The 97,089-nt window shown below is 47.7% G+C and carries 84 protein-coding genes and 1 pseudogene; 35 read left to right on the top strand and 50 right to left on the bottom strand.

The window, feature by feature from the left end; genetic code table 11:
• Positions 1-20: 20 nt before the first annotated feature.
• The 4 genes from OXH39_13220 to OXH39_13205 all read right to left on the bottom strand — a co-directional run bounded on the left by OXH39_13220 (position 21) and on the right by OXH39_13205 (position 3,843).
• Positions 21-929 (bottom strand): nuclease-related domain-containing protein, encoded by a 909-nt coding sequence (locus OXH39_13220; GenBank protein MCY3551414.1) that lies wholly within the window; start codon positions 927-929, stop codon positions 21-23.
• Between the two features lie 499 nt (positions 930-1,428).
• Entirely contained in the window at positions 1,429-1,647 is a 219-nt protein-coding gene (locus OXH39_13215; protein ID MCY3551413.1) for a type II toxin-antitoxin system HicB family antitoxin, read from the bottom strand.
• A gap of 30 nt (positions 1,648-1,677) precedes the next feature.
• Complete coding sequence (locus OXH39_13210) at positions 1,678-2,955, bottom strand: lactate racemase domain-containing protein (GenBank protein MCY3551412.1); 1,278 nt, start codon at positions 2,953-2,955, stop codon at positions 1,678-1,680.
• Positions 2,956-3,063: 108 nt separating this feature from the next.
• Positions 3,064-3,843 (bottom strand): hypothetical protein, encoded by a 780-nt coding sequence (locus OXH39_13205; protein ID MCY3551411.1) that lies wholly within the window; start codon positions 3,841-3,843, stop codon positions 3,064-3,066.
• A 63-nt stretch (positions 3,844-3,906) separates the two neighbouring features.
• Here OXH39_13205 and OXH39_13200 point away from each other — a divergent pair, with 63 nt between their 5' ends.
• Positions 3,907-4,194, top strand: a complete 288-nt coding sequence (locus tag OXH39_13200) for a hypothetical protein (protein MCY3551410.1) — start codon at positions 3,907-3,909, stop codon at positions 4,192-4,194.
• Between the two features lie 78 nt (positions 4,195-4,272).
• Here OXH39_13200 and OXH39_13195 read toward each other — a convergent pair whose 3' ends face one another.
• Entirely contained in the window at positions 4,273-4,566 is a 294-nt protein-coding gene (locus OXH39_13195) for a hypothetical protein (protein ID MCY3551409.1), read from the bottom strand.
• A gap of 55 nt (positions 4,567-4,621) precedes the next feature.
• On the bottom strand, positions 4,622-5,371 hold the full coding sequence (locus OXH39_13190) for a fumarylacetoacetate hydrolase family protein (protein ID MCY3551408.1): 750 nt from the start codon (positions 5,369-5,371) through the stop codon (positions 4,622-4,624).
• A 372-nt stretch (positions 5,372-5,743) separates the two neighbouring features.
• On the opposite strand from OXH39_13190, the gene argC reads away from it, so the two are divergent.
• The 3 genes from argC to lpxK all read left to right on the top strand — a co-directional run bounded on the left by argC (position 5,744) and on the right by lpxK (position 9,366).
• Complete coding sequence (gene argC / locus OXH39_13185) at positions 5,744-6,787, top strand: N-acetyl-gamma-glutamyl-phosphate reductase (GenBank protein MCY3551407.1); 1,044 nt, start codon at positions 5,744-5,746, stop codon at positions 6,785-6,787.
• Between the two features lie 138 nt (positions 6,788-6,925).
• Entirely contained in the window at positions 6,926-8,077 is a 1,152-nt protein-coding gene (gene lpxB / locus OXH39_13180; GenBank protein MCY3551406.1) for a lipid-A-disaccharide synthase, read from the top strand.
• 89 nt (positions 8,078-8,166) lie between these two features.
• Complete coding sequence (lpxK, locus tag OXH39_13175) at positions 8,167-9,366, top strand: tetraacyldisaccharide 4'-kinase (GenBank protein MCY3551405.1); 1,200 nt, start codon at positions 8,167-8,169, stop codon at positions 9,364-9,366.
• A 162-nt stretch (positions 9,367-9,528) separates the two neighbouring features.
• Here lpxK and OXH39_13170 read toward each other — a convergent pair whose 3' ends face one another.
• The 29 genes from OXH39_13170 to OXH39_13030 form a co-directional block, all read right to left on the bottom strand.
• Positions 9,529-12,102: a hypothetical protein gene (locus tag OXH39_13170; GenBank protein MCY3551404.1), complete on the bottom strand. Its 2,574-nt coding sequence runs from the start codon at positions 12,100-12,102 to the stop codon at positions 9,529-9,531.
• 141 nt (positions 12,103-12,243) lie between these two features.
• Positions 12,244-13,104, bottom strand: a complete 861-nt coding sequence (locus OXH39_13165; protein ID MCY3551403.1) for a sugar phosphate isomerase/epimerase — start codon at positions 13,102-13,104, stop codon at positions 12,244-12,246.
• 12 nt (positions 13,105-13,116) lie between these two features.
• Complete coding sequence (locus tag OXH39_13160) at positions 13,117-16,626, bottom strand: AAA family ATPase (GenBank protein MCY3551402.1); 3,510 nt, start codon at positions 16,624-16,626, stop codon at positions 13,117-13,119.
• A 304-nt stretch (positions 16,627-16,930) separates the two neighbouring features.
• A complete protein-coding gene (locus OXH39_13155; GenBank protein MCY3551401.1) occupies positions 16,931-17,647 on the bottom strand; it encodes a tetratricopeptide repeat protein in 717 nt (238 codons plus the stop codon).
• A 350-nt stretch (positions 17,648-17,997) separates the two neighbouring features.
• The gene (locus OXH39_13150) at positions 17,998-19,413 is read right to left on the bottom strand and encodes a trypsin-like peptidase domain-containing protein (protein ID MCY3551400.1); all 1,416 of its coding nucleotides are present in this window, start codon (positions 19,411-19,413) and stop codon (positions 17,998-18,000) included.
• A 42-nt stretch (positions 19,414-19,455) separates the two neighbouring features.
• Positions 19,456-20,835 carry a M28 family peptidase gene (locus OXH39_13145; GenBank protein MCY3551399.1) on the bottom strand — a complete coding sequence of 460 codons (1,380 nt, stop codon included), beginning with the start codon at positions 20,833-20,835 and terminating at the stop codon, positions 19,456-19,458.
• Positions 20,786-21,664 carry a Crp/Fnr family transcriptional regulator gene (locus OXH39_13140; GenBank protein ID MCY3551398.1) on the bottom strand — a complete coding sequence of 293 codons (879 nt, stop codon included), beginning with the start codon at positions 21,662-21,664 and terminating at the stop codon, positions 20,786-20,788. Before OXH39_13140 ends, OXH39_13145 begins: the two co-directional genes overlap by 50 nt.
• A gap of 268 nt (positions 21,665-21,932) precedes the next feature.
• Positions 21,933-22,634, bottom strand: a complete 702-nt coding sequence (locus OXH39_13135; GenBank protein ID MCY3551397.1) for a hypothetical protein — start codon at positions 22,632-22,634, stop codon at positions 21,933-21,935.
• 43 nt (positions 22,635-22,677) lie between these two features.
• Entirely contained in the window at positions 22,678-22,863 is a 186-nt protein-coding gene (locus tag OXH39_13130; GenBank protein ID MCY3551396.1) for a type II toxin-antitoxin system HicA family toxin, read from the bottom strand.
• Positions 22,860-23,285 (bottom strand): antitoxin family protein, encoded by a 426-nt coding sequence (locus OXH39_13125; GenBank protein MCY3551395.1) that lies wholly within the window; start codon positions 23,283-23,285, stop codon positions 22,860-22,862. Before OXH39_13125 ends, OXH39_13130 begins: the two co-directional genes overlap by 4 nt.
• Before the next feature lie 22 nt (positions 23,286-23,307).
• Positions 23,308-23,781, bottom strand: a complete 474-nt coding sequence (locus tag OXH39_13120; GenBank protein MCY3551394.1) for a PIN domain-containing protein — start codon at positions 23,779-23,781, stop codon at positions 23,308-23,310.
• Positions 23,763-24,020: an antitoxin family protein gene (locus tag OXH39_13115; GenBank protein MCY3551393.1), complete on the bottom strand. Its 258-nt coding sequence runs from the start codon at positions 24,018-24,020 to the stop codon at positions 23,763-23,765. The genes OXH39_13120 and OXH39_13115 overlap by 19 nt, the downstream gene beginning before the upstream one ends.
• Positions 24,021-24,153: 133 nt before the next feature.
• On the bottom strand, positions 24,154-24,867 hold the full coding sequence (locus OXH39_13110) for a glycosyltransferase family 2 protein (GenBank protein ID MCY3551392.1): 714 nt from the start codon (positions 24,865-24,867) through the stop codon (positions 24,154-24,156).
• Between the two features lie 103 nt (positions 24,868-24,970).
• Complete coding sequence (locus OXH39_13105; GenBank protein MCY3551391.1) at positions 24,971-25,978, bottom strand: MoxR family ATPase; 1,008 nt, start codon at positions 25,976-25,978, stop codon at positions 24,971-24,973.
• A gap of 129 nt (positions 25,979-26,107) precedes the next feature.
• Positions 26,108-29,080 carry a DUF3857 and transglutaminase domain-containing protein gene (locus OXH39_13100; GenBank protein MCY3551390.1) on the bottom strand — a complete coding sequence of 991 codons (2,973 nt, stop codon included), beginning with the start codon at positions 29,078-29,080 and terminating at the stop codon, positions 26,108-26,110.
• 36 nt (positions 29,081-29,116) lie between these two features.
• Positions 29,117-29,617 (bottom strand): cyclic pyranopterin monophosphate synthase MoaC, encoded by a 501-nt coding sequence (gene moaC / locus OXH39_13095; protein MCY3551389.1) that lies wholly within the window; start codon positions 29,615-29,617, stop codon positions 29,117-29,119.
• A 91-nt stretch (positions 29,618-29,708) separates the two neighbouring features.
• Positions 29,709-31,361 (bottom strand): FGGY family carbohydrate kinase, encoded by a 1,653-nt coding sequence (locus tag OXH39_13090; GenBank protein ID MCY3551388.1) that lies wholly within the window; start codon positions 31,359-31,361, stop codon positions 29,709-29,711.
• A 76-nt stretch (positions 31,362-31,437) separates the two neighbouring features.
• On the bottom strand, positions 31,438-31,701 hold the full coding sequence (locus OXH39_13085; GenBank protein ID MCY3551387.1) for a hypothetical protein: 264 nt from the start codon (positions 31,699-31,701) through the stop codon (positions 31,438-31,440).
• 150 nt (positions 31,702-31,851) lie between these two features.
• Positions 31,852-32,142: a hypothetical protein gene (locus tag OXH39_13080; GenBank protein ID MCY3551386.1), complete on the bottom strand. Its 291-nt coding sequence runs from the start codon at positions 32,140-32,142 to the stop codon at positions 31,852-31,854.
• Between the two features lie 27 nt (positions 32,143-32,169).
• On the bottom strand, positions 32,170-32,709 hold the full coding sequence (locus tag OXH39_13075) for a DUF3990 domain-containing protein (protein MCY3551385.1): 540 nt from the start codon (positions 32,707-32,709) through the stop codon (positions 32,170-32,172).
• A 297-nt stretch (positions 32,710-33,006) separates the two neighbouring features.
• Entirely contained in the window at positions 33,007-33,969 is a 963-nt protein-coding gene (trxB, locus tag OXH39_13070) for a thioredoxin-disulfide reductase (protein MCY3551384.1), read from the bottom strand.
• A gap of 21 nt (positions 33,970-33,990) precedes the next feature.
• Complete coding sequence (locus tag OXH39_13065; protein ID MCY3551383.1) at positions 33,991-34,665, bottom strand: hypothetical protein; 675 nt, start codon at positions 34,663-34,665, stop codon at positions 33,991-33,993.
• A 67-nt stretch (positions 34,666-34,732) separates the two neighbouring features.
• Positions 34,733-35,710, bottom strand: a complete 978-nt coding sequence (locus OXH39_13060) for an Ldh family oxidoreductase (GenBank protein MCY3551382.1) — start codon at positions 35,708-35,710, stop codon at positions 34,733-34,735.
• 141 nt (positions 35,711-35,851) lie between these two features.
• Positions 35,852-36,673 (bottom strand): methyltransferase domain-containing protein, encoded by an 822-nt coding sequence (locus OXH39_13055; GenBank protein MCY3551381.1) that lies wholly within the window; start codon positions 36,671-36,673, stop codon positions 35,852-35,854.
• The gene (locus OXH39_13050) at positions 36,670-37,485 is read right to left on the bottom strand and encodes a methyltransferase domain-containing protein (GenBank protein ID MCY3551380.1); all 816 of its coding nucleotides are present in this window, start codon (positions 37,483-37,485) and stop codon (positions 36,670-36,672) included. The genes OXH39_13055 and OXH39_13050 overlap by 4 nt, the downstream gene beginning before the upstream one ends.
• Positions 37,486-37,534: 49 nt before the next feature.
• A complete protein-coding gene (locus OXH39_13045) occupies positions 37,535-37,936 on the bottom strand; it encodes a cupin domain-containing protein (protein MCY3551379.1) in 402 nt (133 codons plus the stop codon).
• A 107-nt stretch (positions 37,937-38,043) separates the two neighbouring features.
• The gene (locus tag OXH39_13040) at positions 38,044-38,817 is read right to left on the bottom strand and encodes a LamG domain-containing protein (GenBank protein ID MCY3551378.1); all 774 of its coding nucleotides are present in this window, start codon (positions 38,815-38,817) and stop codon (positions 38,044-38,046) included.
• A 514-nt stretch (positions 38,818-39,331) separates the two neighbouring features.
• Positions 39,332-39,652 (bottom strand): carboxymuconolactone decarboxylase family protein, encoded by a 321-nt coding sequence (locus OXH39_13035; GenBank protein MCY3551377.1) that lies wholly within the window; start codon positions 39,650-39,652, stop codon positions 39,332-39,334.
• A 70-nt stretch (positions 39,653-39,722) separates the two neighbouring features.
• Positions 39,723-39,932 (bottom strand): twin-arginine translocase TatA/TatE family subunit, encoded by a 210-nt coding sequence (locus OXH39_13030; GenBank protein MCY3551376.1) that lies wholly within the window; start codon positions 39,930-39,932, stop codon positions 39,723-39,725.
• A 229-nt stretch (positions 39,933-40,161) separates the two neighbouring features.
• On the opposite strand from OXH39_13030, the gene serA reads away from it, so the two are divergent.
• From serA to OXH39_12995, 7 genes are all read left to right on the top strand, one after another.
• Entirely contained in the window at positions 40,162-41,748 is a 1,587-nt protein-coding gene (gene serA, locus OXH39_13025; protein ID MCY3551375.1) for a phosphoglycerate dehydrogenase, read from the top strand.
• 179 nt (positions 41,749-41,927) lie between these two features.
• On the top strand, positions 41,928-43,331 hold the full coding sequence (locus tag OXH39_13020) for a hypothetical protein (protein MCY3551374.1): 1,404 nt from the start codon (positions 41,928-41,930) through the stop codon (positions 43,329-43,331).
• A gap of 62 nt (positions 43,332-43,393) precedes the next feature.
• Positions 43,394-44,224: a phytanoyl-CoA dioxygenase family protein gene (locus tag OXH39_13015; protein MCY3551373.1), complete on the top strand. Its 831-nt coding sequence runs from the start codon at positions 43,394-43,396 to the stop codon at positions 44,222-44,224.
• An 84-nt stretch (positions 44,225-44,308) separates the two neighbouring features.
• Positions 44,309-45,154 (top strand): LamG domain-containing protein, encoded by an 846-nt coding sequence (locus tag OXH39_13010; GenBank protein MCY3551372.1) that lies wholly within the window; start codon positions 44,309-44,311, stop codon positions 45,152-45,154.
• A 151-nt stretch (positions 45,155-45,305) separates the two neighbouring features.
• Positions 45,306-46,094, top strand: coding sequence for a LamG domain-containing protein (locus tag OXH39_13005; GenBank protein ID MCY3551371.1), 789 nt, complete (start codon positions 45,306-45,308; stop codon positions 46,092-46,094).
• A 225-nt stretch (positions 46,095-46,319) separates the two neighbouring features.
• Positions 46,320-47,399, top strand: coding sequence for a Gfo/Idh/MocA family oxidoreductase (locus tag OXH39_13000; protein ID MCY3551370.1), 1,080 nt, complete (start codon positions 46,320-46,322; stop codon positions 47,397-47,399).
• 33 nt (positions 47,400-47,432) lie between these two features.
• Complete coding sequence (locus OXH39_12995; GenBank protein MCY3551369.1) at positions 47,433-48,662, top strand: class I SAM-dependent methyltransferase; 1,230 nt, start codon at positions 47,433-47,435, stop codon at positions 48,660-48,662.
• Between the two features lie 147 nt (positions 48,663-48,809).
• Here the strand turns inward: OXH39_12995 and OXH39_12990 are convergent, their stop codons facing one another.
• The 5 genes from OXH39_12990 to OXH39_12970 all read right to left on the bottom strand — a co-directional run bounded on the left by OXH39_12990 (position 48,810) and on the right by OXH39_12970 (position 61,409).
• On the bottom strand, positions 48,810-51,344 hold the full coding sequence (locus OXH39_12990; GenBank protein MCY3551368.1) for a T9SS type A sorting domain-containing protein: 2,535 nt from the start codon (positions 51,342-51,344) through the stop codon (positions 48,810-48,812).
• Between the two features lie 128 nt (positions 51,345-51,472).
• Complete coding sequence (locus OXH39_12985; GenBank protein ID MCY3551367.1) at positions 51,473-53,827, bottom strand: T9SS type A sorting domain-containing protein; 2,355 nt, start codon at positions 53,825-53,827, stop codon at positions 51,473-51,475.
• A gap of 65 nt (positions 53,828-53,892) precedes the next feature.
• On the bottom strand, positions 53,893-56,769 hold the full coding sequence (locus OXH39_12980; GenBank protein MCY3551366.1) for a S8 family serine peptidase: 2,877 nt from the start codon (positions 56,767-56,769) through the stop codon (positions 53,893-53,895).
• A gap of 119 nt (positions 56,770-56,888) precedes the next feature.
• Positions 56,889-58,772, bottom strand: a complete 1,884-nt coding sequence (locus OXH39_12975; protein ID MCY3551365.1) for a T9SS type A sorting domain-containing protein — start codon at positions 58,770-58,772, stop codon at positions 56,889-56,891.
• 90 nt (positions 58,773-58,862) lie between these two features.
• Positions 58,863-61,409: a dockerin type I domain-containing protein gene (locus OXH39_12970; protein MCY3551364.1), complete on the bottom strand. Its 2,547-nt coding sequence runs from the start codon at positions 61,407-61,409 to the stop codon at positions 58,863-58,865.
• Positions 61,410-62,066: 657 nt separating this feature from the next.
• Between OXH39_12970 and OXH39_12965 the strand changes: the two genes are divergently transcribed.
• Positions 62,067-62,192, top strand: coding sequence for a hypothetical protein (locus OXH39_12965; GenBank protein MCY3551363.1), 126 nt, complete (start codon positions 62,067-62,069; stop codon positions 62,190-62,192).
• 637 nt (positions 62,193-62,829) lie between these two features.
• Positions 62,830-65,028, top strand: coding sequence for a sigma-54 dependent transcriptional regulator (locus OXH39_12960; GenBank protein ID MCY3551362.1), 2,199 nt, complete (start codon positions 62,830-62,832; stop codon positions 65,026-65,028).
• An 8-nt stretch (positions 65,029-65,036) separates the two neighbouring features.
• Here the strand turns inward: OXH39_12960 and OXH39_12955 are convergent, their stop codons facing one another.
• Together OXH39_12955 and msrA are read right to left on the bottom strand one after the other, a co-directional pair.
• On the bottom strand, positions 65,037-66,671 hold the full coding sequence (locus OXH39_12955) for an efflux RND transporter periplasmic adaptor subunit (GenBank protein MCY3551361.1): 1,635 nt from the start codon (positions 66,669-66,671) through the stop codon (positions 65,037-65,039).
• A complete protein-coding gene (msrA, locus tag OXH39_12950) occupies positions 66,664-67,203 on the bottom strand; it encodes a peptide-methionine (S)-S-oxide reductase MsrA (protein ID MCY3551360.1) in 540 nt (179 codons plus the stop codon). Before msrA ends, OXH39_12955 begins: the two co-directional genes overlap by 8 nt.
• Positions 67,204-67,347: 144 nt before the next feature.
• On the opposite strand from msrA, the gene OXH39_12945 reads away from it, so the two are divergent.
• Complete coding sequence (locus OXH39_12945; protein MCY3551359.1) at positions 67,348-68,019, top strand: HEAT repeat domain-containing protein; 672 nt, start codon at positions 67,348-67,350, stop codon at positions 68,017-68,019.
• On the opposite strand, the gene OXH39_12940 is transcribed toward OXH39_12945, so the two are convergent.
• The 3 genes from OXH39_12940 to OXH39_12930 form a co-directional block, all read right to left on the bottom strand.
• On the bottom strand, positions 68,016-68,984 hold the full coding sequence (locus OXH39_12940; protein MCY3551358.1) for a DUF6178 family protein: 969 nt from the start codon (positions 68,982-68,984) through the stop codon (positions 68,016-68,018). The genes OXH39_12945 and OXH39_12940 overlap by 4 nt on opposite strands.
• The gene (locus OXH39_12935; protein MCY3551357.1) at positions 68,968-69,774 is read right to left on the bottom strand and encodes a DUF6178 family protein; all 807 of its coding nucleotides are present in this window, start codon (positions 69,772-69,774) and stop codon (positions 68,968-68,970) included. Before OXH39_12935 ends, OXH39_12940 begins: the two co-directional genes overlap by 17 nt.
• Positions 69,775-69,853: 79 nt before the next feature.
• Positions 69,854-70,618: a sugar phosphate isomerase/epimerase gene (locus OXH39_12930; protein ID MCY3551356.1), complete on the bottom strand. Its 765-nt coding sequence runs from the start codon at positions 70,616-70,618 to the stop codon at positions 69,854-69,856.
• 397 nt (positions 70,619-71,015) lie between these two features.
• Here OXH39_12930 and OXH39_12925 point away from each other — a divergent pair, with 397 nt between their 5' ends.
• The 4 genes from OXH39_12925 to OXH39_12910 all read left to right on the top strand — a co-directional run bounded on the left by OXH39_12925 (position 71,016) and on the right by OXH39_12910 (position 74,449).
• Positions 71,016-71,798: a hypothetical protein gene (locus OXH39_12925; protein MCY3551355.1), complete on the top strand. Its 783-nt coding sequence runs from the start codon at positions 71,016-71,018 to the stop codon at positions 71,796-71,798.
• A 78-nt stretch (positions 71,799-71,876) separates the two neighbouring features.
• On the top strand, positions 71,877-72,680 hold the full coding sequence (locus OXH39_12920) for a hypothetical protein (GenBank protein ID MCY3551354.1): 804 nt from the start codon (positions 71,877-71,879) through the stop codon (positions 72,678-72,680).
• Between the two features lie 32 nt (positions 72,681-72,712).
• Entirely contained in the window at positions 72,713-73,594 is an 882-nt protein-coding gene (locus OXH39_12915; GenBank protein ID MCY3551353.1) for a formylglycine-generating enzyme family protein, read from the top strand.
• A gap of 66 nt (positions 73,595-73,660) precedes the next feature.
• Entirely contained in the window at positions 73,661-74,449 is a 789-nt protein-coding gene (locus OXH39_12910) for a VCBS repeat-containing protein (protein MCY3551352.1), read from the top strand.
• Between the two features lie 306 nt (positions 74,450-74,755).
• Here OXH39_12910 and OXH39_12905 read toward each other — a convergent pair whose 3' ends face one another.
• Positions 74,756-75,172 carry a hypothetical protein gene (locus OXH39_12905; protein MCY3551351.1) on the bottom strand — a complete coding sequence of 139 codons (417 nt, stop codon included), beginning with the start codon at positions 75,170-75,172 and terminating at the stop codon, positions 74,756-74,758.
• Between the two features lie 543 nt (positions 75,173-75,715).
• Between OXH39_12905 and OXH39_12900 the strand changes: the two genes are divergently transcribed.
• From OXH39_12900 to OXH39_12870, 7 genes and pseudogenes are all read left to right on the top strand, one after another.
• On the top strand, positions 75,716-76,366 hold the full coding sequence (locus OXH39_12900; protein ID MCY3551350.1) for a hypothetical protein: 651 nt from the start codon (positions 75,716-75,718) through the stop codon (positions 76,364-76,366).
• Between the two features lie 13 nt (positions 76,367-76,379).
• Entirely contained in the window at positions 76,380-76,679 is a 300-nt protein-coding gene (locus OXH39_12895) for a hypothetical protein (protein MCY3551349.1), read from the top strand.
• Positions 76,680-76,735: 56 nt separating this feature from the next.
• Positions 76,736-77,005, top strand: a complete 270-nt coding sequence (locus OXH39_12890; GenBank protein ID MCY3551348.1) for a hypothetical protein — start codon at positions 76,736-76,738, stop codon at positions 77,003-77,005.
• 124 nt (positions 77,006-77,129) lie between these two features.
• Entirely contained in the window at positions 77,130-77,327 is a 198-nt protein-coding gene (locus OXH39_12885) for a hypothetical protein (protein MCY3551347.1), read from the top strand.
• Between the two features lie 202 nt (positions 77,328-77,529).
• Positions 77,530-77,940 (top strand): annotated as a pseudogene (gene tnpA, locus OXH39_12880) (IS200/IS605 family transposase).
• Positions 77,941-78,548: 608 nt separating this feature from the next.
• Positions 78,549-79,397 carry a CRTAC1 family protein gene (locus tag OXH39_12875; GenBank protein ID MCY3551346.1) on the top strand — a complete coding sequence of 283 codons (849 nt, stop codon included), beginning with the start codon at positions 78,549-78,551 and terminating at the stop codon, positions 79,395-79,397.
• 119 nt (positions 79,398-79,516) lie between these two features.
• Positions 79,517-79,912 (top strand): hypothetical protein, encoded by a 396-nt coding sequence (locus OXH39_12870; GenBank protein ID MCY3551345.1) that lies wholly within the window; start codon positions 79,517-79,519, stop codon positions 79,910-79,912.
• On the opposite strand, the gene OXH39_12865 is transcribed toward OXH39_12870, so the two are convergent.
• Positions 79,887-81,239, bottom strand: coding sequence for a mandelate racemase/muconate lactonizing enzyme family protein (locus tag OXH39_12865; protein ID MCY3551344.1), 1,353 nt, complete (start codon positions 81,237-81,239; stop codon positions 79,887-79,889). The two genes, OXH39_12870 and OXH39_12865, sit on opposite strands and share 26 nt — an antisense overlap.
• Before the next feature lie 107 nt (positions 81,240-81,346).
• Here OXH39_12865 and OXH39_12860 point away from each other — a divergent pair, with 107 nt between their 5' ends.
• Complete coding sequence (locus OXH39_12860) at positions 81,347-82,585, top strand: serine hydroxymethyltransferase (GenBank protein ID MCY3551343.1); 1,239 nt, start codon at positions 81,347-81,349, stop codon at positions 82,583-82,585.
• 145 nt (positions 82,586-82,730) lie between these two features.
• Here OXH39_12860 and OXH39_12855 read toward each other — a convergent pair whose 3' ends face one another.
• Positions 82,731-83,720, bottom strand: a complete 990-nt coding sequence (locus tag OXH39_12855; protein ID MCY3551342.1) for a hypothetical protein — start codon at positions 83,718-83,720, stop codon at positions 82,731-82,733.
• A gap of 47 nt (positions 83,721-83,767) precedes the next feature.
• Positions 83,768-85,447: a sigma-70 family RNA polymerase sigma factor gene (locus OXH39_12850; protein MCY3551341.1), complete on the bottom strand. Its 1,680-nt coding sequence runs from the start codon at positions 85,445-85,447 to the stop codon at positions 83,768-83,770.
• A 230-nt stretch (positions 85,448-85,677) separates the two neighbouring features.
• On the opposite strand from OXH39_12850, the gene OXH39_12845 reads away from it, so the two are divergent.
• The 9 genes from OXH39_12845 (at position 85,678) to OXH39_12805 (ending at position 95,778) form a co-directional block, all read left to right on the top strand.
• On the top strand, positions 85,678-86,931 hold the full coding sequence (locus OXH39_12845; GenBank protein MCY3551340.1) for an ankyrin repeat domain-containing protein: 1,254 nt from the start codon (positions 85,678-85,680) through the stop codon (positions 86,929-86,931).
• Positions 86,932-87,339: 408 nt separating this feature from the next.
• Positions 87,340-89,076 carry a Rieske (2Fe-2S) protein gene (locus tag OXH39_12840; GenBank protein ID MCY3551339.1) on the top strand — a complete coding sequence of 579 codons (1,737 nt, stop codon included), beginning with the start codon at positions 87,340-87,342 and terminating at the stop codon, positions 89,074-89,076.
• Between the two features lie 45 nt (positions 89,077-89,121).
• The gene (locus OXH39_12835) at positions 89,122-90,870 is read left to right on the top strand and encodes a Rieske (2Fe-2S) protein (GenBank protein MCY3551338.1); all 1,749 of its coding nucleotides are present in this window, start codon (positions 89,122-89,124) and stop codon (positions 90,868-90,870) included.
• Between the two features lie 60 nt (positions 90,871-90,930).
• Positions 90,931-91,971, top strand: coding sequence for a hypothetical protein (locus OXH39_12830; protein ID MCY3551337.1), 1,041 nt, complete (start codon positions 90,931-90,933; stop codon positions 91,969-91,971).
• Complete coding sequence (locus OXH39_12825; GenBank protein ID MCY3551336.1) at positions 91,961-92,479, top strand: helix-hairpin-helix domain-containing protein; 519 nt, start codon at positions 91,961-91,963, stop codon at positions 92,477-92,479. The genes OXH39_12830 and OXH39_12825 overlap by 11 nt, the downstream gene beginning before the upstream one ends.
• Positions 92,480-92,562: 83 nt before the next feature.
• A complete protein-coding gene (locus tag OXH39_12820) occupies positions 92,563-93,531 on the top strand; it encodes a DUF3419 family protein (protein ID MCY3551335.1) in 969 nt (322 codons plus the stop codon).
• Positions 93,532-93,537: 6 nt separating this feature from the next.
• Positions 93,538-94,251 (top strand): iron-containing redox enzyme family protein, encoded by a 714-nt coding sequence (locus tag OXH39_12815; GenBank protein MCY3551334.1) that lies wholly within the window; start codon positions 93,538-93,540, stop codon positions 94,249-94,251.
• A gap of 23 nt (positions 94,252-94,274) precedes the next feature.
• Complete coding sequence (locus OXH39_12810) at positions 94,275-95,090, top strand: GNAT family N-acetyltransferase (protein MCY3551333.1); 816 nt, start codon at positions 94,275-94,277, stop codon at positions 95,088-95,090.
• A gap of 217 nt (positions 95,091-95,307) precedes the next feature.
• A complete protein-coding gene (locus OXH39_12805; GenBank protein ID MCY3551332.1) occupies positions 95,308-95,778 on the top strand; it encodes a hypothetical protein in 471 nt (156 codons plus the stop codon).
• A 5-nt stretch (positions 95,779-95,783) separates the two neighbouring features.
• Here the strand turns inward: OXH39_12805 and OXH39_12800 are convergent, their stop codons facing one another.
• On the bottom strand, positions 95,784-96,929 hold the full coding sequence (locus OXH39_12800; GenBank protein ID MCY3551331.1) for a fatty acid desaturase: 1,146 nt from the start codon (positions 96,927-96,929) through the stop codon (positions 95,784-95,786).
• Positions 96,930-97,089 lie beyond the last annotated feature (160 nt).

The following is a 97,089-nucleotide window of genomic DNA, read 5'->3' as shown; positions in this document are numbered from 1 at the left end:
CACGCATCAAACTCAACAAATTATATCCAGCAATATAAATGTGACAGACTACTAGTATTAGGAAGTGTTTCTGCCCACCTCTCAAAACGACGACTCAAATAGGGATTACTACACAGCAGGGCGACGGTCTCACCAGTCCCCCAACGACGTTTTGCGAGTTCCATGGCGAGGACAGTTTTGCCCGTGCCTGCTGCACCGGTAATCACACAACGATCATTCAACTCTACACGCTTCAAACTGTTGAGTTGATCAAGTGTCAATCGCAGTAACTGTGGACGAAGGGTTTCCAGATCGGCGCGGAATATCCTTTCCGGTGGTGGTTTGATGGTCATATCGGGTGGCTCCAAGTCGCATCGTAAATTATCCAGTGCCTCCTGGCACTTTTCTGGGCTATTCTTAATTAATTCCTTCACGTTTGACGTAAGTAGTGTAGTTGCATAGTTTGCTAACTTCTCACATAGCTTGTTTGGATCTTGAACATCATCCTTTTCCATTATAAGGGCTTCTCTTGGTTTCTTTGCCCCTGTTGGAAACTCGCTATGGGTAAAGGCAACAGCAGATCTGAGTGAAAATAGAGATTTTTTGTTTTTAAAATGGGAAGGAAATGTATCTCCCAAGGCGAACATCGCCCTTCGGACTTGTTGGATGGGAGCTGCTACAGATATGCCAGATGGCAGGAGATACCACCTACCATTTTTGACTTCGTAGGACCCGCCTTTTGTCTCCAAGCAGATAACAGCACAGTACTCAGGAATAATGATAAGGAAATCAATCTCGTAGGGTTTTGTAGCATCACTCGGATTGTCCACATGTGTTGAATAAAAAATTACCCATTCTCTGGCCTCGGGAGCGTGCATGAGGTTTTCAAATATAATTTTTTCTGACTGTGGTGCCCTGTCAGAAATTTGATCTGGAATCATTATTGCCATATTATGATTTCCTTTAAGATGTTAACACTACAAGACTTTAAAACAAATTATAACACAATCCTTGCACTTGTGCAAATTAAAATTTGGGTCTTTTCACGTCAGTGCTGTTTTCTGAACGCTTGTACAATTCCTATACTAACGTGAGTTTAAAAATAAAAATGCCCATATAGGCGTAGGTTGGGGTTGAACGGTAAGTTGCCAGCCGCTGTGTTTATACCCAAGTGCCCAACTTCCAATACTCCGTTGGTATACGCAAAGACAGCGAAACCCAACAATCCAAATGCTTTAAAATGGAAAAAGCGTTGGGTTTCACTCGTATATTGATAATCTTAGCGTTTCAGATGCTCCTAAAAACCAGTCGCAGTGTGCGATCTTTAGAAGTTTCCCCTTCAACCCAACCTACGTGTTTAATATCAAACTCACGTTATACTATATCCCAATCGCTCTAACGCACGGATAACTCTATTTTATGGGTGTCTGTTGGAAAACGCGGCATCAATCAGATACTCACTTCAGTTACAAAAACGTCCAAAGCAGGTTCCTCAACTTCGAGTTCTTCTTTCCCGAAAGTCTCAATATAAAACCGAATTGCAGAGGTTACATCCTCAAAACTTTCTTCGTATGTATCACCTTGTCCTATGACAACACTTTTCAAGCCAAGTGGGTAGGCGACATAACCATCAGTATGTTTTTCGACGATAATTTTGAACGGTTGCACGCTGTTCTCCTTCTTTATATGAAAGTTCATCTACTCACTAAACCGAGAGCGTAGTGCCCACAACCCTTGTCCGGGTTCGCTGATGAAGAAAAAGCCGCCATCGTTAAATCCATCAACAAGCGTTTCGGGGTTGTATTCAGCGAGCACCTCATTGACAGGTGCCCATTCGTAGCCAACCGATTCAATTTCGGCTTGGGTGAGGTATTCCGTTGCATAAGTGACCTTGAAACGTCCCTCAGTACTACCGTGAATCAAGTGTGCAGCGGCGGAGAGATTTTCCTGTAACTCAGCGTTTTCTGAGACGGCATTGAGTGTCGCGGGTGTGCCGCAGTAGCCGTATTTTCGGATCAATCGATCAATTTCAGTGTCCTCGCCGAATTCACGTAACCCTGGCGCGATGATGATCAACTCACCGTTGTCTGCCATCGCCATCCGTGTACGGTAGATCGCCTTATTACCAAGCCACGTACTTTTAAACTCCCGCGGATCCAAGTAGACGACCACTTTCGATAGCGGTTCATCTAAGAAGGTCATATTAACGGACCTGCTCAATTCTGCAGCAGTTTCAAAGGTGTGGGCATCGTCACCGACGTAAAGTCCACGCATCACGCGTTCTCCAGAGGCATCGGCATCCATGACGCTCATGACATACAGGATGCCGAGTTGTTTTAGGTAATTGGTATGTGCGTAATTCAACACTCTCCTGACAGAGGTATCCGTCTGCCCCATCAGGCGTTCCATGCCGTCTACAGCACCGAGGAAATGCGATTTGTTAATCATCTCAACCCCGCCTGCACCGACAAGGATGTTTTTAAATCCGTTGGCGATACCGATAACCTCGTGTGGAATCACCTGTCCGACAGAGATGATAAGTTCATATTCCCCCTCTACAAGACGGCGGTTTACAGCGACAGGAATGCTATAATCAAGTTTGCCGCCCGAAACCTCCTGAACGAATTCAGATGGGACTTCACCGAAGTGGTATAACCCAGTCCGCCAGTGATGGATGTGATATGTCGCTTTGGGCAAATCGCCGTACATTTCATCAATCTGTGCTTCAGTCATTGGGGCATGTGTCCCGATAGCGGGGAGGATATCAAAAGTTGTGCCGTTTGCTGTGTCCCACAATTCATAGAGGATTTGGGTGAGTTCGCCAGCATTTGAATGGAGTCGGGTTATATCCGGTGGAACCACTAAGATCTTCTTTGGAATACCACCTAACTTGAGGAGTGCCTCATGCAGTAAAGCGTGTTTTTCTTCGGTTGTGATGACGGTGTTTTTTCCACCATGGGCAATATACATTGACATTTTTTTACTTTCCCTTGCGGTTCGGTATGGGTGAGCGGAAGAATGGAAGGTTGGGAGCCTATCCTTCCTCCCTTCCGTCCTTCCAATTTTTCCATTCCATGCTTTCCTTTAATAAGCATCCTTAATCGCGCCCCAGGTCGTACTGAGTTTATCCTGCGGTTCAACAGGTAAAACGAGGTCTTCAACGGCATCACCAACAAAAATGTTATCGAGATAGACAAGCCCATAGTGCCCGAACTTACCGGTCTTGAAGGTGCCGTCTTCACCTTCTGTTGCTGGATCTATTTTATCAAACGGCGTCTTATCCTTCCGCTCTTTTAACTTGAAGGTGAATTTATCACCCGAAAGAATCAATTGTGCGCGATACCAGACTTCAGGTTCGTTTTCTACCATCCCATCTTTGACCTTTGCCCAACCCCCTTGGCGTTTGTAAAAGTGATACTCTCTACCACCTTGTCGTCGGTCGCTTAAATAAAACTTTTCACCGTCTTGGAAACGGAAGACGATCCCCATATAGAAATCATCAGGAAACATCATATCCCATTCAGCAACGTAATCGTCCCAACCCGCGTCACCGAAGACATAGATAGATCCACCGACATCGTGCCGTGAGTCGTTAGATGGATTGTCAGCGGTCAACAAAACCTTATTACTTGCTTTCTTCGGGTCGGCGACGACTTTAGCGGTTGTTTTGCCGTCGTGTCCGACCTCCCATTTGCTGGGTTCACTTCCGATCTTATCCTTCTCAAAATCGTCGTGAAACAACAGGACTGCTGGTGCTTGTCCTGCCATACTGAGGCACAGCAAAGGGACGATAATTTTAAGTCCAAGTTTTATTCTTTCAGAAACTTGGTTACATCGAAAAAGAGAGAAATATCTAAGACGCATTTTCTCCTCCTTATTGGGACAGGGCGGGATTAAAAACCCCGCCAACGCAAGTCAGAACAGGGTTTGAATTTACACTTTACCCTTGGTTACAAAGGTGATTTTAATGTCAGTCTGATTGCCTTCGACATCGGAGATTTTGCCGACAATGACGTAGACGGTTTCGTTGACGAGTTCTCTGCCTCTGACAAGCTCAAGTGTGCCTTTGGTGCCAGCAACTGTTGCGATCCAACCGACATCATCTCCACCTTCAGTTTGGAGGACGATGTTTCCGGTTACCTCTTCACTGAAAGTGATCTTGATCCTCCCGTCGCTGTTGATACTTCCGGGATCGACATCCGTGTCACCGTCTAAGACAGTGCCACCCGTGATTACCGGCGGGGCGCAGCAAGGCGCGGTGGCGGTATAGTGGAGTACTTCAATTCCATCAGCTCATGTGATTGTCAATGCGAGCGGACCAGGGTTAAAGGGACCCGTGATCGTCGCGGTTTTGCCTGCAACCGTGACAGTACCAGCACTTGCTTCAACATTAGTGGGGGCATTGTCAAAGGTAACCGTGATACTGCCATTTGCGGCAATATCGCCGCCCGGCGGGCTTGCACTTACGAAGTTAGCTGGGACAGGTTCATCCGTGACTATGTCATCGTCAGCACCGCAGCCAGCGAGTATTGAAACAGCAAGTAAGCCTACCAGTAATAATACAAAGCTTCTAAACAATTTTGTCATTGACGTTAATTCCTCGCCAGCAGAAAGATTGGAAAGCACTTCTATGCAGACGTTCCTACGCTACGACGTGATTTTTCAGGATACCGATCCCCTCAATCTCGATTTCAACGACATCACCGGCTTTCAATGCGCTCGTTGTGCCGGGTGTGCCGGTAAAGATTGCATCTCCTGGTTCAAGGGTTATTGCCTGTGAAATGAAGCTTGCAACCGTCGTCACTGGAAAAATAAGATCTGCGGTCGTTTGTTTCTGAACGACTTCACCGTTGATGCGGGTCTCCAATTGCGCGTCTGTATAATCAACGTCAGTAGCGATGACGGGGCCGATAGGTCCAAAGGTATCGGATGCTTTGGCGCGCCACCACTGCATATCATTGCTCTGCCACGTGCGTGCGCTGACATCGTTGCCGCAGGTTACACCGAGAATGTTGGCAGCAGCTTCTTCCGGTGTCGCTTTCCGAGTCCGTTCCTTCATGATGACGACGAGTTCACCCTCTGCATGGACTTCATCATCGCCATCAGGGAGTTCAATGTTGCCCTCTGGGTCGTTGATGCAGGAAGGCGTTTTGATGAAGATTTCAGGGTTCTCTGGCTCTGGAGCACCATCTAAATGACTCCGGTAATTCAAACCGACAGCCAATACCTTTGTTGGTGTTGTCGGTGCGAGAAGTTTGACATCCGCTAATGCGACAGTCTCACCCGTCTCGCTATGTTCACCGAACGGGCATCCGGATATCACGCTCAGATTCTCTCCTGAGACGATGCCATAACCGATTGTTCCATTTAATTCATATCGTGCTAACTTCATAGTAGTCTCCTTTTTTATAAGTTGTCAGTCGTCAGCAGTCAGTGGATGCATGTGGCGGTTGCACTATCTTTTGCCCTGAATGTCTCTTGACTGATAGCCGATAACTGATGGCTATTATACCGTGTATACGGTGGTCTGTCAATTCATTTCTTTGGAATGACTATCAGCAGTCAGTTGTCAGCGGTCGAGATTTGGAGGATAAATTGTAGGTTTGCGGATGAGCGGCATTTCTACAGAGATACCACCCCTACGGGGTTGAAGAAGTAACAAAAACTTTACACATCCCTTGTCTGATTTGACATTTCGCTCGAAATGTGCTACAATTCCTATACAATTTATGACCCTGTAATAAAAACACACAGTGAGATGTAAATGATAAAAATTGGAATTGTTGGTGCATCTGGATATAGCGGCAGTGAATTATTACGCTTTCTCGCTAACCACTCTGGCGGGCTGCAGGTAGCACTCTGCACATCTGAAACCTACGCCGGTCAATGTATTGATAGTGTTCTGCCGAACCTCCGCGGGTTTCTCTCGTCTGCGTTTGAACCCTTAGACCTTGATTCCCTCAAAGAGAGGGTGGATGTCGTTGTTCTCGCAGTTCCACATAAAGTGGCTATGTCGTTCGCGCCAAAAATTCTGGCACAAGGTTTACGCGTCGTAGATTTCAGTGCAGACTATCGACTTGAGAATGCTGAAACATACCAGGCGTGGTACCATGCTGAACATACAAGCGCGGAATTAATGCCGCAAGCGATATACGGGTTGCCGGAACGGTATCGTGCTAAGATTCGGGATGCCCAACTTGTGGCGAATCCCGGGTGTTATCCAACGAGTGCTATACTTGCAGCGATGCCGTTAGTCGCTCAAGGGGTTGTGGAATTAGATTCCATCATTGTTGATTCAAAATCAGGTATCTCTGGTGCCGGTCCGAAGCCGAGTGAAAATACCCATTATCCGAATCGAGAGTCTAACGTTGTCGCCTATAACATCGGTATACATCGGCATACACCTGAAATTGAACAGGAATTGGGGGCTGTTGCATCAGAACCGATTCACGTGACATTCACACCCCACCTTGTCCCGATGACACGGGGTATTCTTAGCACTGTCTATATGCGTCTCACCGAGGAGATGTCCACTAAAGAAGCCCTCAGCATATACGCAGGATTTTACGAGAACGAGCCGTTTGTTCGGGTGCTTCCGTCGGATACATACCCGGAGACAAAGGCAGTGCTCGGTAGTAATTATTGCGATGTTGGGCTTGAAGTTGATACGCGTACCCGCCGCGTCGTAGCGATGGCGGCGATTGATAACCTCGGTAAAGGTGCTGCCGGTGCTGTCGTGCAGAATCTCAATCTGATGTTCGGCCTCAAGGAAACCGATGGGCTGAAGGTGCCGGGGATGATGCCGTGAGTGGTTATCAGTACGATTTTTTTTCAAAAAATCTTTCGGTTGTCAGTTATCGGTTAAAGAGGTTTCTTGTAGCAGGAACAGGAAACGTCCCCAACACAATGTCTTAACCGAAAACCGATAACCATTCCTCTGAAAACTATGACTCCGAAAGTTATGATTGTTGCTGGGGAGCCTTCTGGTGATCTCCACGCCTCTCAGGTCGCACATCAGCTTAAGGCACGCTGTCCTGATATAACACTGTTTGGCATGGGCGGCGACCGGATGGAAAAGGCATCCGTGAAACTCGATTTTCATATCCGAGACTCCGCTGTTATGGGGTTTGCCGATGTGATCACTGTCCTGCCGATGTTCCTTCGGAAACAGGCATATCTGAAACGGCGTATCCGCCAAGAACGTCCCGACGCACTCCTTCTCGTCGACTTTGCTGAGTTTAACATGCCGTTAGCCAAGTTTGCACAGAGACAGGGTGTTCCAGTCGTCTATTACATCCCCCCGAAAGCGTGGGCGTGGCGTGCAGGTCGGGCGCGAAAGTTGGCGAGGTGGGCAAACGTTGTCGCAGCCATTTTCCCTTTTGAAGCAGAATTTTACCGGAACGCGGGAGCGAACACCGAGTTCGTTGGACATCCGCTCGTCGATTTTGCGCAAACTTCTCTCAGTATACAAGCGGCATGCGAACATCTCGACTTATATGAAACAGAAAGTCCCGTCATCGGCTTGATGCCGGGGAGTCGCCGTTCCGAGATCCAACACATCTTCCCGATTATGTTGGAAGCCGCTGTGAACATCGCCAGAGTCTATCCAGATGCACAGTGGATTCTCCCATTAGCCCCAGGAATCCCACGCGAACTCATCGCGAAGTACCAGCAGGAACTAAAGACGGAGCTTCCACCCATCAAAATTGTCGAAGACGCAACGTATCCAGCAATGCGAGCTTCAACGCTGCTATTGGTTACCTCCGGCACGGCGACACTTGAGGCAGCATGCATCGGGACACCGATGATTATCCTCTTTCGGACAACACCACTTAACTGGCACATCGTCAAAGCGTTGACCCCATTAGAACGGAGCGGACTTCCTAACCTCATCGCTGGGCGTGATATTGTCCCGGAACTGCTACAGACAGAACTGACCTCAACTGCCTTGACAGAGTTGTCCCTTGACTTCCTGCAGGATCCACAGAAAAGGGAATCGCAGCGCGAGGCACTTCAAGCCGTTTATGCACAACTCGGCACGACGGGCGCCGCTGAACGCACTGCTGAATTGGTATTGGATGCTGCAGAAAGTCTATAAAGTGCTCTAAAGTGCCTAAAGTTGTTAGAAAACCTTCTTTCAACTTTACAGACTTCGCGACTTTAGTACATTTTCAAACTTTATTTACTATGGAATTCACACGCACTCGCGACCTTGCTTCGTTACAGAAAAGACTTCTTGCTAGTCCTATACGTTTCTTATTAATTCCGCTCAGTTGGTTCTATGCCGCGATTATCTCAATACGAAATCGACTTTATGCAATCGGCGTGTTTAAAACGCGCACGTTGCCGTGTCGAGTCATCAGTGTCGGTAATATCGTTGTCGGTGGAACGGGTAAAACGCCTGCCGTCATCACCATTGCGAAATATCTTCAGAAGGAAGGAAAGCGCGTCGCTATCTTGCTGCGCGGGTATAAACGCCGTGTTCGTGAAGAAATAACAATTGTTTCGGATGGTAAAAAAGTATGTGCTTCTCCTACCGAAAGCGGTGACGAAGCGCACATGATGGCGCGACACCTCAGCGATATTCCGATTATCGCAGGTAAAAGCCGCTATCTGACAGGACGGGTTGGGCTTGAACGTTTTAATGTAGATGTCTTACTCTTAGATGACGGATTTCAACACCGGCAGCTTGCACGTGATGTAGATATTCTCACTCTCCCCGCAACACACCCTTTCGGGCAGCCAAAAGGCTTGCTACCCGCGGGAACCTTACGCGAGCCACCAACGGCACTCCGACGCGCAGACCTCATCCTACTAACACATACAGACACGCCTGATATTTCCTCACGTGCTAAAAAAGCAGTGAAGCAGTTGGCACCGAACGCCTTAATCTTGGAGAGCATTCACCAGCCAACACATCTCTATCCTTTAGCATCTGAAGACAGCGAAGAGGAGATAAACCTCCACATTGATATAAAAGAACTTAAAGGAAAAAGGCTCCTTGCGGTCTGTGGAATTGGAAATCCAGATGCGTTTGTCGCAACGCTCATGCGGTGTTACCCAGAAAACGTCGAATTACTGGCGTTTCCCGATCACCACGTCTATACGGAAGCGGACAGGCGACAGATACAGGCTGCGTTTCAAGCATCAGGGGCGGATATGATTGTCACAACACAGAAAGATGAACAGAAATTGGCAAGAATAGCAAAGAGGCAGTCAGCCGTCGGCAGTCAGCAAAGAGAAGACCAAGAGGGATACCTTCATGAAACCTCTTGGTTTCCGAGAACCGATAGCCAAGAGCCGATAGCCTTTTTCGTTTTAGCGATCTCGCTGGTCATTAGGGAAAACAGCGAACAACTCACCAGAATGGCTGTCGGCGGTCAGTAGTCAGCAAAAGAGGTGTGTGCTAACGCTTGCGTCTTATAGTAAAACCTACAATTAATTAGACATTGCAGAAGGGCGAGGTTCCAAACCTCGCCAGCGGCGGTGAGGTGTTTTCCAAAGTGCCCTCTTATTTTCGGGTTTTACTATAACTGATGGCTATTCCTGCTAAGCGTTAATTTGCGGTTTTCTAATAACCCCGTGTTGCCGGTCCAGCCATTTGACAGAGAAATGGAGCAAATTCTCCATCATCTTATCGTTGACTCGGACATCTGCCTCAGTTTCATTCTTCAAACTGGTGACGATGTAGAGTCCCTTCTGGAAGGGAAGGAGTAGCAGGGCGGATGCGTCTTCAAATTCACCGCTCGGAAGACCTGCAGCAGCTGTGTTCGTCTTGGCGAGGGATGTCCATTTTCCAAGTGGATCCAACCACATATCATCGAGTCGAACAAACGGATGATCCTTCGCATCCAGATCACTATGATGCCCATTAAGAGGATTCGGATATTGGAAGATACGTGAGCGTTTGCCTTTCGATGTAGGGAAGAGTTCAGAAGTCTCGTCACATTCAACACCGGTGAGGGGTTCGGGAATCCAGCCTGCGCCGCGCCGCTGTTTGGCACTCGTTTTGATGTCTTGCCCTGAGACGATGACGACTCCGCCTTGGCTGACGAAGTTTTTAATCCGATGCTCGGTGTTTATGTTCAAGCGATAGCCAGATTTGTAAATTTCACCATTGCCGATCCATAAAATGTCGGTCTTTGGGAGCCGATCGGTTTTCTGTAAATCATGGACTTCACTATAAATTATATGGTGATCTCGAACATATTCAAAACGTTCAAGCACCGGAAATTCGACCGTGGATGTATTCCCCGTCAGTGCCATAAGTTTGAGCGGCATCGCCATCTGCACTTCTGAACGCTTGACGCTGGAGGTCTTGGAACGTCCATTTCTCGATTTCCAAAGCTGCCCATTAAAAGTAGCATTTACACCGCTCAAAATTCGATGCTGTATTCGCTTTCGGCTGCGTGCGCGCTGTTCTGCTGTGTTTAGTTTACGCGGCTTCGGGTAAACGAGCGATGCCAGTGCTTCGTGCCGGACTGGGTCCTTGTGTATCTGCTCAACGACGGAAGCATGCGCTGTAAGCTTGGTGCGGTTTAGCGGCAGGAGTCTCTTGTAGATCGGGAATCCACGGCGGAATTTGTTATCGAAACGGCGAAACGCGTTTTCAACGTCCCACCGTCTACTATAACTTCCATCAATTGTCTTCAAATCGATCCGTTCTTCGTTGACATTCGTCACATATCCGTGAACAACGTTGATACCGTGAATCGCGTTGCCTTCCTTATCGGCGATAGCAATATCCTCGGTGTTACTCATGTCTAAAATTGTATCAGTCAAGCCACTTAAACTAAAGAGTTCTGGTTGATATTTCTCCGCACTTTCCACAATCGTACAACATGCTCGTGGGAAGATGATATCTGCATCGCGGAAAGAGAGAAAGTCTAGCCGAATTTTTTTATAATTTCTTATCGTAAGTCTCTCGCGCGTCGCAACGCGCTCAAATGGAGCGATGTTATGTTTAGCAACCGGTTGGATTGGAAGTTTTTGAACGCTGAAGGCGTTGATATGGTATTTAAATTCAAAGTTCTTTGCCCATTGCGGGGCATCCTCAAAAAGTGTGACATGTCCAAGCCGGATCTGGTAAGGTGTATTGTTTTCAAAAACAAGAGAATAGCCATCTTCATCGTTGCCTTCTGCTCGAACGCGTAAACCGCGATCATCGCGGCGGTTGAGTTTGGGAATCTCCTTGGCAAACTCGTGTTCATAGCTCCATTGATCTCTGTAACCGTTGTTGTCCTTATCTTTCACGTCCATCAATGCAATATGATCTTTATTGTAGTCTTTGAGGATAGCAGTGTATTCAGTATTATGTTCATTTTCACCGGAACGAAACCGAACTCGGACTTTAATGCGGGTGCCGACCAAGCGTTCAATCAAACGTTCATAAGTTTCTTGTTCCTTCATGTGTTCGGTGGATTCTTCCAGCCTATCGAGTCCTGTTATATCTCCGCCTTTTTGATCGATTGCTGTTTGGTATATTTCGTTGTACCGTTGAAACTGTCCACCGACACTTCTCTTAACACTTTGGAACACCATGCTGATAGCACTCATTGAGGCTTCTCTGAGGGCAACGAACATATTTCGGATTTTCCGTCCCATTTTGTAGATAAGAGGTGGGTGGTAGACCCGTTCAAGTTCCCACGCGCGTTCCCGCAGTTCCCGCTCGTTCATCGCATCATGGTAACGAATGTATGCGACAATTTGATCTCTACGTTCTTCGTTCGTGAAGATATAACTCGGGGCATGCCCGCGCTGTCGAGATTCCTCGGAGATAATTTCCATGCCTGTGATTTCAAGCCGCATCGTGCCGCGATAACGTCTGCTATCTTTCATCTGAAAGACGACATATTTGTTAAGAAGGGTCTTCAGAAGCTTGTCTTTTTGGAAGAGTCTTAGGAGATAGAAGAAGGCACTGAAAACGAAAATAATTAAGATCACCGCACCGTAAAGGCGCACTTGCGGCCAAATGTTCCGTGTCCCTTCCGCGACCGTTTCAGTGAGCGTATCGTCTTGACCAAACGCTGTCGACAAAAACGTAAACCACAGAAAAATAGCGGTTGGCGTATAAACTCGGAAATGATGTCCTAAAAGATGTGCTATCCTTACGTTTTTAAGCATGATTCAACCCTCCTTTTCTCATGGGAGGAATAGTTATCGGTTGTCAGTTGTCAGTTAAGAAGCCTTGTGGCAATGCTCCTAAGGGTTACCTCCACAAGACACCTCTTTAACTGATAACTGATAGCCGATAACTAATAACTGTTAGTAGATATTCACTCCGTTTTCGGCGGCAATTCGCCGAACGTTCGCATTCGCAAGCGGAATCTTCTCAGCGGGGAGATGTTCTATCAGTCCATAGCCGTCTGGATAGCGTGCATCGAAACGTTTTAACGCTACACCAAGTGCCAATTCACCCTCACCGGGGACCTCTTCATTGAGGTGGAGTACCAAGCCGTTCTGAACGCTGATGTCTTTGATATGCGCCATCGGTGCGACGGGACCCATCACGTCAAAAATGTGATTCAGACGATCTTCACTGTCATAAACCTGCCGGAGCGTCTGAAAGTGATTGACAAAATCCATGACGATGCGAAGCCTCTCGGAACCCACCCGTTCCACGACTTCTCGACAGGTTTCCGGTGAACCCATAATAGAAACGGCGTGTGTTTCCATAACAAGCGTCAGTTCTTGCTGTTCGGCATGTTCCGCAATCGGTTTCAAAGTCTCGATCAACCGTTCCATCGATTCTGAGAGATAGTTATCCCGATGGGATGTCCAAGCACCATCAGGATTGAGACTCCCCGGACGAAACAGATAGTGGAGTGCACCGAGAGAGACGGCAAGTGCCATGCCGCGCTGAACGCTTGCAATCGCTGCTTCTCGTACCGCGACATCTGGATGAAAGAGGCACTCCTCATAAGTAATCCCGAATTGGACAAGGTCAAGTTTCGCAGATTCTAACATTTCTGCGCAACGCGTGCAAGCGTCTTGTGGCACGGATGGAACCTCCGCGCTGCGGAAATGGAAACTCAAACCCGTAAATTCCAAACCCTTAATGTTTTCGATCTCTTCTGATGTGAGTGTGCGGAAGTCACCGCAGAGTCCAACAACGCCAAGTCTCATATCTTCACCCTTTTAAATGCGACTTTCTTCATCTGGTTTCGGAACAGGTGCAAAAACCTCCAACTCCTTTAAGAGTGCTTTCGCACGCACAAGGTCCTTCGTATCAAAACCTTCTGAGAACCACGTATATATCGGTTTTAGTAGATTGTATGCGTCTTCACCCCGATTCTGTGTCCGCCATAATTCGCTTAAACTGAGTGCCGCTCGGAGTTCCCACGATTTTGCGCTTTGTTGTCGTGCTACTGTCAATGCTTCCTGAAAATGGGATTCGGCTTGTGCAACAGTTGATGCCGTGTTCTCCTTGCTAACAGCCTCAACTTTCTCGGCAAGGATAAAACAAAGTTCGCCCTTCCGTCGTGCGAGTTCTGCAGCATAGGTCCGTTCTCCTGTGCGCGTGGTGACACATAATGCGGAATCAAGTGTTTGTAAGGCTAAACTGTATTGCCCCGCCCGTTGATATGCTTGGGCAAGGAGCGCGAGAAAAAGGGGCAGGAGTAGTTCACCCCTTGTCTCTTCCCAAGCAGCGATGCCTTTACGAATTATCGCGATGCCTTCTTCAAAGCAGTCTTGCTCTGCGAGTGCCCAACCCTTCAGCACCGTTGCTGCGGCTTCCCAGGCGGAAAATCCGTGTTCCTGACATATCTGTAGCATCTGTGTCGCAGCGGGATCTACCTTCTCTACCTTGCCTTGATACTGATAAAGCACGGTTTTAAAATGGAGCGACACCGCCTCACTGAAAGGGTGGTTCGTGTTCTTTCCTATTACCACCGCCGCATTAATCCGCTCTTCCGCTTGTGTCGGGTAACCGAGGCACCATAAGAGTGGCGCAGAATAGGAAAGAAGCGTCATCCCGGGTTCCGCTACATAGTGAAGAAACGCTGGAACCGGATGGTGCTGCGGCTGATAACGTTCAATGCCTGCTTCCAAATGTGCCAAGGCACTGTTGAATTCACTCAGGTAGTAGAGTGTCGCGCCAAGTGCGCGATATGCTTCAACTTCAAATGCTTGGTCTTCTGTCTGTTTGGCAATAGCGAGACAGGCTTCACCGAGTTCGCGTGCGGAGAGAAGCCGTCCGCGTACCAGCTGAGAGAGCCATAACCCAAACAGCACTGGAAAGCGAAGATCTTTTATTCGATCCAGCAGAACATCCGATTCATCTTTTGCATAGGTCTCTTCCGTTTTTTCAAGTATCTCAAGAAGTTCCCGCGCACGCGTATAGGCGGCTTCCACCTCTGGAGAGGCGTATCCCTTGGTCGCAATCAGTGCTGTACCGAGTGTTGTTTGTAACTCTAACTCCCGTTGCTCAATGGAAACCATCTGTTGTTCTGGTGTGCTAACGTCAGTCGAAAGTGTTTCAAGTGCGGCAAGCCCCTGCATAATGTGACGAACGCCCTCCACATTTGCGGAACGCTCTAACGCACGATGTGCTGCGCGATACCAATAGTCAGCAGCTTTTTCAAGCAGCCCGGCTTCGGTGTAATGATAGGCAACGAGCTCTGGTTGGAAACCGTCTCCGCTCCGCAGCACCTTGGCAATCTGCTGATGGTATTGCTGACGTCTGCTTTTTAACAGCGATTGATAAGCCGTCTCACGCAGAAGTGGGTGTCTGAACGTATAGCGGAACTGATTGTCAACCATCTCATTGCGATTGAGAATGTAGGCGTTGACTAATTTATCCAATTCATCTTTCAGAGATGCGAAATCAGTGAAAATCTGATGTTCCAGATTGACACCGGACGCAATTTCGTGAAGTAATTCGGCTGTCCACTCTCTGCCGAGCGTTGCACCGAGTTGGACGATCTCTTTTGAAGTGCCGAGTTCATCGAGTCGTGCTGTCAGCAAGTCTTGTAGTGTTACAGGCACCTCCACTGTTTGAGGTTGTGGACTCGTCGTGTCCAACGTATCAGAAGACAGTGCCAACGCGTCACCTTCAAGCATCGTCTGGGTGAGTTCTTCAACGAACAGAGGTACGCCTTCAGTCATTTCAACGATGCGCGTCAATAAATTTGATGGCAGTGGTGTGTCGCCTACGACGTGCTGAATCATTGTCTCCACCTGAGGAGGCGTGAGTGCCGCCAACGGCAGTGCGTTCGCCCATGCCGGTTGCAGAAGTTGTTCCAGAATTTCTCTATCTAAGGCGGTGTTTGTCCCATTCCCGTCGGAAGTTGTCTGTGGGTTTCCGTCTTCATCTGATTGGGCACTCTGTCGAAAATGTCGTGTTTCAGAACGATAGGACAGGACTGTGAAAATTCGAGCGTTTTCGATTCTTGAGATTAAGAGTGTAAGGAATTCTATACTGGACGGATCGATCCAGTGAAGGTCCTCTACGACAAAAAGTATCGGTTTCTGCTCCGACATCTTCAGCATCACTTGGACAAGCACTTCCAACGTCTGTTGCCGTCGCTGTCTACCGCCCCACCCTGATGGATATGTCTCTTGTTCGACTGGTCTACCGTAAGGACGAGCACCGATGCCGGTTTCTGTTTGTCGTTGGACCTCAAAAGGTATCTCCAATAATTCAGCAAGGAGAGGCAGCGTTTCCGGCATATCTGCTTGTGCCTCAGTATCTTGTCCGGTATAGTCACGCAACAAATTTTCGAGTTTTTCGAGTCTTGTCTCTGCAGTATCAGTACTTATGAACTGCACAACGTGTTCTTGAAACAGCGAAAGGATCGGATAGAGTGGACTGTTCTGATAATAGGGCGAGCACCTACCTTCTAAGGTAACTGCCTCCGAATGCTGATCGACGTACGCCTGAATCATCTGTACACATCGCGACTTTCCGATTCCGGCTTCACCCTCAATAAGAAGAGCTTGCCCTTTCGCTTCAAGCACTTGTGCCCAACCTTCTTTGAGGCGTTCAACCTCGCGTTCCCGTCCGATAAACGGGGTCAATCCACTCTCGCTGGCGATGTCCAACCGACTCTGTACCGGGATTTCACCTAACACCTGATAGATGTTCACGGGCTGCGAAATACCGCGGAGCACAGACGCACCGAGCGCATCGCACTTAAAAAAGCCCTCAACCAATTGATGTGTTGTATCACCAATCACAACGCTGTTCGGTGTCGCCAGTTTTTCCATCCTCGCCGCTACATTCGGCGTTTTTCCTACGATGTCAATTGCTTCCGGAACTTCCTGTCCTGAGATATGCCAGACGACAACACGTCCTGTATCAATGCTGATCCGCACTTTAATTTCTACGCCGAAAGTCGTTTGGAGATATGGATTCAGCGTTTCTATAGCGGCAACGATACCTAACGCGGCTCTCACGGCACGGTGTGCCGCATCTTCGTGTGTAATCGGGTATCCGAAATAGACGAGGATACCATCACCAAAGTAGCGCGCAATATGCCCGTTTTGTGCTAAAACCACCTCCATGACACACGTCCGATACACCTCTAAGAGGTTTCGGAGTTCTTCGGGATCCAATTTTTCGGTGAATGCGGTGGAGTCCACAATATCACAGAAAAGGACTGTTAACTGGCGGCGTTCTGCCCCGTATGGTAATGCCTGCTCCATCGCAGCGGTGTCTACTGTTGGAACTTGACGCGAATGTGACGAATCACTAAGCGACGTGCCACATTCACCGCAAAATTTGAACGACGGATTCAAAAACCCACAATTTGGGCAGCGTTTGTGATGCATTTTTTAATTTATTGTTTCTCGGCTAAAGAAACGCCCAAGCCAAACCCTTCCACAGGAATGGCAGTCAGGGCGGATTGCTTTGCAATCCTTTCGGCATGCTTCGCGGTGAGAACAAAGATTGTTGAAGAAAGTTATCTCTTGTATTCTCTTTGCCTCTTCGCCGAAAGCCGATAGCCATTTACTTTCTGAATTGATTCAGATATTCTTCCAACTCATCATCCCTCGGATCTAACTTATACGCTTCCTGATAATAGTCAAGTGCTTTGTCGGTTCTCCCCACCTTCATATAAAACGAACCGAGGTTACGATACGCAACACTGTGCGTCGGTTTCAGATCTAAAGCACGAATGTAATGATCGCGGGCTCGTAACAGGAAGACTTTCGTTTGCCCAATCAGAATGCTCAACGTTGTTTCATTTTCCCAACGTTGCCTATAGACGGTTCCATCGAGTTGTTTTGCCTCTTCCTCAACAGCATCGGCAACGGCATCATCCCGTGTTTTGAGTATGATGGCACCCGACCCTGTTTTATCAATGGCGAGTTTGAGTTCTGCGATGGCTTCTTCAACAGACTCCTCTCTTAACTCCTTTTCCCATGAGGGCCAACTCGGTCCAGCGTATTTGAGTCCTTGCTCGTAGTAAACGGTACCGAGGTCATTATAGATCTCAGCGTTTTCTGGTCGCATCTTTAACGCTGTGCTGTAGAGTTCAATGGCTTGTTGATGTTTTCCCGCGTTGAACGCGTCAGTGGCATGTGTGCGGATCTGTTTGAACTCTTCACTTTCCAAATTGACGGCGATTCCCAATTCTGCCTTGTCTCTGCCAAAGAAATACATGCCACCAATTAGCAATATAGCAAGGCAAACAGCGATAAGTGTCGGTAGTTGCAATTTCATTTTTTTTAATGGCTATCGGCTATCGGCTGTCGGCTGTCAGTGGCTATCGGCAAGGGCGGTTATCAGCAAAGAAGGAGAGGTTTCCATCTTCTCTTGGTTTCCGATTGCTATTCCTTTGTTGATTGCTGACTGCCGACTGCTGATTGCTGATGGCTATCCCTCTGATAATCATTCTGTAACATCTACCCCAACTTGGAGTACTTCAAGAACTGGTAAATTGCTACATCAAAACCTCTTAACTGAAAACTGATAGTTGTTAACTTTAACCATCAACTTGAAGAAACACCCAGGCAAAAACCCTCCGTTATAGGTGTTAAAGCACGAGTTGATGTTTAAGACTATAAAAACACTTATCTCCGCCGATTGTTTCTATTAAAAGTGACAGGGATGACTCTATGGACACCATCTCGCTCAAAATAGATTTCCGTCCTACTTTGGTCGCGGATATAATCATCCACAATTTTAAAAATTTCAAGCGAATGAATTCTGGTATCGTCAATTTGATAAATGAAATCCCCGCGCCTCAGCACGTTCGTCAATCCACTGTCTTTTTCAATATGTGTGACGATAACGCCGGGTTGCTGATATTTACGTGCCATCTCTTTGTCAGGTTGGGCAACTGTTAAACCCCATCCGGGAGGCGTGTAACTCCATTGTAAGGTTTTCAGTGTAAATTCAGTCTGCCGTTTTTTGCCAAGCCGGATGAACTCACACTGGACAGGTTGATTGAGCGGAAGCAGACGCGTAAGCGCATCAAAATCGCCTTCGCTCTTTATCCGCTGTCCTGAAATGGATACGATGACATCTCCTCGTTTAATACCTGCGTCAGCAACAGGACCCCGTTTCTCTATTTCTGATACCAAAACCCCAGTGTTGCGCGATATCGACAACTTCTCTGCCAATCCTTCAGTTATAGGCTGCGCCTCCACGGAAAGGTCGGGAGGGATGACGCTGCCGTACTCGGTAATCTGTTTAAGCACCCTTCTCGCTTTATTGACCGGAATAGCGAAACCGACACCTTGCGAACCACCACTGGTTGAACGGATGACAGTGTTTATACCGATAAGCTGCCCGTATATGTTTACTAAGGCACCACCGCTGTTCCCCGGATTAATCGAGGCATCTGTCTGAATCAGATCTTCATGATAACGGTTATCAACAGTGAGGGCACGCTGCGTTGCACTCACAATGCCGACTGTGACTGTGGGTTGAGCGTTTCCGGTGGATAGTCCAAAAGGATTTCCAATCGCGACGACCCATTCACCTATCAAAAGGGATTCTGAATCTCCCCACTCGATTTCTGGCAGCGAAACATTTTCTGTATTAATCTCCAATAGTGCGAGATCTGAAAGATAGTCGTATCCGACGACTTGTGCTGCAAATTCCCGCCCATCAGACAGCGTGACAGTGATGCTGTCTGCATCTTCAATGACGTGGTGGTTTGTGAGGATATACCCTTTTTTGTCAACAATGACTCCAGAACCTACTTCTCGAAGCGAGCGCGGACGAGTGATAGGAATTTCACCCCAAAACCAATCGTCAGATGAAGTTCGTTGTTCGCGCACAGCACTGATGTTAGCGACCGCGGGACTAGCGTTTTCAACCGCTGTTACAATCGCAGTGCGCCGCGATGCTGTGACTGCGTCCTGTGCAGTCGTCCGACTGAATTCGGCACTGTAGGCACGATGACAAAACACACCTACAAGTATTGAGGCAATCAATGACAGCAGGGCAATGCAGCTATAGCGATAACATGAGTGTATCATAATCTTTTTTTAGTAAGCTCACAAAGATTCAAAACTTACCTGCTATCCGCTTGTCAACTTCAGCGAAATCCGATATCCCTCTAACCCCGGGTCCGTATCAACGATTTCTTGAACCGCTGCTGCGTCCCGTCGTTTCGCAGGAAAATCATCCGCGTTCGCACATCGGAGGGCTATCCTTGCACCCGTTGCACTAGCAGCGCGTAGATTCGCTAATTCCACCTTGTCTAACGTATCATAAGCGGTGTGACCGAACCCCCTACCTCCGGGAGGTGCCTCTGGGTCACCGATATGGCTTGAAGGCACACCCTTGAGAAAGAATGGAAAATGGTCGGAGTAAGAATGCACCTTTTGTCCAACCGGCATTTCGGCGTGCATCTGCTCGCGCGCCTCGTTGAAGAAAGGTCCCAACGTGTTCCAGTGATGGAGGACGATACCTTTACGGCTCGCACCACCTGCCGCATCCATATTGAGCATGAACCGAATGTTGTCTAATTCGGATGCATGTGCATCGACATAACGAAACGCACCCGTAAGCCCAATCTCTTCCGTCCCGAAAGCGATGAACCGAACGGTGCCCTTGAGCGAATCAGCGGCGTAGGTAGAGAGAACACGCGCCGCTTCTATGACGGACACCATCCCTGAAGCGGGATCGTGCGCCCCTTGCGAAATATCGTGTCCATCGTAGTGGCAGCCAACAACCACCATCTCTTCGCTGTTCTCACGTCCGGGCAAATCTGCGACGACGTTCCATGAGGTGCGGGGTTCGTTGACATCGGTCGTCTGAAGTTTCAGTATTACTTTCCCGTTTCCGCGTGCCATCAATCGCGCTAAGAATTCGCCATCCTCCTTGCAAACGGATATGCCGGGAATAGGCGCGGGTCTGTCGTTTTGAAGGCTTCCCGTCTCAGGACCGACACCCGGATGTTCACTCACAAAAATGAAGCCACTCGCTCCAGCGAGTACGGCGCGTTCAAATTTCTCCTTGCGATGTACCCATCTGCCGAGATCGGGCGGTGAGGCACTTTTCGCCATAACCAGTTTATTGGTGGCATTACCGAGGGCACTATATTCGTCAGGGCTGCCATATCCCGCAGAGACAAGTTCAGTGGTCATATCACCAGCGGGGCAATAAGGGAGCGAAATGCAGTGCAATGTTCGACGAATCGGTTCAATCACCTCAAGCGTCGCCGTGCCACGCGTCCAACCCGCATACGGATAATCCTCAAGTCTAACGTTTTGGAGTCCATATCGTTTGAAACAATCTGCAATAAAGTTTGCAGCCTCAAGTTCCTCCGGCGTTCCAGCGAACCGGGCACCGTATTCATCACATAAGACTGTCAGATTGTCCATCACTTCTTGCGAAGTATAGATGTCACCGACCATCTGTCGGTCGAGCTGCAAATAAGGGTTCTTCTTGCTCATAAGTTTGGGTATTCTCTTGATTTTCGACGGTTTTGGGCGGTAGTGTTCCCATCCTTGCGTTAGCAATCTTTTTGAGTTGCCACGGGTCAAGTATCTGGATCCGCCGATACCGTTTCTCAATTATTCCGTGTTGTTTGAACTGATTTAGGAGTGCTTCCATGTTTTCAACCGAACTACCAATGAGTCTCGCCAACTTCCTTGTCGGAAGTTTACGTAGCGTGCACTGCGAACCGTGCGTAGCATTCGCACGCCCCTGTTTTGGGGCATCGGCGCAGTTTTGTAGTAGGAGGGCGAGTCGAGATGCAGGACTTCGGAACGCGATGTTTAACAACGGGTTTGTCATTCTCCGACGCGGTTTTTGACGCGAAATTAAGAGATTAAGCTTTCCTGACTTCCCCGAACCCCGGTGTAGGTACCGCTTCACAAAACTGCCAAATGTTTTCCGTGATAGCAATGCTAAATGCGGTTTCCGTTTCAAAAAGAATTGGAAGTTCTTCGCGGAGACAACTCCGACAGTCGCCTCTGTAAGTACCTCAGCGGTGACGTTCCGATGTGCCTCACTTTCCTCCCATTGAATCGCCCCAAAAATCTCACCGGGTTCCAGCACGTCTAAAGTGATCGCCTCACCTTCAGGCGGTGTTTCATAGATTTTGACGCGTCCCTCCTTCAGCAGGTAGACCCCTTCGGTAGAAATGGCATCTTCATGTTTCAGCTGTTTGAAGGTCGTTATCCGTGCGAGAGCGTTTGCGTCGTCCTCAGCGAGATCGCTGAAGATGTCTATCTGTTTCACGCACCAGAATCTCTCTGGAATTTTTTGCTGTGTCACCATGCTATGATTGTCCCATCAATTTCTGGTTAAGCGTGTGTTCTGCTGGTGCTATGGACTACAACCACCGGTCAGAGGTTTCGGTTCTCTTTGTCCTTAATTATACCAAATATATTACCGATAAAGCAAGGAAAATATGGTTGGAAGTAGGGTATTTGGTTTTCAGTTGTCGTTTTCGCAAGCGCATTTCAGACATAGATGTTGTTGCCGGTGATACCGATGTAGGTTTTATTTCCAACGGGCACTTGGGGGATCGCCTGTCGCTTCTGGACTATTGTTTTTGTAGTTCTGACCAGAGGTGGTTCATCGCCTTTAAATAGGCGTTCCTTTCTTTCTCGGTTAAAGGTTCCTGCTTCAATATTTTTAGCATCAGTTTTGTATAGGTGTGGACCTCTGGAATATCCCCTAACGTTTCAATGAGCATCTCGCGTTCGATTTGCACGTATAACTCAGGGTCTTCCGTTCTGAGTTTATCCATATCTAAGGACAAGCGCAGTTTCGATTTTTTCGTATCTTCTAATGCTGCCTTTGTGTTTTCAAACGGCCAGAGGAACACCATCGCTTCAAGGTAGGTGATTTTTCTCTCAAGATAAGCGATGCTTGCTTCATCAAGGGGTGTCAGACGAACCCTACGCACAGTATCCAAATTAGGTTGATTCATCTCATACTCTATAACGGTGCGAACTTGTGGGATGTCCCCGAACTGTTTGAGGATGATCGCGTGATGGTATTTTTCGCGTAAATCGAGATCTTTTATCTCTATAAAGTCTGGTGGGATCTCCAGTTCCATCAGTTCTGCGACATATTCGTCTGTCAGGACGATCCATGTCTCATCAGGGGGTTTGGCAAGGATGTTCGCCTCAATTTCTGTTTCTGCGATCGGATTCGGAATATCTGCGTCTTCAATGTCTCCACAACTATAAAAAAGAGACAGACTGAGAAGACTTATAAATAAGATAACAATGCGTTTCATTGGGTTCTCCCCATGGCAGTACACCTTACATAGTGCTCGTAAATCATAGACGAGGGATTCCTAATTCCTTGCAGATTTTCTGGGCAGTAATATTATTGATCTCGGTGTGTCTCGGCACCGAGGTGCGAGTGCCCAGCACCGGATTCCACCACCGCGAATGTTTTCCACCTTCTCGAAGAAGCTCGCAGCCGTGGTCTCTAAGATGCTTAATCAACTGTCTACGTTTCATACATTAATTTTTACTTCTTCAAATCCACTTTCAGTTTGATACGATGCGCCGTGATCGCCGAACTCTAAGATGTCAGAAGTTTTTATCTTCTCAACCTCACTTTCAGTTCGGAGAGACACTTCCGGCGTTTCATATTCTAATATTTCGCGAAGTGTGATTTGCAACGTATCTAACAATTCACTTCTCGTTCGTTCTTGACCTATAACCCCATGGACTTCCAATATCCACCCGATCCACCATCCCTCGCTCTGCCGGATAAGAGCCGTATAGGTTTGCGTTGCTTCTTCAGGAATAGGTTCACGAGGCGTTTTTTGGAGAACGCTGAATTCGACCTCAAGTTCCTGCCCTTCGGGAAGGTCAATCCTATCCAACGGTTCAATAACGCCGTTTCTGTATGTTGCTTTTATCTTTTTTCTTTTCATTGTTTGTAAACCTCCGTTTTTATCAATGCGACTCAATAAAATCCTTAAGCACAATTACCGTGACTCCATAAACTTCTAATTTTTTTAGGCGTTTGTCGTTCGTAACAAATACATCGCAATCATTTTCTAACGCTGTCGCAACAATTAAAGCATCTGGTGTTGGAACACTCGGATATCGTGATCGGAGTTTACCGGCTCGGTCTGCTGTCTCATAGTTAATTTCAAGGACCTGAATTGGTAATGATTCGAGAAACTGCTTAAAATCTTCAACGTCTATTGCGTGTTCAGTTACAAGTGGTTTCGCTACAAATTCAGTTATCGATATCACCGAAAGAAAACCTCTGATGTTTTCCTCAACAACATCCTGGAATATTTCCTTTGCCAGAAGATTGTAAGGTTCAATCCCTTCAAGGTAGTATATGAGAACAGAGGTGTCTAACAACACCGATGGCACATGAGAACTTGCTGCAGGGAAATCTAAAATTCGCGATCCCATGATTGCCTTTCTGATTTGATATAAGCATCAATTTCTTCGACCGTGCTTCCCCATGTTCCTTTCATAGAACCACTCATCTTTTGAATCAATTCTGTTTTTGCTTCGCGAGAAAGTTCACAAGGCGTTTTTTGGAGAACGCTGAATTCAACTTCAAGTTCCTGCCCTTCGGGAAGGTCAATCCTATCCAACGGTTCAATAACGCCGTTTCTGTATGTTGCTTTTATCTTTTTTCTTTTCATTTTTTCTAAACCCCTCCTACGAGCGTAGGCATACCGATCCGATTCCACATCAGTCCTGAGAATTTTAGACTAAGTATAGCATTAATTTGGGTGGGTTTCAATTGGAAAATGCGCGATTGAGAAAGTAAGAGGCTTATGTCAAAAAACGGTGATAAAAAAGGGTAGTCAGTATCTTATAGCCTGCTTTGAGGGTGCCAGTGAATGTGCCAGTAATTTTGGAGGTGCCGATTCGTTTGCGATAACGGACAGGTACTTCACACACAGGGATTCCCTGTTTCGCAGCCTTGAGTTGCATCTCAACCGTCCACCCGAAGGTTTTATCCTGCATGTTCAGGCGTAGCAATTCAGAGTATCGGATCGCTCGAAAGGGACCCAAATCTGTATAGCAAACGCCAAAGAAACGCCGTATCAAGAAACAGGCGAGCCAATTGCCGAAACGCGCTTGCGGTAACAACGCGTCCCTTGCACTGCCCGCGCTTCTCGCACCGATGACAAGGGAGGCTTTACCTTCAAGTATAGGAGACAGGAGTTGCGGCATGTCGGCAGGATAGTCGCTATAGTCGCCATCGAGAAAAACCACGATATCCGGTGCTGCTGTCGCAAGCGCAGCAATCCCTGCAAGACAGGCGTATCCGTATCCCCGCCGAGGTTCAACCACAATCCTTGCCCCGTTCTGTTGTGCGATCGCAGCGGTGTTGTCGGTACAGCCGTTATCAACGACGATAATCTCCTGTACTGTGGCTTTGTGCTGCTCATCAGATGCCCGCACGGTTCTTGGAATATCGGCGATGACTTTGGCAATGGCGTGTTCTTCATTAAGGACTGGAATGATGACAGATACCTTCATAGCCAAAAAAAGGAAGGAGTGATGGAAGACTGGAAGTAGCATCACCTCTCTTCCATCCTTCTGTTCTTCCATTCTCCTTCCTGCTATACCTAAATGGCGCGGTTCACAATTTCACGGCAGGCTCCTGGACCGTGTCAAGTAAGCGTTGGATGACGGTGTCGGAGTCAATGCCTTCAGCCTCAGCATGGAAATTGGTTAGGACACGATGGCGTAGAACCGAAGGCGCGACAGATTTCACATCTTCACAAGAAGCGTTATAGCGTCCACGTAGGATGGCTCGGGCTTTCGCACCTAAGATGAGATACTGTCCGGCACGGGGGCCTGCGCCCCATCGGACCCACTGTTGGATGAAATCGGGGGCATCTTCTTCTTTCGGACGCGTCGCACGCGCAATTTTCACGGCGTATTGTACGACGTTGTCGGCGGCGGGTACACGCCTCACAATATTATGGAGTGCTACGATAGTGTGTCCAGAGAGCGTGGTTTCAAGTTCAGGTATCTCCGCCCCGGTCGTTGTTGAAACGATGTCTGTCTCTTCTACCTCTGTCGGATAGTCGATGACGATTTTGAACATGAACCGGTCCAATTGCGCCTCTGGAAGTGGATATGTTCCCTCTTGCTCAATCGGATTCTGTGTAGCGAGTACAAAGAAGGGGCGTTCCAATTCGTATTCATTACCGCCAGCGGTGACGTTATATTCTTGCATGGCTTCCAAGAGCGCGGCTTGTGTTTTCGGGGGTGTCCGGTTAATCTCATCGGCGAGGAGGATGTTCGCGAAAATCGGTCCTTGGATGAACCGGATCGTCCGATGTCCTGTTGTTCGGTCTTCCTCAAGCACATCGGTGCCGGTGATGTCGGCAGGCATCAGGTCCGGGGTGAACTGGATTCGCTTGAATTTTAAGTTCAGAATTTGCGCCAAAGTCCGAATTATGAGGGTTTTGGCGAGTCCGGGTACCCCTTCTAACAAGCAGTGTCCCCCAGCAAAAAGTGCCATCAACATCTGATTGATAACTTCCTCTTGCCCAACTATTACTTTTTTGAGTTGTGCCAAGATCAATTCTTGGCTTTCCATCAATTCTTCTATCGCTTGAACTTCTTCTGTTGCTGGCATCTTTTAATTGTTTACCTCGCTGGGAGTAGCAATCGGCTGTCGGCTATCGGCTTTGGGTATGTGGCATACAAAACTTGAATAACTGCCACAAGTTTCTCTGGCTGACGGCTGACCGCTGATGGCTAATAACTAATCTTGTGTCAATATAAACCGTTTCGGTCCTCGGTTTGAGGCGATTCTGACAACATCTTTGAGATACAGGATGTCCTCCGGCTTGACGTTCGGTGTCAGGAAACGGATCGTTTGATTCATTTCGGCTTTGCGTTTAGATTGGGTATAGCGGAGTTGAATTTCCGAGACTTCGGTCTTCAATGTCTGTTCCTGAGGCACGGTATTGATTCTAAAGGGTGCTTCCGTACTGACACTGACCTTGTCTTCAAGGGACAGTGCTTTCCCGATAGCAGCAGGATACCTTCGGCGTTCCTCGCTCAACAATTCCGCATAGGGGTGCTTGACAAGCGGTAACTCAAGCACGAATTGGCTGCCGATCGCATACAAATATTCCTTACAGGTCCATGTGAGTTCAACTTTCAATTCACCTTGCAGTTCAGAAAGCCCATGGACTTTTAAATCCGTTACTTTGGCGCGGTCATCCAATTCCAATGCTTTGTGAAAGAATTCTATTTTCTCCTCGTTGGTCTCAAAATGTGAGAGTTGACTCCGAAGTTTCATGTTGAAACTGCCGGTGACCGTTAGTTCCTGGCGAACAGAGACACTCATATCTTTTTTCACTTCTACATCAGTATGAACCCGCTTCAGATTCGTGGTCGCATCAAGGGAAGGACTTTTCTGAAAGAGATAGAGCCTATTCTCCATATCATTGGACGCTGTATCATCGTTTGATGCCTTATTTTCTGTTAGAAACCGCGGGTTGATGATGAGTGTCCACCTGTCTTGGTCCCCGGAAGGAAAATCGCCAAAGGGACAGGTTTCTGCTGTTGGATCGAGCCAGATAAATTCATCGTCTTTGTCGCCTTCAACGGCAAGGATCATGTGATTGAAGTAGGCAAGAGAAGGCACCGCTTTGACCTCTGAGCCACCGTCTGGAAGGTGCGCATTAACACCCCGCGTATCACCAGCGGAAATGAGAACAGGATAGGAATTAATACCGGCAGATGAAAGCATCGTGGAGAGGAGCGTCGTTTTGTCTTTACAATCTCCCGCACTAACTTTCAAAACAAAGTCAGCCGGATACGGTTTAATCGCCCAAATTCCGAGTTCATAACCGAGATAGCGGATGTTTGTCGCGACATATTCGTAAAGTCGCTTCACCTTCTCCTTTCGGGACCAAGCCCCTCGGAGCAGTTGTTTCGTCTTTTCCTCAATAGCAGGTGTGATGGTGTCCTGTTCCCGAATGAGTGTCGCATACCACGTCACGAGTTTGTCCCAAGAGTCAATTGAGGAGATACTAATGCTGTAGGCGAGATCCTGCGGCGCGGGCATCAGGTATTCCTCTTTCAAGGGTGGAACGTCTTGCACTTCAAAAGTATAGGTGCGAATATAGTTGTTCTCCGTAATTGTGGGTTCGATATCGAGAAAAGAGACACTTGATTCCAAACCCACGGGAGCCACCGGTGCCCCCGAAACTTGATAATAGAGATGTTTCTTCTTCGGAATATGCACGGTGAACCGATAGTATTGCACTGGCTGCGGTCCTTGGAAATAAACCTTGCGCCAAAACTCGCCTCTCATGACGTGCCCAATGTTGTTCGTCGAATAGGCATAGTCTATAATACAACCGTCAGTAATCGCTGGGAGTGTGAAGTACATCAGACGTGCATCGACATCTAACCCCGCCTCCACAGCACTCGGCGGTGGGACATCCGCTATGATTTCGCTTAAATCGAGTTCAACACGTCTACCGTCAGGGGTAAGTGTTCGGGCATGATGGATAGTGACATCGTCTTTCCCACGCATATAGGGGATGCTGACTTCGGCAAGGTTTGCGCCGTTCTCATTAAAGATTTTGACAACGCGCCGTGTGGAATAGATATAACGACTCTTTTCATCGATGTCAACGTCAACGCTCTCCCAAAGGACAGCAGCACCGTCCTCTGGATAATCCTCTTGAGAGGGTGCCATATCAACGGCTTCGCGGATTGTTTTCTCATCTGCCTCGCTGATAAAGTCGTAAGGTAGAGACGACCTACGATTCTCAGAGTTTCGGGAGGCAACTGGTGTCTCTGGATGTTCGCGTTCATGCGCTTCAGGAGGTAAAACCGGCGACGCATCGGCGTGGACTTCAGGTTCGGGCGGAGGTGGTGTGCTTTCTAAGACAGAGCGGCGTGTCCCTAAGAATGTTTTCTCCGCGAGTGTGCCATCATCTGTCCCGTTAAGTGGTGTCTCAGTTGCAATTGTTAGGTTTCGAGTGGCGTTTCTATCGCCGTTATCGTCAAGGTGCGGATGTTCCGACTGAAAACTTCCGTCTTGTGTATACCATGCTTCTGTTCTCTTCTGTAGCAGTAAAAATGCTTCTAACACGGAGACGTCGCCATCCCTATTTGTGTCGCTGTCGGCGGTGGAAAACGCGTCAACAAAAACATCGCCGAACCCGGCCTGTAGCGAATAACCCTCATTTGGTGAGCTTGAGGTGATAATAATGCGTCCCGGCTTACTGAGCTGCGGCACAAGCCTGCCGCTATAAGGGAAACCGAAGATTAAAATCTGATTCTCGGCGGGAACACTGTTGATGAGCGTTACATACTCCGCTTCAGTAATATCCCGCCCCATCAAATTAAACTTCGGAGCTCCTCTGCCAGTGCGAGACGCGTGTCCAAGCATGAAGAGCAGGAATCGATCTGACGGTTGCAGGGTCTCGGTGAGTTGAGCGAATGCTGCCAAAACTTGGTCGCGCTTTGATTCCGCGTCAACAAGTCCCTGTTTCTCCGAATCACCTATATCCTCAAAGAGGAAAGTAATCTGTTCTGGCGTATAGCCGTATTCATCGGTGAGTAGTTCGTGGAACCGGGAGGTGGCACTCCAGAATGCATCGTAAAAGGACTTCTCACCGGCAGCACCGCCGACGATTAGCACATAATCCGCTGCAAATGCTGTCGTAGAAATTAAACAGATAGCGAGAATGATAATTAGAGTCTGGCGCATTTTCTTCTCCATCAATACGTCTGCTGTTTGAGACATCTATGTATCGGAACTGGAAACCGTGTCTCTTGCGAAGGTACCGCTCTTACCGCCCGTTTTCTTGACAAGCCTGACATCGCCGATAACCATTTCTCTGTCTACTGCCTTACACATATCGTAAACGGTCAGTGCCGCGACGGAAACAGCCGTGAGTGCTTCCATCTCTACACCTGTCCGACCCACCGTCTGGACTTCTGCTTCAATCTCAACCTGTGGCGCGTCATCTGCGATAGTGAGTTCAACGCGAATCGAAGTCAACGCGAGGGGGTGACACAACGGGATGAGTTCACCCGTGCGCTTTGCCGCCATAATACCAGCAAGCCGCGCAACCTCTAAAACATCGCCCTTCTTCATTCCTTGCTCAGCAATCAACTGAAGCGTTTCAGGGCGAGCCGTAATATGCCCGCGAGCGATGGCAATCCGCAGTGTTTCCTCCTTGCCACCGACATTCACCATCCGTGTGTTGCCTTTTTCATCAAAGTGCGTTAGAGAATCGTTCATTCTTCCTTTCCTTCCATTCCAGAGACTGGAAGATTGGAAGATTGGAAGTTTCATCTCCCTTCCATCCATCCTTTCCTTCCATCCTTGATTTTTATGCTGGATGCTCTGTCATGATTTTTTCGTATTTTTCACGAAACCGCTGGAGATACTTCCCCTCACCGTGATAGGCAGCGACATCTTCGGGATGTGGTTGAATCGGTTCGCCGCGTTTCAGGACCGAAGCACTGAACGCCTCAATATCAAAAGACTCGGCTTCCGTGTCGGAGTTCGCATCATAGAGTGCCTTAACCCCTGCAACAGCGGCTCCAAGTGCTGCACCGCCTTTTTCCACCGGCAGCGTAGGTCTATTCCAGATTCCCGCGACACGCCGCATGATTTCAGGGCTATCTGTTGCGCCGCCGGTTACGAACAAAGGAGCTTGTGTTTGTTTTGTAAAGACAGCGGAGTAAATATAAACCGCAGCGAGACTCGTCTCAATAATACCGGTGTAATCTTCTGCCAGCGTGGGTTGTGCTGTCGAATGGATCAATTCAAACGCACCAGAGACTGGGAAGGACTCGGTCTTCGGCTGCCAAAACGCCATAAATTCTCCAGGGACAACAACCTGTAACGCTGCTTCTGCGGGTGCGTATTCCTCTTTCGTTAATCCATACTGACTTCGCACCGCATCCCATACCATCGCGCCGTTCGTGCGGCATCCGAACATGAAGGGACGACTAATGCCATCATACATCGCGTTGGCAAATCCCTCTGGATCGAGCGTGTCCCCATCGGTTGAGACCATGTTGACGAAACTCGTCCCGAGACTGAGCAAATCTCCGGCAACCGGCACCTTGGCTTGCGGATTGTCACCGGAGCCTGCGATCACTGCGCAGCGACCGTCAAAGCCGTATTTCTCTATGTAATACGCAGCGAGACTGCCCACAATGGAATCTGGACGTGCGAGTGCTGGCAATTTCGACTGAAGTGCTCCCACACCACCCGGTAAGTCGTCCGCGGTTGCTGCTAACAGCGCATCATCCCACGTTTGGGTCCGGTAATTCATGAGCGACATGCCACATCCGTTTCCGTAGTCGATAGGAACTTCGGCGTTACCCGTTAGCACTGCTGGAATAAAACTGCTAATCAACTGGACTTTTGCTGTTGCCGCATAGCATTCAGGAAACTGTTCGCCGACACGGCGCACGACAGCACCTGTGAAGCGGAGCGGTGCATCCGAACCGGAGAGATTAATCATCTCTGCTTTCCCACCGACACCGTTTCGGACAGCCTCGGTTTGCGCCGAGGTATTCGCGGTCATCCAGATCGGGGCATTCGGATATGCGAACGCCTTCTCCAGCAGGATTTGCAAGTCGCGTCCATCCTCATCAAAGTTTTGGAAACTCGCAAGCTGCGCCAAAAGCGCGTCCGCGTCTCGGTTCAGATAGACATGCCCATGTTGCTGCCCTGATGTGTTGATGAGCAGAATATCCTCAAGTGGAACGCCTGCCTCGCGTAGGTCAGCAAACAGGGCATCAAGCGAGGCGAGATACATCAACGGTGGCTGCTCGGCTTCGCCTTCATCGCTTGGCGGTAAGATATAATCCTCCCCAATGCCGAATTGGTTGAGGCGTGTATCGGCGCGATAATCAAGCGAATGCTCAAAACATTTTTCCGCTGTGTCAATATCAATAACAACAGCAGATAGGCTCTGCGTGCTTGAATCTAAACCGAGAGCAAGACGTGGGTGTTTGTGATCGGTCACTGAAATAGTTTCCTTTTCCTTCGTTGTATTGAATCTATAACCTTATACCAACTATCCGACTCAATTTTCTCTTTAACTATTGTTCGTTACCGTTCATATTCAAAGTGCGGGCGAACGCCTTGAAGGTTTCTGCGCGTAAAGCCTCGTTATGCAACTCTTGAAGACGTTGCAGATCTTGGATGCTTTCTAAGGCGGGTCTAAGAGCTTGAACAGCGCGTCTATCAAACTTAAACTCAAGAACACTGAAGACGGATTGAATCGCTGTTTGTCGCGCCCCCCGTTGATAGTATTCTTCTCCGGCTGTCTCTACGAGGTGTTTGTATACTGAAGATTCTTGCATAACTTCCTCCGATAAAAAGCCACTAATTGCGTGATGCGGATGAATTAAACCACTCATGACCCATTGTGATACCAGCAGATTACTCCGAATATCTGTAGGCGGCGAGAATGCTTTTGTCCTTTCGTTTAATGTCTATTAACGGACGTTGTGTCATTCCTCTCGTTCGGAGAGACGGTATATCTTTGCTTGTAAGCGTTGGTAGTGAGCGTGCTGCTGTTCAGTTGGCTCTTCATCGGCAAGGGCAGCAGCAACATACAATGCCTCGCCGTTATAGAAGAAATCTTGCTGTAACAGCGGAAGATTTTCAATTTCTTGCTGGTAGTCATCTGCCTCACTTGGTGATTTATCAAAGATCTCGCTCAGAGATCTGCGAACCAACTTCCAATAAGCATCTATGTGGCTGCGCGGCAAGAACACATTGGGTTCTTTTACAGGTGCCATTTTTTCCTCCATGTATGCAAACCTCTATTACAAAATATAGGTTGGTGTTCCTTGGCTATGTAGCACGGGGGCAGGCAGTATTTCCAACGCGGCTTTCGTATGAAAGCTAACCTGGTCGGCATCTTTGATGACGAACTTCTGCGGCCAAAGCGTGACGGGCCCAAACACAACATCATAATTCTTATTGCCATGTAGCAAGTGTGGGACCATTCCGGTCCGACAGTACTCAATAAAATTCCAGTAGTCTGGGTTTGATCTATCTGTAACGAAGCATAAACTCAATAAAGATGCTAACTGATTCCTATCTACTTCAAATCTAAGGACCACTGCCCGTGCTGACTGTTTACTCCGGCGACGCCTGCGCATATCCCTGAATTGTCTATCTGCCCAACTTTCTGCTTGTTGTAGAAACGTAGTTAGGTAAAAACCTTGACCAAAATCTGTATGTGCTCTACAGAGTGAAACATCAATGCTATGCGGCAGGGTCCCCGAAGGCTTGCACAGAACTGATGCCGCAATATCAGTAGTACCGTGGTAAAGGATAAGGGCACCGTTTGTCCAAGGCACAAATTCTCTCCTTCTTGGGTGGGCAAACGCTATCACCCAGGGATCTCTCAAAATTTGATGAAAATTGAGAAAACTTGTAAAATGAGAGATTTTGAGTATGTCTCTCAAAGTCTATCACAAAATTGCGTGGAATATCAAACTATTTCTGTTTAATCCACGATTCAGACATTTAGTATGTTTATATCGTGGAAAAGGTTTCAACCGCGATTCCAAAAACGACTCCGCTACCAGGCATCAGGTTTGGAAATAAGAACCAAATGTCTCTCAGTCTGCTCGGAAATTAGCAGTTGGTGCTATCTAATTCCCCGGATAGGCGCGGTTCTCTAATTCTGCGACAAACTTTTCAGCGGCGATAGCGGCTGCAGCTCCGGCACCCGCAGCGGTAATTGCCTGACGAAATACATGGTCATGCACATCGCCCGCGGCATAAACACCGTTTATATTCGTGCGCTGCATCTCATCCACAATGATATATCCCTGATCGTCTGTATGTATGACATCTGTGAAGAGTTCTGTGTTCGGAATATGTCCAATAAAGATAAATACACCGTCAATCGGGAAAAGTTGCGTCTCACCGGTTTTAACGTTCTTGAGGGTGGCACCTGTCACTTTTTCTGCGTCGCCGTTGATTTCTTCAACGACCGTGTCCCAGATGAACTTGATTTTGTCGTTTTTGAAGGCGCGCTCCTGCATGATCTGGCTTGCACGGAGCTGATCCCGTCGATGGACGATATAGACTTCAGAGGCGTATTTTGTCAAGAAGATACCTTCCTCCAATGCTGCATCCCCGCCACCAACGACAACGAGCCGCTGATCTTGGAAGAAGAACCCGTCGCACGTTGCACAGTAAGAGACACCCCGTCCACCATATTCCTCTTCACCCGAAATATCCAACGTCCGCGGTGAGGCACCCGTGCATATAATCACGGATTTGGCGCGATATTCTTTCTCGTAGGTCGTGATAGCAAACGGGTGTTGTGAAAAGTCAACCGCCGTTACGGTATCAAATTTAACCTCGGTGCCGAACCGCTCCGCCTGCTCTTGCATACCCTGTATAAAAACGCCCGCCTCGTTGCCGAAGAAACCGGGATAGTTTTCAAGGTCGAGCGTCAAGGAGAGTTGCCCACCGAGAGCCTCTCCTGTAATCAGGATAGGTTCAAGCATTGCGCGAGACGTATAGACACCTGCGGCGAAACCTGCAGTCCCACCGCCAATAATCACAATATTTCGATCTTCTATGTTGTTTGTATTGTTTTCCATTTTTTTAATTTTCTTTAATACCTATTTGAATAGATTCTTGATAACATCGTCAACCGTGTTCAGGACTCTAAACGGTGTACCAGATGCCTCAATGGCAATTTGCAGCGTTTGCAATGCTCCTGTGAGAGCGTTTTGGACAGCCTCTTTATCCACTTTATTTTCCGAATATACTATTTTTTCCGTTGGATCACCAATCGGAAGTCCATCATAGTGAAGCTGCACTCGATAACTTGCCACCACCTTATTCCTGAAGAGCCTATCTTCGTGACGTATTATAGGTTCATACGAAACTGATACCTTCTTTTCGGTTAATTGTTCAGTTAGCTTTTGTGAGGTTTCAGTTAGTTTTTGCTGGTCTTCAGTTAACTTTCCCCTATCATACAATTGAATTGAAAGCACTTGGGTTAACTTTTGCGAGGTTTCAGTTAACTGTTCAGTTAGCTTTTGTTGGTCTTCAGTTAATTGCTCAGTTAGTTTTTGCTGGTCTTCAGCTAACTTTAGCACTTGGGTTAACTTTTGCGAGGTTTCAGTTAACTGCTCAGTTAGTTTTTGCTGGTCTTCAGCTAACTTTTCAGTCAACTTTAACTGGACAGTTAAAGTTTGTTGATCTAAAGTTAACTTTCGCCAACCTACAATTGAGAGTACTACGATAAAGATAAGTAGTAACACTTGTAAAACTAAAACAGCTGTTAACATTATTCGCTCCTTAGACGATTGAAAGAGGTCAAGTTCTAATAATATCTGATAAAATTGAAGTCAGCATTTAGAACGGCAGTGGGATGCCAACGCGTTCAGCAACTGTTTTCAACTGTTCCTGATGATCTTTGCCAACAGGGATGCCGATTTCAGCCCATTCCTGTTCGCGCTCCCATTCTAAACCGCCGGGCAGATCCGATCGGTCATAACCCGGTGCAGGTTGCATCTGTCGTGCATCTTGGATGTGTTGGTCGATCTCTGCTTTATACTCGTCAATCGGTCGGAACCGAGAAATATCAATCGCTGCGATGAAAGCACCTTGATTGGCACCTTCCCAGATTGTTGGCGGATCCGGCGGCTTATCGAATAACCAGATGCCTGCCATAAACCCACCGAGTGCATGACTCACATGACTCAAACCCAACATCTTGAAAAATGCAGCGGGACTCTGTTCAAACGCCTGTTCCAACGGCAGTTTGGCATCAATGCCGGTTGCCATATCAACGACTATGGGCGGCTGGTTGCCCGCCGGAATCGCAAAACTCATCGGCGACGCGCCAGTTGCGGTGGCAATCGTACTCCCGGGACCGTGTCGAAAACGGTGGCAAGAGACCGCGAACCCGGCGCAATCCGCTTCAAGCGCAAGCCGTGTATACTTGCCAGCACTCCCAAAGTGGAAATGATTCCGACTCGTTGCGGCACCGAGGCCCATCTCTTTGGCTTTTTTGACCGCTGCTTCTGCAGCATGATACGAGGCAAAATGTCCCATACCGCCATCGCCGTCATAGACCGCTGTCGTCGGGGATTCATTGATGCAGCGGACGTTTGGACGTGGATTTACGTTGCCGTCAAGCATCATCCCGACATATCCAGGCGTTTGGCGCGTGCCGTGGCTGAACACACCCCGTAGGTCCGTGAGAACCAGCAAGTGAGCGATGTGCGCAGCGTCCTCTTCCGAGGTCCCCGCCTGCTGGAAGGCTTCACTGATGAAACTTTGCATCACATCCGGCATCACGCGAATAAATTCTTTCGGTACTACATTCATGTTTTTAAAATACCTTGCGGATAAGTATAGTTGGTTAGTGATTTAACGGTTTTCGTGTTCGAGTCGCCTCTCCATTTCATTACGAGGCTTGGTTTTTGATGCTATCCTATTTTTAATTTTCCTTAGGGTAGTGCGTAAGTCCTAACATTTAAAAATCGTGAATCTTGGAATTCCATCAATAATCGGATAGCACTGTTCACACACTTTGCAGCGAAGACGCTTTTCTTTCCACGTAATTTCACCTTTACACTGCGGACAGACGAGAATTTCTTGCAATGTTTTCGTCTGCCGATTTTTACCTTTTCTCAAAAGCGATTTTGCACGGGAAACGATGCCTCGCGGCACGGCACTTTTAAGAAGTAATAGCCACTCGTTTTGAACATTCCCATCTGGTGAAACAAGCCTGTCGAGCGTATCAGGACATTCCAAATCCAGTGCTAATTCATGGTCGAGAAGTATTTTATAGTCTATTTCATCTTCCCATTCGTATTGGACTAAAAAGAGGTTATGATGCGTAATATGAAACCGCTTCCAATGTTTATCTGTTACTGCTAACCTGTGGAAAAGTTGCCCAAATTGGGAATTTTTTTCATTCTTGCGTAGCATTAAACAGCCGTCGACCAAGTTGATGACCCAGTTGTGATAGTGCCACCCGTAGATTCGCTCACCGATTTCAGACGGCGTTTCAATGTAGCCTCGGCGTGCGACGCGCTCTAATTCGGAGATGAATCGTTTTGGATCTTCGACGTGTTCCAACACATGTGAGCAGATAACATAGTCAAACGCTCGATCTGCGAACGGCAGAAACTGCCCATCCGCTTCCACCATCGGACGGTCGGTAATGATTGCACCGCCGCGCTGTTCGTCATCCCCTATGAATTTATCGCATAAAACATCTGAGCGTGCCTTCGGATTGTGACCACTCCCTATCTCTAAGACAAAGTCGTTCGGACGAATGTTCATTTTTCGACGACCATGGTGATATAAGGACTCAAATACGGAAACGCTCTTGCGATGATCCTACCCTTTATCCCAAACCCAACGGCTTTCTTGACGATTGTGAACCCGTGTGAGCGAAAAAATTGAGCCAAATCAATCGGGCTTGCGTAATAGGCGCTGTCCGCATCGCCGCCGATAGCCTCCGCTTGTAGGTCGGGTTCGCGGTAAATAAAACGTGGTGTTTTCGTCAAGAACCGCTTCTGGACATAGAGCCTCCAATTTCGCATAAACTGCTGCAACGCTTGCTTCTTCGTTTCACCCCAGACAGGTCTGCCGGGTTTGCCAGACATCAGATTGAGCCAATCAATCAGCGGAATTAAGGGCGAACAGAGATTGGGTCCAGAGATCACAATTCTGCCACCTTTGCACACGACCCGCATCATTTCGGTTAGTGCCGTCTCTACGTCCGGCAGATGTTCAACCAACTCGTTTGAACAAATAACGTTAAAGGATTCGTCTTCAAATGGCAGCTCCATCACATCGCAAACCTGATATCGGAGCCGCGGGTTCTCCCACGCTCGCGCCTCTTCAAGAAAGAGTGATGAAATATCGGTACCCACCACATCAAAGTCTGCCTGATTAAGCAGCCGCGCCGAGATACCGTTTCCACACCCAAGGTCAAGCACTTTAGAATGAGGGGGCGCGTAGCGGATCACCAGTTCTACGTAGTGTCGGAGATAGACTTCGTCGTGCGCAGCCAATAGACCCTTATAGGTTTCCGACGTTTCGTAGAATTCGCGCATCCGTTGGCGAATCGACAATGACGTTTCGAGCATATTTATGCCATCAAAGGAGTCGGCACTCTCTATGTGCCGTCACATCAAGTTACGAGCGGAGTGTGTCCCACGGTGCCTGATCGTAAACATCAATGAGTTGATACCCTTCCGCGCCTTTGCTCGGGCTTAGGGTAACAAACAACTTCGCGGACTCAGAGGAGACGTTAAAAGATGCGTGGACCATGTCTGCGGGGATGAACACAGAATCGCCTGCATTTAGCGTCTGTTTCTTATCTTCAAGCCACTGCTCTACACTGCCTTCTATAACGTAGATAACCTCTTCCTGATCAGGATGCTTGTGGAAGTCGTGTCCATATCCTGGTGAGAGGCTAACTTCCATGGCGACGATGTCTTGCGCACCTGTACTCTCTGGACGACTGAGCCAACCGATTGTTCCCCACTCTAATTCGTCTCGTTCCACGTCCGCGGACGCAATAAATTTTCCATTCATGACCTTAATAAGTTCTCCTTTTGCCTACAAACAGATGTATGCGCGCTTGAACTTTGTCGGACTCGAACATCCACAAGCATCAGAAACGCGCATACGAACGGTTTTTATCATCGTGAGGTTTTCTTCAGATGTCCCCAAGTCGTTGCAAGTTTTTGACGCGGATCAACGGCGAAAAGTTCAAAATAGCCGCTTTCCATCTGTTCAATGACCTCATCCTCATCAAGGGCGCGGTTCCAGATACGGACCTCATCAATGAGTCCCAAAAATTCACGATTGCCTTCGTGCGTTCTTCCGACAAGAACATCCGCTGTATCGGCTTTACCGGGGGGAGCGTTTTTGCCACCGAATTCACCAGCCGCTTCACCGTTCACCCAATACTTGTGAGTTGTCCCGTCATCTACCTGTGCGACGACGTGCACCCATTCGTTTAACGGAACCTTTTTGTTACAAACACTTCCACCACCGACACTGAGGTGCAAACATTCACTCGGGAATTCGGTGTAGAAACTGTAGGAACGTGGACCGTTGCTTTTTGCAACGATACCCTGCCACCGCTGCCCAGCAGGTCCTTGATGGCGTTCAGTATTAATCCAAGCCATCACTGTTACGCTGTTATCAACGGTGAGAATCTCGTGATGTGGCACGACAACCCAGTCGTCTTTGCCGTTAAGTTCCAAAGCTTTACCGAATTTGCCTTCAACGTGCTTTGGCTTACCAACCATTTCACCATGGTTCTCATACTTTGAATGGTCGATAGTGTTTTCACCGTCAAGTTCGTCAAAAGAGAAGTAGAGGATAAGCGAATCCTCCGGTTCGTTTGCCGCGTAGGCAAAAGATGCCGTAAACGCGATAAGTATTAGCATTACAAATAGGCTTTTCATTTTTCCTCCATAAACATCTGCCTTAAGCAGACATCTTTATTATTAAAACCCAAGTCGCTACTAACAAATTTTGGTGTTTTGCTTGGGTGTTTCAACAAAGTTTTCAGGCACTTTCCCCACCCCGGAAGGGTGATATGTCTTAGAAAATCGTGTTGTCAGGACGCTGCACTCCAGTGGAGTGCTATGTCTATAAGAAAGTGGCAACTTGTGCTATACCTATATCATTATAGCGTATGCCTGAAATTAATGCAAATTCTAAAAAATTGCCGCCCAGGGGTCATTTAAACTTGCTTAAATCCAACAGATGGTATTGCGGCTTCTGCTACATAAGCGCAATCAAGCCAAGCCATTCATAAATTTCAGCAAAATCGGGGTTGTGCGCGAGGGGCGTTTGAAGGGAGCGAGTGCAGTGTCAGGTTACGCTTGGTCTGTAGATGTAACCGAATAGATCCGCTTTCCAAGCGTCTAACGATGATGTTCATAATCTGCGTCTATACTGATTTTCCGAATCAGATTACGATTGTTTATCCACGACATCTTGGATCCAGGACAATGCTGCCATACTGGAAGACCAACCGATAGAGGTCACCGCGAGCAGAGCTACCTGTTGTAATTCCTCCCGCGTAATTCCTTCGCGTAGGGCGCGCCGTACGTGCGAGTGAACTGCGCCCTCAGACTTCGCGCCGATAGCCAACGCGAGCTTGAGAAGCCTCACAGTTTTCGGTTCAAGGGGACCCGAAGTGCCACACGCCTCACCCAACGCCTGATACGCCTTCCAGACTTCGGGATATTCTTCAATGACATCCTGAAGAAAATCGGGTAATTTATCTTGCATCAAAAGTTCTCCTTTTCCCTCTTACAATCAATCTCCGCGCAAATCCACGGAACGTTGTATCAGGGTCTTATTACCCAGTTTTTTCGTCTTGTGGCGTTTCTTTCTCTTGTTGTGCTGTGGTTTCCGTTTCCTCTGACTGTTCTTCATTGAGCCCGGATTTGAAGTTTGTGATGCTTCTGCCGAGACCGCGCGCCAATTCAGGAAGACGCTTCCCACCAAATATGAGTAGTACAATAACCAATAGAATTACCAATTCCATGGGACCTGGGACGAATGACATGTTTCTGCCTCCATGTTTGTTCAACGTGATGCGTGCATCACAAGCATGCACTATAGATGTTAGCGTATATATTACCACATTAAGAAAAATATATCATATAAAATTACCGAGAGTCCAAAATCAAAAGTTGTTGACATAGAACATAGGGTGTGCTATAATTGACGGATAACTTGCAAACGAAAAGGGCAAGGTATCGTTTTGGTACGATGAAGGTGGAGGAGTCTGGATTATGAATAAGGTGCTGGTCAGCGACCAGTTGTCACAGCGAGGTTTAGATGTTTTGGAAGAGAGCGGTGATTTTGAGGTGGAGGTCACCCTCAATCTTCCCCATGAAGAATTGCTAGACCGAATCGCTGACTACAATGCACTCCTTATCAGAAGCGCGACGAAAGTAACTGCAGATGTTATTGACAACGCGAAGCAGCTAAAAGTCATTGGGCGCGCCGGGGTTGGTGTGGATAACATTGATGTGCAAGCAGCAACGCGAAACGGCATCTTAGTCGTTAACACACCAACGGGCAACACGATCGCGGCGGCGGAACACACCATCGCTATGCTGTTAGGACTTGCACGCAACATAGTTCCGGCAGGGATTTCGCTCCGAAATAGAACCTGGAAACGCAACGACTTCATCGGGGTTGAACTCTACGGGAAAATTTTCGGTACTATCGGACTCGGACGCATCGGACGAGAGGTTGCACAACGCACACAGGCTTTTGGGATGCAAGTAATCGCCTACGACCCATACATTTCAGCGAATGCGGCAGAAAAAATCGGCATCCGGATCGTTGACCGAGAGACGCTCTTTCAGGAATCCGATTATATTTCCGTCCATACGCATCTCAACGCCGAAACATACCATAGTGTTGGTGAGGCAGAGTTTGCGCTGATGAAGCCGAGTTGTCGCCTGATTAACTGTGCTCGTGGCGGTATTATTGATGAAAACGCCCTTTATCATGCCCTGAAAACCGGACAACTCGCCGGTGCTGCACTGGATGTCTTTGAAACCGAACCCGCGACGGATACACCCCTGTTGGATTTAGAGAATGTACTGGCGTTACCACATCTCGGCGCATCGACATCGGAAGCACAAGATCACGTTGCTATTGAAGTCGCACAACAGGTGATAAATGCGCTCCGCGGGCAACCTGTTGCTAACGCCGTGAATCAACCGAAGATTGACCCAAGGACGCTTGATATTTTGGGTCCCTATCTGGAGCTTGCCGAAAAGATTGGTAGTTTTCACGCGCAAATCGTCGAAGGTCAAATTTCCGCAATCAAAATCCATTACGGCGGCACCCTCTTTCAGAAAGAGGATGTCACACCCCTAACTGTCGCTGCTCAGAAAGGGCTTCTGACACCGGTACTGACGGACGTTAACTACGTAAACGCACCTTTTCTGATTAAACAGCGTGGGATTTCTGTTACAGAAACAAAGAGCGAAGCAGAAGCGGATTTTGCCAACTCTATCGAGATTACAATTACAACCGATAAGGGGGATTCGGTGATTGAAGGCACCGCTTTCGGACGCAAAGACATCCGCATTGTACGCATCAATCAACTTCATATAAACGTGAGACCCACTGGATACATTCTCCTTATCTATAACAGCGACCAGCCGGGAATAATAGGGTTGATGGGAACAATTCTCGGAGAGCACGGTATTAACATTGCCGATATGACTGTCGGACGTTCACGTTTATGGGAACTCGCTGTAACGCTTATCAACGTAGATACGCCTGTGCCTCGACACGTTCTGAAAACCATCGCTGAACAAAAGAAGATTGACTTTGTTAAGCAGGTCTTCTTGGCATAACCAAACGGCAGGGAATAATTAATGATTCTTTGTAGCATCGAAAACCAAGCCCGTAATGAAATTATGCCTTAAATGGCATAATTTGTCCTTGCTTTACATTTGGAGGGCGGATTTAAGGAACGTACTTGATAATTCAGACGCACGTTGTTTAACCGCAAGGAATAATTAAAAAATTAAAATTGGATGCCAAACAGAAATGTCTATTTATTAACGACGAAATTCCAAAGGCGAAGTTATTTGAAGCAGAGAAGCGGGATGTCCATCCCGATTGCAATACTTCTTGGCGTATCTCACCAGAACCCTTCTGGATTTCCGAGACAGACCTGAGATGGTTTGAGGAACTCGGGACACATCTCCTAAATTTCTATCGCGCCTGTAATTTACTCTATTCCCAGAGCGCGCGCGGCATTCAACCTGCTTGGGTGGCTGAGTACTTGGAAATCGGAAAACCGGAAACCGTCATCCAATATGGACGGATGAATCGCTTTAAGAGCCAACTGCCCGGTGTGCTACGTCCTGACATCCTCCCCACTGGCGATGGCATGGCGATTACTGAACTTGACGCAATTCCCGGATTTATCGGCGCAACAGGGTGCCTCTCCAGACTCTATGCACAACTCGGCTATACGATCATCGGTGGTAGCGACGGGATGGTGAACGGCTACGCGGATATGATCCGAAATTTGGCAAAGAAAGACAATCCGACACTCGCTATCGTCGTTTCAGATGAATCGGAAGACTATCGTGCGGAGATGATGTGGCTTGCCGATGCACTTTGTGAAGTTGGCGTGGAAACTTGCACCGTCAAACCGCACGAAGTAATTTTTACCGAGGATGGACTGCTCGTTGAGAACGCAGCAGGTAAAATGGCGGTTGATGTCATATATCGTTTCTATGAATTGTTCGATCTGCCCAATATCCCGAAAGCGGAGTTGATGTTCTATAGTGCGAAGAAACGCACCGTCGTGATGACACCGCCACCGAAATCCTATCTTGAAGAGAAATTGTGCCTCGCGCTTTTCCATCATCCGACGCTCCAACCCTTTTGGAAACGCCATCTCGGGAAAAAAACCTATCCCTTCCTACAACAAGCAATCCCGGAAACTTGGGTTATCGATGCACGCCCCCTACCACCACACGCCGTGATTCCCAACTTGGAGGTAGATGGAAACGCTGTAACAGATTGGCGGCAGCTCAGCACTGTGACACAGAAACAACGGGAGCTGGTTATCAAACCGTCAGGTTTTTCCGAACTTGCTTGGGGGAGCCGCGGCGTAGCGATCGGACACGATCTGCCTACAGAGGAATGGGAAGCCGTCATCGAAAACAGCCTTGAAAATTTCGAGAAAAACCCGCACGTCTTACAGAAGTTCCACACTGCTGAACGGATACGGATGCAGTATTACGATTTCGATGTGGGCGATGTCCAAGAGATGGCGTGCCGTCCACTTCTCCGTCCGTACTATTTTGTCGTCGGAAACACGGTCAAATTGGGAGGTATGCAAGCCGCAGTCTGTCCCGCCGACAAGAAAATTTTACACGGGATGGTCGATTCTATTATCGTGCCGTGCGCACAACGTTAACCGAAGGTAGGTGCGGTTTGAAACCGCACCGGATCCCCTAAAATAAAGAAGGTAGTTTGACAATGCAGTTAAGTGAGAAGCAGCTCGCGCAATTCCGAAACAATGGATACCTTGCCATCGAAGGTTTTTTCGATCCCGTTGAAGCGAAAGCACTCCGACTGGAATTAGAACGGATTTATAATACTGAACTCGAAAACGGGACGGGTATCAATTGTGCAGTGCAAGAAGATGGAACCAAGCGCGACAATGAAGGTGAACGACAAAACCTGCAGGTAATTCCGCTCAATAACCGCAGCGACTTGCACAAAGCACTGCCCTTTCATCCAAAGGTTATCTCCGCCGTACAGCAACTCATCGGTGATGAATTTATGTTGGAGTTGGATCAGGCGTTCTGGAAACCAGCTAAAGTCGGTATCGGCACGAGTTGGCACCAAGACAACGCTTACTTCAGAATCGCGGACCCGTTGCGAGGGACTGCAATGTGGATCGCCATCCACGATGCAAACGTTGAGAACGGCTGCATGCATGTCATACCGGGCAGCCATCGAGAGGCTTATGAACACTATAAGGACCCACTGAGTGACCATCACATTCGGTGTGATCCGCCTGAAGAACGCGCTGTCCCAATTGAATTGAAAGCAGGCGGTGTGCTGTTCTTCTGCTACGGCGTAGCACACTGCACCAAGTCCAACCTCTCCGATAAAGAACGGGCAGGCGTAGCACTTCACTTCCTCCACAACGATTTCGGCGGTAAAGAACTCTGGGAGCGGAACAACACAGCCAAACCGATGCTCCGGGGGCCGCTCGCAACCGGCGGAGAAACCGAGTTTGGCGAGAAATTTGAAGGCAGATGGGAAGAGCTCATGAACGACATACTCGCAACCGATCTGTAGGAACGATCTCCGCATCGCGATAAGGAAACCTGTTGAATTCTCCATAATCCTAACAAAGTTGAATCCTTCAAGAAGTTAAACAAAATGAGACAATTGTTTCTTTACGCCTCACTTATTGCTTTGATGTTTATCACAGGCGCGTACGCAATCGCAGACCTTGATGCAGGACTTGTCGTTTACTTTACGTTCGACAACATCAAGGGCAAGCAAATCCTTGATGAGTCCGGCAATGGTCTTGATGCTGAAGTTGTCAAAAACACCAAATTTGTCGAGGGTAAATACGGGAACGCTGTCCGTATCACGCGTAAGACTGAAGATTGCGTGAATATCCCATCCAAGGATGCTCTGAAAATCAGTGAGGAAATCACAATGATGGCGTGGGTGTATCACGACGATTGGACGAGGAGTTCTTTTCAATGGTTTGATAAAGGGACTCATAGCAGGGACTCCAACAAACTATACGGTATGGGTGTTTTTGGTGTGGATGCTCTTAACCTTGGCGCGTTTTTCAAAGAGAAGTCCCTTATAGCGACTATCTTAGGCGGTGAACGCAGGACGCACTTCGTAAGTAAGCACGAAATGAAGGATGGCACATGGCATCACGTCGTGGGAACATGTACGGACACCTCTACAAAAATCTATCTTGATGGAGAAGCCATTCTTAATATCAATAGAGATACAGCTAGAGCTGGTTTTAGGCGTATTAACTTCAATGGTGCCAATGACAAGGATTTGCGGATTGGATGTGTGCAAAATAAACCTGAATACGCATTTGAAGATGGCTCTATCGACGAAGTCGCGGTATGGAATCGTTCGCTCAGTGAAACCGAAATCAGAGATGCTATGCGAGGCAATCTCCTCGCGGTTTCACCAAAAGACAAGGTTGCTACAACGTGGGGAAATATTAAGCGAAAAGCACTTCAGCCATAACGGAAACGGTAGCATAGAAATCATATCCATTCGCATAGTAAAAGAAAAATATATTGCCCCCGACTCAGTTTTGTGATACACTCTAATTACTTCGCACGTAAACAAAGCTTCTGTTTTCAATGTAAGAGGATCCCACAGGAGGGAAACCGAAATGAAACAGCTATTTAGTTATGCTGTGCTTATCACGCTGATGCTCATCTCGGCAGGGTACGCAACAGCAGATCTCGCTGAAGGACTCGTCGTTTACTTCACATTTGACAATGTCAAGGGGAAGACGATTGTTGACGATTCCGGCAACGGACTTGACGCGAACATCGTCGCCAATACCGAAATTGTAAAAGGCAAGTATGGGGATGCGATTCGCATTACGAAAGAGGGTCCGGATTGTGTGAATGTGCCAGCCGCCGATGAACTGAAAATCACGGGTGAAATCACCATGGCGGCTTGGATCAATCAGGACGCTTGGGCAACTGATGCACAGTGGTTCGACAAAAACTGCCATAACGGAGGAGAGCATTCCTCCTACGGTATCGGTGCCTTCGGCGGCGGTAAGAATTTTAATATGTTCTTGGGGACCGGCAACAGTAGACCTACCCTCAACAAGCCGCATGCACTGGAGGTCAAGAAATGGCAACACGTCGTTGGGACGTACGACGGCTCAACCATGAAAGTCTATGTTGATGGCGAAGTTGCTGCTGAACAAGACCAAAAGTTTGACTTCAAGGGAACCAACGATCAGGACTTACGGATCGGATGTTCCAAGGACCGCGCCCGGTATACCTTCGAGAACGGTTCCATTGACGAGGCTGCAGTCTGGCGACGGGCACTCAGCGAAGATGAAATCAACGAGATAATGAACGAGGGTTTCCTCGCAGTTTCACCTCGTGATAAAGCAACAACGACCTGGGGCAGTATCAAATCAAGAACGTTCACGCGCTAAATTGTGCTACTAAAGCACGATGCGTCTTAGTTTTACGTTCGCGATCTCGCACAAATCTCTAACGGCACAGGTATCGTTCTTGAAAAGGTTGGCACCTGTGCTTTCTTCTATAGGACTACGCAGACCCTTCGCTGGCGAGGTTTGCAACCTCGCCAGCTGCACGTAATATGTGGCGATTCATAGAAAATTGCGTAAGTCCTCTTCTATAAGACGAGGGTAGAAAAAATGACAAAAATCGGAATTGTCGGCATCGGATTTATGGGTATGATTCACTACTACGCTGTTCAGCGCATTACGGGTGCCGAAGTGGTTGCTATCTGCACACGAGATCCAAAGAAACTTGCCGGGGATTGGACCGGCATCCAAGGTAATTTTGGACCCCGAGGCGGTATGGAAGATCTCTCAAACGTCCGAACATATAGTGAAATTGATGACCTCCTCGCCGACGAAGAGGTTGATCTTGTTGATATCTGCTTGCCGACACACCTGCACAAACCGGTGAGTATGGCATCCCTTGAAGCCAGAAAACACACCCTCGTCGAAAAACCGATCTCTATCTCCATGGACGATGCCAACGAGCTCGTTGAACTCGCAGAAAAAATAGGTGAGGAGCGGAAGGAAGCACTTGAAAGTCCTTGTTTCCTGATGGTAGCGCATGTACTACCCTTCTTCGCCGAGTACGCGTATGCGAAACGGATCGTTGAAGAGGGAAAATACGGTGAACTCCTGGGGGCGCATTTTAAACGCATTATTTCCAGACCGAGTTGGTCGCGGGAAGTCGCCGATATTGAAAAGAGTGGCGGCCCCGGCATCGACTTACACATTCACGACACCCATTTCATTCAACTCCTCTGTGGTGTCCCCGATGCCGTATTCTCACAAGGCAAACTCGCTGGTGAGAACTATGTGGACTACCTGACAACCCAATACATTTACAACGATAAGGAGATCGCTGTCAGTTGTTCTTCTGGAGGTATCTCGCAACGCGGACGCGCGTTCTCACACGGGTTTGAGATTTACCTTGAAAAAGCCACGCTCCTCTATGACTTCTCAACATTGGCAGGTGAGGCATCTACCGCCGTACCGCTGACACTTTTGAACGACGAAGGTGAGGTCGAGCAAGTTGATTTAGGGGATGTCGATCCGATTGATGCCTTTGTGGGTGAACTTCAATACGCCATTGATGCCATCGATTGGGAAAGCGAACCGACGGCACTCTCTGGTGTTGGGGCGAGAGACGCACTGCTCCTCTGCTATAAAGAGGCGGAATCTGTTAGAACGGGTCAGGTCGTAGCGATTCGTTAAACAGTTCGGTAATGCTTGTAGGAAGGGTGGAAGATGGAAGGCAGCAGGCGTTGGAAGCAGAGAAGGGTTGATGGGGCGGAAGCAACGAAAGATGAAGGAGAAGCCGCTTCCCCCAATCTTCCAATCTTCCAGTCTTCCAATCTTTTCTATTCGGTTACTAACATCGGTGAACTCTATGTCCCTGCCGAATGCCGGGATGCCGTTTTCGCTCGCCCGCGTGTTAAACTGTTCGCTCACCAAGAATTAAGACATCTCAACCGGATCTTCACGCATATCCGACACGGTGGCGTTGCCGTTGTGGAGGGAGAGTGGGAACAGATTACAAAAGTGATGGACTATATCCAACGCCACAAACAGGATTTAATCCAGCACACTAACCGTAACGCGAAACGACAGGATCAGAGAGATTCGCATCGGAGATCCGCAAATCATGCCCTGAAAGAAGCCTTAGCGAAACTCGTCTGTTGGGCAGATGCGGACGGAATCTTACAGGTTGAACCTGCGCCAGACCTACCCTATCTATTGGAACTCGCTGGAGAACCAGCCGGAGCGAATCAAGGAAAACCCTTTCTCCTACCCGTAACAAAGATTCAACAAATTCAACAAGCATTGGCAGAAACCTATCCGGTCCGTGCGCTCGGTGCCTCCTTTTTCGCTTCCGAGAACGTCCTCGCGCCGCGCTCGCAGGAAACGATTGAGTGCTTCCAAGAGGCACTCCAGTTCGTCCGTCACTCGAATCCCGCCACGGTTGCCGACATCGGGTGTGGCAGTGGATGTTTGACCTTATTGGCGCAGCAGGAATTGGGTGAAGGGGTTGAATTGTATGCGTCCGACCTACTCCCTGAAGCCATTGCGACAACAAAACTAAACCTTCAACGACTCCTTCCAGATTCAGACGCTGTCCGCGTCATGCCCGCCGGTGACCTATTTGATTCGTTTCTGTCCCACCAATTTGATGTGATTATCTTTAATGCACCGTGGGTTGTTGCCCGCGTGCGCAATCGCGCAGAACTCGCTATCCACGATGAAAAACAGGAAACGCTGAAACGCTTTTTTGCGCAGGTCTCAGGTTTCCTGAAACCTGACGGCACGATTTTATTGGGTTATGCTGATGCCTCTGGTCCGAAAGCAATTACGAATTTGGAAAGAATAATCTCGGAAGCTGGTTTTAGGGAGGAGGCACTCTTTAAAAGGCGGGTCTCAACCCATCGCTCTAAACGGAAGTGGGAGCAGATTCGGGTGTCCATTTTACGCTATGCGTAATTGTCCAATCTAAACTTATCGGATTGTTCGTAGTTGCACAGTTCATCGCACCTTTTTAGGTGGTTTTTGATTGTGAGGTGCAATCAAGTTGTTTGTATAGAAGATGAGTAGCGTGTTACCTTCCCATCTTCCGTTTCTCTGAAAGTGCTACTTCCGTATCAGGAGTTTCCGCGTGGCAGTAAATTCGCCTGCTGTGAGCGTATAAAAATAGACACCGCTTGCGACAGGTTCACCGACTGTATTTTTGCCATCCCAATATGCCGCGCGGTTCTGCGTGTGGTACGTACCTGCACGCTGATGTCCTAAGTCCAAGGTCCGCACCACGCGCCCTTGAATGTCGTGGATTGTCAGTGTCACATCCGCAGATATAGTGAGCTGATAAGGGATCCAGGTCTCTGGATTGAATGGATTGGGATAGTTTGCCAAAAGTGCGGTTTCTTTGGGTGTCAAGGCTGTTAGGAGTGCGTAAAGGGTGCGAATCCCTCTTTGTGAGATCGGATCTGTGAGCGGGAGTTGCGCTGCCTCAAGGAGCCACTGTTGCACGTTCCCTGCCGTGAGGTGTGTGCGTGCCTGTGGATGTAGAGATGGTGCGGCACCCCCGACATCAAAAGCCCCTGCGACCCTTACAAGGTCAAGGATGTTCACGATGCCATCGCCGTTGACATCTGCTGGCATATCTTCTTCAGCAGCGATCTGCCCGAAACGTGAGGCGACGAAGACCAAATCCAAGATGTTCACGATGCCATCGCTGTTGACATCTTTAGGACCGCGCTGTATCTGTTTAAGTATCTCTGGTAACGCCCATAAAGCGATGGATCCGTAGGTCCCACTGGCGAGTGTCTTGCCATCGGGTGAAAAGGCGATGCTCTGAAAGACGCTACCCCCCTGCTGGAGTGTCTGCAGCCGTGTGCCTGTCTCGACATCCCATACGCCGATCGTCGCGTCGGCACTTGCACTCGCCAGCACTTTGCTATCGGGTGAAAATGCGATGCTATAGATGTGCCCCTCATGTCCCGAAAGCGTGTTTTTGTCTTCACCTGTCGTGGGGTTTAATAATTGGATGGTGTCGTCATCCCTCGCACTCGCGAGCACCTGTCCATCGGGACTATACACAAGGTTGTGGAAACCTGCTGTCTCCTCGGTGAGGGTTCCCAACCTTGCACCCGTCGTTGCATTCCACAAACGGATCGTACCGTCGGCATCGCCACTCACCAGCGTCTGACCATCGGGTGAAAAGGCGAGGCTCTCGACGGAACTTGTATGTCCGGCGAGCGTGTTTGTGTGTGCCCCTGTCTGTGCGTCCCAGAACCGGATCGTCTCGTCGCGGCTTGCGCTTGCCAGCGTCTGACCCGCCGGCGCGAACGCGATGCTCCTGACATCACCCCCATGCCCCCAAAGTTCATAGAGTGGTTCACCCGTGTTTGCGTCAAATACATTGATGGACTGAGACCGACGCCATAGGCTTGCGAGCCTCTGTCCATCGGGTGAAAGTGCCAATTTATAGCCGCCCGCAAACGGATAGAGTAATTTCAGGTGTGCGCCCGTCTGTGCGTCCCAGACGCGGATTGTCCAGTCATTAACCCCGCCGCTACTGATGAGTTTCTTGCCATCGGGCGAAAACACGAGTTGCTCAATGGTTCGCGTATGTCCTTCAATGGATTGCTGGAACTCACCCGTGTTTGCGTCAAATAAGTGGATCTTCCCGTTACGTCTATTACCTCCCCCACCAATCGCCAGCGTCTTGCCATCGGGTGAAAACGCGAAACTCAGAAAAGAACCGACACCCCATTCAGGTGTAAGGGCGTGCGCGATGTCGTCCGTGAATACACCGATTCTTCTGTACGACTCTCTTACTACCATCGTCTTGCCATCGGGTGAAAACGCGAGGCTACTGCCACCACCTGACGTTGTGATGTTGCTGCCACCAAGTGGCCAGGCAAGTGGCCAGGCATCCAGGCGTTCGCCGGTCGTTGCGTCATAGGGGCCTCTCAGCGTAGCCAGCACCAGCACCTTTCCATCCGACCAAAACGCGACACCCAGAGACGAACCACCGTAAGTGTTCAGAAGGACCCCCGTTTTCGGGTCCCACGAAAGCGTCCTACCATATGAGTAGGTAAAGTCTGTTCTTGAGGAGGATGTACTTGCCAGCATCTTGCCATCGGGCGAAAACGCGACGCTCCGAACAGGGTACACATGCTGCCCCGTGAGGATTTGCTGGATGTCGCCCGTCTTTACGTCCCATAGGTCGATAGTGCCATCCCGACAACCGCCTGCTATCACCTGTCCATCGGGCGAAAACGCCACACTAAAGACATCAGACTCACGCCTTGACAGAGATCGCAGGATGTCGCCCGTCTTTACGTCCCATAGGTCGATGGTGCCGTCCCCGCACCCACTGGCGAGTAGCTTACCATTGGGAGAGAACGCCACGCTATGGACGGCATCAGAAGACCTCTGCCAAACGTCGAGGTATGCGCCGGTTTTCGTATCCCATAACCAGATCGTGCCATCCCCGCACCCACTGGCGAGCGTCTTGCCATCGGGAGAGAACGCCACGCTTTCGACTATATAACTTGGGCCCAAAAAGTGGGTATCCAACACTTTCTGTGCCTGCGTCTCCTGTGAAGAAAACACCAGTAGCAGCAGTAGCACCGAAAAAATAGAAAACACTGCTTTTTTCATCAGAATCCTCCTTTTGAGAAAATACAATCCAATCACTTATAGTTGTATCAAATGACACATGAGTTAACCTAACGAGTATGGAAAGCTAATAAACATCAGCATCCGAGTTATCATAAGGTCATTTGATACTATTTCTGTATCAACATCTTCCGCGTTGCGGCAAAATCGCCTGCTTTGAGCGTATAGAAATAAACACCACTCGCCACAGGTTCACCCACAGCGTTTTTACCGTCCCAATACGCGGCACGGCTCCGAGTGTGATACCTTCCTGCGCGTTGATGCCCTAAATCCAAATCCCGCACCACGCGTCCCTGAATGTCATAGATCGTCAGGGCAACATCGGCAGGTGCCGCCAACTGATACGGTAGCCACGTCTCTGGGTTGAACGGGTTCGGGTAGTTCGCCAAAAGAGCTGTTTCTTCTGGAAGTAGAGAGACTTGGAAAGACGTAGGGGCATTCGCGGGTTCTTCTTCCCACCGTCCGACCCTCCAGAGAAGGATTTGCCCGTCAATACTCGCACTTGCCACTGTCTGACCATCCGGAGAAAAGGAAACACTATTGACACCAGAGACGTGTCCTTCAAAGGTATTTCGGAGCGTGCCCGTCGCAACATCCCACAGCCGCACCGTCTCGTCCGAACTCCCACTTGCCAAAATCTGACCATCCGGAGAAAAGGAAACACTGTGAACGGCTACAAAACTATAACTGGAACGACGGACCTCAAGTGTCCGTAGGAACGTGCCCGTCGCAACGTCCCATAAATGAATCTGTTCCTTCCAAGTCAAATTATACCCATTTGCCAATGTCTTACCATCGGGAGAAAACGAGACACTATTGACCGTGGTGCCGATTGGAAGTGTCCGTAGGAGCGTGCCCGTCGCAACATCCCACAGCCGCACCGTTTCGTCCGAACTCCCACTTGCCAAAATCTGACCATCCGGAGAAAAGGAAACACTATTGACATCAGAGACGTGTCCTTCAAAGGTATTTCGGAGCGTGCCCGTCGCAACATCCCACAGCCGCACCGTCTCGTCCGAACTCCCACTTGCCAAAATCTGACCATCCGGACTAAGCGAGAAACTTTTGAAATAGCCGTAAAAGGAATCATCAGGGCTTTCAAGTGTAAGTGTCCGTTGGGGTATGCCCGTCGCAACATCCCATAGATGAACCGTCCCGTTCCGACTCGCGCTTACCAACGTCTGACCATCCCGACTCAAGAAAGCACTAACTTTGCCTTGAAACTGGCCCCACTTGCTCCTATGTTGAAATATGTCTCGGCGCGTGCGAGTCGCAACATCCCATAGATGAACCGCGCCATCACTCGCGCTTACCAACGTCTGACCATCCCGACTAAAGGAAACACTATTGACATTATAGGTGTATCCTTCAAAGGTATGTCGAAGCGTGCCCGTCGCAACATCCCATAGACGCACCGTCTCGTCCCCCCAGCCGTAACTCGTACTTACCAAGGTCTGACCATCCGGACTCAAGAGAACACTATGGACAAAATGGGGGTGTTGAAGTGTCCGTAGGAGCGTGCCCGCCGCAACATCCCACAGCCGCACTGTCCCGTCATCGCTCCCACTTGCCAACGTCTGACTATCCCGACTAAACGAGACACTATTAACATCAGAGGTGTGTCCAAAGGTATTTCGGAGCGTGCCCGTCGCAACATCCCATAGATGAACCGTCCCGTGCCGACTCCCACTTGCCAACGTCTGACTATCCGGACTAAACGAGACACTTTTGACATCAGCGGGTCCAAAGGTATTTCGGAGTGCGCCCGTCGCAATATCCCATACATCCACCTTCCCATTGCCAGTAGTTATGAAAGTCTGACCATCCGGACTACACACCGGCGGTGCATAGAGAGAATACGGCGGATGAAATATGTGGCGGAGCCTGCCCGTCGCAACATCGTATAAGCGAACATACGACCAGGTATCAACTAACAACGTCTGACCATCCCCACTAAAGCAAACATTATCACGGGCAGAACGTTCTGGAAGAAATGTCTTCTGTAGGGGCTCGCCCGTCGTAACATCCCACAGACGAACCCCGCCACCTGATTCTGCTGCCAAGGTCTTACTATCCGGACTAAAGGAAATAGGAGCACTGGCTCTGCTAAGGGTATGTCGGAGCGTGCCCGTCGCAACATCCCACAGCCGCACCGTCCTCCCTGCCCGACGCACAGTTGCCAACGTCTGACCATCCCGACTAAAGGAAAGATCAGTGACCACACCGGTGTGTCCCGTGAGACGCGCGACCTCTTGACCGTTTCGCGTATCATAGAGCAAAATATCGGCAAGCACAGCCATCGCAAGAAGCTCCCCATCTGGAGAATACGCTATATCACGCATGTCGCCTTTACCCAGACGCGCAATCGCACCCTCCGGCAAGTTCTGCTGCGCAAAAGCAGACATAGAAAGTGTTGCCATCAGTAACACACTGAAAGGAACTGTAAAAAATCTTTTCATTTTCATAAAATTCTACCTCCTTTGTAAGAGGAAACTCTGATCTCGAATTTGTCGCGATTCGCAACTCATATCTACTTCCGGATGAGGAGTTTCCGCGTTGCAGAAAAGTCGCCTGCTTTGAGCGTATAGAAATAGACACCACTTGCAACGGGTTCACCGACTGCGTTTCTACCATCCCAATACGCGGCACGGCTCCGCGCGTGGTACGTCCCTGCACGCTGATGTCCTAAATCCAAAGCACGCACCACGCGCCCTTGGATGTCATAGATCGTCAGTGTGACATCGGCGGTGGTTGCTAACTGATAAGGTATCCACGTTTCCGGATTGAACGGGTTTGGATAGTTCGCAAGCAGTGCTGTCTCCATAGGGGTCAAGAGAGCAACGAGCTGCTCTAACATCGCGATGCCCCGGAGAAAGTCAGGGTCAGTGTTCCCCGTCTGCTTAGCTTCCGCTAACCATTGCTGAATTGTCTCTATCGCGACTTGGGAGCCAGTTGGTGCAGCGGGGGCACCGGCCATTTTCTTCGCGATAATTTTCATATCATCTAGGTCTACGATACCATCGCCGTTAATATCCTCTATATTTACACCAACTGCTTTGAATTTCTTGGCGACTTCCACAAGATCTTTAAGGTTGACAACACCATCACAGTTAACATCTAATTCCACACGCTTGATTGGATGTGTTGAAGCCCCGGTAAAACGGATAGACTTACCTGCCGGGTTGTTATGGATAACATTAAGATAAAAGAAGTCCCCAGGGTTGAAAGCCATAGGGAGTCGGGCACTGATTTTTTCGTAATTCGATTCCTGATCATGAGCGACGAGAGGACCAACGGGATTGCCGTTTTGATCTAAAAACTCCAAGTCTAAATCCCTGCTATTGTCCTCCCACGAAATAGCAACAGCGAAAGCAACAGAGACATCCCGCGGATAATCGTTTTCAGCATTTAAGTAAAAATTGTTATACCAATATTTGACCAGGCGGAGCGTAATTTTAAAACATAGCTTCTTTCCAGGATTCACCGTGCCGCCGAAGATTATGTTATCCGCTTTCACGAGCCCTGCGCCAAAAGTGTTATTAGGTAGTTTGTTCGTAATATCTTCTGCCCCACGTACTATCGCTGATTTGACCTCGTCCGGACTGAAATTCCATTTCCCAGCCTTATTTTTCCCAACAGCATCAAGAATTAACGCTGCAACGCCAGCGACATGAGGGGCGGCCGCGCTCGTGCCGCTCCTGGTGGCATACCCACCGGGTGCTACTGGCGACGTAATATCCACACCAGGAGCTACCACTTCCGGTTTAATTAAATCCGTGTCAGAACCTTGACTAGAAGAATCAGCTATCTTATTATTCTTATCCATATCCACAGCACCAACGGTGATAACGTTCCTGCTGTATCCAGGGACAAAGACGGTCTTTTCGCTATTAGGTGATTCAAATTCAGGATTTTTTTCACAACCGTTTTTTCCTGTTAGCCAGACTTCATACTGTTGAGGACTTGAAACGTCGTGCCCCACCACCTGAACGGTATATTTGTGGGACTGATTAGTGTCAAAATCTAGCTGCTCATAATATGTGCCGTGATTACTCGATTCCCTGATCTTCTTGCCATTGGAAGAATCCCAAATCACTAAGTCTAAATCCTCAGTGTGGTCGCCCCATATCAGGGTAACCCTAACAGCGTCTTGGTTTTTAATATCAAAATTGTGTATTGCATTATCTCCTGTGGCCCATATTGGACCACTTGTGCGGCGCAATGCCCCATTCCCAGCGGAAGTTACAAAGACTTTCCCATGGTCAGCTACGAGGTCATTAATTAACTTGCTCATTGGATCCTCCCCCTTCCGTCCATACATCCAAGGGGGCCAACCGGAACTTAGATTGACAACGTCAGCTTTATCGTCGGCATCTGGAGCATACCACCGAGGCGGATGAGCAGCCCATTTAATTGCATCCATTGCATCATCATAATCACCTTCAAAGACCCTACGCAACAAAAGAACATACGCAGCATCAAGGAATTCTACTTCTGGAGCAACCCCAGTTATATTGTTACCATTGTCTGCAGCACCAATAATACCTGCTACAAAAGTACCATGCAACTCTGTATTATTTCCACAATATGTTATTTCATCTGGATCACTGAGGGCGTGGGTCAATCCTCTTTCATTCCCCCGGCTAAGTCTACCTGTAAACTCGGAATGTGTTCTATATATACCAGTATCAACAACACCAACAAAGACGCCCTTTCCGGTAACACCAAGTCCACCATTAGCAGGCTGTTTATGAACCTTATCTGCTCCGATTTGTGGGGTACTGTCAGCTAGTGCTAAATGTCCTTTACTATTCGGCCATACTTCCGTGATAAACGGCAGTTTTATCAAAGAAGCGACATTTTTAAGGGGAACGAAAACGGATGCACTGTTAATAATTTCGTATGTATAGCGCACCTCACCCTGCAGCCCACGAATTGCCGCCATTTCACCCATCCCAATTGGCGCATGAGACACAATAATAACAGAGATATACCCTCGTGCGATAAAATCACGGATAATCTCCGAGGCTTTCTTATAGAGTACAGGTTTATTACCCCGGCTTATTGGCGAGTTTTGGCTCGAAGAACCAGCATCCAACGATGCGCCAAAATCGACAGTGTTGACAATTCTATCGAAATGTTCTCGGAGTTGGAAGTGGATATCCGTTTGGGGGTCTAAGAGCACGGGACCTCGCAGTTTCCAATAGTCCGATTCAGAAAGTATGTGCAGGTTTAAACCGCGGGCGATTTCTTCACCAACTACTGCAAACGCCGCTTTGCTACGCGAGATGTCATCTGTGCGGCGAAGGGTGCTGACCGAATCAGGATTAGCAGTGTCTATAGTTGCACTCAGCAATGTAAAAACTATGATGCTAAAACCGATTGTTAATGTAGATACGTTTTTCATAATTTTTCCTTCCTTTGCTAAATCCCCTCCGCGTAGTGGCGGAGACATCCTGTTTATCCACAGTATCACAGTGTTAGGATAAGTGCAGATTTCTCAACGTGCCATCCGCTAAGAGAGCACTACTTACGAATTAGCATCCGCCGGGTGGTTGTGAAATCACCAGCAGACAACATATAGAAATAGACACCACTTGCGACAGGTTCCCCGTAAGTGTTCCTACCATCCCAATATGCTGCACGCGTCCGGTCTTGGTAGTGCCCCGCGGGCTGGTATCCTACGTCCAAGGTACGTACCGTACGCCCGTTAATGTCATAGATTGTCAACCTAACATCAGCCGGTTTTGCTAAGTGATACGGTATCCATGTCTCTGGATTGAACGGATTTGGGTAATTTGATAGGAGTGCTGTCGCCATAGGAGGCAAGAGCGTATGAAATTGTTCCAGTGCTGCAATACCATCAAAAAAAGCGGGATCGCTCTCCCACACCTGTTTGGTTTCCATCATCCACTGTTTGACTGTGTCTGGTGTGAGGCGGGCGATGTTCGGCGCAGCAAACACCCCTGCATCCTCTAATTCCTTCGCTATTAACTCAATATCCGCAAAATCGACAGTGCCATCGGTGTTAAGATCTGCGTGTGTCTTAACGGCAATGGAGACATCACTAATAACACCGGAGGCTTCATAATCTTTATAAATGTCCTTGACAGTAGCGTCTGTAATATCCTCGATCGTATCACCCGTTGTTGCAGGTGCACTATTCAATCCAAACTGCGCGACAACTATCAGGAAATCGTTTTCATCTATGCTACCGTCACCGGTGAGGTCTGGTAGTTCTTCTACTTTAGGCGTAAAACTTGCGTGAATGGTATAACTTCCAGTCATGTTAGATGATGCTGTGACTCTGACGTAATAAATCTGGGGAATTACGTCGTGGTGGATGCGAAAGTTTAAGCCGCTGCCACTATTGTTATTCCTTGTTTTATCACCTGTGGCTCTTTCGAGTTGCCCAAAGGTATCAAGGTTCCCGGTAGTATAGAGAGTCAACTCCCCTCTACTTGGGACTTCTACGCGAAAGTAATCTGCATCATTGCCCATTTCTATCACACCGGGGAGGGACCCGTCTCGGGGAAGTGGTGTCGCATCAGCCCAGGTATTGCCGTGGTCATCGGATTCAGGCGTAAAATTCGCGCGGAGTCTATAATTTTCAGTGCTGTTTTCGGTGGTTCCTGTGACTTTGATGTAATAAATCCCGGCATTCACATTGTGACGAAGACGCAAGTCTTCTATTGGACCGTACTCTATATCATCGTTTGCAGGCACGGAACCTGTGCTATCTTGGAGTTCTATAACTACGTCACGCCCGAGGAAGGTATAAAGGCGCAACTCCCCCGGACCGCTTATCTTCACCTCAAAGTAATCGACATCACTGTTCGGCTTTATCGCACCCAAGCGAGCCCCGTCTACACCCAAGGAGAGTCGTGTCGCCTTGGCTTTTGTATTTCCATGGTCATCTACATGAGGAAGTAACAAGTTCCTGTCAACATCAGAGAGAAGTGTCCCCGTTCCGCTGGAAAGGTCCCCCTCAACTAAATTCAGAAGATATGAGGTGGTGACATCAAGAACCTCGAAGTACAATGTAATGATGGTGCCGTCCCCGCTGTGTTGACTTGGAGGAAAAGTCACAATAGGAAAACGCAAGCGCGTTTTGGTGGAATGCAGTTCGCCAAACTGCATTTTTCCGTAAAATGCATCATCCGGAAAGAACCTGCCTTTTTCAAAATCAGCATATTTGAGCACAGTGGGATTGTACGTTAGCCAAACTTGGCACCCAGTAACGTTCTGTCCATGTTCAATGACAATATCAACAGAAAATATATCCCCTACATCGGACGGTGTCAGAGAAGAAGGCTCAATACGCATAACCGTATCCTGTGAGAAAACAATCGGTGAAAAAAGCAAAATCAATAGCACACTTAGAATTGAAATAAGTATCTTATTTTTCATCTGTTTGTCCTCCTTTTGCGGATATATCGCTTCACTGGAGCGAAGATGGAATATCCTTCTTTTTTATTGTTCCTCACTGTTTTTGGAAGTCTACTTCCGTATCAACATCTTACGCGTTGAGGTAAAATTACCTGCTGTGAGTGTATAGAAATACACGCCACTTGCGACACGCTCACCAAATTTGTTGCGTCCATTCCAGTACGCGGCTCGGTGCTTTGTCTGGTAGTTTCCCGCAGGTTGATGTCCCAATTCAAGTGTCCGTACCAACTTTCCATCCGCAGCATAGATAGTCACCGTCACATTCGCATCCGCTGCCAACTGATACGGTATCCACGTCTCCGGGTTAAACGGATTGGGATAGTTCGGCAAGAGTGCTGTCTCTTTCGGTGTTAGTGCTAACAAGAGCTGCTCAAGAAAGCGGATACCGCGTTGTGCTGTTGGATCTGTCAGATTAAGTTGTTGTGCTTGTACCAGCCACTTTTGCACTTCTGCTTGTGTAAGATTAGCTTCTTGAAGTTGTGAAAATGTTCTTGGCGCAGCGTTTTGGTTGCTTTCAATCGCCGCCGAAACCTCAACAAGGTCTATAATATTGACAACACCGTCTTTATTAACATCCGCTGGGTTGTCTTCTTCTGGAACCGACTGCCCGAAACTTGAGGCGACCAACACTAAATCTTGGATATTGACAACGCCATCACTGTTGACATCCGCAAACAACGACTGTATCTCCTCAACACCTTCAAATAGCATGGATACATCCCAGAACTTTATGGCTGTGTCAGTACTCCCACTGACAAGGGTTTTGCCATCACCAGAGAGTGCTATACTCGTAACGGCAGCCACATGCGCGGTGAGGGTGAATCTGTCAGCACCTGTCGGAACATCCCAAAACCTTATGGTTGCGTCAGCACTCCCACTGATAAGGGTTTTACTATCAGGACTGAACGCAACGCTTGTTATTGAATCCGTATGTCCAGCAAGCGTCCGTTGGTGTGCACCTGTTGCAGCGTCCCAGAGCAGAATCGTCGTATCACCTAAATCCCGTAGGTAAGGTGCTAAACTCAAATTATAGCCTGAACTCCCACTGGCAAGGGTTTTACCATCAGGACTGAAGGCAACGCTTGCGACCGATTTTGTATGCCCCGTGAGCGTGCGAATGTCTTCACCTGTCATGGCATTCCACACTCGGAGGGTAGCGTCCCACCCGCCACTGGCAAGGGTTTTACCATCAGGACTGAAGGCAACGCTTGCGACCGCGCCTGATTGATGACCGGTAAGGGTAAAAACAATCGCACCCGTCGCAACATGCAACAAATAGATACTTCCGGCACCATAGCTGGCGGATCGCGCACCAACAGCGAGCATTTTACCATCAGGGGAGAAGGCGAAACTATCGATCAGATGCGCACTGAAACTTATTATCTCTTTGTCTGTATTGACATCCCACAAACGCAGCGCATCTGTCCTCCCACTCCCACTACTGGCAAGTATTTTGCCATCAGCGGAGAATAAGAGCTTACCCCCTGTTGCCGGTAAACTCCGCAGATATTTTTTGGTTCGGGACTCCCAAAAGAAAATCCCCCATCCCTGTCCAGACCCGCTCACAACCGTCTGTCCATCGGGAGAAAACGCAACACTATGGACAGCAGACCGGTGCCCCGTGATGATGCGAACTTCTTGCAAAGTATGGGTATCCCACAACCAGATGACATCAGGTCCGTGAGAGATCGTTTTTTCATCCTGACCCCCACTGGCAAGCAACGCCCCATCCGGCGAAAAAGCGATGCCTCCCGCTCCTGTCGTGAGCGTCTGCTTCAGAAAACCTGTCTTGACATCATAGAGAGAGAGTTGTATACCACGTTTACTCGCAAGGGTTTTGCCATCAGGAGAGAACGCGACTCTACTCTTCGTGGCATAACTTGCTCTGATATTGTGAAGAACTTCACCCGTATCGACATCCCAGAGGCGCACGGTTTCGTCCCCGCTACTGGCAAGTATTTTGCTATCCGGTGAAAAAGCGACATGATTGACGCTGCGCGCATGTCCTTCGAGCCTGCGGATAACTTCACCAGTCTTGACATCCCAGAGTCGGAGCGTTTGATCCTTGCCACCACTGGCAAGCAACACGCCATTGGGAGAAAACGCAATACTATTGACCTCACCCGTATGATCTATAAGTATTTGCTCGAATCTGCCTGTTTCCGTATTCCAGAGCCGGACCGTTCTATCCCAACTTCCACTGGCAAGGGTCTTGCCATCCGGCGAAAAGGCAACACTTTGGACATAAGACGTATGCCCCTCGAAGGCGCGAACGGATTCAGTGTTGACCTCCCAGACCCACACGGCGTAACCCAACCGATTCACAATGGCAAGCAACGCACCATCGGGAGAAAACGCAATACTATTGATCCGCTCAGCTATGAAGGTCTGGCGAAGGCTCGCTGTCATCGTATCCCAGAACTGGATTCCAAACCTGTCCCTGACGCTCGCAATCGTCTGTCCATCCGGACTGAAAATGACATCGGTACTACTTCCCGGAGACGTAAGCGTAACTACCGGTATATCTTGTGCGAAGCCGTTTAAGGTGAATAGAGTTAAGAGCGTCAGTAATACCAAGAGTGTTTTTAATTTTTTCATCGTAAATTCTCCTTGAAAATTGATTTGATACGGGGGTTTAGAGTATCTCCACAAGACTTGAAACGTTTTTGTTTTCTGCAGACTTATCCAGATGTCGTAACCCGCGCTCACTCGAAAACTAATCTAATCTCCTAAGGTAGTGATTGATGTCCAAGATCGTTGAACATAAATAATCAGCAAGATACATGCCAAGTATTCGGCGCGAAAATGCCAATTCCAGCACAAGTCTTGCAAGAAACAGCAGAGGTTTTGCAAACAGCATTCATTGACATTTTTCTGGAATCAGGGCTTACGCACTTTTCATGAATTCCTACATATTACACGCTGCTGACGAAATTTGAGACCTCGCTGACAAAGGCGTTTGCGTAATTCCTGAACCTTTCAGGTGCTGATGTCGAGGGCATCGCCAACAAAACAGAAACAGCAAGTGGCTGTAAAGTATAGATACACCACCATCAGTGAAACAAAAAAATTGTGGTATTTGGACGTTGTATTTTCAGACGCATACCCAATTGCCAGTTGGGTGGAGACGGGGGTAGAGGGATCTACCCTGGCAATCCGTCTCCAACGTCCATTCGTAATGATACAAAATCTTCCGAAAAAAATCAAGTAAAATTACGATGCTGCTTAGAATACCATATACATCAGTTAGGATGTATGATAGACTTAAACACGCACTGGCAATCTACGCTTGGCAGTGCCGCGGTTCGGGAGACTGACCCTCTCGCCGAACCACCTATGAAGGATTTTACGGATGCCAAAACATATTATAGCAGAAATTAAAATAAATACAACATTTTTTTTTGTTAGCCCAATTTTTGTGTGAACCGCAGTCGCCACCGAACAAATTTTAGTGGTTGATGAATATTTCCTGTGCACTTTCGGCATGCTGTTTGCATTTTGTTACCGAACTCTCGCACAAATAATAGCAAGATCTATGCCAAGCGAATTTCGTCAATATTAGGCGCGAAAACGGAGATTCCAGCATAGGTTTTGTAAAAATCGGCACAGGTTCTGTAAAAATCAGCACAGGTTTTGTAGAGAAAGTTGGATGTAAGATATCATAATAATTTATCGTTAGATATAGATTTTATTATTTAATTTGAATAATTATCAAAATTGGCTTATTATAACTTAATAGTGCATTCAACTGCCTCGCGATCAGTTTATTAGAAACGAATAGACTGTTCCGGCCTTGGCGGTATCCACCACCTGCGATTAAATTATTATTATTATAATGTCTATTTTATCAAAACGTCCACCTCCAGATATGGGTCTCGAGCTCTTATGCTGTAGAGATGCTATCTGTCTCTGTCCAAGGAATCTTCATTACAGATAGGAAAAACAACTGAATCTCGTGCTATCATACCGTGAAATCTTAAGTTGACAACATATTATGGTGAACATAGGAGACAAAGTAATGGAAGAAAAAGTATTAATCATTGATGATAATCAAAGTTTTGGCGAATTGAAGAGTTTCCTGACGGATAACGACTATTCCCCTATCATCGTTAACACCGTTCGTAAAGGCTTGGGAAAGATTAAAAAATGTGAGGATCGGATAGTTGTCTTGCTCAATGTAGAATCGTCAGCGGAAGCAGGTTTGAAGGCGTTGGCGCGAATTAAGAAAGACCACCCTACGGTAATCGTAATTATAATCGGAGCGGGGGTACAAACAGCGAGAAAGGCAATGCCTCTGGGAGCATTGGATGTTCTGTCTACAGACACCGATATAGAACATATCCGTAAGGTGCTTGACGGGGCGCTTAAACGGTTATCTATCCGCCCTCCCATTTCTGATGACGACTCTGATGAAAATGAAAAAAGTCCTAAGGACCCGCATCCGCTCGTTGGAGAGCATAAAGACATGTTTGAACTAAACAAATTAATTGGACGTGTAGCCCGCTATGAAGTTTCAGTCCTGATTGAAGGTGAAACAGGCACAGGAAAGGGATTGGTTGCGCGCTTAATTCACGAAGAAAGCGAGCGTGCAGATGAACCGTTTATCGCAATTGATTGTGGTGGGATACCCAGTGAACTCCTTGAAAATGAGTTGTTTGGTCATGAACCGGGGGCGTTCGCGGATGCGAGAGAGAGGAAACCTGGGCTATTCGAGGTAGCTGATGGGGGCACCCTTTTTCTTGATGAAATCGGCAATATGGCACTAAGACTCCAAAGTAAACTCCTGAATGTGCTGCAAACAAGAAAGATCAGGCGAGTGGGTGGAATTGAGGAGCATACGGTGGATGTGCGGATCATCACTGCTACCAATCGGAAATTGGAGAAAATGGTGGAGCGTGAGGAATTTCGAATGGATCTGTTTCATCGTCTCTGCGGCTATAAAATCTCCCTGCCGCCGTTGCGAGAACGGAAAGAGGATATTCCATTACTTGTGGCGTACTTTCTGCAGCGTATTGAGGAAGAAAATGATAAGCCAATATACGGTGTTTCTGAAGAAGTGCTGAAATTGTTCCAAGAGTATAATTGGCCCGGCAACGTCCGAGAGTTAGACAACTGCCTCAAAAGCGCGACAACCAATTCCCGAGGCGAGGTGATTTTACTGGACGACCTCCCACCAGAAATTCAGAAATATAGAGACGATGGAGGTTCCGAGGAAGATGTCGGAAATACACCTTCGGAAACGCTGGTGGCACCGGTATATGAAAACCTTTTTAATTTGCCGGTCGTAGTATTTTGTCAGTTTATCTCTGATGCGAGGTCAGATGTCACTGACAACCAAATCGCCAGGTGGTGGGTAGAGTTTTCTAATTATGGGCGCGACCGTGCCGATAAGGCCAAACGCAAAATTGATGATTGGAGGGTCGAATGGAACACGACTTGGTTCACGCTTCCTGATTTATCGGAACGCATTAAGGCGGTGGTTGACGACGCTCTTTCTCAATTATCAAATCGGCATAGGATGGGTTCCGAAGCCGAACCTATCAGCATAAAAGGAAGAACACTCAGAGGTAGCGTCACAGCAGTTCTGCAGGAGATCGTAAAGGCACATGGTGGTGACAGAGAAAAGGCTGCGAAAGAATTGGATATGACTGTGAAGGAGCTGGAGAAGCGGCTCTCGTATATTGTCAACGAAAAGGAGTATGAGGGTGATAAAGAAAAGGCTGCGGGAGTGTTGGATATTCCTGTACAGCAGCTGGAGGAGTGGCTATCATATTGGACCGAAAAAGACAGAGATGATAGGAAAAATGCACTTCAAACTACTATAGAGCCTTCACGTGAACTCGAACGATTTCGGGGTGAGGATATCAGAAGACTTCTCACAAAGTCAGTCATTTCCTTTGTTTTGGAGTTTTTCCCGCGTATAGAATGGCGGGATAAAAGTCCCGGTGCGAAAATACGGGTTGTCCATCTCGCTTTGAAGATTTTATCTAAGCGTTTGACTGGAGATCGTGCGCGTTTGACTGAAGCTCATGGTTGTATCTATTTTGGCGGCATGACCCTTTCGCAAATTGAAAGGAATATTTATCGCCGGGCACCATACCTATACAAGAGCCCTAAGGAAGCCATTGAGGCACTCGACGTAGACCCGAGAAAGTTCAAGGAGTACTGGCCTGAGAATAAACCATTCCCAAGTCATTACACACTTTTTACGGGTTAGGATCGATTCTAATCCCGCACAATGGACACCGGCGTTCCGTCCTGTAATCGGTGTTGTTCACCAACAATTATTAGTGTTCCGTTCAAAAGTCTTGAGGTAACCTCTATCTCCCCACCGTAAACAGCACCAACGCTCACCTGTTCTCGGCGTGCTACATTCTCTTCAACCTTAAAGAGAGTCCCGCTGCCGTTCTGAATGTGTAAAACCGAGTGCAAAGGGACCAATTGGACATTTTTCCGTTCACCTGTTTTGATGGAAACCGTGATCGCACCGCCCGGCCTCAAACCGCCGTTGTGAGAGAGTGTTCCCATAGAATTTGGCACGTTGGCGTGGACAAGCACTGTGTTATTTTCACGGTTAACTGTCGGACTGATAAAATCAATTGTGCCGACAATATTCCGAATACCGGCGTTCGTGGAAATCAGGGCGAGTTCGCCGCTATGAATGCGGCGAGCATCTGCAACAGGCATACTCCAAATTGCTTTGAGGGTGTCAACGCCGATTACTGTAAATACAGGTTTTCCGGTAGGCGATGTAGCGGGTCGGGCGTGGTCTCCTACACTTAAATGACGCGTTAAAATAGTGCCATCAATCGGGGACTTAATAGTTGCCTCATCCATCTGTTCCCGCGCAACTTTGAGTTGTTCTTCGGCTTGACTCACCGCCGACCTCGCAATCGCAATCTCTTGTTCCCATGATTTTGCGTCCACCAGTTTCTGCGCCGAGTCGCGGTCTGCTTGTGCCTGTGTGACCTTTGATTCTGCGAGAGCGATCTCGCGCTCCCAGCTGCGGATTTCCACCAGTTTCTGCGCAACAGCGAGTTCTGCTTTCGCTTTCTCTATGGAAGGATGTGTTGAACCTTCCGCAAACTTTGATGCTGTGCCCTGCGCCTCTTCTAAACGGATTTCTGCCAATTTCAACCGCTTTTCTACCGATTCAAAATTGCTATCACTGATGAGTTGTTTTTCATGAAGCGATTTGTTTCGATCGTAATCCGCTTTCGCGTCATCCCGCTCCACTTTTGCGCGTTCCAGTGCTTGTTCAGCATTTGTTTTCGATTTTTCAATTGTCTCTTTGGCCGCTTTGTGCCCCGATTCCGCCTGTATCAGTTGGTTACGGACGCGTATTTCAGCGAGTGATCTCGTCTCGACAAGTTGCGACTGTGCTGTCATCAACTTCTCCTCTGCAACTGCTAACTGAGATTCGATACCTGCCTGGGCGTTCGCCTCCTTCAATGTGAGTTGGGATTGCGCACTGCTCAATGTTGACTCTGCCCGTATCACCGCAAGTGTGACTTCACTCGAATTGATTTCAGCGATGACATCGCCTTTCGCCACACTTTGCCCAACAGTCGCATTCAGACTAACAATCTTCCCCGAAACATTGGCAAATATACTTACCTCTGCCTGCGGTTCTAAATGTCCAGCGTACTGCGTTGTCGAAACAATCGTCCCGCGTCTCGCTGTTATAACCGGTACGGCGATTGATGATGTCTCTTGGGCAATCGTGATGCCAACACTGAAAAAACAGATAAGCACACCAAAAATAGTTTTCAACTTTCGGCTTTTAAAGTTCTCTTTGTCGACTGCTGACTCCCGAGAGCCAGCGGCTGTTCCTGACTTCAAAATGTGTCTATTAATCATTTTTAAGTTTATCCTTAAAATCTTTTGTGAATTTTCGCATTTTTGGATGAATTATAAATTGACAGTACGCCTGATTTGGATTCAATTGAAAATAGTTTTGGTGGTAGTCTTCAGCGGGATAAAAGACATCAGCTGGCGTAATTTCTGTCACAATCGAGTTATCCCACATATCGGAGGCATCCATCTCGGCTTTAGATTGTTCCGCGGTTTGTTTTTGTGCTTCCGTGTGATAGTAAATCGCGGAACGGTATTGGGTGCCGACATCACCACCCTGCCGATTTAAGGTCGTCGCATCATGCGTGTGCCAGAAAACTTCCAACAGTTCTTGGTATGAAATAACGGCTGGATCAAACTGAAGCTGAATCACTTCAGCGTGCCCCGTCATTCCCATACACACTGCTTGATATGTCGGGTTAACAGTCGTGCCACCGGTGTATCCAGAGACGACCTCGTGAACGCCTTCCAATTGCAGAAAGACTGCCTCAACACACCAAAAACAACCTGCACCAAATGTCGCTGTCTCTAATTTCATCTTTTTATTGACGGTTTTCGCACCGCGGCGAACCCCGTGTTTCTCCTTTAGTGATATAGTGTAACGTCCATTCACCGACGAGGTTTCCAACTTTCAAACGTAACAACTTGCAAAAAGCCGAAAACGCTGCTATAGTCACAACCTATGAAGTACTTTCTTTTAATCCTCATTCTTTTGTGTCTGGTAGCATGTCAGTCGCAGGAACAACAGGCAAAAACGCTTGTTGATCAACTCGGTGACACAGAAGCAGCACGTCGCACCAAAGCCGCCAAAGCCTTAGTCAAAATGGGACCGGAGGCAATCAACGCACTCATCCACGGGCTATCCGATGAAAATCCGCAGATTCGTGAGATGTCTGCCTGGACGCTCAGCGAAATCAAGACCCCCGCTGCCCGTGTTGTTCCGGCACTTATTTCTGTGCTCACAGATCCCGACGAAAATATCCGCGTCGTCGGCTCTGTCGCCCTGCAAAATTTGGGTGAACCTGCCGTGCCGTATCTCATTGATGCCCTAACAGCAGAATCAGCGGATATTCGATTGAATGCCGCTTATGCCTTAGGTGAAATCGGCACACCGCTTGATACGATTTTGCCTGCCCTCATTAACGCACTCACAGATCCAGTGTGGAACGTCCGCCGTCTTGTCGTGCGTGCTTTGGGGACAATAGGCACCCCCGCAGTTGAACCGCTAATTGAAGCACTCAATTCGCCCGAACCTGAACTTCGTCGCATGGCGGAACGTGCTTTGAACGATATTGGCACCCCACGCGCACGCAGAGCAATCGCGGATGCAAAGAAAACGTTGTCCGATCGCTAAGACGCTTCAGATGAAACCAGTCGACCCTCCATTCGGAGACAATCATCCCAATAAGAGACCGCATACGCCTTCACAGGTTCGGGTTGGTGTGTCTGTTCAAGATACTGCGTGATCCAGTCGAGCAACTGCTCTCGGAGCGATGATCGAATCTCACCGTCCTCATAAGCCAACTTATGAAAATCTTCCCGTGTGTCAGGGTCTAACTGAAAATCAGCTTGTCGATAGAGTACAAGATTGACTATCAAACCGAGTGTGAGGTGTTCAATGGGATTCGGAAAGATGCTGAGCGGCGGATCCAGCATGAACAGATTATCCAATGGCAAGGCTCTTACGTAATGGCAACGATTCTCGATACATGCCAACTGGCGGTCGATTAGGTCGATTTCAGACAAGTGGAGCAGTGATCTTGGGGTATCTGTATCTCTGATTGTTACCTGAAGCGTCCGAATAGTGGTTCTGTAGGTCAGCAACGCCTTTAGAAATTCAAGTTCCGCTTGCGTATAAATCTGGATACCTTCTGTTTCAAGGTCTGTATAGGTGGTGCCGAGGGCGCGTTCCTCGTCTCTGCTCGGAGGCAGAATCACACCGTCTTCCAAAAGATGGCGCGCCCTACCCAACAATTTTTCTGCCAGTGTATTGCCGATTTGAAAAAATTTGACGACCCGGGTTTTACGAAGAAGTCGAACCGCTTTGTCAAGATCGCCTTTGCTCCCGTATTCCAACCCAAGACTGGTGAGCGTAAACGCAGTCTGAATCTGCGTCCGCAGTCCCGATTCATCCGAGAGGTCTCTCGTCTTCATTGTAATGAGTTTGTGGGCAATGGCGGCAATGTTCTGATAAAGCGTATCCGCCTCCTCACGAGGGATGCCACCAAGCGTATCTCCGTGCGCCAACGCTTGTGCGAGGAAGAGCCTCCCGTCAAGCGTCGCCTCCGACACAAGAGAAAACTTATTCGTCTTCGTCATCTTCGTCCTCGTCATCATCAAATGTAAGCGACTCTAAGTCAACTTTTTCTATGAGGTCAGACTCAGTAACATCAATGCCGGCTTCTTTATCACGTGCTTCGACGCGTTGGGCTCTGTCGGCTTGTACAGCATCGAAAACGGCGGCGAGTTCATCCTTAATATTGCCTTCTGTATCAATCAAGAAGAGTTCCTGAATGAACGCTACGAAAATTTCATCGTCCGCTTCCCACATGGCATTACAAATCGCTCGAGCACGCTCATCTGCATAATCAATCGCTGGTGAACCTGGATCTAAGTAGCCTGCTTCAAGAAGCATTCCGGTGTGGTCATCCTTGAGTGCGACACGTCCATGGAGAAGCACCGCCAATAGGCGGATATCGAGTTCTCTGAGAAATCGTCCGAGGTCGTCCCGCTCACATTCAGAAAGTTCAAAAAGCCAGAGGTCCAATGACTCTTCATCGAGTTTACCTTCTCGCCAAACAGCGATGTCCAGTAGCTCCTCAAATTGCTCATTTGAAAGACACGGCAATAGGACTGAAGCGAGTCCCGTGCCGAGCATTGTGTCCAAAACTTGGAGGACTTCCTCGGTCGGACTTTCTTGGATAAGTTCCGTACAATCAGGCACGAGATAATAGAGTTTCTCTCTGGATCTCGGGTTGCGAGTTGCACTCAGAATTTCCAATTGCTGCTGCTTCTCGTAACTTTGAAAGAGTTGCTCCGCTTCGCGTGTCGGTAGAGACAGGAGTTTTTTACTTTCGGAGTGGGGGACTATCGTTTTTGGACTATTCATGCCAACGCCTCCGTCATGAGTCGAGAGCCGATGTTGATACTACAAAATTCCAATGACGAATGGGATTTTTGCTGTTGCCTCAAAAACTGTTCCTCACGAAATTGAGATTTTTTGCCGCAGACGCAACGGGATCGTCCTTACCGGGTGTTTCCAGTACAAACCAACTGTCATATCCAACAGCATGCGCGGCGTCAAAGACTGCTGGAAAATCGACATCGCCTTCACCCGCATGATTACCACCAGTGTCTTTGATGTGCATCTGTGTGATTGCGCTGCCCAAGCTCCGAATCTCGGACGGCGAATCATAGCCGAATCCGGTCGCGTTCCCCATATCGTAATACACGCCGACAGCTGACGAACCGACGTTATCAATAATTTGTTGGTGTTGTTCCGCGCTTAAAGTCGATTCAATAGCGAGGAAAACCCCATGTTTTTCAGCGGTTTCAGCAGCCGCCTTCAATCCATCAAGAAACCGTGGCGCGTTGATGTGGTCATCTTGGATCTGTCCACCACCGAAGAACGGCACCAGAATCACATTCGTGCCGAGTTGTGGACACGTCTCTGCCAAATATTGCAATTTCGCAATGCCTTCGCTCCGCGTGCTATCGGTCGGATGCATGAACGAATACGCAGTGAAACCGCCCGGTGATAGCGAAGACACCTCAATACCAGCAGCTTCTGCCAAACTGTTCACTTTATCGATCCCGCCATCCTCCCAAAGCACATGTTCGCGGTAATTCGCTCCCATACAAATTTCAACACCATCAAACCCGATTTCTTTTGCCTTCTGAAACGATTCTTCAAAGGAAACGGGTAACATCCCGTCCCGAATGCCTACCTTCATAGTTTGCCTCCTAAAGAGTATAACCTACAATTTGGACTGAATTTTGCACCAATTCTGATTTTAACATAGTCTTAGCGCGAATTGCAAGGAGATCTGCTTTTTTATTACGCTCATTTAGTTTTCCAAAGAAAATGTGTCAAGTGCCTCTGATAAGCGGGATTTAGGGGGTTAATATCAGTTGAAAAAGCAAAAGTTAAAATAGCCCTGTTTTTTTAGATTCATTATTAAGTACGAAATTTCGGGGAAAAAGTTGATTTTTTCCAGTTAATTATGTTAATATATTCTAAACTAACTATCTGTATGGACGAACCGAAGTCAACCGAGAGAAGAGAGAAAGAGAACTCTTTTGAAACCTGACAGATGTCGTCCCGTACAAAAAAATAGAAAGGATGTTTTAATGAAACAGATTACTTGCATAATTGCAATTCTGATTTTCTCTGTATGCCTCATCCCTGGCGTTTTCGCACAAACGTTGATGAGTGATGAATTTAATGGAACGGGTCAAAGCCTTCAATCCTTTTGGCAGGTCAAGGATGGCGATAAAAGTCCTTGGGAACTAAAGGATGGACTGATCGTTGCCGAGGCGGGATTCGATCAAAACGTGTGGACTGATGATACCAGTACGCGTTTCTATCAGATCACAGATCAGGACCAGTTTGACATCGAAACGTTGATGGTTGTTGATTACGGCGATGCTTGCACTGTTGCTGGCATCATTGTGTATTCCGCGACGACAAAAGATCACCAAAACCGTGATGGCCAGTGGGTGACATTGAAGTTGTGGGGTCGTGGGGCTGCACAAGGCAACAACGCTGTACTCCAGTACCAACGGCGTCAAAATGATTCTGCTGATTTAGGATACGTCGGCACACAACCCGACTACAATCCGGAGCAGGGCGTTATTCCAGTCGAACTGCGCGTCAAACGCGATGGCGACGAATATGAATCATGGTTCAAGCCGAATGCAGAAGGCGATTGGATCCCGGTCGGCAAAGCGACGAACGAACTTGAAGAACCGCTCGAAGTCGGTCTTTATGTCGGCATCTGTGAAGGTGCAAGCGAAGCAGGCAGGATGACTGTCACTTTTGACTACTTCCGTGAAGCATCAAGTCCGGTAACGCCTGTTGATCCGCGCGGTCGACTTGCAGTCACGTGGGGCGAACTCAAAGGACAACAATAATAGCGAACGCTATTTGTAATTTTTGAAGTTGCTGGCGACTCCGTGTCGCCAGTTTCTTTATGGATATGGAGAAAAAATTTGAAAACAGCAACTATTTTATTACTTATTGGTTTTGCGATGCTTTTAGGCACACTTTCTACTGAAGCCGCGCCTTCCCTCGGTGACCCGTTTGACGGAAACGCTTTGAAAAATCCGAATTGGAAATGGAAGACCGCTGACGAGGAAGGCGTTGAACCGAAGAAGTGGGATATGGGCAAAACGAAAGCCGGATGGCTTCATGTCACGGGTGAACTGAACCGCAATCTCTGGCCCTCGGACACAACGAATCGACTCTATCAGGAACATGAAGGTGATTTTGATGTAGAAACACATCTCTACATGGACTATGAAGATGCTTGTGTCGTCGCAGGTATCGCTGCCTACTCACCAACAACGAAGGATCGCCAAGGTCGCGAAGGCGAATGGGTGACGATTAAACTCTGGGGACGCGGTCCCGCAAACGGTAACGATGCTGTCATCCAATATCAAAAACGACAGTTCGATGCCGGTGAAGGTCTTGTCGGTGTCGTTCCGGGATTCCAGGATCCCGCAGGTGAAATGGATCTCTACATGCGACTCCGCCGTGAAAAAGACACTTTCACAGCATGGTGGAAACGGGAAGCCAAAGATGCATGGATAGACATCGGCGAAACCGAACAGGAGTTTGATAAACCGCTTGAAGTCGGTATCTACGTCGGTATCTGTGACGGCAAAGGTAAACAGATCGCGCAGTTTGAATATTTTGAAGACCGCCTTGTGCCTTTTGATGTCTCGCCTCGTGCAAAGTTACCAATTGCTTGGGGGGAGTTAAAACGGAGGCATAGCGTACCGAATCATCGTTAGCATTTGCATAATTTCAGAGAGACGAATAGAAAATGAAACGCGCCTGCTTTGCGATTGTCATACTTTTCCTTGCTGTCTATAGCAACTCCGCTGTTTCCGAAGTTAGCAGTGCTGCCCAACAAGTCCTCACCACTATAGAGTGGGTCTCTATTCCAGAAGGCACCTTTCTAATGGGTTCAACTCCTGAAGAGGCGAAAGCCGCCTATGAGGATGCCAAACTGCGAAGTTCCATGCTGGAACAGCATACTTTTGATGCCGAACTGCCCCAGCATCAGGTCTATCTGAGTACTTACGAGATCTCTCGGTATGAAATCACCAACGCACAATACCGTGCCTTCGTTGAGGCGACAAATCGCCCGACACCGCGCGGACACAATGGCGAGAAGACATGGGAAGATGAAACGCTCAACGGCGACACGCAACCTGTTGTCGGTGTGACATGGTTCGACGCACAAGCGTTCGCAGAGTGGATCGGCGGAAGTTTACCGACTGAAGCGCAGTGGGAACGCGCAGCACGCGGCACGGTGGCACGAACATATCCGTGGGGAAACACACCGCCAAAAGCACGCCAGCACGCCAACTTCGCACGCCGCTATAATCGTCCAATGCCAGTGGGACACTTTCCGAAAGGTGAATCTCCCAACGGCATCGCAGACCTTGCCGGAAATGTGTGGGAGTGGTGCCTTGATGAATACAGCCTGACAGCATACCAGCGAAATGGTGGAGAGGTGTCTCGAAATCCGGTCAACCTCCGCTTCCGAGACGTACTTCGGGCAAGAGTTATCCGTGGCGGTGCGTGGGATGTCGGCAGTGCCTTCCTGCGTTCAGGCTTACGGTTTAAATTCTATCCTTTGGACTCGACGCATACCATTGGGTTTCGGGTTGTCCGTCCACGTCCAGAAATAAAAAACTAACTTCCTGCCACTATTATGTTCCAACCCAAACACTACCTGCTTTGCTTGCTGACCTTCTTCCTTCTCATGTTTCCTGTACTCGGTAGGACTGAACCTTATTTCCGCGATGTAACCGATGCCATGGGGCTTGACTTCAAGCATGTCAACGGCTTTTCTGCGGAACGCCGACTCGTTGAGACGATGGGCAGCGGTGGTGCTCTCTTCGACTTCGATAACGACGACGATTTGGACCTCTATCTCGTTCAAGGCAATTCGCTCTCCGTATCCACAGAACCGCCACCCAAAAATCGGCTCTATCGCAACGACAGTGGTATCTTTGTTGACATCACTGAATCTGCGAACGTCGGCGATACCGGCTACGGACTCGGTGCCGTCGCAGCGGATTACGATGGGGACGGGAACCGCGACCTGTACATAACAAACTTAGGAAAAAATGTGCTCTACCGCAACAACGGCGATGGCACCTTTACAGACGTAACCGAGCAAGCACAAGTCGGTTGTCCGCTGCTGAGTGCAAGTGCGGCATTCGCTGACATTGACAGAGACGGCGACTTAGATCTCTATGTCTGTAACTACGTCGAATACGCGCTGGAGACCGACATCCCGTGTTACTACAAAAACACCCTACGTATCTACTGCGGTCCCAACGAGTATCACGGCATCGCCGATGTGCTCTACCGCAACAATGGCGACGGCACCTTCACAGATATTACGAAATCCGCTGGTGTCTATGAACCGACGACACGTGGACTTGGAGTCGTCTTCACCGACGTAAACAACGACGGTTGGGTGGACATCTACGTTGCAAACGACATGTCTCCGAATACGCTTTTTATCATCATCTTCCGACCCTAAAACTCCTACCTTTAGGTTGGAGATACAGGGTCGGCACAATAGCAATTTAATCAAAAACATTCATACTAATTCAAAAAATGCGATATACTCTTGGGAATTTCCCAACACGTTTCGCATAATTAAAATGCGTGAATGAAAAAATCATCCACGCGGTAATGCCTTGAATAGGTTGCGCGCGGGGTTCATCTCAGATACGCGCGGTTTTAGACTATCCAACACATTCCTTAAATAATACCACAAAAAGCCCTTTAAGTCAAAAATTAATTTTGGCTCATTGGGCTTTTGTGTTCTATAAAAACTATATCGCTAAGAATCGTTTTCTTTTTTGTTTTTAGATGTATAACTTTCTACGAAATCTTTGAGTTTAGCATCGTCGCCGCGTTCCTTCATAAACTCTGCGAACTCATCAAAAAACTTTTGTTCAGCTATATTTTCACCTTCAGCAATACCTTCGGCTTTGCTTTTTTCGATTCTTTTCTGTTGTCGTTCTGAATACCAATCTGATAATAACATGATTAAGTCAATAACTCCTATTATTACAGCTGATAATGCTGTGCTAACTTGGGCAGCTATAGCTGCATTATTCATGATATTCTGAAAAGATTGGTATCCTTTCAGAGTCTGCTTAATTTCATAATCTATGGCTAATACACTACAGATTACAAATATTGCTGAGAATAAGAAAAGAGAAAATCCAATTCTTATCTTTTTCCACTCATTCATAATATACTGATAGTTTTATAGCAATTTTCCCTTCACTCATCATAATCTCTATTAGCATATTTCCGGCAAAATCGTTCTATTTGTAATAACGTTTCCTTTATTCTGCTCTGATTAAATCTGATATAACCAAGGATATTAGAAAACTCATTGCAGACAAGCCATATCCGCCAAAAAAGGAATATCGCAAATACCAATACAGATACTGTGAGCAACTGTATTGCAATATCCAATGTAGAAGTAAAAGATTGAACCCAGTTCATACGATACTCCTTTTTAATAACAAGTTGAGAATGCATTTTTCCCTTGACTTTTCAAATTTAATATGCTAATATAAATAACTGAAATGTGCAGGATGGACTGCCATCCACCCTGCACTCGTAAAATTAGACAGTTTTGATCTGGCTTTAAAGATTATTCTGCCTAAGTTGCGCGGAGGGCGTTTTTACGTCCTCCACTCACCATTTTAAATTTTAGCAGGTTAATTTTTCTATGTCAACTTAAAAATGTCTAATATGTTTCAATCCTATACTTTGGAGAAAAACAATGATTAGACTAACGACCATTGCTATATTCTGCATGTTAACTTTGATAGTTGCATGTTCAGAACAAGAACCTATTTCAACTGATGGCGAAATAGATGAAACTGCATTGCTTGCTCCTGATGCTGTAATCCCTGATCAACTTAATCCAAACAGTGATATAATCCTTGTTGAAACACTTTTGAAAAACAAATGGAAATACACAGGGAAAATTATAACTGTTCTTGGCTATTTGAATTACTGGGAAGATAATCTCTTTGAAGAAGATATTGCTATAATATCCGCACATAAGAATATCAGAGATATAACACATCCAAATCTTGCCGGAACATGGAGAAGTCCCAACTTACTCAAAATAATTGGCGAGATTAGCGATGTTAATGTTATCAGTGGCGAGATAAACCCCCCGCAAAAGAATCAACTGCATACGTTTGAAATCAAATTTATCGTGGAACGAGATTTTAAATTTCATGCTGAATTCTACGCGTCTTTACAAGATAGAATCGTATTATCTCTTGAACCGAATTTACCATATTTTCACCATGAAGGTTGTCCACATATTAAACTATCAGAAATACCTGCTGAACTATGGAATAGAATAACCATACAAGAAGCAAGGCAACAAAATTTTCAACCATGCGGATTTTTTAACTAAAAGGAGGCTTATAATGAATAGTGAATCTATCCATAAAATAATTTCTGATGCTTTTGATCTCACGGCTGTCGATAACAAGACTAAAGTTGAAATTGGTCTTTGCTTACTTGAAGATGCGATAATAGGGGAACTATCAAGGGGAGATAATGCACGTTACTTTCTTACGCATGACGAAATTACCGATAGGCTTAATTTGCCTCAGATAGGATATAGAAAAAACGCGATCGCAAGTTCCATGACGTATGATTTACAAGAAAGAGGAATTGTAACTATTGAAGGCAGGAAATGCTGGCTTAATTCTGTATTCGACTAATTTTCAACTTGACAACTCATTAAAAACGCGATATACTGCAATTGGAGGATGTATCTATGCCTATAAAAAATCCGCAAACTGCGTCTGATTACACATACAACGCTGTTGAACAAATAACCAAAAATAAGCCTGATCCTGTATTTACAATAAAAGAGGTTAAACCTGTATTCTTAAAACTGTGCGATCATCGTCTTAGCGAAAGAGATGTCGAATACACTATAATCAAAGATAGTGAATATCTGCCTGCACAAAAGGCTTACGGTGGATCTTCAGGCAAAAATTACTATAAACGTTTTGCTCACGGCAAATATAGATTTGTTAAATAACCCATAATTAAAAGCACGTATCACTTCCCTACCAAAAGATTTGATACGTGCTTTTCAACAAAAAGAGTCAATTAAACTCAAAATCCGAAATCAACTACGAAATCAGGAAAAGGAGTTAATTCACATGAAATACTCAGAATCAAATCTGACTATCATCACGTTTGATGGAGACGATGCAGAAAAATTAACTCAACGCTCCTCTGAAGATGCGACTGAGACAATTAAATACATCATTAAAAACGATAAAGAGGCAGATATTGATAATCTTGAAACCAAAACTCATATTTCAATTGTAGACTCTATAGTTGCACGCACTATATGATTTAAAAAGTCATACGCTTGGCGTGCATTGAAATATTGCCGGATGTATTTAAAAATCCATATACTACTCAAAATTTAGTTGCCATTTCATAAGTAATCGCGTATAATTAATGCATATCACGAAATGAATAGTAAATTTTAACTTGATTTTTCGTGAATATATATGCTTTAACGAAGCCCAATACTTTTGAAGGGGGAACTAAATGTTTGAGTCTGTTCGTTCTGAACCACGCTATAAATCAGCACATCACTATATTTGGGCTTGTGATTACCATGTGATCTTTTGCACAAAATACAGAAAACAAGTATTAACATCTGCCATACAAAAACGCCTAAAGGAAATCATCGTTGAAAAACAAGAGGATTACCACTATACACTAACTGCATTGGAAATCATGCCGGAACACGTGCATATCCTGATGTCTGTTGAACCGAAATATCCTGTTAATCGCATTGTAGGTAAAATTAAAGGTTATAGTTCGTTTTGCTTGCGTCGCGAATTCTTTGGGCTTAAGCGCATACGCTCATTATGGACAAGTTCAAAATTCATTGCATCAACTGGAGGCGTTACTTTAGAGGCTTTGAAGGAATACGTCGAAGGTCAAAAATACAAAGAATATACACAAAAACTGGATAGTCAACTTTTGCTGTTTGATAACTTAGAAACTAAACGAAAATGAAACTCAATTTTAACTTGACAGCGACTTTGTATATATGCTATAATCAGAATCGGTGAAACAGACAGCGTTTTAAAAAAATATATACCTGCCTAAAGTAAAACAAGTTTAAAAAATAAACCGTCCATTATTAACATGTGATTAGTAAATCATGGAGAATTCGACCATATTCAAAATGAACATGGTAACCAAGCATGTATTGGTAATATCGTTCTTCATCTTGTTGGTCGTTTTCATCGGGAGATTCAGCGAAAATGAATCGCTTTTCGCCATTTGCTGTAATGCCGAATCTGGTTTTGTCGTTGTGATAACCCATGTTATTTCTCCTTTAACATCTTTTGATTTAGTAATTACGATGATATACTAAGTGATTGGGCGGGTCTGTTCCGCCCTTTCATTTAATTATACATCAGTTAATCAAACTTGTCAAGTTTTTTCAAAAACGCGTATTGAAATTCAGAAAATGTTGCGAATCTAAAGTGCGTATCAAGTTTAACTTTAAATACTTTTTAACTAACAACAATGAATCCACGTTCTTTTAGAACGTGGAGAATGTCAAGAATCAAGGCGACGGGACCTTTCAAGAGGAGGGCGTGCTTCGCGGTGTTGCCTTCAATGGCGACGGTATAGCAAACGGTTCAATGGGCATAGACGCAGGCGACTATGACAACGACGGAGACATCGATCTCTGGGTATCGAATTTCTCTTTAGAGGCGAACTGTCTCATGCAGAACGATGGCAGCGGCTACTTTGAAGATGTAACGTTTGACACAAACCTCGCCGATCCGTCTTTCTATTCACTCGGTTTCGGCACCCGTTTCATTGATTTCGATAACGACGGTTGGTTAGACCTGCTCGTTGGGAATGGACACATCTGGGATAACGTCAAACAGATTGACGCGAAAATGAGCTACGCACAACCTGTCCAGCTGTTTCACAATCAGGGCGGCGCGCCACAGAACCATACCGGCTTCACTGAGATCACCGCTGAAGCGGGATTAGACAAAACCCACTATGTCGTACGCGGGATGCTCTTCGGGGATATAGATACAGATGGGGATGTAGATGTCGTCCTTTGCCAATCGAACCGTCCAACCGTAATTCTTAGCAACGAAGTTGGCAATGCGAATGCGTGGCTAACAGTGAAGTTGGTGGGTACAGATGGCAACAGGGATGCGATCGGCGCGCAGGTTCAGTTGGAGGCAGGCGGCATGACGTTCTTACGGGAGGTCATCTGCGGCGCAAGTTACCTGTCAGGGAACGACCTCCACCTTACCTTTGGATTAGGCACTGCTTCACGGATAGATGGTTTCAAAATTCGTTGGCACAACGGAGACGTTCAGAAATTAGGTGAATTGCCAGTTCGGCAGTCTATAACATTTTCACAGCATTGACACTTTTCGCTGTTAATACTACAATGGACGATAAGGTGGAATTAAGGGATGGCTGTTTTTTTTAATATCCAAGGTGTGTAGCCCGTAACGTAGTGGAGGGCGAGTATACGGAAAGGGACGTGAAATTCCTAACCTACCTGACCGAACCGCAAGGCAAAATTAAAAATATGAAGATTGTTGAAGAGAGAGAAGCGTGGATCCACACGCAATTCATCCTTGATAGTTTTTTCATCACAGCGCAGGAATGCCGACAGATTTCCATCAGCGTTGAACCGGAGTTAGGGCAACTCGGACTTCAGTATGGGTTGACATATCACATCGCGCCTTCAAAACACCGCGCCATCATCGTCCTTGAATGTATACCATTTGATTCGGTCAAGGCGATGGTGAAACAATTGATTAATGACGCGATCAAAGATTTTCCTGTCCGGATCCCGGAACAGCGGAACGTTGTCACCAATATTACTGTTGCCGACAGCGAAACGGAGGCTAATGACCGAGTCCCGGTGCAGTGAGGACCTGCGTTCCGACAGTGCCATCGGTGATGTTGAAAATCGAGGGGAATTCGTCTCGCCAACCGTCATTCGCACTTGGACAGAATTGACGAGCGTTGCCCTCAATAGCCGTTACACCGGGGATGCGAGCGGCGAGTCCAGCGGAATGTAAAAACGATGCTCCCGGACACGTCAAATCCTGCACAGCGAGGAACATATCGTATTCAGCGGCGGCAGCACCCATCAACAACGCCTGAGACTGCCCTTTACACGCTTTGAGCGCAACACCGGAATACCCTTGCTCGCGTGCCAACAGAAAGGTCTCAAAATCGGTAAGCGATTCGTCGATCACCACCGGTTTTATCTCAGCGGCTTTGTGCATCTTGTTTTCGGGATGCGCTTTCAGGTTCCGATCCGTCGGCTGCTCGATGTAGGCGAGGCGTTGGAAAGCGGCGGGTTCCGCCTCCTGAATCTGGTTGAGGAACGCCAATAGATATTCAACATCCTGACAGGTTTCGTTGAAATCAGCAGAGTAATGCCAAGTATCAACACCGCGTTCCGCCTGCGTTTCCGCGGTGACTTTATCGATTGCGAGAACGCGTGCAACGTCCCATGCTAAATCATCGCCGTTGAGTTTAATTTTCAGATGCGTTAACCCATCAGCGACAATCCATTCGGGGAGCGTTTCCGGTAGACCGTCATTGAGACGTTCTGCGATATCCGCGTCGGTGAGTGGGTCCAATGCACCGATGAGATGATAGAGGGGCATATTAGGTTTCGGTTGGCGTGCGGTATATTGGTCCAGATATTTTCCGGTGAACTGTTCATTCAAAAAATGCGACAGATCTGCCTCAATAAAGTTTTCGCCCAATCCGTCGTAACTATTGATGCCGTTTGCCTTTCCGAATGCGTCGTGAATCGCAGCATCAATCGGACTCGTTGTAACGACAGTACAGAGTTTCGGCATCGGTGACGCGAGTTGCATGGTGTCGGACAACGCATCGGCAATCCGTAAAAATTCGGATTCAAGCACTTCGGAAAGTTCAAGCGGATGCGCGCACAGTTCGCAATCTTGTGTAGCCGCTACCGCCAATTCGGCGAGTTTTTTCATCGCTGCGAGACTCTGGTCGAAAGGCGCGTAACGTGGTGGGAATGCCCAGACGTTGCCGAGTGGCATGGAACCTGTACCTTCTGCCACTTTTCCGTCGCGCGTCTGAACTTGCATACGGACGTTAAAGAGGACGCAGTGATCTGTCGGCACACCCCCGAACTTGAGCGGGGTCCGGTATTGGTGTTCTTCAAAGTCGTAATGAACGTCAAGGATGCGGATATCCGTAGGTTTTGGCATAATTTCCTCGTTGTAATGTGTGTTTTGTCTCATCGTAACTGATTTTCTATAGCACGTCAAGTAATTTCTCTACCTCTTGCGCTACAACGAAACGGAGGTTTCTTTCAATGACGCATAACGCAAAAGTTCAAAAACTCACTTCACTTCTCGATAAACATCAAACGTATCGGGACACCTGTCTCAATCTCATCGCTTCGGAGAACACACCTTCGCCGTTGGTAGAGGAACTTTTTGACGAACGCTTGGCGCGGCGGTATGGGAATTATTCTGGTGTTGACATTTACCAACGGAATTACAAGGGCAACCGCTATATTGCCGAAATAGAGGGATATGCGCAGGCGTTAGCAAAGGAACTTTTCGGCGCAGCGCATGTCGATTTCCGCCCGTTATCAGGGAACATCGCCGGGATTGCAACAACGTTTGCACTGGCAAAGCCGGGCGATACAGCGTTAGAGGTTCATAACGGACACCACTATGCCCAAAAGCTGCTCTCCTCACCCCTCAAGATAGAATTAGAGTCGATTCCGATTCCGTGGGACGGACGACGTTCAAACATCGACCTCAATGCAACGCTTGCACTGATTGCAAAACACAAACCCAGCATCGTCAACATCGGCTCCGGCGTGTTTCTCTTCCCGCAACCTATACGGGAGTTGAAGGAGGCGATGCGCCAAGCGAACCCAGATTCCTACCTCATCTACGATGCCTCACACGTTATTGGACTCATCGCCGGTAGACGGTTTCAATCTCCCTTTGACGAAGGCGCGGATGTCATCATTTCCAGCACGCATAAGACACTTGCGGGGCCACAAGGTGGAATGGTTCTAACCAACGATGCATCCATTGCTGAGCGGGTTGCGCGGGGGGTCTATCCGTTGCTGATGAGCAATCACCACCTGAATCGACTCCCGGCGTTGGCTGGAACGTTTATAGAGTGGATGGAATGCGGTGAGGCACAAGCAGATGCGATTGTTGCCAATGCAAAAGCACTCGGACAAGCGTTAGCAGAACGCGGGGTTCCAATGCTCGGCGCTGACTTCGGTTTCACGGAATCGCACACCTTGATACTGATTGTAGATAAGTATGGAGAAGGCAGCGCGCTCGCAAACCATCTGGAGGCGTGCCATATTATTGCAGGCGCAGCGGGATTGGCACCTGAAGTTGGAACATCTGGATTACGCATGGGCGTTCAAGAAGTCACCCGATGGGGCATGACTCCAGCCGATGCACCGGACATCGCCGAGTGTATTGTCGCAGCACTCTCTGGCGGGACCCCTGAAGAACTCAAACCGAAGGTCGCAAAAGTAGCAAGTCGTTTCGATACAATCCAGTTCACCGTTGATTGAGAACAGAAATATAGGTGTAGTTTCCCCAAGGTCCGGTAGGTGCGGTTTTGCGACGTACGCGAAGAAACACCCCAGCAAAAACCCCAAATGCGATCTGCATTCCTAACCGCACCGGATTTCGCCTTGCTGTATTCATGAAAACCTGTTATTTCTGTTTCAATTTTCCCCACATTGTGGTTAACAATTCTACATTAGGTTGAACAGGCAACGCTGCAGGATCAAACCAATCTGCTCTACTGTTATGTCCTTTATGTGTGAGTTGCGTCTTTACCCGACTTCTCACATCAATCTTAAAGAGTTGTGTAAAACCTCTGACTTCCTGTTGATAGATGATTTCATCGCCTTGGGGAGACCAAGTCGGACGGAGTGCGTCCGGTCCCTTTTCTGAAACAAGTTTTCGCAATTGGCTTCCATCACGGTTGATAAGATAGATTGTTTCTTCATCCTGCCAAGCGATTGCGTCTGCCTGATTTTGTATTGCCCTAAATTTATGTAGAACAAAAGCAATTTGATTTCCATCCGGAGACCAAGCCGGATGGCTCTTATATGGATACTTCTCAAGTTCGCCAAGAAGGACTTTTTGTTTGCGCGTTTGGACGTTAAGAAGGCGAAGTTCATAACCTTGCTTGCGTTTATTGTAGATAAAGGCAATTTCCTTTCCATCAGGGGACCAAGCAGGATCTCCAACACTTCCAAAGCCAGTCTGTGCTACAGGCTCAATTGATTTACCATCTATCGTTGCAATGTAAAGCACGGCATCACTCACGGACGCAATTCGCTTTCCATCAGGAGACCACGTTGCACTGGATCTACTGCGCCAATTGTCAAGAACTTTTCTTATATTGTTTCCATCTGCATCCATGAGATACAGACTTTCCCCGCCTTTTCGGAAGGAAACAAAGAGAATCTGTTCACCTGTTGGGGACCAAACTGGGGAAAAATCTGCTGCTGCGTCTTGTGTAAAGTTTATTGGATCGCTTCCATCGGGGTTCATGGTCCAGATATCCCAATTCCCATCTCGGTTGGATGAAAATACGATTTTAGCCGTTGAGGGTGCTTTTGCCCATGTTGGGGTGCCGCTGTTGAACAGCAAAAAACTGATGCAACAGAACAAAGCAAAAAGTCTAATGTTCATAGTCTGACTCCTTTCGGGTTTGGAATTTTTCATTTTGATAAAACTGGTTATTGTTCCTTGGATTGGACAGGCAACGCCGGAGGTGCAAACCAATCTGCTCCGCTATTACTACCCACGTTTGTAAGTTGGGTCTTCGTACCGGTATTTACATTAATTTTGAAAAGTTGACTGATGTCTCCAATTTCTGGCAGATGGATTCCCTGATGATAAATAATTTCATCGCCATCTGGAGACCAGGTCGGATGGAGTGCGTCGGGTCCCTTCTCTGAAACAAGTTGTCGTAAGTTACTCCCGTCGCGATTGATAACATAGATTGTTTCTTCATCCTGCCAATTCGCTGCGTCCACAAAATTGAGTATAGTTCTGAATTTGTGTAGGACGAAAGCGATTTGCTCTCCATCGGGAGACCAGGTAGGATAACTCTTATATGGATACCTCTCTAATTGTGCCAGAATGACCTTCTGTTTGAGGGTCTGGACATCAAGGAGACGGAGTTCATAGCCCTGTTTCCGCCAAAGATAGATAAAAGCAATTTCTTTTCCGTCTGGAGACCAGGCGGGATCCCCAACACTTCTCAAGCCAGTCTCTGCCACAGGCACGACGGATTTGTCATCTAACGTTATAATGTAGAGCATACCGTCGCGCACAGCGGCAATCTGTTTTCCGTCGGGTGACCATGTTGCGGGGGATCTGCTGTACCAATTATCAAGAACTTTTCTTATATGATTTCCATCTGCATCCATCAGGTAAAGGCTTGATTCTTTTCCTTCTTCTCGAAAGGAGACAAAAAGAATTTGTTTTCCTGAAGGTGACCAAGCTGCGTGAAGATCAATTGCCGCGTCTCGTGTCAGATTCACAGGATCGCTGCCATCAGGGTTCATCGTCCAGATATCCCAACTACCGCTTCGATTGGAGGCAAAAGCGACTTTCCCTGCTTTCGGTGCTGTCGCTGCGGGAGAATCTTCGGAGTGGGAGGACAATCCGAAACGGTTAAAGTAATGATACCCGATACCTAACACCAATAGTGCCACAGCCAGAATAGATGCAGCGATTGCCCACGGCACGAACCTTTGACTTCCGCTGATAGAAGGAGTAGGCGTGATACGCGAAACCTCACGCATAACATTCTCAGTAAAATTCGGCGCAATTTGGAAACCGCTTAAAGCCTCTCGAACCATCGGTTCCTCTCTCTTCAAACGCTGCTGCGCGCGACGAAGCCGACTTTTAATCGTACCCACCGATGTCCCTAAAAACTCACTGATCTCTTCATGCGTCATTTCTCCAAAGTAATGGAGCGTGATGACGGTCCTTTCATTTTCCCGTAATTTCGCAAGCAACTTTTGGACAACCTCGCGCTGTGCTTCTGCTGTCATCTGCTCGTTCTCCTGAATCACATATCCTGAGTACGTTGCTTTTTCTAATTGCGCGTGGCTCGTGTCTTCCAGCGACTGTGTCGTCAAACGCTTTTTGCGCAGCCATGCAATACAGCCCCGCGTCGCTATCACAGACAGCCAACGGGCAAAGCGGTGCGGTTTCTTCAACGTTGCCAACTCCTTATACGCTTTCAAGAAAGCGTCCTGCGTAATCTCTTCAGCGATGTGGAAATCTCCGACTTTCCGCCACACAAGCGCGTGAACCGGCTTCTGGTATTTTCTAACGAGTGCAGAGAAGGCGTTATCATCGCCTGCGAGAACGCGCTGGATCAGTTCAACATCCTCGTTTTTCATCGGTCATCTCCAGAAAGGGATAATTTCATGATTTCGCAATCAAACATATAGTGACGCGACTTACGGCTGAAATAGATGCATAATTCCGCAAAAAAGCGAAAGAAGTTCATAGAAAACTAAAAATTAAACGTCTATATGGCAACTTAATTTTACTTGACATTTAATAATCTAATCGGGTAAAATAGTTAAAGAATATTTAGCAAAAACATGTATAGAGAAGGGAAATTTTTATGACGAACAAGCAACCGTTTATCACTGCCGTACAGGATGGCGATGTGGATACAGTCAAGCACCTACTGGCGACTGATGAAGTGCTTGCTGCGCACATCGATGCACCGTGGTTCAGTTTCGATGCTCCCGCGATTGTATGTGCCGCCGCGTCCGGCAATCGTGAACTCATTGAAGTGCTGCTTGACGCTGGCGCGGATATTGATGTCAAAAGCAGTTGGTGGGCAGGCGGCACCTCGGCATTACACCACGTCACCGGCTCCATGCTGAACTACAACAGAGAACTCGCCGAATACCTGATAGAACGAGGCGCGACAATCGACGCACACGCCGCCGCAGGTTTGGACATGTTCGAGGAACTCGCCGAACTGATTCACGAAGCCCCTGAAGTTGTCAACGCACTGGGGTCTGACGGTATGTCTCCACTCCATTTCGCCGCGACTCCCCGAATCGCGAAACTCCTGCTCACGCACGGCGCAGACATAAACCTGCGGGACCGCGACCATTACGGCACGCCAGCACAATGGACGATGAGAAGACGGCCCGAGGTGTGTCGCTATCTCCTTGAACAGGGTGCCGAGGCGGATGTTGTCCTCTATTGTGTGATGGGTGATGTTGAACGTGCCAGGGCAGAATTTGAAAAAAAACCGGAACGCCTCAATCTCAGGGTTAATGTGAAATCCCCTAAAGGCTACGTGATACCAACGTTGAGGGCACCAGAACAAACGGATGAAGTTCCGGGTGGGCATGTCTATGCATATCAGGTCGGACCTACCATGCCGCTGCTTGAGATAGCACTTCAATCCCAACAACCCGCAATCGTTGATCTGCTCATTGACTCAGGTTATGAAATCAACTTTCGGGATTGGTATGTACTTGTCGGGCAGGGACCTAAGCGGTTTGATACATTGGTGAAAAAGTTGCTTGCCACGGGGTGGGACATCAACGCGCGTCGGAAACATCGGCGTGGTTTGTGGACACCCCTGCATTGGGTCGCGCAACGCGGTTTAACGAATGGTGTCGCTTGTTTATTAGCAAACGGGGCAGATCCAAACGTAACGGATGACAAGGGACGTACCCCCATGCACATCATCGCGCAAAAAGGGGTTGGCAAAAACCAGATAGGGTTGTTAATCGGACACGGTGGCGACATTAATAGCCGCGATACCGACGGTAAAACACCCCTTGATTATGCTCGGAAAGCGAAGAAAAAATCGGTTGCAAATTTCCTCATAGAATATGCACATCGCGCGTAGAAGGAAACTTAAGTCTGGCAAAATAATTTGTAACGTCCATCGGTTTTTTAGCGTGTATATCATTGGAAAATATCACGCTAAAATTTACTTTTCAGTAATTCCGATTTTCCCCAGGTCGGTAGAGTATTGCTTGGGTGTTTCTGCGGATTTCTTCACGGTTTGCAACCGGGGTCCCCACCCGTTACTGGGAAGGGACATTCGCCAATAAGTTACCGAATTAATTTTTTATCTTTATGTAACCTCACCCATTCAGCGTGGATAAATAATTCTAAAATCTACCATAATTTATTTTACTTATTTTCAGTTTTCTGTTGAAATATTAAGTTTTTTGTGGTATAATGCTTTATAGTCGTTAAGTTTTTGTTGAAATTAGGATATACGAAACACAATTTGGAGGAACGTAAAACCATGGAGCATCAAACACAAAACTGGGTGAAAGTCGCCGAGTTAAGTGAAGTTCCTGAAGGGCAACCGAAAGCGATTCAGATGGCAGAGGGTCGCAGCATTGCCCTCTTCAATGTTGATGGAAAGATTTATGCGACGGATAACCAGTGTCCACACATGGGCTATCCACTCACACGGGGAACCGTTCGCAACGGCATCCTAACATGTGATTGGCACCGCCGCAGTTTCGATTTGGAAGGCGGTGGCTGCTTCCATGTTGAATGCGACGATCTACGCACTTTTCCGGTTGACCTCCGAGGCAATGAAATTTGGATAGAACCCGGAGATTTGACATACCGACGCGCCGAAGAACATAAACAATTGCTCCGAGAGGGGCTTTTGAGCGAAGACCGATGGACGATGTCCAAAGCGATTTCGCTATTGCTAAAAGGTGGCGTACCAGAAGAAGAGGTGATGGGTTCAATCCTGGAACACGTCAGCCGTCACATCGCCAGTTCCCACGGATCAGAAGGCGGCGGCGATGTCTCCCGACTCATCAACGGACTCAAAGTCGGACGTAGATATACGGACGCTGATAGACTCATCGCTGTTACAACTGCCGCTTGTTCGGCTGCAGGTCCCGCATCGGAACGACTTGAAGTTGTGCCGTTGCCAGAGCCGGTCGCTTGGGAAAAGATAAGTCGATGGGTTCGTAATTTCTCTTATGAAGGACAGTCGGGGCGAATTGAGCGATGCTTGTTCACTGCATATAACAAGGGGGACGCAGATAAATTGTGTCCGCTACTCTTTGAGTGTGCAGTCGAACCGCATTTTATTGACGCACCCCATATTCCGCTCTATGTTAGTTATCTTTCAGAGGTGATTGATGAATTTGGGTGGGAACATGCCTCGAAGTTGTTCTTCTATCTCGGAGCGGAACTCGTCGGACATCGTCCAGATGATCCTGAACGGTATCGTAGAGACGCAATTCAACTCATGCAGCAAATCCTTCCAACCATTGAAGGTGCTACCTTAGAGCAAACTTCTGAATTTGATGAAGACGCTTTCGTTGCGGCACTCACGAGTGTTAATCTCCAGCGGTCGTTTGAGGCAGTACAAGCAGTCTTAACTGATGGTGTTAAGTTAGAAAGGCTTATTACCTCGCTTGTCCTTCTCGCTGCAGATAGAATGGCGAACACACCGGTGAATGTAGACGCGGGTTGGGAGAACTTAACAACAGAACTCAACCTTGCCGCATCGTTGCGGAGTGCACAACGAGTGGGTGGCAATGAAGTCGCAGCGAAAGGAATTTTCCACGTTGCGTGGCAAATCTTCGCGGATCGCTGGATAAACATTCCAGCACGAGCACTCAGTCAACCCTTGAGTCAAGAGAAATTGGAGGCTCCGAATGAAGCCGAAGGTATCAAGCACATTATTGATACAATCGAGACACTTGATGTCCAAAATGTGGGACCGCAAGTGCTTGGCTATCTAAATGCTGGCTATTCTGCTGAACGATTGCTCGAAGAGATAGGGCATACGGTGCTTTGGGATGATACGGGGAGTGAAGTCCTACCAACACTGCGTACGGTGTTTGAAGAGTGGAAGCATGCGGAAGGGCATCCCGCACAACCTCAGCTGTTGATCGGATTGGCTCGCTACGTCACAGATATCCGATCGAACACGGACAACAAATCTGCCGCGACCACCGCGATGCGTTTCGCCGAAGGTAGGACAACGATTGAGGTTTTTGAGGAGTAAGCTCTACCCAACAAACTAAGTCACGCCATAGAGGAGAAGTAGATAATGTTAAACGAGAATACCAATTTTGTCAAAGTTGCTGCCCTCAGTGAAGTAGCAGAGGGAAAACCGAGGGCAGTCAGAGTTGAAGGACATAGCATTGCCCTCTTTCAGCATGAAGGTGCCGTCTACGCCACGGATAACCAGTGCCCGCACATGGGGTACCCACTCGTTCGAGGACGTGTCAGAAAGGGTGTTTTATCCTGCGATTGGCACGGTTGGAGTTACGACATGGAAGGTGGTGGATGCTTTACGGGTGGTTGTGATGACCTCGCCACGTTTCCTGTTGAAGTTCGCAACGGTGATATCTATGTAGATGTCGCCAGTGGTGGAAAGAAGCGGGACGATGCCCATTTTCTTCTGCTGAAAGAGGGGTTACTCTCCACCGACAATTGGACGCTTTCTAAAGCTATCGCCATTATGTTAGCGAGGGGCGTTTCGGAAGAGGAAACGTTGAATCTGATGGTGAGGCACATGGGACGACATATCTCTACAGATAGAGAGGCGTTCGAGGGTGGCAGAAAATTGGCAATGATGATGAACGGGGTAAAGGTCGCTCGGTTGTACGAACCTGAGGACCGGCTCATCCCATTGATGATGGCTGCCGATGGAGCATCGGGTAGACTTGGGGATCGACCCGATCGCCGACCGCTCCCACCACCGATTGACTGGCAGAAACTCGAAGACTGGATTCGGGTGTTCACCACCGATAAAGAGTGGGAAGGTATTGAAAAATGTCTTATCACCGCCAGACAGTTAGGCGGACATGATGAGAAAATCATTCCGCTCTTCTTTGAGTGTGCAGTCGAATCCTTCTTCCTCAATCATTCCAACAATCTCATTAATCTCGTACACTTGGCTGAATTGCAAGAACAGTTTGGATGGGAACTAACAGGCGAGTTAGTTTGCAGTCTCGGCGCAAAGATTCTTGGACAAGGACGCGGTAGACCCGGAGAACTTCACCGTGAAGCCATTCAAAAGCTGAAAGAGATTGATCATATCTTTGATGAACTACCGCAAGAAAAATCAACCGCAGCAGCTGTTGATTACGACGAAGACAAGTTTTCAGCAGCCCTCGTGAGTGGTGATCTCGACGAAGTTTTTGATGCCGTAACAGAAATGCTCACCGCGGGTGTCCCTATTAACACGTTGGCTACGACTATGGTCATGACAGCAGCGGATAGGATGGCACGTACACCTGTGAACATGAGTCCCGGTTGGTGGGATCTGCAGGAGGAGATGGAAATCTCATCGACGGTGAGGAAGGTGCTTCGCTTCGGCGGAACCAAAGTCGCTGCGAAGGCACTCTACCACGCCGCATGGCGGTTTTTCAACAACCGATGGCTTAACATCCGTCATCAACCGATTGCAGAAGCAAGAACATCTACAACGTCTGCTTCTCTTGATGAAGACACGGCGATTGCCGAAATTTTAGATGGTATTGAATCCGTCCGCATCCAAGAAATTGGACGGCGTACCCGTGAGTATCTCAATGCTGGGTGCTCCGCAGAGCGGTTAATGACTGAAATGGGATTATGTATCCTCAAGGATGATAACGGCGGGGACCTCCTCAGCTCAATTTACATCGTATCTGAGGAATGGAAAACGTGCGAGACGCATCCTGCCAGAAATCAGCTGATAGTTGGGTTGGCACGATGGGCAACGGATATTCGCAGAAACGCTGGAAATGATTCCGCTGTCCAGACTGCACACCGTTTCGCCAGGGGCGAAACCGCCACGGACCTCTATGAATAGCACAATTAACTGGAAAAGTAGGGCGAGGTCTCTACGCCTCACCCTACTTCTTTTTACCACATGAAAAATCTGATTGTTCTTTTTCTTTTCAATGTGTTATGCTTATCAGTTCAAGCCGCGACCTTAGAATTCGCTTTTCAACTTGGTGAACATCAGCAGCCACGGCTTGATGTACTACTCCCAGATGTTGCACGACGACTCGTCTTCAACAAAACTGGCACGAAGTTGATAGCAAAAGGAATGGGTGGCACCGTGGTGGAATGGGATATCCAGACCCGGCAGAAAGGAGAGATAAGCCACATCGGTGCCAAACGATGGTTCGCCTATTCCACTGGAGAAAATCACCTATTAGTCCGAAAAGCAAATGACAACATCGCTCTCCTCTCGCTGGAAAATGGCGATGAAACATTACTGACGAGTGGGCAATATGAAAGCGGCAGTCTGTCTGCTGATAATAGACTCGCGGTGCTGTCAAAAGGTGATAACGAGGTTGAGGTTTGGCAACTCGCCAAGCAAAGTCCAAAGACTGGAATAGGTCAGGAGTTTGCTAAAAAGTTGAAAACACTTCCGACAAGGTTCCCCGTCAGGAACGGGCTTACGCTTTCTGATGATGGTCGGTTCATCGCCGCAGCGGAGGGGAGTTACCGAGATGGCGAGGGACACCGAACGGCTATTGAAATCTGGAACGCAACCGATGAACGTCCGGTGAAAGTTTTCAACACAGGTGAGATTTTAGGTGTCTGGAACGTGCTGTTCTCACCGGATGCTACATTCTTAGCCGTTGACACACAGAAAAACGCACAATCCGGAATCCGAATTTGGGAAATTGAAACCGGCAGGCAACGCCTCGCAAAATCCGAGTTTGAAGCGTATTGGACCCGGGCACTCGCCTTTTCAACGACTTCAGATTATCTCGCTTCGGGTGATGAAGCAGGTAATCTTCGGGTGTGGGACATCTCCGAAGGCGAATCGGTAATTTGGGAAACCTACCCGACCGGCATTCAAGCGTTGGCGTTCTCACCAAACGGCGAGTATCTCGCAGTCGCACTATGGGATGCCACAATTCAAATACTGCACTGGAGGATAAATAATGAGCGATGAAAAAGACTTAGAAGAAGGATCTTACATTGATGCAAAAGGGCGAACGCGCTGGCATCAAAATGATGAAATTGCGCTAAAGTTCTTAGAACTTCATACGTTTTTGATTATCGCCGACTATCCAGAAGAGCACGCCTCGCGATATCCATGGTTGTCGAATTATATCTCTCGCTTTCCCGAACCGATGTCGGATCTCATCGCCCAAGGACGATTAATAGAGGAGATTCCAGCGGCTGGCGAAGTCGTGGCGAAAATCGTTGAGGAATTTCTGAACACTGGCACGAGCGCAAAACTGGAAGAATTCGCCGGTGATACACCGCGAACGGTTGTGGAGCTTGTACCGATACCCGGATTGGGTGCCAAAACGATTAAGCGACTCTATGAAGAAGTCGGTGTGGATAGCCTCGCCTCGCTCCGAGCAGCAATTGATGAAGGGAAATTAAAAGGTTTCAAAGGCATCGGGAAAAAAACATTAGAGAAAATTGAAGTGTACCTTGATGAAGTCTTATGATTAAGAGTCGATGCTGAGGCGCGTTACGGGTTCGGCTGCCCCAACAGAAATATACGCACCGACTATCTGGGGAGCGAAGGCACATGCGCGATAATAAAGTCCAGTTTGCGGTCGTCAGAGAAGACCCAATGGTTGAGGCAAAGTTGATTCGTCTGACCAGAGCCTCCAACGTGCTATTAGTTGCTTCCGGTGGGTGCACTGCCCTGACACTGCAAGCACTGTTTCCCGATTTGCATATCACTCTGGTTGATTTTAATCCGGCGCAGTTAGAACGGGTTCGGGAAAAAATGAATGCCCTGCGCGATGTTGATACAGCCACACGTCATCGGAGATTTAATATTGGGACCAGCGATCCTAAGGGACTCAATCAGAGTGGTAACTTTGAGTCCCTGTTCCGGGGTTTACGGGAGTTTATCTTTGATTTGGTTGCTGACGAAGTAGAAATCCGCAGATTGTTTGAAGAGAAAGATCGGCTTTCCGAGGTCTCGGAGCTCCTCTTCTCAAGCAAGTATTGGTCGGTGGCGTTTGATCTCTATTTTAGCGACTCGCTTCTGAATGCGATGTTCGGTCCAGATGCTACACAGCACGCTGAAGCGGGGAGTTATCCGCGTTACTTTCAGACGTTATTTGAAAGAGGGTTGACATCTGCGGCGGCGTTCGATAATTACTTTCTTCACCATGTATTTCTTGGATACTATCTCCAACGTCCGGCGAGTTTACCCTACTATCTCTTAGCACCACCTACCGATTATCGTTTTCAGATGATCGAAGAGACACTGGATCAAGTGCCGGAACTGCAACGTTTTGATTTGATATCTCTGTCCAATATCATGGATTGGATGCCGTTACCTGAGATTGTCTCCCTTATCAGTTATCTTCAAAATGAGATGAAATCTGGCGCGAGCGTTCTGTATCGCCAACTCAATAATTACACCGATCTTTCAACCTACTTTGGCGATTCATTCGAGTTCAATACGGCATTGGGAGTCCGATTCCAAGAAATCGAACGCAGCCTGTTTTATTCCAGCGTTCATGTGGGAAAAAGGAGATAGGAGCCGATGAACATAACCATTGACAACATCCTAAAAGAGACGAATGTATGGATGAATCCATACTTTCAATCTTTGCGCGACGACACTTTTGATTTCGATGATTTTGTCGAAACCCAAATCCAATTCTATTTTGCTGTCGTGTTCTTCAACCGCCCGATGGCAGCACTCGCCGCCAAGATCCCAACGTCAGAATTACGTTTAGAGGTCATTCGCAATGTTTGGGAGGAACACGGTGAAGGCAACACATCACTCATGCACGAGAAAACATTTCTCGCCTTTCTTGACCGGTTGGCTGGCATTAAACCCGAAGATATTGCGAAACGTGCAATGTGGCCCGAGGTTCGAGCGTTTAATACAGTGCTGGTCGGTGCGTGCGTGATGGATGAGTACTTGATTGGTGCTGGTGTCATGGGAATCATCGAGAGGATGTTCTCAGACATTGCTGGATGGCTCGGAGAACAGGTTGTCAATCATGGCTGGATTCCTGCAGAAAAACTGATTCATTATAATCTTCATGAAGACCTTGATATTAAACATGCAGACGATTTCTTTGATGTACTTCGTCCTGCATGGGATGCGGATGTCGAGAATAGATACTACATTGAACAGGGATTGCGTCTCGGCGCGTGCGTCTTCAACTCGCTTTATGAAGGGCTTTACAAGGCACGTAAGCGTCGTATCTATCGCGATGTGCGCGGACCGCATACACGGGCATCGTAACAGCCTTGAGGTGTCGGATGCGGATGAACCGTTCTTTAAATATCAGAGAATTACATAATGAGGAGTGGAAAGTTTTCCAATCTCGGATCGCAGGTTTAGAAAAGGGAACGAGTTATCCACTCGGTGAAGACCGATTTGAGATTGACCACGGTGAGGATTACTTCGCATTCTTCACGCGGCTGGGGCAGCTTCATTACTATGTTGCGCTTGACGGTGATCGGGTGGTGGCGGTAGCCGCTGCGATCTTACGCCGTGTACCGTCTGCAAGCCGTGAAAAGCCGAAGACGGTATGGTATCTTTGCGACTTGAAAGTTCACCCTGACTACCAAGGACGGTATCTCCCTGTCTCAATATTCGTCCATGCCTTTCCAAAACTGTATCCGCTCTCCGCTCGCGCGTACGCCATCTCTATGGATGCGGACAGCGAACGTCCAAACCGTGTTGCACGCATGCTAAAACGTTTTCCACTCGCACCGATGTCCATCGCAACAAAGTTGGGAATTGTTTCCTTAGATGCCAAACGGATGCGAAAAGTCGAGCCAATCTTGCGAGAATACTTTGGGAACATCTCTTATTTGTCATTAAAAGACAAAAAGGACATCATTCTGCAAAGCACTCGCTCCGCGATGCCACTGTTACACGTTCAGTTCGGTCCGTGTGCAGAGCAGGGACATCCCGAACCGCTTGAGGATTATGTCCACATGTTCTGTGTTTCGGTAAATCATCCACTACTTGAGGTGCTGGAGCATCAAGCGATTTACCAATCAGCCACTGCTACAGTGGTTCATCATCGTATGGAGAAGTGGGATTGGGGTTTCATCCTCACCAGCGACATCTAACAGTGTAACGTCCTAAACTTTGAATCGCACTTAATCTTAAGAAATCAATAGGAGGAAATTGGGGCGAGACATCAGGGGTTTGGTGGAAAAAAGTAAATCAAAGTGCGTAGCTCGTAATGAAATGGAGAGCGGACTTGAGAACGGAACATCAAAGTTCTAAGGGGAAACACCCAAGCAAAAACACCCATATTGTTTAACCGCAAGGAAAATTAGAAAAATGGCAAGATCACTCACTGATGGCGAAATGGTAGATGGCAAAAAGCACGGGTATTGGGTCACCTACTACGCGAACGGACATAAGCGGAGCGAAGGTGCCTACATTCATGGTAAGAAGGACGGACCCTGGATCACTTACCACAAAAATGGAAACAAAGCGAGCGAAGCCTCCTTCCGCGATAACAAATACGAAGGTCCTTGCATAACCTATCATGAAAACGGGAACCTCAGATCCACGGGGACTTATCCCAAACATGAGGGTAAATCCTACGATGGCAAAAAGGAAGGTCCGTTTTATGGTTACGAAGAGGATGGCGAGACAATGTGGCTAATCGTCACCTACAAAAAAGGCGGCAGTCGCGCGAAACCGGATGAATATCCGCTCGGTGTCTGCGACGTTTGCGGCGAAGGCAGACGTTTGGCGTGGGGTAATACCTGTCCAAAGTGCGGTAACGAACTGGAGCCATTATAGACCCCTTATTCCAATCCCTTAGGAGCCAATTCTCCAATAGAACTTTCCAGAACATCGGGTGTTTCGGTGGGGATATACTGAGCCGTTGGCGGCAGCGGTGTATCAAAAAAGTGGTCAGGATCAGTTTTCTGTCGTTGCCAAGTTTCGCGCATTTCTCGCCAAGCCCCTAAGAGCGTGCGCGGTTCGGGCATATCTTCGGCAACCAGATAATGCAATTTTTTCAAATTGTAGCAAGGCACTCCTGCAAACGTATGATGCTCAATGTGCCAATTCATACGCCAATACAGAAACTCTGCAAGGGGGTTGAGTGTGATTGACCGTGTGCATTTGCGGAAGTCAGGGTCATTTTCCTTTAGACCACAATGTTGGGGCATAGAAACAGCATAAGATCCCCAGTTTGCAATAAATGCGCTGGCAGTGATGATGAGCGGGAAAACCCAATAACCCGTGGCGAGTGAAACGACAAGCAGAGTGCCGTGAAAAAGGAGTAGAATCCGAGACCACCAAATCGAATTTTTATGCTCTGCAGGTTGGTCGGTATGTAATGATGCCAACCATTCCTGACTCGGAATATCTGGCGGTCCTTCTTTACCAAAGGCACTACGGACGGTGCAGATAACTGCAGCAATAAGACCACCTTTGCTAAAGGTGCGACCGGGTTGCGTGAGCAAATTTATGGTGAACAGTTGAAGAACGAACAGGGAACCGAGTTTGGGTTCAAGTGGGAGAAGGTTTTCGCGATCCCCTTCAGGATATAAGGTGTAACGGTGGTGATAGGTGTGGCTACTGGCGTAGTCAAAATGGTCCCACCAACTTATGAGGCTCAATAGGTAAAGAAAAAATTTGTTCAGCCACTTGGTACGAAATACGGTGCCGTGTCCCAATTCGTGATTGGCTGTCCCTTTGAAAAAACTGGCGACCGTGCCGTGCACAAATAGCCCAATGAAAAAGCCAAGCCACATCGCTTGCGACCAAAAGAAGTAGACCAAGCTACCCGTCAATAGCCAGAGGGCAAGATGCCCACCTGCCTGAAACCAGCCTTGCAGGTCACTCCGTTTTGATAGATTCCGTAAGGTTGTGTGGTCTATTTTACTCCGGTACCATTTTACACGAAGCACTTTTCGTACTTCAGCAAGCGGTTGATACGTCATTTGCATATCCTAACACAAGTTGCCATTTTGTGCATGTTCTTGTAGGAGGGCTTCTAACCCCTCACCGTCGCTGGCGACGGAGTTTTACTTGGGTATTTCCCCTAGTAGTCTTTCAATGTTGAGTTTTAGGATATAGTCTTTTTAGTTTTATGCGTGCGTC

This window comes from Candidatus Poribacteria bacterium (assembly GCA_026702755.1).
Classification (GTDB): Bacteria; Poribacteria; WGA-4E; order WGA-4E; family WGA-3G; genus WGA-3G.
The sequence above is the reverse complement of the archived record's forward strand: the minus strand, read 5'-3'. Positions and strand labels throughout refer to the sequence as shown.

Coding starts and splice junctions, on each gene's coding strand:
- OXH39_13220 (MCY3551414.1), bottom strand. CDS start 929: ATGGCAATAATGATTCCAGATCAAATTTCTGACAGGGCACCACAGTCA.
- OXH39_13210 (MCY3551412.1), bottom strand. CDS start 2,955: ATGTCAATGTATATTGCCCATGGTGGAAAAAACACCGTCATCACAACC.
- OXH39_13205 (MCY3551411.1), bottom strand. CDS start 3,843: ATGCGTCTTAGATATTTCTCTCTTTTTCGATGTAACCAAGTTTCTGAA.
- OXH39_13195 (MCY3551409.1), bottom strand. CDS start 4,566: ATGACAAAATTGTTTAGAAGCTTTGTATTATTACTGGTAGGCTTACTT.
- OXH39_13190 (MCY3551408.1), bottom strand. CDS start 5,371: ATGAAGTTAGCACGATATGAATTAAATGGAACAATCGGTTATGGCATC.
- argC (MCY3551407.1), top strand. CDS start 5,744: ATGATAAAAATTGGAATTGTTGGTGCATCTGGATATAGCGGCAGTGAA.
- lpxB (MCY3551406.1), top strand. CDS start 6,926: ATGACTCCGAAAGTTATGATTGTTGCTGGGGAGCCTTCTGGTGATCTC.
- lpxK (MCY3551405.1), top strand. CDS start 8,167: ATGGAATTCACACGCACTCGCGACCTTGCTTCGTTACAGAAAAGACTT.
- OXH39_13170 (MCY3551404.1), bottom strand. CDS start 12,102: ATGCTTAAAAACGTAAGGATAGCACATCTTTTAGGACATCATTTCCGA.
- OXH39_13165 (MCY3551403.1), bottom strand. CDS start 13,104: ATGAGACTTGGCGTTGTTGGACTCTGCGGTGACTTCCGCACACTCACA.
- OXH39_13160 (MCY3551402.1), bottom strand. CDS start 16,626: ATGGAGCAGGCATTACCATACGGGGCAGAACGCCGCCAGTTAACAGTC.
- OXH39_13155 (MCY3551401.1), bottom strand. CDS start 17,647: ATGAAATTGCAACTACCGACACTTATCGCTGTTTGCCTTGCTATATTG.
- OXH39_13150 (MCY3551400.1), bottom strand. CDS start 19,413: ATGATACACTCATGTTATCGCTATAGCTGCATTGCCCTGCTGTCATTG.
- OXH39_13145 (MCY3551399.1), bottom strand. CDS start 20,835: ATGAGCAAGAAGAACCCTTATTTGCAGCTCGACCGACAGATGGTCGGT.
- OXH39_13140 (MCY3551398.1), bottom strand. CDS start 21,664: ATGGTGACACAGCAAAAAATTCCAGAGAGATTCTGGTGCGTGAAACAG.
- OXH39_13135 (MCY3551397.1), bottom strand. CDS start 22,634: ATGAAACGCATTGTTATCTTATTTATAAGTCTTCTCAGTCTGTCTCTT.
- OXH39_13130 (MCY3551396.1), bottom strand. CDS start 22,863: ATGAAACGTAGACAGTTGATTAAGCATCTTAGAGACCACGGCTGCGAG.
- OXH39_13125 (MCY3551395.1), bottom strand. CDS start 23,285: ATGAAAAGAAAAAAGATAAAAGCAACATACAGAAACGGCGTTATTGAA.
- OXH39_13120 (MCY3551394.1), bottom strand. CDS start 23,781: ATGGGATCGCGAATTTTAGATTTCCCTGCAGCAAGTTCTCATGTGCCA.
- OXH39_13115 (MCY3551393.1), bottom strand. CDS start 24,020: ATGAAAAGAAAAAAGATAAAAGCAACATACAGAAACGGCGTTATTGAA.
- OXH39_13110 (MCY3551392.1), bottom strand. CDS start 24,867: ATGAAGGTATCTGTCATCATTCCAGTCCTTAATGAAGAACACGCCATT.
- OXH39_13105 (MCY3551391.1), bottom strand. CDS start 25,978: ATGCCAGCAACAGAAGAAGTTCAAGCGATAGAAGAATTGATGGAAAGC.
- OXH39_13100 (MCY3551390.1), bottom strand. CDS start 29,080: ATGCGCCAGACTCTAATTATCATTCTCGCTATCTGTTTAATTTCTACG.
- moaC (MCY3551389.1), bottom strand. CDS start 29,617: ATGAACGATTCTCTAACGCACTTTGATGAAAAAGGCAACACACGGATG.
- OXH39_13085 (MCY3551387.1), bottom strand. CDS start 31,701: ATGCAAGAATCTTCAGTATACAAACACCTCGTAGAGACAGCCGGAGAA.
- OXH39_13080 (MCY3551386.1), bottom strand. CDS start 32,142: ATGGCACCTGTAAAAGAACCCAATGTGTTCTTGCCGCGCAGCCACATA.
- trxB (MCY3551384.1), bottom strand. CDS start 33,969: ATGGAAAACAATACAAACAACATAGAAGATCGAAATATTGTGATTATT.
- OXH39_13065 (MCY3551383.1), bottom strand. CDS start 34,665: ATGTTAACAGCTGTTTTAGTTTTACAAGTGTTACTACTTATCTTTATC.
- OXH39_13060 (MCY3551382.1), bottom strand. CDS start 35,710: ATGAATGTAGTACCGAAAGAATTTATTCGCGTGATGCCGGATGTGATG.
- OXH39_13055 (MCY3551381.1), bottom strand. CDS start 36,673: ATGAACATTCGTCCGAACGACTTTGTCTTAGAGATAGGGAGTGGTCAC.
- OXH39_13050 (MCY3551380.1), bottom strand. CDS start 37,485: ATGCTCGAAACGTCATTGTCGATTCGCCAACGGATGCGCGAATTCTAC.
- OXH39_13045 (MCY3551379.1), bottom strand. CDS start 37,936: ATGAATGGAAAATTTATTGCGTCCGCGGACGTGGAACGAGACGAATTA.
- OXH39_13040 (MCY3551378.1), bottom strand. CDS start 38,817: ATGAAAAGCCTATTTGTAATGCTAATACTTATCGCGTTTACGGCATCT.
- OXH39_13035 (MCY3551377.1), bottom strand. CDS start 39,652: ATGCAAGATAAATTACCCGATTTTCTTCAGGATGTCATTGAAGAATAT.
- OXH39_13030 (MCY3551376.1), bottom strand. CDS start 39,932: ATGTCATTCGTCCCAGGTCCCATGGAATTGGTAATTCTATTGGTTATT.
- serA (MCY3551375.1), top strand. CDS start 40,162: ATGAATAAGGTGCTGGTCAGCGACCAGTTGTCACAGCGAGGTTTAGAT.
- OXH39_13015 (MCY3551373.1), top strand. CDS start 43,394: ATGCAGTTAAGTGAGAAGCAGCTCGCGCAATTCCGAAACAATGGATAC.
- OXH39_13010 (MCY3551372.1), top strand. CDS start 44,309: ATGAGACAATTGTTTCTTTACGCCTCACTTATTGCTTTGATGTTTATC.
- OXH39_13005 (MCY3551371.1), top strand. CDS start 45,306: ATGAAACAGCTATTTAGTTATGCTGTGCTTATCACGCTGATGCTCATC.
- OXH39_13000 (MCY3551370.1), top strand. CDS start 46,320: ATGACAAAAATCGGAATTGTCGGCATCGGATTTATGGGTATGATTCAC.
- OXH39_12995 (MCY3551369.1), top strand. CDS start 47,433: ATGGAAGGCAGCAGGCGTTGGAAGCAGAGAAGGGTTGATGGGGCGGAA.
- OXH39_12990 (MCY3551368.1), bottom strand. CDS start 51,344: ATGAAAAAAGCAGTGTTTTCTATTTTTTCGGTGCTACTGCTGCTACTG.
- OXH39_12985 (MCY3551367.1), bottom strand. CDS start 53,827: ATGAAAATGAAAAGATTTTTTACAGTTCCTTTCAGTGTGTTACTGATG.
- OXH39_12980 (MCY3551366.1), bottom strand. CDS start 56,769: ATGAAAAACGTATCTACATTAACAATCGGTTTTAGCATCATAGTTTTT.
- OXH39_12975 (MCY3551365.1), bottom strand. CDS start 58,772: ATGAAAAATAAGATACTTATTTCAATTCTAAGTGTGCTATTGATTTTG.
- OXH39_12970 (MCY3551364.1), bottom strand. CDS start 61,409: ATGAAAAAATTAAAAACACTCTTGGTATTACTGACGCTCTTAACTCTA.
- OXH39_12965 (MCY3551363.1), top strand. CDS start 62,067: ATGATAGACTTAAACACGCACTGGCAATCTACGCTTGGCAGTGCCGCG.
- OXH39_12960 (MCY3551362.1), top strand. CDS start 62,830: ATGGAAGAAAAAGTATTAATCATTGATGATAATCAAAGTTTTGGCGAA.
- OXH39_12955 (MCY3551361.1), bottom strand. CDS start 66,671: ATGATTAATAGACACATTTTGAAGTCAGGAACAGCCGCTGGCTCTCGG.
- msrA (MCY3551360.1), bottom strand. CDS start 67,203: ATGAAATTAGAGACAGCGACATTTGGTGCAGGTTGTTTTTGGTGTGTT.
- OXH39_12945 (MCY3551359.1), top strand. CDS start 67,348: ATGAAGTACTTTCTTTTAATCCTCATTCTTTTGTGTCTGGTAGCATGT.
- OXH39_12940 (MCY3551358.1), bottom strand. CDS start 68,984: ATGACGAAGACGAATAAGTTTTCTCTTGTGTCGGAGGCGACGCTTGAC.
- OXH39_12935 (MCY3551357.1), bottom strand. CDS start 69,774: ATGAATAGTCCAAAAACGATAGTCCCCCACTCCGAAAGTAAAAAACTC.
- OXH39_12930 (MCY3551356.1), bottom strand. CDS start 70,618: ATGAAGGTAGGCATTCGGGACGGGATGTTACCCGTTTCCTTTGAAGAA.
- OXH39_12925 (MCY3551355.1), top strand. CDS start 71,016: ATGAAACAGATTACTTGCATAATTGCAATTCTGATTTTCTCTGTATGC.
- OXH39_12915 (MCY3551353.1), top strand. CDS start 72,713: ATGAAACGCGCCTGCTTTGCGATTGTCATACTTTTCCTTGCTGTCTAT.
- OXH39_12910 (MCY3551352.1), top strand. CDS start 73,661: ATGTTTCCTGTACTCGGTAGGACTGAACCTTATTTCCGCGATGTAACC.
- OXH39_12905 (MCY3551351.1), bottom strand. CDS start 75,172: ATGAATGAGTGGAAAAAGATAAGAATTGGATTTTCTCTTTTCTTATTC.
- OXH39_12900 (MCY3551350.1), top strand. CDS start 75,716: ATGATTAGACTAACGACCATTGCTATATTCTGCATGTTAACTTTGATA.
- OXH39_12895 (MCY3551349.1), top strand. CDS start 76,380: ATGAATAGTGAATCTATCCATAAAATAATTTCTGATGCTTTTGATCTC.
- OXH39_12890 (MCY3551348.1), top strand. CDS start 76,736: ATGCCTATAAAAAATCCGCAAACTGCGTCTGATTACACATACAACGCT.
- OXH39_12885 (MCY3551347.1), top strand. CDS start 77,130: ATGAAATACTCAGAATCAAATCTGACTATCATCACGTTTGATGGAGAC.
- OXH39_12865 (MCY3551344.1), bottom strand. CDS start 81,239: ATGCCAAAACCTACGGATATCCGCATCCTTGACGTTCATTACGACTTT.
- OXH39_12860 (MCY3551343.1), top strand. CDS start 81,347: ATGACGCATAACGCAAAAGTTCAAAAACTCACTTCACTTCTCGATAAA.
- OXH39_12855 (MCY3551342.1), bottom strand. CDS start 83,720: ATGAACATTAGACTTTTTGCTTTGTTCTGTTGCATCAGTTTTTTGCTG.
- OXH39_12850 (MCY3551341.1), bottom strand. CDS start 85,447: ATGAAAAACGAGGATGTTGAACTGATCCAGCGCGTTCTCGCAGGCGAT.
- OXH39_12845 (MCY3551340.1), top strand. CDS start 85,678: ATGACGAACAAGCAACCGTTTATCACTGCCGTACAGGATGGCGATGTG.
- OXH39_12840 (MCY3551339.1), top strand. CDS start 87,340: ATGGAGCATCAAACACAAAACTGGGTGAAAGTCGCCGAGTTAAGTGAA.
- OXH39_12835 (MCY3551338.1), top strand. CDS start 89,122: ATGTTAAACGAGAATACCAATTTTGTCAAAGTTGCTGCCCTCAGTGAA.
- OXH39_12830 (MCY3551337.1), top strand. CDS start 90,931: ATGAAAAATCTGATTGTTCTTTTTCTTTTCAATGTGTTATGCTTATCA.
- OXH39_12825 (MCY3551336.1), top strand. CDS start 91,961: ATGAGCGATGAAAAAGACTTAGAAGAAGGATCTTACATTGATGCAAAA.
- OXH39_12820 (MCY3551335.1), top strand. CDS start 92,563: ATGCGCGATAATAAAGTCCAGTTTGCGGTCGTCAGAGAAGACCCAATG.
- OXH39_12815 (MCY3551334.1), top strand. CDS start 93,538: ATGAACATAACCATTGACAACATCCTAAAAGAGACGAATGTATGGATG.
- OXH39_12810 (MCY3551333.1), top strand. CDS start 94,275: ATGAACCGTTCTTTAAATATCAGAGAATTACATAATGAGGAGTGGAAA.
- OXH39_12805 (MCY3551332.1), top strand. CDS start 95,308: ATGGCAAGATCACTCACTGATGGCGAAATGGTAGATGGCAAAAAGCAC.
- OXH39_12800 (MCY3551331.1), bottom strand. CDS start 96,929: ATGACGTATCAACCGCTTGCTGAAGTACGAAAAGTGCTTCGTGTAAAA.